Genomic DNA, 112,284 nt, shown 5'->3' with positions numbered 1-112,284 from the left:
CATGCCTATGAACCTGTCCGGGCGGCCCGTGACGGCGGCCAGCTGCGTAATCGAAATCGAAGACGTGTTCGACGCCAGGATGACCTCGGGGCCGACGAGCTTGTCCACCTGCTGCAGGATTTTGACCTTGATGTCGTAGTTTTCGGTCGCTGCCTCGACCACGAGCTGCGCCTGCTGCAGCGCCTCATACTGCGTCGAAGTCTGGATGCGAGAAAGCGCCGCGTCCTTGTCGGCGGCGCTGATCTTTTCTTTCTTGACCAGGCGCTCCAGGCTGCCCGCGATGGTCGCCAGGCCCTTTTGCACGGCTGCCTCGGAAATATCGACCATGACGGCGCGCAGCCCCGCCACGGCGCAGACCTGCGCAATGCCGTTGCCCATGGTGCCGGCACCAATGATGCCTATGGTTTGGATGCTCATGAAAAATCCTTTCGTCAACAAAAATCGCGGCGCCCGTCGGATTCAGGGTGCCGCAGGCATGGTGCAGGATAAATAGCGCCCCTTAAGAGGGGCGTTGGCGCCATGGCCGCAGCGATGATAGAGCGGTGGCGCGAAAAGTCGGTGAAAAAAGATGAAAGTCGACAAGGGTCGGGCGAAAAAACAGCTCTGCGGGAGGGCAGGCCACCGGGGCGAAAAGTACCGTGCACACGAAAAATTCCGAACTTCAATGGCTGCGGCTCGGGTATGAGTCGGGGATGGCTGCGGGGACTACTTGGCCGTTTGTGCGGCGCCAAGAGGTGTCGGCACTGCATGAGCGGGCTTGGGAGGCGCATGTGCGGAAACACAAGATCAGCCAGCCATAGAGCTGATGCAGGCGAGTCTGTAGCGGGCGCGTTTGCTGCGCTCAAAGTTCGTCGATCATTTCGCCCGCGTGGTGGCGAAGCAGGCGTGTACCGATCCAGCATAAAAAAATTGCAGCGACAATCGGATACGTTAGCCTGGTCCATTGTGGCCATTGCATGTGCACCAAAATGCGCTGATATTCCTCGACAATAATTGCTACCGGATTCATTTCAATGATCCATCTGGCTCTTGCGGGGATTGCTGACGATGGATAGACGACAGGGGTGAGCCAAAACCAAAATTGCAACACAATTCCAAAAAAATGTCCAATATCTCGAAAGAAGACATTTAATACCCCCAGAGATAGACTCAAGCCGGTGGCGAAAAATAAAAGCAAAATCGTAAGCGGAATGGTTGCCATGTAAGCGGGGTGCGATAGGCCGCCGGTGGTTGCCAAGAAGATCGTGAATATGCCGAAAATTATGGAAAAATTTAACGTGGAGCTTGCTATAATTATGGCGGGGAGGCACAGGTGCGGGAAGGTTATTTTTTTTAAGGTGTTGGCATTTTCTGTAAAAACATTAATCCCGCGAAGCATGATTTCGGAAAAAAGTCCCCAGGGTATTATTCCTGCGCAAAGGTAGATGCTGTAGCCAAGGCTGTTGTTTACTCCTGGCAATTTCGCCTTCATTATCTGTGAAAATATCAAGGTGTAGACGATAATCATTGATAGGGGTTGCAATATTGCCCAGGCTGTTCCAAGCAATGAATTGCGATAGCGGGCCTCAAATTCGCGTCGAACGCTCCCGAGAATAAAATCTCGGTATGGCCACATGATCCTGATGATGTTCATTTTAAAATGTTGATGACAAGATGGGCGGTTGATTATGTGTTCGGGTAAGTTTTGATTACCTCAAGGGAATATTTTCGGAAATGCAGTTGGTCATCAATGGTTCAAAGGTAAACGCCTCGATTATTGTGTCTGTGTTGCGCAGATGGATTTGCCCTAATAAAATTATTCCACCTCTAAATAATTTTTTTGCTGCCTTAGGGCCAATCAGCAAAGGGGTTCCGAGACTTAGTGCCGCCGCTTCAAGACGCGAGGCAAAATTGATGCAGTCACCTACCGCAGTATAGGTGCTACGAAAATTTGTGCCTAAATCTCCCACCAATGCCAAACCATTTTCTATGCCAATACGTACGCGAGCGGGGGGCTTCCCTGAAGTAATGCGTCTTTCATTAAGACTCTGCACTTCCTGCAAAATTTGCAGCGCTGCATCAACCGCCGCATCTGCTTGTCTTTCACAAGGAAGTGGCGCGCCCCAGAACGCCACCAAACCATCTCCTGAATATTTGTCCAAAGTACCTCCATGCTCGAGCACCGGGCGGGTGAGGCAGTCCAGGAAATCTTTGGTTAACTGAGCCGAATCTTGCAAAGACATGGTTGAAGTCAATTTGGTATACCCCTCCATGTCTGCTACCAGAACGGTGACCTCTTTCAGGCTTGGCTCCAGACTGTATCGAAAGTCCTGACGTACAATTTCGTTCAGAACAGGTTGTGCCACATAATGCGAAAGCATTGCCAGCAATTGGCGGCCATGCCGCTGCGATTGCCGCCATTCGAAGGGCACGGCTATTAACAGGAATATGCCGTAGCCCCACAAGGGAGCAGTGACTGAAAATTCAATCTGCTGGCGCACGCCAATGAAGGCGAGCGTCAACCAAATCAGCGATTGGCCGAATAAAAGCGCTATGCCTGCCAGCGCAGACATACGCGAAAGAGCCCAGGGTAGCAGTCCGAAAGTGATTGCGCACCAGAGCAGCAGCCAGGTGTTGCCATTGCTTGGCCATGAGATATTTGCCTGCTGCAGGTCCAGTAGGCCCGATAAAACGGCAGCGTGCACCATCACACCTGCAGTCATTGGAGCCAAAGGTGTGCTCACGTGATCCCCGAGCCCTAGCGCGGAAGATCCAATCAATACATAGCGCCCATTCAAGATTTCCACCGGGATACGTTGATGCAGCAAATCTGATGCCGATATCACCGTGTAGGATTCCTGTGCATAGCTGTAAGGAATTCGCCAAAGCCCCTCTTTGTTCGCAAGAATGTTTCGAAAGGGATTGTCACTGATATTTGCGCATGCCAGCAGCATGTGTGACAAACTTAAATATTCGACGCCCGCATAGAAAGTGAGCATGGGAATATGTCTTAAGCTGCCGTCACGGTCTGGAATGTAGCCAATGTTGCCAACACACTTTGCCATCGAGAGGCCCTCGTGGTTGCCGATATATCCTTGGGCATGCGCCGCTCCAACAATGCTGCCTGCCGGACGTCCACCTATCAGCACCCCTTGATTCAGCGAAGGGAAACGGGGTGTGTAATCCAGAATCTGGGCCAGAGTCACGGGAGCATGGGTTGCCAGTGTGGCTAATCTAGTGTCGCCATCGTCGTCGGCGCGTTGCGCGAAAACGATGTCCAAACCGATCGCCCGAACATGAGCGTCGAGTAGCAGGGACTCCAACATATCCGCTATCCGAGCTCGTGGCCAAGGCCAAGGACCCACCTCGGCGAGCGATTTCTCGTCAATGTCGATTACTGCGAGCCGGGTTTCTGGAGTTTTCTGGGCAGAAATCCGGATCATCGCATCACGCACGCCCTCGTCCAGTCGATATGGCATATCGGCATAATTTAATGCCACCATCAAAGTCAAGCAGCAAGCTAAAATGGCAATGCCTGCGCGCATACGCCAGGATTTTTGTTGCAAACTTAACATCAAGTCCTGTCTTCGAGCAGTTTATCGTACAGTGCGCGATAAGCGCGTCCCACCACTGCAGGGGAAAATAAACGCTCCCATCGCAGGTGGGCACCCTCACCCAAGCGCTTGCACAAGACATCGTCGGTGGCCAGAGTGTTCATGGCTCTGGCCAATTCGGAAGGGTTTTCCGGTGCTACCACCAGGCCAGTTTCGCCGTCCACATTAATCCAGGAGGTTCCTGTTCCAATTTCGCAACTCACCAGTGGCTTGGCTGCTTGTGCACCCTCGAGCAAAGTCATGCCAAAGGCTTCCGAGCGCAAATGTGACGGGAAAATAACAGCCCGACATAGGCTGAGAATGGCCAGCTTGTCTGCATTGGGCAAAGCGCCAAGAAATCGGACTTGATCATCAAGGTTCAAATTTCGCGCTTTGGCTCGCAAGGCCTCGCCTTCTGGTCCATCCCCAATCAATACCACGGGCGTGCGCACACTCCGCGCCGCCTCCAGCAAAAAATGCAGGCCCTTGTAATATCGAAGCACCCCTATGAATAAAAAAAACCCCTTTCCCAGCTTGGCTTGCCAACGTTCCACTAAGACAGGGTCAGGATGCGGAAGCGGCTCCATGCAATGAGGAATTTCTACAACTTTATCACGATGATTGGCCAGTATTTCACTGGTGCGGACGTAATTGGGTGACGAGGCCACAATACAGTCTGCGGAGCCTAATAAATGCTTACGCAATGGCGCGTAAAGCAATCCAAGCCCCCGCTGCCGCACAATATCTGAGACATAAGTCACCAGCAGCGGCTGGTGATGGCTGCGCACAAAGGGAATGAGCATGTCTGCGAATGGCCAAGGGTAATGGACTTGCAAGACATCTGCCTTGTCTGCTGCAGCGCGACATTGCTTTACCGCATCCCAGCCCCCAAAATTGCAAGAGGCAATTTCTGCCCACGACCGGGCACGCACCAACTGTCCTTCGGGACGCTGCATGCGTTCCGGGTGCGGATTGCGTGCCAGGCAAAAAACGGTATTGCTCACGCCCAGGGGCTGCGTGGCCAAACATAGTTGCCGAATGGATTCCTCTAAACCGCCTCGTGACTCAGGGAAATAAGTCCGGTAAATGTGCAATACCCGCAGGGGTTTCATGTGAGCAGTCCTCTGGCTTGTGCCACATGTGCATACACCGCGATCGTTTCCCGAGCGCAGCGCTCCCAGTTGAAGGTGCTGGCGCGCTCGAGCCCTGCGGCTGCCAAACGGCGGGCCAGTCCATGATCCTCCAGTAGGGCTTGCAGGCTGTCGCGCATGGCCCCGACATCGTCCGGGTCTACCATCAGTCCCGCAGGGCCTACCACTTCAGGTAAGGACGTGCGGTTTGTCGTCAGAACGGGAACGCCCGAGGCCATGGCTTCCAATGCGGGCAGGCCAAAACCCTCGTAGCGCGAGGGGTAGCAAAATGCTGCGGCACCCGCATACAGTGCCGGAATCAACGAATCCTCTACATATCCGAGCAGACGCAAATCGCCTTGCCGGATCAGAGCTTGAGCATCTTTCATCAGGCGATCCATGTTCCAGCCATGCATCCCGGCCACCACCAAGGGGTAGCGTTTGCGTAGCGGTGCCGGGAGACTGGCGAACGCACTAAAAAGTATCTCCAGATTCTTGCGCGGCTCCAGCGTACCCACGCACAAAACATACCCTTGAGGTTCCAGATGGAGTTGCTCTAGCAAAGGGCGCAGCTGGTCTGCTGGCTGTGGATGAAAGCGTGCATCTGCGGCAAGATAGGTTGTAGTGATCCGTTCATCTTCGACGCTAAACCAGCGCTGCAGAGCGCGTTTCGAATCATGCGAGATGACAATAATATGATCCGCCCGCTCGATCGCCCCAGGCAAATGACGCTCCATTAGCTTCACCCGTTCTACGGGATGAGTTTCGGGATGATCAAAACATGACATGTCACACAGCGTCAGCACCAGAGGTCCAGAAAATTCCATCGGCAAATAGTTGGGCTCGTGGTAAATCGCGTTTTTCAACCCAACTCTCGTTCGATAGTTGAACAAGGTGCGTTCTATAATTCTACGGGTTGTGCGGGGAAAAGGCAGTAACCGGTGCAGCATACGATTCGCCGTTTGCGCCGTTAAGGCAGCCGCTGGCGTAGGCAGGCGAAAATGTCTTTCAATCCGCATGCCGTACGCCATGTGTAGGTCCACCAATGCCAAATCTTGCATTGCCATGAATAAATGGCGGATATATTGCCCGATGCCTGTCATTGGTGCCAGTAATGGCGTTGCGTTGACCAGAATTTTCATATGGATGGTATTAATAAATGCCCAATAATAGCGCCAGCAACATCCCGATGCAGTTGCCCGTCAAATCATAAAAGCAGAAGCCGCTACCATAATATTTGTCCCAAATTTCCTTGCATATCCCTGTGAAGAAAACGGTCAACACCGCCACCGGCAGAGGCCAAAGCATCGCGGCCAACAAAAGAAGCCAGAAGCTCCAGGCTACGTGCAGAATTCTGTCTTCCTTGCCCAGTTCTTTGGGTATAGCGAGTAAAAATCTAGTTGCGAACATTTCAAAAATCTAAATGCGATATGGCACGTTGCAAAACATCTGGCTTGCGGATGAGAAGGCGTTTAAGGTCTTTTTCCACAACTCCTTTTTTTTGCAATGTGTGCATGGCTCTGGACACAGTCTCTCTGCTCGTATTGATCATGATGGCCATCGCCTGCTGGGTTGGTAGCGGCTCAATTACGATCAGTCCACCGGGGGCGAGGGTCTTCATCTTGTGCAAAAGTGCATATACACGCTGGAACGCATTTGGAATTGCGAGGATTGATCGATAATCCGAGGCGACGCGTATGGCATGCGCCATCCGGTTCATTACATGCTCCGCAACTTTGGGTTGGTGATAAAAAAGCTCTAGGGCCTGCGCACGGGGTAGCGCTGCGATCTGGGAGCTCTCCGTCGCTACCACTGAAGCAGTTCTGGGTAAACCATCGATGACCGAAAGTTCGCCGAAATAATCTCCAGGCTTGAGGAAATTAAAACCCACCTCTCTCCCGTCCTCCGTCACGTCGACTACTTGGAGTTGGCCGGTCAGCAAAAACAGCAACTGATCCCCGGCCTTGCCCTTGTGCAGCACCCATTGTCCCCGCCCCACAGAGCGCAGGTGCATGAAAGCAGCAATGCGCTCTAAAACAGGAGACTCCAGTCCGCTTAATAAGGGGATACGTTGCAGCAGCGCCAGCGTATCTTCCGTGAACCCGTTGTGTGCCATGGCCTATCTACCACGTCATAGCAGCTCATTCTCTGCGCACACGTGCCATGTCGGCATCGACCATCATCGTTATCAAAGTCTGCAAGGGCGTCTTCGCCGACCAGCCCAGTTGTCGCTGCGCTTTGGCGGGATTCCCAAGCAACACGTCAACTTCGGCAGGGCGATAGAACTGTGGGTCAATCACTACATGCTCCTCATAATTGAGCCCCACATGCTCAAAAGCGATGCGGCACATATCGCGCACTGTCGTAGTTACGCCTGTGGCCACCACATAATCATCCGGACGTTCTTGCTGCAACATCAGCCACATGGCTTCTACGTAATCTCCCGCGAATCCCCAATCCCGTTTGGCATCAATATTGCCGAGGCGCAATTCTTTTTGCTTTCCCTGTTTGATTCGTGCTGCTGCGTCGGTAACTTTGCGTGTCACGAATTCGATGCCGCGCAAAGGCGATTCATGGTTAAACAAGATGCCGCTGGAAGTGTGCATGCCGAAGCTCTCGCGGTAATTCACGGCGATCCAGTGACCGTACAACTTTGCCACGCCATAAGGGCTGCGCGGATAAAATGGCGTTGACTCGCTTTGCATGGACTCCTGAATCAAGCCAAACATTTCGCTCGTTGATGCCTGATAAAATCGTGCAGTCGGATTCACGATGCGCACGGCTTCCAGTAAATTCACCACGCCAACCCCTGTAACCTGGGCTGTCAATATTGCCTGATTCCAGGATGAGCCTACAAAACTCTGGGCCGCCAAGTTATATACCTCCTGCGCACGCGATTGCTCCATGCTGCGTACCAGGCTGGACAGGTCGGTGATGTCTGCTGGAATCAGCCTTATTTCATTGTCTATGCCAAGATAACGCAGGCGCCAAAGCGTATCCGTCGAGCGGCGTGCATGCACGCCATAAACGGTGTAACCTTTTTCCAGCAGCAGACGCGCTAGATAAGCACCATCCTGACCAGTAATTCCCGTAATGAGCGCATTCTTACTTCCCAATTTCCATCTCCCAGTATTCAAAAAGTCGCAAAAGCGTATCATCGATTTGATGTGCAGGCTGCCAGCCGGTACGCGCACTCAGTTTCTCATGGCTGGCACAAACGCGGGGTTGTTCAGCCGGCCGCCAACGTGACGGCTCGTGTCGCACGTCGGCCTGTACCTGGGCCAGCTGCAGCAAGCGCTCCAACAGCGAGCGCACACTGCGCTCCACACCCGAGCACACGTTGTAAATGGCGCCATTGTCACCACTGGCAAATAGGGCGTCATAGGCGGCCAGTACGTCGCGCACATCGCTGAAATCGCGAGTAACGTCGATATTACCCACGCGCAGGACAGGCTCCCTTCTGCCTGCTGCAATCTCCGCGATCTGGCGTGCGAAATCTGAGATTGCAAACTGCGCCGACTGTCCAGGCCCGATGTGATTGAAAGGGCGCGCCACGATCACCTCGAAGGGCCCCATCTGGCTCCATTGATAGCAAAGCGCTTCCGTCGCCGCCTTACTCACCGCATACGGGTTGCGAGGACGCAGGGGGTGCGTTTCGCACAATGGCAGTTCATTTTCCGACGCCAATCCGTAGGCATCGCCGGAACTCACAAACAAAAAACGCCCTGTGAAGCCTGTTTCTGCCAAAGCCTCCAATAAATTGAGCGTCCCCAGAAAATTCACTTCATACGTCAGGCGGGGATTTTTCAGCGCATCTGGCACGAAACTGATGCCGGCCAAGTGCAGCACTTCTTTGGGAGCAATTTTGGCCAGCACACGGAGAAGTGCAGCCTTGTCGCGTATGTCCACAGCTTGCCCTGCACATTGCGCGAGCCCTACGGCTTGAGGCCAGTTTTGCAAGGCGTGGCAACCCACAAAGCCGGCATCACCCGTCACCAAACGCATTCCCAATGCGGTGCTTTCGGTTGGCATCACAACACAGCCTCCAATAATTGCGCGGCGCTGGCCCGCCAGCTTTGCCATCGCATGCCACGGCTATCGGGGGCGCGTTTGCTCGCATGCAGCTCCAGCCATTGCCGTAGTGCGTCTGCAAGTGCTTGCGGCTCTTTTCCGACGAAGTAGAACGCATGCGCCCCCGCCACTTCCTTGAACACGGGCAAGGCGCGGGCCACGATAGGCAGGCCACGCTGCGCGGCTTCAACCAGGGGCAGGCCAAATCCTTCTGCCTCGGAAGCCGCCAGCAAGCCACTGCAGTGCCGGTAAAGCTGCTCCAGAACGACGTCATCTGCTCGCTCCAGCCAAAACAGGCGTCGCCCCTGCTCGGGGTGTGCGCGTAAACGTTCGCACAGTGCCTCCACCATCCAGCCTTGTCGCCCCACGATCACCAGCGCCACATCCGTCCCCTGCGCCCACAGCAATTCGAAGGCATCGAGTGCCTGGCGATGACCCTTGCGTGGCTCCACCGTGCCCACCATCAGCAACGTGGGGCGCGCCTGCGGGTTGTGCAGCGCAGGCGGGAGCGCTTTCGCGTCTTTTCCTTCATCATTCGGGGCGGGCCAATCGGCACCTAAATGAAAGCTGGATAGCTCTGGCAAGGCCCCTTCGGCGGTGTGTCCACACAGCCACAACCGCACCTCGTCTGCCACGGCGGCCGAAATGCAGACAAGCCGGTCCGCCTCGCGGCGCAAACCCTGCATCCAGGCCGCAAACGCGGCGTGCATTTCTGGGGTCGTCACCTCCGGCATCAGCAGGGGAATAATGTCATACACCACATAGCACACCCGCACCCCTGCCAGACGCCAGGCTCGCAGTTCCTTTTCCACCTCCGGGAAGAGATGTGCACTCAAGTCCAGTCCCACGAAGATGTCTCCAAGTCCAACGCGCACTGGCGTGCCGGACAAATTGGCCTCCGCCGTGGCGGCGGGCGCCATGAAAGTGGTTGCATAGCGATATGCGCCGCCCTTTTCGGCACGCACGGGGCGCACGGCGTAACCCGCCGGGGGATTTTGCAGCCATTGTTGGAGCACATTGCGCACAACCCGTTGAATGCCCGTGCCACCATCGCGCAGCACAATCTCCGACACATCCACCAGCAATTGCCTTTGGCGCGTTGCATCAGGCAAAACCTCGCCCTGCATGCTCAGACGGTCACCGCGCAACCCCGACACCGCCGCCCGCAGCCTGCTCGACAAGTGGCTCCATGCACGCTCTTGCAGCCAGCGCTCCTGGGCAGTGAGCAATCCCTGAACCGAGTGTGGCTCGCTTAGCAAACGCATCACTCCAGTCACCACATCATCCGCAGAGTTGCCATCCAGACGCCAAGTGCAGTCGGCCAGATCGGAAAAAATCGGTTGCGGACTCACCAGTACCGGCTTGTGTGTGGCTAGACCGACAGTCACCGCACCACTTGCACTTTCACGCGTCGGGCCGTACACAAAAAGCAGGAAGTCCGCCAGCGACAAAAGCCGCAGACACTCCTGGATGGGTAAAAAATCGGTGACCCACACCACATCCTGCGCCACCCCAAGCTGTTCGGCCAGGGCCTTGCAATCTGCCAACGTCTGTTGGCTGCGCTCATCCAGCGCTGCGGTAACGGCCAGCAGCTTCACCCTTCGCCCACTCGAGCGCGCCAGTTTCGGCAAACTGGCAATGGCCGCATCCAGCCCCTTGTGGGGCAGCAGAAAACCAAAACAGCCCAACACCAAGTCATCCGCAGCCAGCCCCCATTCGGCGCGTTGGGGTAGGGGCGCATCTGGCGGCAGGGTACTCACGCCAAGTGGCAGGCACATGACCCGCTCCACCAAACCCAGCCCCATCAGGTGGTTCACATCATCGAGCTTGTGCACCACCAGCAGGTCCAGCCCGCGCAGCGCCGCGGCTGCTTTGTCGCTCAAGCGGTGCTCGCGCACCAGGGGCAGCGTTGAATGCAATTCCAGCACCACCACGACCCCGGCCGCACACAACTGCTGCAGCGCCAGGCAAATGGGCTGCGTCAACGTAAACAGGCTCTGTTGGTGTTGCACCAGCAAGACATCGGGCCGTGCCTGGGCTGGGCGCTGCAGCAACTCCTCCAGCAGAGCCAGCACCTGGGCATCGTCGCCCAGCGTCCAGCGCGGCGCGTAAACCCCCTGGAACGGATCGGGCTCCGTGCGCTCATCGCACCATACCTGCAAGGCAAAAAAATCCTCCCAGCCCGCCAGCAGCGCCTGCGCGTATTCCGCTATTCCACAGGCAGCCTGCCACGGGCTCAGCACCAACAAGCGCTGGCGCTGCGCTGCCGCCTGCTGCCGGGTTGCCCAAAGCAGCCCTGCCGCAGCTTGCACCGCTTGCGCACAACGCTCCCACCGGTAGTGCGCACGCAGCCATTGCGCCGCCAATTGCTGACGTGCGTGCAAGTCGGCATCCCCTGCCAGCAGGCGTGCGCGTACACATGCCATCTGCTCGCCCAGTGCCGCCACGTCAGGCTCCAGCCAGTATGAGCCTGGCGTTTGCACGTGGCTGCGAGACGAGGCCGCCCGGCAAGGAATCAAAGCTGCCGACTGCCGGCTGGCGAAGTCGGCTTGCCCACTGCCTCCCGTCACCACCAGGGGCACTCCCATCGCCAGTGCTTCTGCTGCAGGCAGATTGAAGCCCTCTCCGCGAGTGGGCAGCACCACCATATGCGCACTCTCATACAGTGCGCGCATCGCGTCATCGTCAAGCGGCTCCAGGTTCACCTGCACCCTTGGCCCGTGTGGGTGGCGCTCCTGCCAGGCGTGAACCAGCGCAGCCACGTCATGGTGTGGATTCGCGAAACTCTTGATCAGCAGCTCCACCTCATCGTCCGCCGTGAAACGCTCAAAAAACGCTTGCAGCAGGACATCCACGCCCTTGCGCTCAAATGCCGATGAAACATGCAGGATTCGCAGCGGCTGACCAGGCGCAGGCACCCGCAGCGCCGCAGCTTGCGGCGTCTGCAGCACCGCCGCCCCCAGCCCCAGCGGCACCACGAAGATAGGCCGCGCACAGCCACTGTGACGCAACACCCGTTGCACAAAACGGCTTGCCACCAGCACCCCATCCGCATGGGCATTCAGGTGCTCCACCATCTCGGGCGGCACGCGTGACTCCTCCCAGAAAAACACCACCAGACGCAAGTCACACGGGACTTCGTCGGCCAGCAGCGGGTAATGGTGCACCAGCGACACCACCGGCACGCCCGCGGGCACCGACTGTGCGACAAGCGCCTGCACCTGCGGCAACTGCGCGGCCGGCATATCCGCGCCCGGTTGATAGTGCCTGCCATGCCAGGGCACCCATTGCACTCTCCCGCCGCTGCTCCCATGCAATGCCAGCGCCAGCCCCCGGTTCACCACTGCCAGGCTGTAATGGCCTTCCACATGGCCCACCATGCGCCACCATGTCCCCTCCGGCAAGGCAGGGCCATCGACCAACGGTGGAGCCACGGCCAGGCGGGGCAGGGCATGCTCATGCCAGCGCAGCGCAGGCAGCGCAGGCAGCGCAGCGGCTTGCGCCGTGCTTTCCGCCGACAGGGGGGCAGCAGCGCGCGTGAGTGCCGCACGGCGCAGCAGCGCCTTGGCGCGGCGCGCCAGATCCGTCGTCCGGCGCAGCAGTGCCGTCACACGCCAGGAATGGCTGCGATACACGGCGTCCAGCGCATGCCGCAAAGCATGCAACTCCCTTTGCGACGCATCCTGCAGCACCCGCAGATCCTTCAACTCAGTCTGCAGCTGCTCTGCGCGCTGCCGCAGCTTCTGGGCTTCCTGTCGCAGCCGCCCATATTCAGCCGGCTCGAAGTCGTCCAGCACATTGGGTGCAGCGGCAAATGCCGGCGCCAGCTCGGCGTGCTCATCGGCCAGGTAATAGCGGTTCAGTCCGTCAAAAAACACCGCGCGATAGCCATGGCAAGTCACCAGCCCCTCCCAGGGCATTTCCGGCTTGCCTGAATGGGGGTGCGCTGCCTCGACCACCACCACCCAGGGGCGCCAGCGCGTGAAGTCCATGCCCCGCAGCACCTCCTCCTCGAACCCCTCCACGTCGATCTTCAAGAAATGCACCTCTGCGGGAGCATGTTCCGCCAGGATCGCATCCAGCCTTCGCAGCGGCACGCGCACCGAGCGCACCGCCACACCATGCGCCCTATGCGCCTGCGCCACCTCGGCCGACGCCGTGGCCCAACCCCGCACTGGCGTATCGAACAGCTCGACTTCACCCTCGCAGGCGCCAGCAGCCACGCACAGGTTCACATCGCGCGGACGCTGGGCCATCAACTCTTGCACATGGCCCGCCAGCGGTTCAATGTTGATCCCGCACCATCCCCGGTCGTAAAACGCCTTCGTCACGGAATCCGCACTCGGGTGGTTGGCGCCCACATCCACATAAAAGCCACAGTGCACATGGCCCAATGCGCGCCAAAGCAGCACATCTTCGCGGTTCTGCGCGTACGAGATGAAAGTCATAGCGCCTGCACCACGATCACCGGCTCAGCCCAGGCCGAGCCATCGAACACATACTTGTCCACATTCACCACCTTGAACACCAGCGCCAGATCGCGCCACTCGTAATTGGCACCCAGGTGCGAATCGCGGTCCACCAGCGCCGTCTGCACAGAATAGGTTCCCACCCCCAGGTGCACAGGAAAACGGATGCAAAACTCGTAACGCTGCCCGGCACACGCGGCCTCGATCATCTGTCCGGTATGCCAGGTATTGGTGCCATACATCACCTGCCCGAGCCGGTCCTTGATGCCATACCCCAGCACCAGATTCGGCACATCCTTGCGCACCGCCACCACCACACGCAAAACCACCTGAGCGCCCACGCGTGCCTCGTCGATCGGGCGCCCCGCTTCATCCTGCAGCGCGATCGACTCCACCACCGCCTCCTGCGTGCCCGATCGCGTCTGCGTGCGGCCGTCCGCGCGCAACACCTGCTCGAGCACCCCCTCCCCCTTGTAGGCCAGCAGGGCGTTGTAGTAATCCATCACCGCCTCGGGCTCACCATCACGCACCACCTGGCCCTGGGCCAGCAACAGCGCGCGACTGCAGATCGCCTGGATTGCGCTGCGGTCATGGCTCACGATCAGCAGCGTCGTGCCCTGGCGGCCATACTCGCGTATGCGCTCAAAACTCTTGTGCTGAAAATACGCATCCCCCACCGACAACGCCTCGTCCACGATCAGAATGTCGGGCCGCATGCAGGTCGCCACCGAAAACGCCAGCCGCATCTGCATGCCGCTCGAATACACCCGTACCGGCAAGTCCATGTATTCGCCAATCTCGGCGAAAGCCTCGATGTCCGGCATCAGGGCCAGCAGCTCCTCCGTGGCCATGCCAAGCAGTTGCCCCGCCATCAGGGCATTTTGCCGGCCTGTGAAATCCGGGTGAAACCCCATACCCAGCTCCAGCAACGCCGCCACCTTGCCCTGCACTTGTATCTGCCCCGTCGTGGGCTGCGAGGTGCCGGTGATCAACTTCAGCAGCGTGCTCTTACCGGCACCATTCATGCCCACAATCGCCACCGCCTCACCGGCATGCACCGAAAAGGAAACATCACGCAACACCCAGTGCAGGCTATGGCGGGCACCGCCCCCAGGCCACACCCACTCGGCCAGCCGGGCCCACTTGCTTGCATACTGCCTGTAAGCCTTGCCCAGGCCTTGAACGACGATACTGCCCATGAGAGCCCAACCACGAATGCCAAACCCGGCATTATCAAGGACGCTTCCCCCAGCGTTTTTGATAACTGATCTGCAGGGTGCGCACATCGTAGGCAAACAAACCGATGTTCTCGTCGTTGCGCACCTGGCGCAACTCCAGCACCCAGGCCGCATCGTCTTGCACCGGCAACACCAATGCCGCCGTCCCCGTCCACGTGCGCTGCACCCGGCGCACGTCGATGAACCCCGGCGCATAAGGTGCGCGGCTGCGCCACTGCATCCAGTCCAGCCCGGCACGCGCCACCACCAGTTGCCCCCAGGCCGTGCCCAGCTGGCGTTGCCAGTCCAGCCCCAGCCCCCAGCCATCACGGTCGCCCCCCGGGCGCTGCGCGCGGCCCAGGTCCTGCGCCGCACTTGCATAAGCCTCCAGCCGCTGCAGGGCACTGGCATGCTCCAGATGCAGGCGCGCATCCCATTGCCGGGCATCGAAACCGGGCAGGGCAGGGTAGTTCAAGCGGGTCAGGCCCCCAGACAGATTCCAGCGCCAGGGTGCCGGCGGCTGCCAGGGCGGCGTGGCCCAGGCCTGCCCCTGCCAGTAGCGCTGGTACACCGCGCCGCCCAGCGTCGTCGTGCCCCAGCCCAGTTGCCAGCGCCCCTGCCACCCTGCCAGGCTCCAGTGCCGGGTCAGGCCCAGCGCCACGTCCTGCACATCAAAAGAGTGCTGCGCATCGTGCCAGCGCCCCTGCCACTGGGCAAAATACTCCAGCTTCGTGTCCGCCACAGGCGCACGCACACTTGCGCTCAGTTGCGTAAACCCATCGCCCCGCGGCGCATACTGCGGCAGTAGCTGCAGCAGCACCGGTCCTGCCGGGCCGTTCAGGCCCACATGCAAGTCGCGCACCCCCTGGTTCACGTTTGACGAGTGCCCTCGTGCCCCCTGCAGCTGCGCCAGCCAGCCCGGCTGCGCCACCGGGGGCGCACAACCTTGCGCACGCTGCAGGCTGATCAACTCGCGGATCGGGCGCGGCGGCGCAAAGCGCGCCTCCACCTCATCCCACAAGGCATTGGCACGGCGGCCGTCGCCCAAGTGGCAATACAGCACCGCCAGATCCAGCCAGGCCCCGGCGTGGTCCGGCCGGCCCGCCATCAACCGCTGCAGCAAGTCCTGCGCGGTGGGCAAGTCATTTTCTGCCATCGCCTGCAGTGCGCGCAGGTACAACTGCTCCGCCTCTTCGGCGGAAAGCACCCATGCCTGCGCCTGCGCCTGCGCCATCGCCGGTGCAGCCGGCGTCGCTAGGCCCCAGCCCAGCAACAGCGCAGCAGCCCATCGAGTCCATCGATTGCCGCCGCCCCCCCACTTGCATAAAATGGCTCGCATGGACATCCAAGCAATTATCGCTGCCCCTACCGCTCACCCGCTGCGCTGGCCGCGTCCGCTGGCCGTGTTGGGCTTGGCGGCGCTGTGCGCGCAGTCGGTGCTCGCTCAGCCCGCCAGCCAGGCGCCCGCTGAAATCGGCAAAATCGTGCAGGTCGTAGGCGAAGCCAGCCTCGAAGGCCAGCCCGTGCAGGCCGGCACCCCCGTGCTCGAAGGGCAGCGCCTGCGCACCGGCGCCAACGGCTACCTGTATATCCAGACGGCAGACCAAGGCTTTTTCATCCTGCGCCCCAACAGTGCAGCGCGCGTGCCCGCTTATCGCATCGATGCCGCCCACCCCGCGCAAAGCCAGTTCAAATTCGAGCTTGAGCAGGGCGTGGCGCGCAGCATCTCCGGCCGGGCCGTGCCTGCGGCGCGGCAAAACTACCGCTTCAACACCCCCGTCGCCGCCATCGGCGTGCTCGGCACCGACTTCACCGTCTTCACCACCCCCAGCCTTACGCGCGTCGCCGTCAGCAGCGGCGGGGTCATCGTCAGCGGCTTTGGCGAAGGCTGCCAGGCCGAAGGCTTGGGCCCCTGCCAAAACCCGTCGCGCCAGCAGTTGCTCGCGCAACAGGCGGGCTACATGCTGCAAGTCTCGCGCGACAGCGTGGCGCCCCAACTGCTGCGCGGCGCCCCCCTGGCGCCAGACACGCTCAACCCGCCGCGGCCCGACGAGCCCAGCAAAACGCTTGCCCCCACCACTGGCGCAGCGCCCGACACCAGCCTGGCGCCGCTCAAAATGTCCAACCTCGACGACGTGCAGCGCAGCGGCCTTGCCCCGGCCCCGGCCGTGCCGCCCGCCATTCTGTGGGGGCGCTGGCAGCCCATTGCCGACCAGCCCGTCAACATGGACCTTGCCACCGCCATGCAGCAGGGCAAACTCGGCGCTTTGAGCAGCCACTTCGCCGTGCTGCGCAGCCACGACGCGCCCTGGGTCATGCCCCAGCAGGCCGCCGCCAGCTTCCAACTCAAAGGCTACCAGGCACAGGTCCAAGCCGGCGGGCGCGCCACCCCCGCGGCACTCGAAAACGGGCAGCTCACCATCCAGTTTGCACAGCGCAGCTTCACCACCAGCTTCGACCTTGTCCAGGGGGGCGAACGCCAGGTGCTGCACGCGCAGGGCGCGCTCGATGCCCAGGGCAGCTTCAGCAACCCCAGCCAGTTCATGGGCAACAGCATGGTGGTGCAGGGCCTGGTGGGCCAGCCCGCCGGCGCAGCCTCTGCGCTACAGGCCGGCTATGTCTTCCAAAGTCGGCTGGACGCACTGCGCAACGCCAGCGGTGTCACCTTCTGGAGCACGCGGTGAGCCGCTCCCGGCCCGCTGCCTGCCGCGGCGCGCGGCAAAAAAGCCACAGCTGCCCGGCTTGCGTGCGGCACAGTGTGGGCTTGGCTGCTCGCGGCAGCCTATATGCAATAATGTGATTCGTGTCACACTGACACGCATTGCTGCCGATAAAAATCGTCGCCAGCATACGTGCTAAGGCGGTTGTTTTTGGGTCTTCGTATCCACGGACAGCCAAACCAACCTTCTCTGGAGTATTTACAATGGCTCTTACCACTGCGCAAATTCAACAAGCGTACGTCACCTTCTTCAGCCGCCCGGCAGATGTTGCCGGGCTGAATTACTGGTCCCAGTACCCGGGTTCGATCGACAACCTGTATGCCACTTTTGCCCAGTCGGCCGAGTACGCCGCGGCATTCAATGGCCTGACCAACAGCCAAAAGGTTTCGATGGTCTATCAGAACCTGTTCAGCCGTGCTGCCGACGCTCCGGGCCTGAGCTACTGGACGCTGGAGCTGGACAGGGGCGCCGTCACCGTGGCCAATCTGGCGCTGGCTCTGGCCAACGGCGCGCAGGGCTCTGACATCGAGGTGATCGCCAACCGCGTCACGGCAGCAACGTCTTTCACCAGCCAGCTCGACACCACGCCTGAAATCCTGGCCTACAGCGGTGACAATGCAAATGCCATCGCCAAGGCTTGGCTCGCAAACGTGACGGATGCGGCTTCTCTGGCAACTGCCACGACCACGGGTGCGCTCGATGCGGTGGTGCAGTCGGTGGTGTCGGGGGGGGGGCTGCCGGGGCAGACGTTCACGCTCACTGCAAATCAGGACATCCTGACCGGTACGACCGGCAACGACACCTTCGACGCTCCGCTGCTGGGCGCTGCGGGTGCAACTGGCACCTCGTACTCCCTCACTTTGGGTGACAATTTGAACGGTGGCGGGGGTACGGATACGCTGAACGCGAGTGTTGGCGGCACCGTTGCTAACTTCGCGATGACCAGCATCGAGAATGTCTATCTCACCCCCGTTGCGGCTGCTACGGTTGCAAACACCATGACGGGTGTTCAGCAGCTGTGGATGAAAGATGCGCTGGGCGACCTGGATGTGACCGGTATCTCCCGTGCGCTGACTATCGGCGTGGAAAACGCTGCAAATGTCACCTTCACCGCCAATTACGCCGATGTGGCGGCCAACTCGGCTATCGATCAGGTTGTTGTGCTGAATGGCGCAGCGGGCGACACTGGTGTTTCCATCGATCTGGGTACTTACACTACCGCTGCATTCAAGAGCCTGACCGTGAATGCCCAGGGCGTCGCCTCTGAAAACATCACCTTGGTTGGTGATGTGCTGACTGATGCCACCGCGCTGACGATCAATGCGACGGCCGATCTGGCCTTCGCAACGGGCGCCATGACCATGGCAGCTGTCACGACGGCAACCTTCACGGGCGATGGCGCGATCGACTTGGGTGGCATTGCGCTGGGTTCGACGGGCGGAACCGCTGCTCTGACGATCAACGCAACCGCTGCTTCGGCCGGTCTGACTGTTCAGCTGGGCAACACCGGTACGGCGCAACTGACCGCCAACTTCGGTGCCGGTGACGATAGTCTCGACATTGATGCCCGTACCAGCGTCACGGGTACCGTCGCAGTCAACATGGGTGCCGGCGACGACACCGTTTCCATCGGCCAAGCGCTGCTGCCGACCTCTGTCACCAATGTCAGCATCGTGGGCGGTGATGGCGTGGACACCCTGTCTGTTGCTGATGTGAACAATGCCGCTAACGTGACCGCCATGAAGTTCGGCAACGTGTCCGGCTTCGAAGAGCTGAGTTTTGGTACGACAGTTGCTCTGGCAGGTACTGCTGCAACCCTGGACCTGACCGGCGAAGGCATGAACACTGTGGTGTTCGAGAAGGGCTTCACCGCGTCTGCAACGGGTGCTCTGACCATCAAGGGCCTGGCCAGCAATGCCACCATTGAAGTTGTTGGTACCGATGCAGACGTGCTGGGTGGCCTGTCGCTCGACAACGCTGGTTCTGCAACTTTGAAGTTCACTGACGCAGACGCTACTGGCGCTAGTGTTCAAGGTGCTCTGACTCTGTCCAACGCGACCAGCCTGGTGTTCGATATCAACGACACCTCGACCGATGGCACGGGTGCTGTCAATGCGACCGTTTCCCTGGCTGACATCATCGCTTCCAAGGTTGTCACGCTGTCCTTCACCGGCGGTGAGTACGATGCGACGGTCTCCACCAGCATCGACACGCTGATTCTGAATCTGTCTGGCGCCACCTTTGGTACCGCCACGACGGACTCCAACCTGGATGCGCTGACCACGATCGACCTGAGTGGCTTCAACGGCTCTGCTGTGCTCGATCTGGATGCTGCCACCGGTGTTCAGAAGAACAAGCTGACCATCAAGCTGGGCGATGGTTCTGCCGTTGCTGATACCTATGGTACGGCAGCTCCCACGACGGACTTCGTCACTCTGACGCTGACCGACAAGTCTGACACTATCGTGTTCGCTAGCGATCTGAAGGCTTCTGTCGATATCACTGACTTCACCGCTGGCCTGGGTGGTGATCTGCTCAATGTGGCAGCGCTGGGTATCACCAGCATCAGTCAGCTTGATATCGCCTATTCGTCCGGTAGCGCGCTTATTACCAGCGACGAGTTCGATGGTCAGATTGAAGTTGCCTTCATTGGCTCTGCAACCACCTTCACAGTTGACAACTTCATCTTCGCCTAAGCCCTCCGGGTTCTAGGCCAGATGTCAAAAAGGCCCCGCAAGGGGCCTTTTTTTTTAAGAAATCCAGATGACCCATGAATGACAACGATTTGCAGAAACTGGCCGCGCTGATTGGTGCGGGCAAGCCGGAGCTGGCGGTGAAGGGGGTGGACAAGCTGCTGCCCAAGCATCCTCAGGATGCCCGCCTGCACATCCTCAAGGCCGATGCGCTCAAACGGGTGGGGAACCGCGAAGGCGCGGCCCGCGCCTACAAACGCGCGGGCGAACTGGGTGGGGCCTATGGCGCCGTGGGCTGGGCCCATGCCGGCATGCAATACCAGATGCTCAAGCAGCAGGGCGCGGCGGTGGATGCCTATCGGCGCTCGCTCGCACTCAACGAGAACCAGCTCGATACGCAGAACAACCTGTGCGTGCTGCTCTACGAGATGAACCAGGTGACCGCAGCGATGCCCCATGCGCGCTGGCTGGTCAAGAACTCCACCCAGGCCAGCCACTTCATCAACGCCGGTTACGTCTTCCGCAAGTCAGGCTTGCAGGACGAGGCGCTGGCGGCTTTCATGAAGGCGCTGGAACTGGCACCGGATGACTGGCGCACCCTTTCGGTGGTGCTGCAGGCGGCGCAGCACGGCTGCGAGTGGGCGCTGGTCGATGATTTGATCGAACGACTGCAGCGGGAAATCTACGCCACCGGTCGGGGTGAAGAAACCTTTGAAATGCATCTGGTGCATGTTTCCTGGTGCATGAACGAGGCCTGGAACCTGCAGATGTGCAAGGGCGGCGCCCGCCGCTCGCTCGAAGGCGTCAAGCTGCGCGACAAGCCCTTTGACCATAGCAAGCACCGCTGGGGCGAGCGGCTGCGCATCGGTTATGTGTCGGCCGACTTCCACAACCACGCCATCCTGCACCTGATGGGTGGCGTGTTTGCCCACCATGACCGCAGCAAGGTCGAGGTGTTCGCCTACGACCATGCCCAGCACGACACCAGCTATTTCCGCAAGCGCTTCGAAACCTCGGTCGAGCATCTGGTCGACATCCGCAAGATGACCGATATTGAGGCAGCTGAGCGTATCTACGCCGACCAGATCGACATCCTGATCGACCTGCAGGGCTTTACCGAAAAGAACCGGCTCCCCATCTTCGCCATGCGGCCGGCGCCGATTCAGGTCACCTATCTGGGCTTCCCGGGCCAAAGCGGGATGGATTGCCTTGATTATGTGATTGCCGATCCGGTGGTTACCCCCGACAGCAGCAAACCCCACTACACCGAAAAGCTGTGTCGTCTGCCCGAAAGCTATCAGTGCAACGACAACGAACGCATCATTGCCAACAACCCGATGACCCGCAGCGAGTTCGGGTTGCCGGAAAACGGTATTGTGTTCTGCACCTTCAACCAGCCCTACAAGATTGACCGCATCACGTTTGAGACCTGGATGAGCGTGCTGCGCGAGGTGCCGGGCAGCGTCATGTGGATTCTCGATCCGGGTGAAGTGGCCGGGCGCAACCTGCGCAAGGCGGCTGAAGCCCAGGGCGTGGCGGCCGAGCGCATCGTGTTCGCCGACAAGATGGTGCCACCGCTGCATCTGGCCCGTCTGCAACTGGCCGACATGTGCCTGGACACTCGGGTGTATAACGGCCACACCATCACGTCGGATTGCCTGTGGGCGGGCATCCCGGTGGTGACCGCACCGGGGACGCACTTTGCTTCACGGGTGGCCGCCAGTCTGCTGCGCGCCTGCGACATGCCCGAGCTGATCGCCGATGATCTGCCCGGCATGGCCCGCCTGGCCATCGAGATCGCCCAAGACCCCGAGCGTCTGGCAGCCCTGAAAGCAAAGATCCGGCACAACCGTTTCATTGCGCCCTTGTTCGACACCGAGCGCATCACCCGCCACCTGGAAGCGGCCTATGCCTTGATGGCCGAGCGCGGGCGGGAGGGGCTGGCACCCGATCACATCGACGTGCCGCCGCTGCCACGGCGCACCGAACCGTTCATGACGGCCCTGCCTACCAAGCATACTGCGGTCAATAACAACCGTTCGGACCTCGAAGCCCTGCGCAAGGGTGAGAATGTCCTGCAGTTGCCACAAAACCAGTGCCCCCTTTGCCAGCACGACAAGGCCGACGTGGTCCGCGAAGTGCAATGGGCCGAGGCGGTCGGTGGGCTGGACAAGGCCTACTGGGTGCAGTGCAAGGCCTGCCAGCATGTGTTCTCCCGCTACTACTGGAACCAGGAGGGGCGCGCTGCCTTGCCTGCGCGCACGCTGGACTTTTCTAGCGAACGGGCGCTGGCACGAGGGCGCGCGGCCGAAACCGTCCGTGCGGTGGTGGCCGAGCTGGGCGGCATGCAGGGGCTGCTGGAGCGCAAGGAGCCGGCCAAGTGGGTGGATGTGTATGCGGACACCCCATGGACTTATGCCGTGGCGCTGGAATATGGGTTTGCGATGACGGGCATCGTGCGCCAAGAGGCGGATGAGGCGCTGCTGAAGACCGTGGGCGGGGTGGTGGCCCGGGTGGATTTTCTCGGGCTGAACATCAACGGCACGGCCGACGTGATTTCCCTGCTGGGCTGCCTGGAAAAGGAGCCGTATCCCGAGATGTACATCGACCGCGCCATCAGTCTGCTGGCGCCCGGTGGTGCGCTGGTGCTGCGCTTTGCCAATGTCGCCAGCGCACTGTGGCGCATCAATGAAAAGGATCAGCCAAGCACCTTGTGGCAAGAGGTCGAGCGGCAGCATCTCTTCAGCATGATCAGGCTCGCCAAGCTGCTGCAGGCCAAGCAGTTCCGGATTGCCCAGGCACTGCCTGATCCGGATGTCGAATGCGGCATGGTGTTGATTGCCACCAAGGAGAAACGTAAATGAGCGGATTGCCGATCAAACCCGGTGAATACAAGGTGCTGGTGACCGGCGGCGCAGGTTTTTTGGGCAGCCACCTGTGTGACCGCCTGATCGAGCGCGGCGAAGATGTGCTGTGTGTGGACAACTTCTTCACCGGCAGCAAGCGCAACGTGGCGCATCTGATGGATCACAAGCGGTTCGAGCTGATGCGCCACGACGTGACCTTTCCGCTCTATGTGGAGGTAGACCGCATCTTCAACCTGGCCTGTCCGGCCAGCCCGATCCACTATCAGCGCGACCCGGTGCAGACCACCAAAACCAGCGTGCATGGCGCCATCAACATGCTGGGGCTGGCCAAGCGCCTGAAGGCTCGTATTCTGCAGGCCTCTACCAGCGAGGTGTATGGCGACCCGGAAGTGCATCCGCAGCCGGAGGGGTACTGGGGACGAGTGAATACCGTAGGCCCGCGCGCTTGCTACGACGAAGGCAAGCGCTGTGCCGAAACCTTGTTCTTCGACTACTGGCGCCAGCACCAGCTTGAAATCAAGGTGATGCGGATCTTCAACACCTATGGGCCGCGCATGCACCCCAACGATGGCCGGGTGGTGAGCAATTTCATCGTGCAAGCCATCAAGGGAGAGCCGATCACCATTTATGGCGACGGCAGCCAGACCCGTTCTTTCTGCTACGTGGATGACCTGATCGATGGCATGTTGCGCCTGATGGATTCGCCCGCCGATTTCACCGGGCCGGTCAATATCGGCAACCCTGGCGAGTTCACGATGCTGGAACTGGCTGAGCAGGTGTTGCGCCTGACTGGCTCGACATCGAAGCTGGAATTCATGCCCTTGCCCCAGGATGACCCGAAACAGCGTCAGCCGGATATCACCCTGGCGAAATCGGCCCTGGATTGGCAACCCAAGGTGCGTCTGGAAGATGGCCTGAAGGAAACCATCGCCTACTTCCAAACCTTGCTGCGGGAGGCATGATGAAGATCGCTATTGCAGGGACAGGCTACGTCGGCCTGTCCAACGGCGTCTTGCTTGCCCAGCACAATGAAGTCGTGGCACTTGATTTGCTTGCCACCAAGGTAGAGATGCTGAATCGAGGCGAGTCGCCCATTGAGGATGAAGACATCCGCCACTTTTTGCAGAGTGGGCGGCTCAACTTCCGGGCGACGCTGGATGTGGAGGATGCCTATGCGGGGGCGGATTTCGTCATCATCGCCACGCCGACGGACTACGACCCGGAGACCAATTATTTCAACACCCGATCCATCGAAGCGGTGATCCGGGACGTGATGGCCATCAACCCGCAGGCGGTGATGGTGATCAAATCAACCATCCCGGTAGGCTACACCGAACGCACCCGCCAGGCCCTGGGCACACAGAATCTGATCTTCTCGCCGGAATTCTTGCGTGAGGGGCGGGCGCTGTATGACAACCTGCACCCTTCACGCATCATCGTGGGTGAGCAATCAGCCCGGGCCGAAACTTTTGCCAATCTTCTGAAGCAGGGCGCTGTTAAGCAGGATATCCCAACTCTGTTTACCGGTAGCACGGAGGCCGAGGCGATCAAACTGTTCGCCAACACCTACCTGGCCATGCGGGTGGCCTACTTCAACGAACTCGACACCTACGCCGCCAGCCATGGGCTGGATACGCGCCAGATCATCGATGGCGTCTGCCTCGACCCGCGCATCGGCAACCATTACAACAATCCTTCCTTTGGTTACGGTGGCTATTGCCTGCCCAAGGACACCAAACAGCTTCGTGCCAATTACAGCGACATCCCCCAAAACCTGATCCATGCCATCGTCGAGTCCAACACTACGCGCAAGGATTTCATCGCGGAGGAAATCATCCGCCGCAGTCCGAAGGTGGTCGGCGTGTATCGGCTGATCATGAAGGCGGGTTCGGACAACTTCAGGGCGTCGAGCATCCAGGGCATCATGAAGCGCATCAAGGCCAAAGGCATTGAAGTCATCGTGTACGAGCCGGTGCTGACCGAGGCGGAGTTTTATCGCTCGCGGGTGGTGAATGACCTGGAAGCGTTCAAGCGCGAAGCGGATGTGATCATTGCCAACCGCCGCACGCCGGCGCTGGAGGATGTGGCGGGGAAGGTTTATACGCGGGATTTGTTCGGGGGCGATGCATGACTTTGCTGGAAATACTCAAGCCGGAGAGACTAACGGCTGTGGTGGATATTGGAGCAAATCCGATTGATGGTGACCCACCGTATAAGTCGATGCTACAAGCTGGCCTGTGCAATGTGACAGGCTTTGAACCGCAAGAGGCAGCGCTCGCTGAACTCCTGCGTAGGAAAGGGCCAAATGAGTGCTATCTTCCTTATGCGGTGGGTGATGGCGGCGTTCATACCTTGAACATCTGCCATGCTTCAGGGATGACTAGTTTTTTTGAGCCGGAGCCGGCTACAGCTGATGTTTTTCCACTCTTCAAGAAGGCTGGAGAGGTCATTCGCCAAGTTGAACTGGAAACACGTTGTTTGAATGAGATTGATGAAATCGAACACCTCGATTTCCTGAAAATCGACATTCAAGGTGGCGAGCTCGCCGTCTTCAAATCCGGGGGGGGGGGGGGAAGCTTGCCCAGACCGTGGTGATCCAGACCGAGGTGTCGTTCATGCCCTTGTACAAAGGGCAACCCACCTTGGGCGACATCGATGTCGAGCTGCGCAGTCAGGGCTTCGTGCCGCACTGCTTCGCGGCCATCAAAAAGTGGCCGATTGCTCCCTGCGTGATCAACAACAATCCGCGCCAGGCGCTGAATCAGCTGCTGGAAGCCGACCTCGTGTACGTGCGGGATTTCTCGCGACCCGACGCCATGAGCGACGAACAGTTGAAGCATCTCGCGCTGATTGCCCACCACTGCTACCGGTCCATCGACCTCACCTTGCGATGCGTGATGTTGCTGGAGCAGCGCGGGGCGTTGGCGCTGGGTTCGCAGCAAGCGTATTTGACGAGCTTGGCGCAGAAGTAACGAACCCTGGAGGGCAGGCATGAACGCCCTCCAGATTGCCTACGAAGGCTGCCCGCTCTGTGGTTCCGAATCGACTTTGCTGGGTGCGGCCAATTGCACCAAGCACGGACTCTGGCATTCAGCACTGCCGGATACGCTCGAATGGATGCGCTGCAGCGCCTGCAACCATGTGCATACCCGGCACTACTGGAGCGAAGCAGGCTTAGCAGAAGTGTTTCGCAACGCGCACGCCAACCAGCTTGCGGGTGGCACAGCCAGCCCCGATGCGAAACGAGCCACCTGGGTTCCGGTGGTCGAAAAGGTGATACGCGCGTTGGGCGGCTACCAAGTGTGCTTTGCGGGATCGTCGCCCGTGTGGGTGGATGTCGGCTGTGGCGATGGGACGCTGACCATGACCGCGGCAGACTATGGTTTTGCAGCGGTTGGGCTGGATGCAAGACAGGAGACCGTCAGCCGGATACGGCAGCTGGGTTTCCGTGCTGAACAGGGTGACTTCATGAAGATGAAGTTCGAAGGCCAGCTGGATGTGCTGTCGATGATGGATGTGCTCGAACACATTCCCTATCCGCGCGATGCCCTGCGCAAGGCGGCACAGTTGCTGCGCCCGGGTGGCGTTATCGTGATCAGCTTGCCGGACCTGACTTGTTCAAGCTGGAAAGTCATGGACGCGGCCAAGGCCAATCCTTACTGGATAGAAATCGAGCACCACCACAACTTCAGCAGACAGCGTCTCGTAGCTTTGCTCAAGGAATGTGGGTTCGACATTGCGGACTTCTCGGTCCCTCATCGCTACAAGGCGCAGATGGAGATTTATGCGGTACGAGTTTGATGGGCCGGGTGCATTGAGCAACTTCGCTGAGAGGATGTTGCCTGTATGAGCGAGGCGCTGTTGCTTGACCTGCAGATCGAACTGACCGAACTCGCCGCCATCGAAGCCGAGTCCATCGGCTGGTTGCCGCTGGGCGACGACGCCTACCTGCATGTGGGCAAGCCGGACGAAGAAGAGATCGTGATCACCGTGGTGGGCGTGCCGGATGCCGGCATGGCGGGGGTGAATGTGCTGTTGGTGGGGTGAGGCGAAAGGAAACAGGAATGATCGATTTGGTGATTGGCCCGGTTACAGAATGGCTGGTTAAGAAGGGCGCGGAAAAAATCCAGAGTTCGGCAGAGTTTCAGCATTCGCGCCAAGCTATACGGGAAGCCGTTTTTCGCGAGATCCGTTTCAACCAAGCGTTGATTGCAGAAGTGCTGGACGGCAAGGCGGAAGATTCGGCAGCTTTGGCCAAGTGCATCGCTGAAGAAATGGATTTTTCCGCCTTTTCAAAGCTTGAGGACTCCTTCGTACCGATCAGGCTCTTTTTTGATGGCACCTGTCCTGATGTGAGAGATAAAGCTGACGGCTCCTACCGCGAGTGGTCGTCGCAGTTGAAGTCGGAGGCTGAATGGGTTGAGCGTATCTACTTGCGTAGCCGAATTCTTCGGGCACGTTGGCGTAGCGGCCAGCCCCAAGGCGAGAAAAGTGTTCGCTATGTGAAGTGGCTGATGGCGCAATGGCTCAAGAACCTACAACCGGCCGCTACCTCCTAATTCAATAAGGCTTCTGCCCCCGCGAGATAAACCGGTCGTAGCTATCCTCCACCGGCTCCTCGTCCTCATCCCGCCGCCGCCAGCGCTTCTCCGCCTCCGGCATCACCAGCAAGGTCAGCGTGTAGCCGTAGTTGCCGGCCACCTTGGTCATCTCGGTGATCGGCATCTCGGCCGGCTCTCGCGGAAACCAGACCTTTGCCCGGGTATTGTGCGACTGCGGTCTGCCAGTGCAATTTCGGCTGTGCGCCAGCGCTGACCGGGGCAGTTCGATGGTGTTCTTGCGCGTCGCAAAGAAGGCACCGGACTTGAATGCCGCCTCGTTCGATGACGCCCACAGCATATGGTCATCGCGGCTGGCCACCAGCACGGCACGCTTGGGCGCAATCTCCAGCCAGCGGATCGCGGCAGCCGTGAGCGACACCCCATACCGGTCGGCACAATGCCCCAGCAGGTCAAAGCTCACGGTCTCGCCATCCACCTGTCGCCGGAAATCATCCAGCGGCATCAGCAAGGTGGTGGCGAAGTCGTCAGCTTCCTTCTCGATGTCCCGGCTGCCTTTGCCCTCGCCACTGGTCTCGATGTCACCAGCGCCGCAGGCGAACTCCTCCTGCTGGTGCCGATGCAGCAGGTAGTGACCGAACTCGTGGGCGACCGTGAAGCGCTTGCGGCCCTCGGAGCTCACGGCGCTGTTGTAGAGGATCATCCACTTGTCGCGCTTTTTGTTGGCGGCCAGCATCCCGTCGAAACTGTCCAGATCTTCGCCTTGGACCTTGGCAATCGGCGCATCGCGGAATCGCTGCTGGCTGTACTCCAGCGCAACGTCCTCGACCGGCACTGGGAAGCGATCCGTGCCGAAGACCTGGTTGAGCAGCTTCGAGATGTCGTTGGCCTCGGCCTTGGGGCGCTTCTGGTCGGTCATTCGTCGTCGTCCCAGGCGTCCAGTATCTTGCGGATCTGCTTTTTGGTGCTCTCGGGCATCGCCTTGTACTTGCGGAAGAACGCCTCATCGACGACCTCGGCATCCGGGGAGGCGGTGGTGTGGCTGAGCAGGAACTCGGTGGTCACATCCAGCGCCGCTGCGAGCTTGCTGATCTTGTCGGCCGACGGGTTGGGATCGTCGCGGTTCTCCAGTTCCCAGATATAGCTCTTGCTGGAATCGGTGAGCTCGGCCAGTTGCTCAAGGCTCAGTTTCTTTTGCTGGCGCAATGCGCGCAGCTTGTCACCCAGGGGGGAAGGCACCGCAGTCTCCTGTTGTCGGTTTGCACAAAGCCTAAGAATATACCACTGCACCGAACGAATACGCACCTGCTTGACAAACCCATCAGGCATCAGAAACAATCCTGATCAAGTTCGGTGTATCGAACGAATATATCGAACGAAGTGGGTCGGCAGAGTGTGGTGACTCTACCGGCCACGGGATTCGGCCAGGGTGCGCCAGGGAACAATCGGACACACGAGGCCATGTTTTTTGAGGAGACAGCACACACCATGGCCGCATTCAATTACCGAGACCTCATCCGCCAGGTGCCGCCGCGCAGCTGGCAGTTCTACTTCCAGGCCCGGGGCATGGCACTGCCCGAGGGGGCTGACTGGGCGCAAGAGGCCGAGTCCCTGCACAAGCCGATTCTGCAAGCGCTGGAGGCGCTCCCAGAATCCCAGCAGAGCCCCCTCTATGCCGAGCTGCGCCGGGTCAAGGCGCTGGCGAATCAGCGTGGCATCCAGGCACTGAGCAACGCCGTGCCGTTGGGCGATGCGATGCTCGAGGACTTCGAGCACCACGCCAGTGACGCCGAGCGTGCCTTGTGGGCACTGGCCAACTGGCCCCAGCGCTTCGATATCGCCGAGGCCTTCCTGCGTGCTAATGCACAAGTGGGTGGCCGAAGCTGGCGCCGGCTCTACCTGCCACCGGCGCAGGTGCTGCATTGTCAGCCCGAGGACATCGATGGCCTGCGCAAAACGCTCGCCCTGGCCTTCACGCCGAAGAAGGGCCGTCCGCGTGCCTGCGAGATCGATGTGCTGACGCGCCACCTCGATGGCGGTGTGCAGCTGGACATCCGCATCGAGGACAACCTGCAGCGCAGCCTGGAGTTCGGCCCGGATGATTGCACCATCTGGCGCGATGTGCGCCCACCCCTGTCGATGACGGCGATCCTGTATCCGGCCAACGGTGTCATCGACCTATTGGTGCCTGGCGGTAACTCGGCGCGCAAGAAACTGCTGGCGCCACTGGGTCAGTACGTATTCCGCAAGCCCATTGTGCCCATCGCCGTGCCACAGCCGATGTTCCTGCTCAACCGCCTGCGCCAGGGCGTGTGGCCCGATGAGCACAGCGGTCTGGACCTGCGCGACTATGGGGTGGTCATGGCGCGGCTGTCTGAATGCCGGGTAAGTGCAATCCAGCCGCCAGCCTGCGACTTCATCATCAAACCGCCCGGCGACAAGGACAGCCCCGACGCACTGGCGTGCGTGCGCGCCAAAAAGACCGATGTGCTCATGAGCCAGGGCTTCGACATCCTCGATGCGGTGGTCAGCCTCTACTTCGAGCCTGCCGACGGCGCCAAGCAGCACCGGGTGCTGCACATCCGCGTCAAGCCGACTGGCATGGCCAATTTGCGCGAGATGGAAGAGGCCGACGTCCACCTGGCAGAAGCCCTGCTGCGTGCCCTGGGCGTGATGCAAGACCCACCCACGCCGGTGGCAGCCGATGAGGCCGTGACCGACAGCGAGATGCTGTGAGCGAAGGCCCGATCAACGCACCCGCACTGGCTGAACTCTGCGCCTTGCTGGAGACGCCCGGCCAGCAGCTGTTGCCGGATGGGGTGGGGCTGGGCGGACGCGCTGTGCTGTACCAGCGTCTGCGCGACTGCGAGGCGTTGAGCCTGGCTGTAGAGGTGGTGCCCGAGGTGCTGTGCCCGGATTGCCGCGAGCACCGGGTGCAACCGCAACCGCTGGCCGGTGCCTCTGGACGCTACCGGGCGCTGTGCTTTGAGTGCGGGGAGGTGGAACTGCCCAAGGCGCAGGTACGGCTGTGGCAGGCCCATCCGGGCAAGGTGGCGGATTGGTTGCACCAGGCCTTGGGATTGCGAGGTCGTCACCCCCTTGCCGAACTCATCCCGGGCGTGCTCTGGCACCTGGGGGAGCTGGAGATTCGCCGCCACCGGCGCAGTTTCTTCTTCGGCTGCCGGCTGGACAGCGCCCCTGTGCAGGCACGCGCCAAACTGGCCGAGTTGGCTGCACCTGGCGCCGAGGCGGTGATCACCACCACCGAGGCGGCGCTGCTCAGGGCCTCGCCCCTGGCCGACTGCCGCGTGATTCCCCTGCGCGCGGTGGCCCAGCTGCGCAAGGGGCATCTCACGCTGGAGCCGCTTGACGGGTATTTCGATGGCCTGGCGCCGCCCGTGACCAACGATGAAACCTCACTGCGACTGCTGCACACCCGGCGCGTCGTGCTGATCGGCGGCGCAGAGCACAAGCTCTCGCCGCAGGTGTATGGCTTCCTCAAGGTCCTCGAAGACGCCGATGGCGACGAGGTGCACAAGCGGGGGATCGCGCAGGCCCTGGGCATCTCGGAAACCTTCCGCTATGCCGACATCAAGAAACGCCACAAGGCGGTGTTCGACACCTTCGTGCAATCCGACGACAAGGGCCACTTCTGGCTGCGCCCGGAGTTTCTGATTCTGGAAAGGGGGTGAGCCAACGCCAAGAGAGCCGATTGAATCTGTTGTTTTTAACCCCGAACTTTGAAAAGGACCATGCCATGGCCGGAAAGAACCAACACGTTGTACCCCGAGATGATGCCTGGGCTGTGCGCGGCGCAGGCAACAGCCGAGACACCTCACATCACCGCACGCAAGCCGAGGCCGAGCGCGCCGCACGCGAGATCGCCATCAATCAGAAAAGCGAAGTCCTGATCCATGGCGAGGATGGGCGTATCCGTGAGCGCAACAGCTACGGCAACGACCCCCACCCACCCAAAGGCTGATCGCTAACAGCACCACCCCACGAGCCCGGACTGACCCTCCGGGCTTTTTTACGTCTGTGGGCAACTTGCCCACCCCTTTGCCCACCCCCTCGTGGCATCCCTGAGGCGCCGCTTGTCACCCTTACTCCCGGCTCAACCGCTACCAATCCCCTGAATCCATCGGCTTCTCATTGACCCGCCCGTCCGGCATCGGCCTGACGGGCTTTTTTGCGTCTGGGCGGTGGCGAACCCCCTATTTACCAAATCTGCCCACCCTTTCCGTCCACTTTGCCCACCGGTTTGCCCACCCCCTGGTTGGGACCATGGCCCTGCAATTTTGCACATGACAACAGGAGCCAAAACGTGAGCATCAAGCACCTGAATCAACGCCAGCTGGCCGAGCGCTGGGGCGTGAGCGAAGCCAGCCTGGAGCGCTGGCGCACCGAGGGCATTGGCCCGATCTTCCTGAAACTGCAAGGCCGCATCGCCTACCGCCTGGAGGACGTCGAGGCCTTCGAAGCGCAGAACCTGCACAAGAGCACGACCGAGCGCGTCAGCGCAGGAGGTGTGGCATGAGCGCACGCCTGAATGCCGGGGTAGGCACGAATCTGCCCACCGGTTTGCCTACCCCTTTGCCCACCCCCCTGGCAGCCGCGCTGGAGACCTCCGGCGTCCATCTGCCGATCCCTTACCTCGACCTCTCCGCCCAGGTCATCCGCGACCTGCCGCTGGAGAACGTCGCTGCCCTGCAGCGCTTCATCAGCGAGGCCAAGTCCGAACTGGCCACCCTGTCCAACCTGGTGCAGGCCGGCCTGGAGCTGCGCTACGCCGATGCAGCCAAAGCCCAACTGCTGGCCAAAGACCAGGACACCGGCACCACCCACATCTTCGACGGCGACTTCGACATCACCGTCGAGATCGGCAAGGACGTGAAGTGGGAGCCCAAGGGCCTGACCGAACTGGTCGCCAAGATCGAAGCCACCGGCGGCGATCCGCGCGAATACGTCGAGATCAAGTACAGCGTCAGCGAGGCCAAGTTCAAGGCCTGGCCGCAGACCTTGCGGGCACCGTTCGAGGCCCTGCGCACAGTCACGCCGAAGGCACCGAAGTTCGTGCTGCGCCGCCTGGACACGACTGGGGAGGGTAAGTGATGACCACTGCCTTTCCCCTGCATCCAGCCGCCGAGCTCTTCCCGGTCATGGATGAGGCGGCCTTCGCAGCCCTGGTGGCGGACATCGCCGCACACGGCCAGCGCGAACCGATCCTCGTTCTGGATGGCCAGGTCATCGACGGTCGCCACCGCCTGCGCGCTTGCGAGCAACTGGGACTGGACCCCCTGGTGCGTCAGGTCAGCGCCGACGACGGCGACCCCTTCGGTCTGGTCGTTTCGCTCAATCTGCATCGTCGGCATCTGAGTGAAGGGCAGCGCGCCATCATTGCAGCGCGTTTGGCCACACTGCCTCATGGCAGGCCTGATGCAAATGCGCAAATTTGCGCATTTACCCAGGACGAGGCGGCTCAGCACCTCAAGGTCTCTCGACGTACTGTGCAGCACGCACGGGCAGTGCTCGATCATGGCATTGACGAGCTACAGGCCGCAGTCAAGGGTGGCGAAATTTCAGTCTCAGCAGCGGCCGAGCTCTCTCGTTTGCCCGCCGACACCCAGCGCGCAGCCCTCACCAAAACGCCCGAGGAGATCCGCGCCATCGCCCGCGAGGTGAAAGCGCGCATCAAGGAGGCTGGCGTTTGCGGTCCCTCGGCCGTGAAGATCTTCGATCAGGTCGCCGCCGACCAGCACCTCTCCGGCATCGAGCAGTGCGCCGTGGTCGAGGTCATCAAGGCCGAAGAACCGCCGCTGCCCACCCCGTCTGAAGCCAAACGCATCGCCCAGCAAAACCGCACGCTGGTGCTCGGCTCCGATGGTCGCTACCACGGCCCGGAAGTCTCCCCCGAGTCCGCCCTTGCCACCGAACGGTGGCTGGCGCTGCGCGAAGGGCTGGAGTCGCTGTGCCGTATCGACACCGACCCGGAGTCGCTCATCGACTGCGTGCCGCATTACCAGCACCAGAACCTCTCGGCCTGGCTCGCGCAGGCCGTCCCCCTCATCACCCGTTTCGACCAAGCCTGGAAAGGAGCTCGCCATGCGTGATCCCGTCATGAGCCTGCTGCGCGAAGCCGTGCGCGCAGAAATCAGCAACGCCTTCGAAGTCATCGGCCATGCCCGCCCGCGTGAGGTTGCCCGTGTCGTCTGCGCCCTGCACCCGAGCGATGTGCAGAGCATTGGCGCCCGTCTGGCCGAGGACGCCCTGACCGACATCGCCCGACGTGAATTGAAGCGCCGCCCCAGCAAAAACGAGCGCACCCAGATCACGCTACCGGGCATACCCGATGCCCTGCAGGCGCATCTGCCGCCAGCCATCAGCGTGCCGCCACCGGGTGTGGAACTGGAGTCGGTGGATGACGAGGGCGTCATCTACAAGCCGCTCGCCCAAGCCACCTTGGCCGACGTCGATGCGCATCTGGCACTTCTGGGTGCCCAGATCAGTGCGGACACTCGTCGCCACCGGGCGCTCAAGGAGCTGCGTGACCTGGCGCTTGCTGCCGGTGCCACGGATGACAGCCCGCTCTTGGCCACGCTCTCGTCGGCCGATCTGTTGATGACGGAGGTGGCGTGATGGCATTCCCGATCATCTCCGCCGATCAGCGCCTGGCCGAACGCCACGGCGTCAAGCTCGTCCTGCTGGGCAAGAGTGGTCTGGGCAAGACCACCCAGCTCAAGACGCTGCCCGAAGCGAGCACCCTGTTCGTCGATCTGGAAGCCGGCGATCTGTCGGTCAAGGATTGGCGCGGCGACTGTGTGCGCCCCAAGACCTGGCCCGAGTTCCGGGATCTGGCGGTGTTCCTCGCCGGCCCCAACCCGGCACTGCCGGCCGAGGCGCCGTTCTCGCAGGCGCACTTCGACCATGTCTGCCAGCAGTACGGCAGCCCGGAGCAACTGGGCAAGTACGACACCTACTTTGTCGACTCGATCACGGTGCTTTCACGCCTGTGCCTGACCTGGGCCAAGAGCCAGCCGGCGGCCTTCTCGGATCGCACCGGCAAGGCGGACCTGCGTGGTGCCTACGGCTTGCTTGGTAGCGAAATGATCGGAGCCTTGACCCATCTGCAGCACGCCCGGGGCAAGCACGTCGTCTTCGTGGCGATCCTCGACGAGGTCACCGACGACTTCAACCGCAAGGTGTTCGCGCCGCAGATCGACGGCGCCAAGACCAGTCTGCAGCTGCCCGGCATCGTCGATGAGGTCATCACCTTGGCTGAGCTCAAGACCGACGAGGGCGAGGCTTACCGGGCCTTTGTCTGCCACACGGTCAATCCCTGGGGCCTGCCCGCCAAGGACCGCTCCGGCCGCCTCGATCTCGTCGAGCCCCCGCATCTCGGTCAGCTGATTGCCAAGTGCGCCCAGGCGCAGAGCGCGGCGCGAACGGCGTCTGCGCCCCTGACCACCGCATTGCCTTCTCTCAACGAATCCCACGCATCCCAGGAGTAATCCGCCATGAGTTTCTTTGACTTCAACACCGCCGACCAACAGCAATCGTTCGATCTGATCCCCAAGGGCACGCTGGCCCGGGTACGCATGAGCATCAAGCCGGGCGGCTTCGACGACCCGAGTCAGGGCTGGACCGGTGGCTGGGCGACCCAGTCCCATGACACGGGGGCCGTCTATCTCGCCTGCGAGGGCGTGGTGATGGAAGGCCCGTTCGCCCGCCGCAAGGTGTGGTGGAACATTGGCCTGTATTCGGCCAAGGGCCCGACCTGGGGAAACATGGGCCGCACCTTCGTGCGCGCGGCCTTGAATAGCGCCCGCAACATCCACCCCGGCGACAACAGTCCGCAGGCCCAGGCCGCGCGTCGCATCAGCGGCTTCGGTGACCTCGAAGGCCTGGAGTTCGTCGCCCGCTTCGACATCGAGAAAGACGGCCGGGGCGAGGATAAGAACACCATCAAGTCGGTGATCGAGCCCGATCACAAGGACTACGCCGCGATCATGGGCGTGGCACCCAGGGGCAATCCGGGCGGTGGCCAGTCCGGTGCACCGGCGGCCGTTGCTGCACCGGGCTACACCCCGCCTGCGCCTGCAGCGCGTCCGGCATCCTCCAGCGTCCCTGGCGGCAAACCCGCCTGGGCACAGTAAGGGGAGGCCATCACCATGATGCTGCGTCCCCGACAAACCCAACTGGTCGAGCGCACGCTGGCGGCGCTCGGTCAGCACGGCAACACGCTGGCTGTCGCCCCGACCGGGTCGGGCAAGACCATCATGCTCTCGGCCGTCACCGGCCGGGTGCTGACCGAGCCCGATGCCAAGGCCTGCATTCTTGCGCACCGTACCGAGCTCACCGGGCAAAACCGCGCCAAGTTCTCGCGGGTGAACCCGACGCTCACCACCTCGGTGGTCGATGCCAATGAGAAATCGTGGCAGGGCCACGCCACCTTCGCCATGGTGCAGACCCTGTCGCGCAAGGCCAATCTCGAGCAGATCCCGACCCTGGATCTCTTGGTGATCGATGAGGCGCACCACGCGACCTCCCCGAGCTACCGGGCCGTGATCGAGCGTGCCCAGCAGAAGAACCCGAAACTGCTGCTCGCGGGCCTGACCGCCACCCCCAACCGGGGCGATGGCACGGGCCTGCGCGAAGTCTTCAGCAACGTCGCCGACCAGATCACCCTGGGGGAGATGATCGCCGCCGGGCACCTGGTGCCACCGCGCACCTTCGTTCTGGACGTCGGTGCCCAGGAAGCCCTGGGCAAGGTGCGCCGCACCGCCGACGACTTCGACATGAACGAGGTCGCGAGCATCCTCAACAAGGCGGTGATCAACGAGGCCGTGGTTGCGCAGTGGAAGGAGAAAGCCGCCGGTCGCAAGACCATTGTGTTCTGCTCGACGGTGGCCCACGCCCTGGATGTCTGCGTGGCCTTCAATGCCGCCGGTGTGCCAGCCGGGTTGATCCATGGCGAGCTGCCCGATGCCGAGCGCAAAGCCTGCCTGGCGGCCTATGAAACTGGCGATGTGCAGGTATTGGTCAACGTCGCGGTGCTCACTGAGGGCTACGACTACACCCCCACCAGCTGCGTGGTGCTGCTGCGCCCCAGTTCCTACAAGTCCACGCTGATCCAGATGGTGGGCCGGGGGCTGCGCACGGTCGATCCGGAGGAATTCCCCGGCGTGGTCAAGACCGACTGCGTGGTGCTGGATTTCGGCACCGCCACCTTGATGCACGGCAGCCTGGAGCAGACCGCCAAGCTCGAAGGTAAGCCAGTACTAGAACCCCGCTTCAAGGATTGCCCTGACTGCGGTGCCGAGGTGCCGGCCTCGGCCGATACCTGTGCGCTGTGCGGCTACGAGTGGCCCGAGGATGTTCCCCGCACGCCGCTGGCGAAGACGCGCACGCCGCTGGAAGACTTCGTGATGAGCGAGATCGATCTGCTCAGTCGCTCGAACTTCCTGTGGTGCGATCTCTTCGGCATGGACGACACCCTGATGGCCACGGGCTTCAACGCCTGGGGTGGCGTCTTCTACCTGGAGGGGCAGTGGTACGCCGTGGGCGGGGCCAAGGGCTATCGGCCCCACCTGCTGGCCGTAGGTGACCGCACGGTATGTCTGGCCAAGGCTGATGACTGGCTCAACGAACATGAGTCTGAGGATTCCGCGCACAAGAGCCGGCACTGGCTCAAGCAGCCGGCCACCGACAAGCAGCTGCAGTACCTGCCGCCTGAGATGCGCACGGACTTTGGTCTGTCGCGCTACCAGGCCTCGGTGCTGATGTCCTTCCAGTTCAACAAACGCGCCATCCAGCGTCTGGTGATGGGGGCCGGTGCTGCCCGTGCCCAGCACGAGATGTTTGCCGAGGAGGTGGCGTGAAATGCCTCATCTGCACACGACACGCGCGTGGCCTGGGCCACAGCGACAACCGCTTCAAGCTGGGCGAACCACGTCGGTACCCGATGGACTGGACGTTCTGCAGCCGGCGGTGCCAGGACGCATTCCATGCGCGCTACACCGCCTGGCTCAAGACCGATCCGAAGCTGGAGGACGTGCTCATGGTTGATCCGACTGAATTCGAGCAAGCGGCGATGCGCCAGTGCCTGCGCTTCTTCGGCGAGGCGGCTGGTGAGATCGGCTTCGACAAGCCCTTGGGTCACTACAGCGAGACGGAAGCCTTGGCGGTGATCGAGGCCATCGTGACGGCCTGGACCGAAACGATGGTCGCGCACCACGAGGCGAGCAAATACCCAGCCGTGCGGGGCCTTGAGCCTTACGAAACGACGGCGGCACTGCCAGCCGCAGGGAGGGTGTGATGCTGGACTTCAATTCCACCACCACCTTCTCCGAGCGCTTCGAGGCCTTGATCGATGCCGGGCTGCAGGCGCGCGAGCAACAGCAGGCACGCCGGCAGTACCTCGGGGCCTCGCGCCTCGGGGTCGCTTGCGAGCGCCAGCTGCAGTACGAGTACGCCCAGGCGCCGGTCGATCCGGATAAGGGCTTCTCGGGTCGCATCCTGCGCATCTTCGAGCGGGGCCATCGCTTGGAAGACGCCATGGTCGGCTGGCTGCGTGCAGCGGGCTTCATCCTGAAGACCGAAGGCAAGGACGGGCAGCAGTTCGGCTTCTCGGTGGCCGACGGCAAGTTGCAAGGTCACTGCGACGGCGTGTTCGTCGGTGGCCCCGAGGGCTTTGCTTACCCGGCGCTGTGGGAGTGCAAAGCGCTGGGCAGCAAGTCCTGGAACGACCTCGCCAAGAAGGGTCTGGCTGCCTCGAAACCGGTCTATGCCGCGCAGGTTGCCATCTACCAGACCTATCTGGGTCTGCATGACAACCCGGCGATCTTCACGGCGGTGAATGCCGACTCGATGGAGATCTACACCGAGCTGGTGCCGTTCGACGCCGCCTTGGCGCAAAAGATGTCCGACCGGGCGGTACGGGTCATCCAGGCGACCGAGGCCGGGGAGTTGCTGCCACGCAGCTTTGCCCAAGCGGATCACTTCGAGTGCCGGTTCTGTGCCTACGCGCAGCGCTGCTGGGGAGGTGTGGCATGAGCACCGCTTTCCAGCACCGCAAACCGGCCCGGGCCACCCAGACGGTGTGGGTTGAGCGCTGGTCGCCACCCAAACCGCTGGTCGGTGTGCATCCCATCGAGAAGATGCTCAACCGCCACACCTTCCTGGTGACACCCGAGTCACGCCTGGTGGTTGCTGTCATTGCGCGGGCCATCGGTGACTGTCTGTCCTTGGGCAGAAGCGTGCGCCGCGAAGCCCGGCGCTTTGTGCTCGGCGATGACCTTGGCCTGTGGTGCGACCTCGTCGGCTTGCATCCGGACTTCGTGCGCTTCGTGGCACGCAAGGCCGGCTACCTCGCCGACGAGAAGGCGCATTGGCAAAAAGTACCCATGAGGGTGCCGATCAAGGCTCACGTCCTGGCCCCAGACCCTGATCCCGGCATTGCCGCCAGCCACGAGACCGTGCGCAGCAGCGCCATTGGTCCTTGCGCGGCGATCCCCTGCGCGGCCACCCCTTTGAACACTTCTGGAGAAACTTCCCATGCTTGATTTCAACGACATTCCACCCGCCGCAGGCGGTCCTGTGGACCTCAACGCTCAGCGCGATGAGCTCAAACGTGAACTGCTGGCGCGGCTTCCAGCGGTGCTGATGGCACTGTTTCCGGCCGGCAAGATCCGTGGCAACAAGTTCCTGATCGGCAACATCCAGGGCGAGGCGGGCGATAGCCTGGAGATTGCGCTCGATGGCGACAAGGCCGGTCTGTGGCACGACCACGCCACCGGTGAGGGCGGTGACGTCTTCGACGCGATTGCCATCCACCACGGACTCGACACCAAGCGCGACTTCGCTGCCGTGATGGAAACCGCCGCCCGGCTGGTGGGCCGCTCGCTGGCCACGCCGATGCCCACTCGCTCGGAGGTGCCAATTGATGCACTCGGGCCGCACACCGCCAAGTGGGACTACCTCAGCGCATCGGGCGAGCTGATCGCCTGCGTCTATCGCTACGACCCGGAGCCCGGCAAGAAGGAGTTCCGCCCCTGGGATGTACGCGCCCGCATGTGCCGCGCCCCTGATCCCCGGCCGCTCTACAACCTGCCCGATGTCTCGCGCGCCGACAGCGTGATCCTGGTCGAAGGCGAGAAGTGCGCCGACGCCCTGATCCGCATGGGCATCACCGCCACCACGGCGATGAACGGCGCCAAGGCGCCCATCGACAAAACCGACTGGCGTCCGCTGGCGGGCAAGGCCGTGCTGATCTGGCCAGATCGCGATGCGCCCGGCTGGGACTATGCCGAGGCCGCCGCGCGGGCCTGCGTCAGTGCCGGTGCGGTGTCAGTCGCTATCCTGGTGCCGCCCACGGATCGGCCGACTGGCTGGGATGTGGCCGATGCCGTGGAGGAAGGGTTCGACGTGCAGGCCTTCCTCGACACCGGCGAGCGGCGCATCGTCAAGGCGGCGCCGAGCCTCTTGCCGACTTACAGCCTGGGCCATCTGCTTGATGACGATTCGCCCCTGCCGCCGGATCTGATCGAGCCGCGCGTGCTTACCCCGGGCGGGATGCTGGTCTTTGGCGGTGCGCCCAAGGTGGGCAAGAGCGATTTCCTCTTGTCTTGGCTCACCCACATGGCCGGTGGTGCGGCGTTCCTGGGCATGCGCCCGAGCCGTCCGCTGCGCGTCTTTTACCTGCAGGCCGAGGTGCAGTACCACTACCTGCGCGAACGGGTGAAGGGCATTGCGCTGCCGCCCAGCCGCGTCCTGGATGCGCGCACGCACTTCGTGGCCACACCGCAGCTGCGCCTGATCCTCAACGACGAGGGGTTGGCGCAGGTGATTCCGGCAATGGAGCGCGCCTTCAACGGATCACCGCCGGATGTGATCGCCATCGATCCGATCCGCAACGTCTTCGACGGCGGCGAGGGTCAGGCCAGCGAGAACGACAACGCGGCGATGCTCTACTTCCTGTCGCAGCGGGTCGAGCGTCTGCGCGATGCGGTCAATCCCAGTGCCGGCATCATCCTGGTGCACCACACCCGCAAACTCGGCAAGAAGCAGTTCGAGGAAGACCCCTTCCAGGCCTTGGCCGGGGCCGGCAGTCTGCGCGGCTACTACTCGACCGGGATGCTGCTGTTCCGTCCCGACGAGACCCGCACGCCGCGCGACCTGATCTTCGAGCTTCGCAACGGCGCGGCCATCCCGCAAAAGCACATCGACAAGATCGAGGGCGAGTGGCGCGAGATCAACCCCAGCGTGCGCCTGGCGATGCAGGACTACGGCGCCAAGCTCGATGCGGAGCGCCGGCGCAAGCGCGATGTGATCCTGCAGATGATCTTCGATGAGGCAGCCGCCGGGCGTTGCTACCTCTCCAGCCTCTTTGCCAAGACCTTCGAGAACAAGGGCGGGCTCGGTGGCATGCGCAGCATTAGTGAGCGCATCGCGGTGCTCGCCGCCCAGGGCTACATCAAGTTCTTCCGCAACGCCCAGGACTATGGTCTGCCGTCCTGCAAAGGCAGCAAACACGGCTACCTGTGCGTCGAGGACATGCGCATCAAGCGGCCCCTGGGCGAGCCCGATCCGGTCAGCGGTGAGGTCACCGAGACGAATCTTCTGGTGCTGCCGACCCACTACGTCTGCCCGCAGACCGGGGTGCATCTGCCGGTCGAGAACCCGAACGTGTGGGTCTATCAGGAGGACGTCCAGCCATGAAAAACCTCGTCCATCCGCCTCTGAAAAACGGCCCCGAACGCTGCAAAAGCTCGGAGGTTTTTTGCAAGCCTTCAAACCTCCAAAACGCAACTATCAAGGAAATCAACAGCTTGCAGAGGATGTGCAGTAACCGTCCTCATGACCTGCAGAGGATGTGCAAGACCATGAAAACCCAACAACGACAAGGACTTACGGCATTTGAGGACCACCACTGCAAACACCCCCCTGGTTTACACCAGGGGGGGAGTAAATCCCCCCTGGTGTTAAACCGTGGTCCTGCAAAGCTCCAGGCTGTGCATCGGATTGCCTTTGCCCGCTGCCCTGAAATTGGCACTGTCTTGATGCTTGAAGGCCAGCGCTATGTGTTGGTCGACTGCACACCCCATACCAAGGCCAACGGGCAGCCGACGATCTTGTTGCATTGGGAAAGCCACTGCCCAGACTGCGGTGCCACCTTCCTCGTCAAGACCGGCCTGAAAGCCAGTGCGATCAATCGCCGCTGCGAACAGCATCACCGGATGGGTGTGCCGGTGGCCAAAGGCAGTAAAGCGTGGCGAGGAGGTCGGAAATGAACACGAGCATTCTGGCCCTGGACCTGGGCACGACCACCGGCTGGGCCTTGGTCAGCCGCGACGGACTCATCAGCGGCGGCAGCGAATCCTTCAAGCCGCAGCGCTTCGAAGGTGGCGGAATGAGATACCTGCGCTTCAAGCGCTGGCTCACCGACATCAAGCAGTGTGCCGATGGGCTCAACTGGGTGGTGTTTGAGGAAGTCAGGAAACACGCGGGTGTCGATGCGGCCCATGCCTACGGCGGCTTCATGGCGCACCTGACGGCCTGGTGCGAACACCACCAGATCCCGTATCAAGGTGTGCCGGTGGGCACGATCAAGAAGCACGCCACCGGCAAGGGCAACGCCGGCAAGGCGGAGATGATCGCGGCGTCCAAGGCGCGCGGCTTTGATCCGGTCGACGACAACCACGCTGATGCGCTGGCGCTGCTGGACTGGGCGATGGCCCAAGGGGGTGTGGCATGAGAACCAGCACCGCTTCCATCCCCTGCGCCCTCGGGCGCCTGGCGCCAGCGTCACCCGCCAGCAGCGACGAACTGCGCGCGATGCGTGCGGCGGCCTGGCACAAACAAGGCATCGTCGTTGTGCCGCTGGACGAGATCTTTGATGAGTGGGATCGGGCGTTTCTGTCCGGTATCGCCACCAAGCTCTACGGTGCGCGTACTGCGGCTTCCCGCAAGAGCACACCTTGGGCCGAAGGCGAGGTGATCGACCGAGGCGATGGTGAGACCTGGACGGTGATCGCCACGACACCGAGGTGTGTCACCGTGCAACGCAGCCGCGACGGCGCGCTGGCGACCCTCGGGCAACTCGGGGAGGCACGGCCATGACCAAGAAGACGCAACGCGCCAAGGCACGTGCCGAGAAGAAGCCACGCATCGGCGAGGAGCACATCCGCCCGGACGGCAGTGTGATCCGCTACGTGCGCGAGGAGGACGATGACCAGAAGCCGGTTGACCACTACCGCACCGTGGACACGCTGGCGCTGATGCTCAGGAACGGCAGCATCACCGGCGCGATGCACGATGCCGGGCAGCAGTTCTCGCAGGACTTCGCGCGGGCGTTTGGCAGCGGTGTCGCCAGTCCCAAGCTCGATGGTCTGCCGGGTGGTACAGCGCCTGGGCAGATGATGGTCGAGAAGAACGCCGGCGCTGCCCGCTCGGTGCGGGAGGCACTGGATGCCGTGGGCGGCAGTGGCAGCCCGGCGGGATCGGCGCTCTGGTATGTGGCCGGGCTGCAGATGTCGATCCGCGATTGGGCATTGCGCGATGGCTGGAACGGCAAGCGAGTCGAGAAAAACGAGGCCAAAGGCATCCTGGTCGCGGCACTCGGCGTGCTGGCTCGGTACTACGGGTATGAGCATTCAGGATCACGTCCGCACGGACGTGGCGCTCTGACCACCAGACTATCGCCTTGAGTGCAAAGACCCTGGCCAAAGACGGTCAGGGTCTTTCGTTTATTGCGTTTGTCGTTTATTTCGTTTATCATCGCAGACCGGCGCACGAAACAGCCACCAAGGAGAGCACGATGACCACGACCCAACTACCGCAGACGATGCCTACGGCCGAAGAGGTGGCGCTGGCTCGCGAGAGCGGGCGGGCGCTGTCGGCCTACCTGCAGATGCGCTCTGAAACCCAGCAGATCGAGATATTCGATGACAAAGGGACGGCGCATCCCGTGCGCGTTCCGATGTCGGCACTGCGTCTGCTGGTGGATGTGCTGACCGAAATTGGTGAGGGCAACGCGGTCAGCATCATCCCGGTGCATGCCGAACTGACCACCCAGGAGGCGGCTGATGTTCTCAACGTATCGCGCCCGCACCTGGTGAAGCTGCTGGAAAGCAAGGAGATCCCGTTCCACAAGACGGGCACTCACCGCCGTGTGCGCTACCAGGATGTGATCGCCTACAAGGAGCGCATCGATGCCGAGCGCCGTAAAGCCCTGGATGCACTGGCCGAGCAGGCGCAAGAATTGGGACTGGGGTACGAATGAGTTCGCACTTCACGGTCGTCTACGACGCCTGCGTGCTTTACCCCGCGCCGCTGCGGGATCTGCTGATGCGGCTGGCGCTTACGGACCGGTTCCGTGCGCGCTGGTCGGATGCCATCCACGACGAGTGGATTCGCAATCTCCGCAAGCAGCGCCCCGAGCTCGATCCTGCCGCTCTGGAAAAAACGCGCACTCTGATGAATTCGAGTGTGCGCGACAGCCTGGTCGAAGGCTTCGAGCACCTGATTGCGGCCATCGAGTTGCCCGACCTTGATGATCGGCACGTGGTGGCGGCGGCCATTCACAGCGGCGCTGAAACCATCGTCACGTTCAACCTGAAGGATTTCCCGTCTGGTGCGCTGGACCGCTACAACCTGGACGCCCAGCACCCGGACGACTTCATCGTTGATCTGTTCGACTTGCACCCCGCATCGGTTCTACAGGCATTGGCTGAGCAGCGGGCCTCCCTGAAAAGACCACCCAAGACCGCTGACGAGTTTCTCGACATCTTGCTCAAGCAGGGGCTGACGCAAACCGTGTCCATCCTCAAAGACTGGAAGACAGCCTTCTGAAAATTTTCTGCACGGATTCCAAAACCCCATTGAATCCCGTCCGGACACAAGGTACATTAATCCCGTACTGCTAATAACTGCGCCCACCCGATTCGTTCCGGTGGGCGTTGTGCTTTCTGGGCCTGGCTAACGCCATGCAGCCCATCTTCTCCTACCCTGGAGACTCCCCCATGAAAATCCTCATCACTCGCCCGGTGGTTATCACCGGCGACGGCGGCACGCGTTCGTTCGTCCCTGGTCTGACGGTCGAGGTCGATGCAGCCACCGCCGAACAGATCCTGGCGCAGCAGGCAGGCATCGTTGCCGAGCCTGTTTCAAACACCGAAGCGCCAGCCACTCCTCGCCGCCGGAAGTCCGCCGATGCTGAAACTTGACCTCACCGCTGATGTGGCCAAGGCGACCGAGTACCTCTCGGATCTCGCCCAGCAGCACGTGCCCAACGCTGCCGCCAAGGCCCTGACTCGCACGGCGTTCGACGCCCGTGATGCGGTGCGTGACGGTCTGCCCGAGCGCTTCAACCTGCGCCGTCCGTGGATCAGCCGGGGCATTGGCGTCACACCTGCCAAGCCCCGCACGCTGATGGCCGAGGTGTGGTCGCGGGATCGATTCATGGCGGCGCAGGAGACCGGCGGCTCTCACCCCGATGCGCGACCCATCCCGGCCGGGCGGTTGCGTGAGATGGCGCAGACCCGTGTGATCCCCAAGAGCCAGTGGCTCGACCAGGTGAAGAACAAGCCCACCGTGTTTTACCGGGCGGGCATGGTGTTCGAGCGCCGGGACGAGCGACGCATCCTGGCGCTGTACCTGCTGCGGCCCAAGGCCCAGATCAAGGTGCAGCCGCGCTTTGGCATGGCCGAGACGGTCAGGAGCGTAGCACTGCGTGAGTACCAGCGGCAGATGGAGCGGGCGCTGCGGGAAGAACTGGCGAAGGCCCAGTGATCGTGGCTGACACATCTGACGGGTCCTCCCGGGCCATCTAAAAAGCGGGGGACGCGCCAACCACCCGGCTTGCCTAGCGCCAGCGACAAAAAGAGGTTGCCAGTTGCCACCCAGGTTTCCACCCGTTTCCACGCCGAGGTGATCCACCCCTGACGATTGATTGACCCGCCCGGCCCGGAGGAATGCGATGGGACTGTCCATCCGGGCCTATGCCCAACACCGTGGCGTGAGCCACACCGCTGTGGCCAAGGCCATCAAGGCCGGGCGCATCAGCAAAGAACCCGATGGCACCATTGACCCTGCCAAGGCCGACGCCCAGTGGGCGCGCAACACGCTGCCGTCGCAGAACCTGAACACCGGCGCCGAGAAGCCTGCGCCTAAGGTGGCAACCCCACCTGTTTCCACCCCGGTTTCCACGGCACCGGTTGCCAACCGCGAGTTGCAGCCGCCTCTGGAAACCAACCGGATTTCCGCCCCCGATTACCAGACCAGCCGCGCCATCCGCGAGGCCTATGCCGCGCGCCTGGCCAAACTCGAATTCGAAGAACGCACGGGCAAGCTGCTCAACGCCGACGAGGTGAAGGTCAAGCACTTCAACCTCGCGCGGTTGCTGCGTGACCGCATCCAGCAAATCCCTCGCAAGCTCGCCCCGCAGATCGTGGCGGCCGTGGTCGCGCAGCCCGACCAACGCGTGGTGGAAGACCTGCTGATGGAGGCGATCCGCGAAGCCCTGGAGGAACTCTCCCGATGACTGTCACACCCGCCATGGCCAGCCGTATCGAGATGTGGCCACTGGATCGGCTCAAGCCCTACCAGAGAAATGCCCGCACCCACTCCGATGCCCAGGTGGCGCAGATCGCCGCCAGCATCGTCGAGTTTGGTTTTACCGCACCACTCTTGGTGTCGGAAGACGGCGGAATTCTTGCCGGACACGGTCGATTAGCCGCCGCCAGAAAGCTCCATCTGGACGCCGTGCCCGTGGTGGTGCTCGACCACCTGACGCCCACCCAGCGCCGCGCCTACATCCTGGCCGACAACCAACTGGCGCTGCAGGCCGGGTGGGATCAGGAACTGCTCGCCGTCGAGTTGGCTGACCTGTCAGCAGCGGGCTTCGATCTGGCATTGACCGGATTCAGCGATGAGGAACTGGCCGACCTGCTCGGCGATATCGAAGATGCCGAACGTGCCGATGAGGCTGCGCCCATTGCCGAACCCGAAGATGAGGATATCCCGGATGCGCCGGCCACCCCGGTCAGCCAGCCGGGTGACATCTGGCAACTGGGCGCCCACCGCCTGATCTGCGGCGACTCGACCGATCCGTCCGTGGTCGCTGCCCTGATGGCCGGCGACCGGGCGGGCCTGTGCTTCACCAGCCCACCCTACGGTCAGCAGCGCAACTACACCCAGGGCATCGCCGACTGGGATGCGCTGATGCGCGGCGTCTTCGCCAACCTGCCGATGGCGGACGACGGCCAGGTGCTGGTGAACCTGGGCCTGATCCACCGCGACAACGAAGTGATCCCGTATTGGGACGGCTGGCTCGCCTGGATGCGAACCCAAGGCTGGCGACGCTTTGGCTGGTACGTCTGGGATCAGGGGCCAGGGATGCCCGGTGACTGGGCCGGGCGCCTCGCACCCAGCTTCGAGTTCGTCTTCCACTTCAACCGGCAGAGCCGCAAACCCAACAAGATCGTGCCGTGCAAGCACGCCGGCCAGGACTCGCACCTGCGCGCCGACGGCAGTTCCACGGCGATGCGCGGCAAGGATGGTGAAGTCGGTGGCTGGACCCATGCCGGGCAGCCCACTCAGGACTACCGCATCCCGGACAGCGTGATCCGTCTCATGCGCCACAAGGGCAAGATCGGTCGGGACATCGACCATCCGGCGGTGTTTCCGGTGGCCCTGCCCGAGCACATCTTGCTGGCGTACTCGGACCCGGGTGACATCGTCTTCGAGCCCTTCGGCGGCTCCGGTACCACGATCTTGGCCGCCCAGAAGACGAATCGCGTGGCCCGCGCCATCGAACTGGCCCCGTCCTACACCGACGTGGCGGTCAAGCGCTTCCAACAAAACCACCCCGACATCCCGGTGACCTTGCTGGCCACCGGACAGACCTTTGCCGAGGTCGAATCAGAACGACTGGAGAACACCGATGCAAGCCTGGCTCGCTGACAAACTGGAGCACTGGCCTATCGAGCGCCTGTTGCCCTATATCCGAAATGCCCGCACCCACTCCGAGGCCCAGATCGCCCAGATCGCGGCGAGCATCGCCGAGTTCGGCTTCACTGCGCCAATACTGGCCGGGTCGGACGGCGTGATCGTGGCCGGTCACGGGCGTTTGGCGGCGGCGCGCAAGCTGGGGTTGGCGAGCGTGCCGGTGGTGGTGCTGGAGCATCTCACCCCGACCCAGCGTCGGGCTCTGGTGATCGCCGACAACAAGATCGCCGAGAACGCCGGGTGGGACGAGGAACTGTTGCGTCTGGAGCTGGCTGAGCTGCAGGAGGCCGACTTCGACCTGGCGCTCACTGGCTTCGATGCCGCCGAGTTGCTGGAGATCATGGCGGGCGAGGAAACCACTGCCGAGGGCCACACCGACGAGGATGCTGCTCCCGAGGTCCCGGTCACCCCAGTGTCCAAGCCGGGTGATGTCTGGATCATGGGCAAGCACCGGCTGCTCTGTGGCGACAGCACTGATGACGCGAGCTACGACACGCTGCTCGGCAGCGAGAGGGTGGCGATGATCTTCCAAGATCCACCCTATAACGTGGACTATGCCAATACGGCCAAGGACAAGCTGCGCGGCACCAACCGTCCGATCCTGAACGACAACCTTGGGGACGGATTCCAGGACTTCCTGCTGGCGGCGTTTAAGCCCGCGCTGGCCCGATGCAATGGCGCGGTCTATGTGGCGATGTCCTCCAGTGAGCTCGATACGCTGCAAGCAGCCTTCCGCGCCGCCGGCGGCAAATGGTCGACCTTCATCATCTGGGCCAAGAACACCTTCACGCTGGGCCGCTCGGACTACCAGCGCCAGTACGAGCCGATCCTCTACGGCTGGCCCGAGGGGACTACCCGCCACTGGTGTGGCGACCGCGACCAGGGGGACGTCTGGCACTTCAACAAGCCGCGCGTGAACGACCTGCATCCGACGATGAAACCGGTGGAACTGGTCGAGCGCGCCATCCGCAACTCCAGCCGGCCCGGTGATGTGGTACTCGATCCCTTCGGCGGCTCTGGCACCACGCTGATCGCCGCTGAGAAGTCTGGTCGTCAGGCGAGGTTGATTGAGCTCGATCCCAAGTACGTGGACACCATTGTTCGCAGGTGGCAGGACTACGCTGGAGCGCAGGCAGTGCGTGAGGCCGATGGCGTTCGATTCGATGACCTCGTTGGCGCTGACCCCGGAGAATCGTCACGCCTCAGTGACGGCAGCGGTGTGGCGGCACTTGGGGAAGTTGGCGCAACCGAGGAAGGGGCGTCCTGCATTGGAGCCTGATTTGGCTGTGCGCTGAATCAGTGACCCACCGCATTTCGGGCAGGTTGTCGTGCTGCTATGGCGCTGCTGCAATGACGCGATGTGCGCGTTCCGGGTGGCCCAGGTCTTGGGCAACATCCCGGTGCGCAGCGCCTCGATCAGCTGGGCGACTTCCTCATCCGAGAACAGCACGGTCTGCTTGCTCTTGATGTAGGTCGCGTAGCCCTTGGTCATCACGTTTGGCGGCATCGGGGTTTTCAGTTCAGCCTCACCCCAGAACATCACCACCGAATGCAGTTTGTCGTGATCGATCCCCAGGAAGTCAGCCAGCGCCTTGGTGTGCCGGTAATTCTGGTGCAGCGGATTTTGGAAGCGATGCTTTTTGCCGAAGAGGCTCTGGGTCCACTGCTTGCTGTGCTCGTCGCCGAAGATCCAGCCCTTCATGTTCTTGGTCTCGACGACAAAAAGCCCGAAGCGCGAGACGATGACGTGATCGATTTGCGTGGTGCCGTTGGCCGTCGGAATCGTCACGTTGTTGATCGAGTGATAGATCTTGTCGTCCAGGAACAGGGTGTGCGCCACCGCTCCCTGCGCTTCCCCCAGCCAGCCTTTGAATACCGACAGCAATGACATCTTCTCTCCCGTTTGCTTCTTATGACGGGTCGATGATGCCACCGATAGGGACTGAATGAACAACCAGGATGCAGGGATGAAGCAGTCTCGCTGGATGTCGCTGGTGGAGGCCGTGACCAATGTGCTCGTCGGCTACGGGGTGGCGGTGGCCACCCAATGGCTGGTGTTTCCGATCTTCGGTCTGTACGCCACGCTGCAGGAGAATTTGCTGATTGGGCTGATTTTCACAGCCGTGTCGCTGGTCAGGAGCTATGTGCTGCGCCGGGTCTTTGAGGCGCTGCGCGTGCAACAGTTGTCCGCAAACTCGGGGTAAAGGTCGCCGCTGCTGATGTCAGCGCGGTACGTGACGTCGCGAAAATCTCCGGGCGCGTCGGCCAAGATCACGCCACCGACCGACTGGATAGCAACGCCGTACTTGCGGGTGAGTGCCGTCAGTTCGGCGATGAACTGGTCGTAGTGGGCTTCGAGTTGTGGGGTGGTGGAGATGGCGGCCACGTTGTGCTCCTCACGCCGCCAGGGACTCTTCGACGATCTCGCAGTGGATCACGAAGCCCGTCAGGTAGGGAAGGCCCTTGGGGATGCCGTACTGTTTGCTGGTGCTGCGGCCAATCGTCCAGCTCATCCAACGCCGCGTGGCGGCGTTGATCGCGTCGGCCAAGGTGGCGCCGGAGTAGAGACCGTTTTGCACATCGTCGGCAAAGTGGCGACCGTGGCGGCTGTCGAGGAAGGTGCGGACCGACTCGAGAGGCTGGCAGGTGGCATCCGAGATCGCAGCCATGGCCAGTGGCCAGGCGGCTTTGGCCTGTTCATTCATCGTGCCGTAAAAGCCCCACGACTCGTTCTGGGTGGCGGGAATCTGGGTGGTGGTGTTCATCTCTGGCTCCTGGTGGTTGATCGTTGCGACACCCGTAGTAACGCGCTGTTCGAGATGGAAGCCAAGCGCCTGTTCGATCTTTTTGCGCTTGGCTCCGAAGCCCCTTATTCGGCCATCGTGTCGGCGCGCACCAGTTCCGCCTGGGCGCTGGCGATCAGGTCCAGGCGCAGGTTCGGGGTGATGTTGCAGGCCAGTTCGTTCAGGGTCCAGTTCATCACATCGGCCTTGTCGCGCAGCGACTCGGCTTCCTCGAAGCGGCTGGTGTAGCGATCCAGTTCGCGCAGGGCGCGCTCCAGGGTGGACCGGGCTTGAGCCAGGGCCTCGCGGGCGCGGTGTTCGGCGTGCTGGGTCTGAAATTCGCGGGGGGTGTTCATGGCGTGCTCTCCTTTCGGTAGATCGTTGCGACACCTGTATGAACGCGCTGGTCGCCACAGAAGCCAAGCGATTCATCGATCATTTTTCGATCACTGCTCGTCCAGTCTGTCGAGGATGCGCGAGGCGGCGGGATCACCCGCCAGCGCTCGGCGCAGGGTGCGGATGGCCTGCTCCCGCGATATCTCCGGACGCCGGTTGTCGATCAGCCAGCCAATCGCGCCAGCCTGGTCGTCATCAGTGGCAGGTGCAGGCGTGGATGTTGTTTCGGCAATGCCAACGTAGCGCCCATAGCTGCTGCCCGAGGGATCGACAAGCACGGTTGTGCGCCCTGGCGCGCTGACGGCCACCACGCGCCGACGCCCATCCGCGTGACCGCCGAGTCCAGCCAGCCAGTCCCGATCCTCCAGCAGCGTGCTGGCGAAGGCGTCGTACTCAGCCTCGGTCAGTTCCTTGCGCCACGCGATCTCGATGGGCTCGAAGGGGGCGCTGGGGTCGGTGTTGTGCAGCACTTCCTCCAAGCTGTAGGGCTTGCGGGCAAAGCGGGCACGGATCGGTGTGTGGTTGGTGGTGGTCATGGTGGGGTCCTTTCGTTGGCGGTGGGTGACAGCAGCATTCATGCGCTTGTCTCCACTGAAGCCAAGCTCAATCTGCATCGTGCTCGGCATCGATGGCCTCAATCGCCAGCACCAGATCGGCGAGGCGGTCGGCCTCAAAACCAAACCCCCGGTGGCGCAGGAGGTGCTCGATGCTCGGATGCTTCATCCGGGCGATCTCCCGGCAGGCCTCAAGCAACGCTGGCAACAGGTCTGCCGGGATCGGGGCGTTGGGCTGCGTGCTCACGCGGTGGCTTCCTCAGCGATGCGGTAGAGGCGCTGTCCTGCGCCCGGCGTGCCGGCGGGGCCTTCGATCTTCTCGGAGACGATATTCAGGCCCAATTTCTTCTTGAGTGCGCCGGCAAAGGTGCCTCGCACCGTATGCGGTTGCCACGATGTGGCCTCGCAGATCTGCGCGATGGTGGCGCCCTCGGGGCGTTGCAACATCTCGATCACCAGGGCCTGCTTGCTGTGCTCGCGGCCGCGCTTTGGGGTGGCATCGGGCTGATCCTGTTGCCAGCTGGCCTCGGCGGCGGCGACTGCTGCTTCCAGTTCCGGGTCGTCGGCCGGGAGCGGTGTGGGTGACGTGGCGGCGCCCTTTACCGCAGGCAGCACATCCTCCGGTTGGGCTTCGCCCTTGATGATGGCGATGGCGGCGCCCGTGATGCGCCACTGGCCATCCATCTGCTCGATCAGCCCGCGCTGCGCGAGGCTGGCGATCATCTTGAGTTTGGCGCCGCCCTTGAGGGTCAGCAGCGGCTCGATCAAGCCACCGGCATCGCAATGGGCGCGGGTGATGAGGTCCAGTTGGCGTTCGGTGATCGGTGTGGTTTGTGCGGACATGGTCGTGCTCCTTGTGAGTGATGTGGGGGTCAGGCGGCTTGCTGCTGGTTCACTTGATCAGCGGTTTTTGCAGAGGTGCTTTGGCCTGCGGCCAGGCCTGCTTGGTAGGCCGCCATCAGGGCGCTTTGGACGGCCCAGACGCTGACGTCGTGGAAGTCCAGGCGGTCGCTGTTGCGGGTTTCCAGGGTCTCGATGAAGAGATGGTCCAGGGCGATCCGGGCGAGCAGCTGGTCCAGTTGCTGGGCGGTCTTGTTGGCAGTTTTTCGCATTGTGGTTCTCCTTGGCGTGTGTTGCTGCTGTGTCTGTATGAACGCGCTGTTCAAGCAGAAAGCCAAGCGTTCGGCCTATCTATTTCGCATCGGAGTGGCTTGTGTTCGACACTGCTGAATCGGCGGTCGAATCCGCCTGGAAACGGGGCCTGGCCCCCGACCCTGTCCTCACCGTCGATGACTGGGCCAACCGCCACCGGATGCTCTCGTCGGTGGCCTCTGCCGAGCCGGGGCGCTGGTCGACCAGCCGCACGCCGTACCTGGCCGAGGTCATGGCGAGCTTGTCGGCCACCTCACGATTCGAACGGGTCGTATTCATGGCCGGCGGACAGGTGGGCAAGACCGAGTGCGGCCTCAACTGGGTCGGCTACGTCATCCACCACGCGCCCGGGCCGATGCTGCTGGTGCAGCCCACGGTGGAAGGCGCCAAGCGCGTCTCCAAGCAACGCGTGGATGCCCTGATCGAGGCCAGCCCCGAACTGGCCAGTCGGGTCAAAGACCCAAGAAGCCGGGATTCCGGCAATACCCAGCTGATGAAGGAGTTTCCCGGTGGCGTACTGATCATGACCGGCGCCAACTCGGCCGTGGGCCTGCGCTCGATGCCGGTGCGCTACCTGTTTCTCGATGAGGTGGATGGTTACCCAGGCGATGCCGATGGCGAGGGCGATCCGGTGGCGCTCGCCGTGCAGCGCGCCGCCACCTTCGTCAATCGCAAGGTCTATCTCTGCTCGACCCCGACGCTCAAAGGCTTCTCGCGCATCGAGGCGGCCTATCTGGAGTCAGATCAGCGGGTGTTCGAAGTGCCTTGCGATCACTGCGGGGCGCACAGCCAGATCCAATGGCGTGACATCCGTTGGCCCAAGGACAAGATGGCCGAAGCTGCCTGGCACTGCCCGCAGTGCGAAGGGATTCACCCCGAGTACCGCAAACCGGCACTGCTGGCCAATGGCCGCTGGACGGCAAAAGCAGAAGGCGATGGCAAGACGGTGGGGTTTCATCTGTCGAGCCTCTACAGCCCGTGGCTGACGTGGGGTGAGATCGCCCAGGAGCACCACGCTGCCAAGGACGATCCGGTGCGGCTCAAGGTCTGGGTGAACACCAAACTGGCTGAGACCTGGGAAGACCGGGAGGGGGAGACCTTGGATGCCGAAGGCCTGATGGAACGTCGAGAAGCCTACGGGCCAGCCATCCCTGCGGAGGTGGCACTGCTGACCTGCGGCATCGACGTCCAGGACGACCGGCTGGAACTGGAAGTGGTCGGTTGGGGCCGGGACGAGGAGTCCTGGTCCATCGACTACAAGGTGCTGTGGGGTGATCCGTCCGCGCCGGACACCTGGGCGCAGCTCGATGCCTACCTCGGTAACCGCTTCGAGCACGAGACCCTGGCCAACGGCCTGACCATCGAAGCCGCGTGTCTCGACACCGGTGGCCACCACACGCTCGCCGCCTATGCCTTCTGCAAGGGCCGGGAGAGGAAACGCATCTGGGCGATCAAGGGAGGCTCCGGCAAACGCCCCATCTGGCCCAAGCGCCCTAGCAAGGCCAACAAGGGCAAGGTCAATCTGTTCACCGTCGGTGTGGATGCGGCCAAGGAGGCGATCTATGCCCGGCTGAAGAAGTCAGATGCCGGGGCCGGGACGATGCATTTCCCGCTGGATCGGGATGCGCAGTATTTCGAGCAGCTGACTGCCGAGCGGATTCGCACCCGCTATGTGAAGGGCTTCCCGCAACGCTTCTGGTGGAAACCGGATGGCCGACGCAATGAAGCGCTGGACTGTCGTGTGTACGCCTACGCCGCGCTGCATGGCCTGCTGTCGATGGGGCTGAACCTGAACAAGCGGGTCGAGGCGTTACCGCCGGTGCCCGTCAATCGCAAACCTGCCAGCAACGCCACACCCGTGACTGCGCCGATGACCGCCAGTCCGCGTCGTCGGCGCATGGCCATTTCCTCCAACTACCTCTGATACCGCCAGCCTCCCGCTGGCCGGGAGTGCTGTCCATGACCCTCGACCAACTCAAGGCCCAGCGCGAAGCCCTGCAGGCCGCCCGCTTCAATGGTGTGCTCACCGTGAAGGCTGGCGACAAGTGGGTGACCTACAAGTCCGATGCCGAACTGCAGTCGGCCTTGCATGACCTTGACCGTGAGATTGCCCAGCAGGAAGGCCGCCCGCGCGCCCGGCGCATCCGCACTTACGCAGGGAAGGGATTGTGATGAAGGCACTCCAGAACCTGCGCCGCAAGGTCGGCGCGATGATCGGCGGCTTCGAGGGCGGACTGTCTGCGCGACGCCTCAAGACCTTTGCCGCCAGCCGTGCCCACGTCAACACCCTGATCCAGGCCGCCGGCGCCGACATGACCGCGCGTGCCCGGTATCTGATCCGCAACAACGGCTACGCCGCCAATGCGGTTGAGTCCTGGGCCGGCAATGCGGTAGGCACTGGCATCAAACCGTCCTCGGGCATTGCCGATGCGGTGCTCAAGGATCGGGTGCAGCGCCTGTGGCTGCGCTGGACCGACGAGTCGGATGCCGAAGGGCTGACCGACTTTTATGGTCAGCAGCGCCGCGCCGCGCGTGAACTCTTCATCGCCGGCGAAGTGTTCTTCCGCATCCGACCACGCAGGCCCGAGGATGGTTTGTCCGTACCGCTTCAGTTGCAGATGCTGCCGGCCGAGATGCTGCCCTTGAATCACAACCAGGCACTCGACAACGGCCACCGCATCCGGCAGGGCATCGAGTTCGACCGCATCGGTCGGCGTGTCGCTTACCACTTTCTGCGCCGCCATCCGGGCGATATCACCGATCCGGGGCTGGCCGGGGAAACCGTGCGCGTGCCTGCCGAGTCGGTGCTGCACATCGTTGATCCGGTCGACGCCGGGCAGTTGCGCGGCGTCTCGCGCTTCTCGCCAGCATTGGTGAAGCTGTTTCTGCTCGACCAGTACGACGACGCCGAGCTCGACCGCAAGAAGGTCGCGGCGATGTTCGTCGGCTTCGTGCGCCGGCCCGAGCGCGACTTCGACAACGGTGGCGAAACCGATGACCGGGGCGAGCCGCTGCTGCCACTCGAGCCCGGCCAACTCCAGATCCTGGACGACGGCGAGGACATCACCTTCTCGACGCCAGCCGATGTCGGTGGCAACTACGAGAGCTTCCAGTACCGCACGCTCTTGCAGGTCGCCGCTGCCTTGGGCTTGCCCTACGCGAATCTGTCGGCTGATATGTTGAAGGCCAACTACTCCAACACCCGGGCAGCGCTGCTGGAGTTCCGCCGACGCATCGAAGCCTTCCAGCATTCGGTGCTGGTGTTTCAGCTGTGCCGGGCTGTGTGGGGGTGCTGGATAGACACAGCGGTGCTCTCGGGTGCCCTGGATCTCCCGGACTACGAACAACGCCGAGCTGACTACCTGGACTGCAGCTGGCTGCCGCCCCGCTGGGACTGGGTCGATCCCCTGAAGGACATCCGCGCCGAGATCAACGCCATCGAGGCTGGGCTCAAGTCACGCACCCAGGCGATTGCCGAACGCGGGTTTGACGCGGCGATGGTTGACGCCGAGATCGCCGGGGACCACCGACGGGAGGACAGCCTGGGGCTCTCTTTTGGGCGTGAGCCTGCAGCGACTCCTTTGCAGACGCCACCGCCAGCCCCCTCGAACTGAGGACTTTCCATGACCGATTTGCCTTACCTGGCGTCCCGCCTGTACGGGACGCCACTGCTCATTGCGCGCCCCAAGCTCGAAGTGATCCTCGGGGTGGTGGCCAGAAAGCTCGCGGGCGACACCTTTGACACGCCACCGCCAGCCACGGCCGATGCGGGCATAAACGGTGGCCTCCAGATTGTGGAAGGCATCGCCATACTCCCGGTCCTGGGCACCCTGGTGCGTCGCTCTTCCTATATTGGTGCCGCCAGTGGCCTCACCAGCTACCACGACATCGAGGCCATGGCCGAAGCGGCTTTTGCCGACCCGACGGTGAAGGCTGTGCTGCTGGAGGTCGACTCCAGCGGTGGCGAGGCGGGTGGCGTGTTCGATCTGGCGCAGCGATTGCGGCAACTGGCACAGGCCTCCGCCAAACCCCTCTGGGCCATGGCCGATGAAGCGGCGTTGTCGGCAGCCTATGCCATTGCCTGTGCCGCTGACCGCCTCTGGCTCACCCGCACCGCCGAGGTGGGTTCCATCGGGGTGGTGGCGGTGCACGTCGATGAGTCAGTGGCCGATGCCAAAGCCGGGATGACCTACACCTTCCTGCATGCTGGTGCCCACAAGGTCGATGGCCATCCGCACGCGCCGCTGCCAGCACCGGTCGCTGCCGACATCCAGGCCGACATCGAGCAGCTGCACACGCAGTTCATCAGCTTGGTTGCCGGATTCCGCCGCCTGCCACCCGAGGCCATCCGTGACACCGAGGCCCGCGTCTATCGCGGTGAGGCTGCCATCCAGAAGGGCCTGGCCGATCAGATCGGCACCCGCGCCGAAGCAATCACGGCTCTGCAACGCCAGCTGGCCATGAGTGCCAGCCGCAGCCTGCGCAACAAAGCCGCCGTTCTTTCAGCGGCGCGCACACCCCCTCGATCCCAACCATCCCCGAAGGAGATCTCCATGAATGATCACAACCCCGTCACGCCGATGGACGACGCCCAAGAGAACACCGCCCCGACCCCGGCGCAGTCACCGCAAACCCCGCCGCCGCTCGACGAAGCGGCCATCACCGCCCAAGTTGAGCAGCGTCTACGCCGCCAGCTCGCAGAGCTCACTGAGATCGCCGCCCAGGCCAAACGCCTCGGCGTGACGGTCGATCCGGCCCAGGCCCTGGCCCGTGGCGTCACCCCGGATGCGCTGCGCCAGTCGGTGCTGAAGCAGGCGGCCGAGCGCGATGTCGCGCAAGACATCGTCGCTGAGGCCCCGCAGCCACCCCACACCAAACCCCAATCCGTCGCAGACAGCCCCTTGGTCAAAGCGGCTCAAGCCTATGGAGGTCAGAAATGAGCCAACCCGTGAGCACACCTTTGATTGCCCCGTCGACGCTGGGTGACCTGATCAAGCGCGAGTCCGACCCGGACTACACCCGCGAGACCGTTACTCTGAAAGCCGGAACCGCCTATCCCCTGGGCGCCGTACTCGGCCGCATTACCGCCACGGGCGTGTATGCGTTTTCACCAGCGGCATCGACCACGGGCATCGAGGGTGCCGAGATTGCCTGCGCCGTGCTGCTGCACGCTGTGCCTGCTTCTGACACCGACATCCAAGCCGTCGTACTCGCACGCGGCCAAGTCATCGTTGCCGACCGTGCGCTGGCCTTCGATGCCTCGGTCACCGACGCCGCTGCCCAATCCCTCAAACACCAGCAACTGGCTGCCCACGGCATCGTCGTGCGTCCGGTCGCTTGATCTCACTTCCCAGGAGTCTTGATATGACCGTGATCGTCAATCCGTTCGACGCCGGCGGCTTCACGCTGGCCGAGATGTCGGCCGCCATCCAGATGCTGCCCAACCCCTATGGCCGGGTCGGCCAGCTGGGGCTGTTCGCTCCTGAGCCCATCTCGCAGCGCAACGTCACCATCGAGTCCATCGAGGGTGAGCTGCGTCTGTTGCCGGCTGTTGCGCCCGGGGCGCCTGCGACGGTGGGCACCACCGACAAGCGCTCGGTACGCTCCTTTGCCGTGCCGCACATCCCGCACAACGACGTGGTGCTGCCCGAGGAAATCCAGGGCATCCGTGGCCTGGGTCTGGCGGCCGGTGAAGACCCGCTGGTGACCGTAATGACCCGCAAGCTCGCCCGGATGCGTGCGAAACACGCGCAGACGCTCGAGTACATGCGCGTCAATGCGCTGCTGGGCATTACCAAGGACGGGGGCGGCAACACCCTCTACGACTGGCACGACGAGTTCGACATCCAGAAACCCGAGGTGGATTTTGTGTTCGGTGGCACCGAAGACATGGTCATCCACTGCACCCAGGTCGCCCGCCACATCGAGGAGAACTTGAAGGGCGAGATGATGACCACCATTCACGCCCTGGTCAGCCCCGAGTTCTTCGATGCCCTGGTCAAGCACAAGACCGTCAAGGAGGCCTACACCTTCTACCAGGGCACGGCCGGTACCAATCCGTTGCGCGACGATGTGCGCCGGGGCTTTCGTTTCGGCTCCATCCTGTTCGAGGAGTATTTCGGTACGGTGACGCTGGCCAACGGTACATCCGTGCGCCTGATTCCGCCGCGCGAAGGTGTGGCGTTCCCGCTGGGCACGCTGGATACCTTCCGCACCTACTTCGCCCCGGCGAACCTGATGGAAGCCGTCGGCACCTATGGCCAGGAGCTCTACGCCCATCAGTTGGCTCGTCCGAATGGCACGGGCGTCGACATCTACACCCAGTCCAACCCGCTGCCGATTGTGAAGCGACCGGCCCTGACGGTGCGGCTGCATTCGAGCAATGGCTGGTAAGCGGGAGGGGGAGGCGATGACCGTATTCGGTGACTTGACCCAAGCTATGTCCGCCATCGTGCTCACCACCTTTGGTGAGCCGGTGGTGTTTCACATCGAAGGACAACCCCAGGCCTTGGCGGGCCGGGGCGTGTTTACCGCGATGCACCAGGAGGTGGATGCCAGCACGGGCGTGTCGGTGTCCAGCGTGCAGCCCGTGCTGGAGGTGCGGCAGTCAGATCTGCCCGCCACGCCCACTGAGGGCGATGCGGTGACGGTCCAAGGTGCGCTCTACCTGATCGTCGAGGTGCGACCCGATGGGCACGGCTTCCTCAAATTGATGCTGCACAAAGGGGGCGGCCATGAAGCATCCACGCACCCTGATTCGTGAGGTGGTCAAGGAACGGCTCGTCGCGCAGTTGCCGGCCATTGACCCGCGCATCACCGCCGCGCGCATCAGCATCCATCGCAGCACCCCGCTGTTTGCCGGCAAGTTGCCGGCCGTCCTGATCTACACGCGGGACGAACGCATTGAGGATCAGCCCAATGCCGATCCGGGCCTGCGTTATCGCAAGCTGGAGCTGTCGGTCGAGATCATCGCCAGTGGCGACGCCGCCGCCGAAGAGGCCGATGTCCTGGCGCAAGCGGTGGAAGCCATCCTCGATGTCGACGAGACCCTGGGCCTGCTGGTGGAAGGTACGCGCCTCACCCGCACCGAGGTGGACCAGGGTGGAGAAGGCGATACGCCGGTGCTGGCCGTTCGCCTGTCGTTCGAGGTCAGCTACTGGACCAAGCCCGTGATCGATGACGGGGTGCTGCCCCTGCAAGTGCTGGTGAGTTGGGTGCCGGAGATTGGCGTGAGCCATGAGCACAGCTATCAGCCGGTCGGCACCCACTACCGGGAGCCGAGTTCATGAGCGAGCGCAACCTGCACCAGGACATGACCGAGGCCGAGCGGCGCATCAGCAATGTGGCCCTGATGGGCCAGGTGGTGGCGCTCGACACCGCCCGTGCCCGCGTGCGGGTGCAGGCCGGTCCCATCACCACGGGTTGGATGCCCTTTGCGACGGTGCGTGCTGGTCAGGATCGGACCTGGCATCCGCCGGAGCCAGGGGAGCAGGTGCTGCTCGTTGCCCCTGGTGGCGATCTCAACCAGGCGGTGGTGGTCGGCTCGATCTACCGGGCTGACCATCCTGCTCCGGCCGATTCAGCAGATATCTCGCGCACGCGGTTCTTGGACGGAGCGCTGATGGAGTACGACCGGGCACTGCACCACTGGCGCTTGGCCGTGCCAGCGGGCGGCAAGATCGTCATGGAGATCGGTTCCACTATCTTGGAACTGCGCGATGACGGCACGACGCTCGCCACGCCCAAGTTTCTGGTCGATGCCCCTGAGAGCACCTTCACCGGCACCGTGCTGGTTAAAAAGCTATTCACCTATCTCAAGGGATTGGTCGGCAAAGGTGGAGGCGGTGCGGGCGCGAGTATCGAAGGGGATATTCAGGTCAACGGCAACGTCTCGGCCTCTGGCTCCATCCTGGATGCAGGCGGCAATTCGAATCACCACTCGCATTGAGAGTGACGCAATTGCGCAAATTTGCGCATTTATCTGGATGAGATGGGGCTTTGCGATGAATGGAATCAACGCCCACACCGGCCAAGCCCTCTCGGGCATCGACCATCTGCGTCAAAGCATCCGCGACATCCTGACCACCCGCATCGGCACCCGTGTGATGCGCCGTGACTATGGCTCTCGCCTGCCCGCCTTGGTCGACAACCCCATGACCTCGAGGCTCGCCATGGATCTGTATTCAGCAACTGCCGAGGCGCTGGCGCGCTGGGAACCGAGATTCAAGCTCACCCGCGTTCGCATCGCCAGGGCAGAAGTCGGGCAAGTCGTGCTCGATCTGGAAGGCATCTATCTGCCCGATGGCAAGGCCACCGTGCTCACCGCAGTGGAGGTGTGAATGACCACGCTCAGCGATCTGGAGAGTTTGCCAACCCCGGCAGTGATCGAGCCTCTGTCCTTCGAGACGATCTTCACGGAACTGCAGACCGAGTTTCAATCCCGCTACCCGGACTACTCGGCCCTCTTGGCCTCGGACCCGGCCGTCAAGCTCATGGAGGTCGCAGCTTACCGGGAAGTGCTCCTCAGAAACCGTATCAACGCCGCTGCCAAAGCCTCCCTCTTGGCCTTCGCCACCAGCAGCGACCTCGACCACCTGGCGGCTTTCTACGGTGTGACGCGCTTGATGGATGAGTCCGACGAGGGTCTACGCGTGCGCACCCGTCAACGGATCATCGGCTTTGCCAACGCCGGCGGGGCCGCGCACTACCGCTACTGGGCGCTCTCGGCATCCCCCGAGGTGGCCGATGTCGAGGTCGATAGCCCGGAACCCGGGCGTGTGCGCATCAGCGTGCTCGCCAAGGGTGAAGCAGACACCGTTCCGGATGCGGTGCTCGATGCCGTGCGCGCCGTGGTGCTGCGCGACGACATCCGGGTGCTCACCGACACCGTCGAGGTGGTGCCTGCCGAACTCATTCCCGTCACGGTGGTCGCCCGGATCTGGCTCTATCCCGACACACCGATGGCCGCCTTCGACGCCATCGAGGCACGATTCAAGGAAGCGTTGGCTGCGCAGTCGGGTCTGGGCTGGGATCTAACGCCCTCCTGGGTGATCGGCGAGCTGCAGCGTCCCGGCGTGCACAAGGTCGAATTGCTCGCGCCGAGCACCGACATTCGCGCCAACGCCAACCAGGCGGTGCGGCTGATCCATCTGAATCTGGAATTTGCGGGGCGGGATCGATAGCGCTTCGCGCCTTCCCATTTCTCCCCCTGCGTTGGAGGGCACATGACTGCTGACCATCTGCTGCCCGCCAATGCCACGCCGCTGGAGCAGGCACTATCCCTGGCGACCGATCCGCTGTCCAGGCTGGCACTGTCGGCAGATGCCATCCGCCAGTTCAAGACCGATCCGTCGGACCCGCTGCTGCCCTGGCTGATCTGGGAGTATGGCCTCGGCGAGTTGCTCCCTTACCTGCCCGAGCCGAGGCAGGCGATTGCCGAGGGCATCCTCTGGCAGCGACTGCGTGGCACACCGGCCGCACTGGCGACCGCCTTGTCCTGGATCGGGATGCGTGCCACGGTCGAGCAGGAACCGCCCGGTGTTCACTTCGCCGAGTTTCAACTCGATCCGGGACAAGTGCTCGACAGCGACAGGGCGATTTCCAACCTGATCGCCATTGCTCGCCTGTCGGCACCGGTCCGGTCTCGCCTGTCACGCCTCTATCACGGCCATGACCTGCGTCGCGTCGTGTTGGATGAGAGTCGGCTGGGCGAGGTGCTTCTGTCGGATCACAGTGGCGTGTTTTGGAAGGATGGGCAGACCAAGCTGTCGTTTGGGCGAGGTTTCGCACAGCACGCGCTGGCATCCGGACAACAGATCGCGCCGAACCGTGAGGCCGTGCGCTTTGCCGTGGCGAGGTTGATCGACCGGTATTTGCTCGACTTCTCGGCCCTGGGCGATGCTGGGCACACGCCCAATGAGGAGATCCTACACTCGCATCTGTTCACGCTGGCCAATGCGCTGGGCGTGCCTGATCCGGTTGGGGTGGTGCCTGAGCGCAGGTTTTGCCGAGCGATGGTGGTGCTGTCCGACAGCACGCCCCTGGGCGACATCAACGCCAACCTGCCGAGGTTTGTCTGGCAGGAGACGGGCGCACCGATAGCACTGGGCAGCGGTGACCGCTTGTCTGCCACGCCACATCGGCTGACACCCGTCGAGCTGTTGGAGCGCTTTTATGCCCAGCATCCGACGGCGCTGGCGGTCCCGGTTGCCACCGTCATCCCTGGGCGTATCCCGACCACCGCCGCGCGGGTGAGCGCGCGCGCCGATGCCTTGCTGGGTGTGCTGCATCTGGGTGATCCACGCGGTGCTTGGGATGTGCTGGCCCTCACGCGCACCTATGGCCTGATCCACGATCCGCTTCCCGACCCTGCGAGTTTGCATCCACGTCTGTACCAACGGGCGCAAGTGGTGCTCTGCGAGGTGACGCTGGGCGATGTGAACAGCCGTACCCCACGTCGGGCCCTCTATCGCATCCGGCCTGTTGCCCGACTGGGTGACCTCATCTTGGGCGAGGCCGCTGAGATCGAATGGCGCGCGCTCACAGAGATGCAAATTTGCATCTCTGGCTTCACGCAAGCTACGCCTTATGTCTTTGACGATGCCCGCCCGAGCCTGTTGCGCCTGCTGACCCGCAGCGCAGATGGCAGCACCGCTTCACAAGTTTCTCCCGCACGCGTGCCCGTACTCAGTACACGCGCCGCCTGGCAAGGCCAGACCTGGACTGGCGTGCGCTGGCCGATTTCAACCTGGATCGACACCCGCGAGCTGATCGGAAGCCGCCACAGCACGCAGTCCTGATTCTTCTGAACCCATTCATTTCTGGAGCACCCGATGGCCATCCTGACTGCCAGCGGTCGCGCGGCCCTTGCCGCCGCGATCAAACAACAAACCCTGCACCTCGCCTTGGGCGAAGGCGACCCGCTGTGGGACACCACTAAGGCGATCAGCACACCTTTTGACGAGGCGGGTGTGATCGAGCTGGGCTTTACACACCTGGCCGATATCCGCGTCACCTCGCTCGATGACCAGACTGAGTACCTGCTGGATGTGGACTACAGCGCCCATGCCCGCGATGGTGTGATCCGGCGCCTGCCCGGCAGCGCGATTGCCGAGGGCGGCGACGTCACCGTCCACTTCAAGATCGAGCACCCGCCCGAGCCGATTGGCCAGAAGGCGCTGTTGCGCGAGGTCGGCCGCCGGGTGGTCGATGAGGTGCATTTCGTCGCCGCTGACCCAGAGGGCGAGATCGTGGTGCCGACCGGTCGCTACCGGCTGGTGACCGAGCCCACCAATCACTTGTTCATCCGGGTGCGCTTTGACTTCGAGGACGCCGCCACCAGCGTGGTGCGCGAGCAGGGTCTCTTCGTCGGCACCCAGACCGATCCCGAATTGCCCATCGGACAGAAGTTCTTCATTCCGGCCCAGATCACGGACCCCGGAATCCTCCTCGTGCTGCAGAACTCGGTGCCCATCGTGCGCCAGCCCTCGACGCGCGAGACCTTCGAGTTCGTCGTCACTTTCTAATCCGCGAGGCCTTCCATGATCGAGCGTTACTACAACCTTTTTGACCCGGCCAAGCACTACACCCAGCTGCTGTTTCGTGCCGGCGATGGCCTGCAGTCCCGAGAACTCAACGAGATCCAGACCACCCTGATCCAGCGCCTGCAGGGCGTGGCCGATGCCTTATTGAAGGACGGCGACATCGTCAGCGGCGCCAATCTGCAGATCGATGCGGAAACGGGCCTGGTGACCCTGGAAGCTGGTCGCGTCTATTTGCGTGGCGCCGTGCGCGAAGTGCCTGCCGCCACATTCACCATTCCCACGGATGGGCGTGTGGCCGTCGGCGTGCGCTTCACCACCCGCACCGTCACCGAACTCGAAGACCCCAACCTGCGCGAGCCGGCCGTCGGCGTGCGCAACTACCAGGAGCCCGGAGCCGGGCGATTGCAGGAGACCCTCGCCTGGGGCTGGGAAGGTGCAGGCACCAGTGACGGTCAGCCCGGTGACTTCCACGCTGTCTACGCCCTGGACAACGGCATCCTGGAGAACCGCCGCCAGCCGCCCGTGCTCGATGGCGTGATTGCGAGTCTGGCGCGCTACGACTATGACGCCAACGGCCACTACGTGACCGAAGGGCTGGGCGTCCGATTCCTCAGTATCGATACCGATGCCCAAGAGCACATCTTCTCGGTCGCCGAGGGCCGCGCCAACATCGACGGTTTCAAAGTCGAGCGCAGCCAATCGCAACGCCTGCGGTTACCCATCGATCCGGATCTGCAGCGCGTGTCCTCCGAGCCACAGGTCTTCAATGACTCGGGCGATGGTTCGATGATCGTCACGATCAACCGTCCGCCGCTCGCCCAGGTGATTGACATCAAGGTCACCCAGCAGAAGACCGAGACGGTGGTCCATGGCGCCTTCACTGGCAGCCGAGATGTGCTGACCGAGCCCACGGTGGTGGCCGTGCTCACCATCAAACAAGGCACGACCACCTATGCGCAAGGCACCGACTACAAGGTGGTGGGCGATGAGATCGACTGGAGCCCGGGGGGTGCCGAGCCGGCACCCGGATCGAGCTACCAGGTCACCTACCAGTACATCGCCAGCATCACCCCAACCCACCTGACCGACACCGGCTTCAAGGTCACGGGCGTGGTGCAGGGTTCCACGATGTACACCGACTACCAGTGGAAGCTGCCACGCGTCGATGTCCTGGCCTTGACTGCCGATGGTCAGGTCGAACGCATCAAGGGCATCAGCCAGGTGAGGAACCCCGTCGCGCCCACGGTGCCCGCCTCGCGCCTGGCCCTGGCCGAGATCGCCTACGACTGGCGCAGTGGTTCGGAGCCGGTTGTGCGTAACGTGGCGATTCGCACCATCAAGGTCTCGGAACTGACCGCGATGCAGCGCCAGATTGCCGATCTCTACGATCTGATGGCCCTCGAACGACTGCGCATGGATGCCAATATCCGTGAGCCAGCCGCCAAAAAAGGACTGTTCGTCGACAATTTTCTGGATGACGATCTGCGCGATCAGGGTGTTGCGCAGACCGGCGCGGTGGTGGCGGGTGTCCTGACGCTGCCGATCACGGCTTCGGCGCAGCACGCCAAGGACAACGGCAACGCCCTCATCACGCTCGACTACACCCTGACCCCGGTGATCGAGCAGTTGGCTCGCACGGGTGCGATGAAGATCAACCCCTACCAGGCCTTTGAACCGGTGCCGGCCCGGGTCACCTTGAACCCGGGCGTCGACCAGTTCACGGTGACCAACACCACCTGGGCCTCGGACGTGACGGAGCGTCTGATCACCGGCAGCGGTGTGCTTGAACAGGTGGTGGAGACGCGTCGTTCGGAGCAGGTGCTGGCCTCCTCGAGTGAGGAAGCGCAATTCCTGCGCAGCCTCAACGTCGCCTATCGGGTGGAAGGGTTCGGTCCCAGCGAAGCGTTGGCACAACTGCGTTTCGATGGCATCGGGATCAGCCAGCCAGCCGGTACGGCAGCCAATGCCGCCGGTCTGCTCACGGGCAGCTTCCAGATCCCGCAGGCCATCCCGGCTGGCGCCAAGCTGGTGGAGTTCCTCGGGGCGGGTGGCAGTTATGGCTCCGCCACCTACGTCGGGCGAGGTCAGATCGTGACGGAGACCCGTCGCCGAATCCTGACCACCGTGGTACGCCGCTGGGACCCGCTGGCGCAGACCTTCACGCTGCCCGAGCGCCGCGTCATCGGTGGCTTGGAGCTGTGGTTCACCACCAAGGGGGGATCGGCACCCGTCATCGTGCAGATCCGTGAAACCCAAGTTGGCCTCCCGACCACCACGGTGCTGACCGAAGGCCGGCTCAATGCCTCGGACATCAAGACCGATGGCAACCCGACCCGGATAACCCTAGATCCGGTGGCACTCGACGCCAACCGCGAGTACGCCATCGTGGTGCTCACCGACGATGCCAACCACGCTGTGTCGGTGGCTGAGCTCGGCAAGTACGACCCGCGCACCGGCTGGGTCACGGCGCAGCCCTACCAGATCGGGGTGCTGCTCTCGTCCTCCAACGGTATCACCTGGACGCCGCACCAGACGCAGGACCTGACGTTTCGGCTGCTGGGCTGCCGGTTTTCGCAAACGAGCAAGACGGTCTCGCTGGGTCAGTACACGGTGACCAATCTGTCGGACGTGATGGCACTTGCCGGCGTTGAACGCCCTGCGGCAGGTACCGACGTGCAGTTCCTGGCGACCGATGCGCAAGGGCGCACTTACACCTTGTCGGAAGACCAGGGGCTGGCCTTGAGCGAGAAGCTCTCCGGCAACCTGGCGGTGTCGGTCAAGCTCACGGGTTCGGAGACGGCCAGTCCGATCCTCTACCCGGGCACCCAGCTGGTGTTCGGCACGCTCGAAGCCGCAGGGGACTACCTGTCACGCGCCGTTCCCGCTGCCGCCACCTTCAACGTGGCGGTCACCTTCGATGCGCTCACCCCCGGCACGTCCAGCGTTACGGTCCAGGCTGAATCGGGCACGCCAGGCAGTTTTACGGATCTGGCGCTGGACAAGGGCGTGGAAGTGGGCAACGGCTGGGTCGAGCGCACCTACAAGGCCACCAGTCTTGTCGGCGTGGGTGCAGATCGGACCACCCGCGTGAAGCTGGCGCTGGCAGGAACTGCGCAGCACCGGCCCTTTGTGCGCCGCCTGCGTGTGATCGTGACCTGATGGAGGTGAGCGATGGATCTTGAGCGTACTCCGGTACTGAATCTGCCGCTGCCACACCCCGATCACTTGCTCTCGGACGATGTGCTGCGCTTGCGCGAGGCCTTGGTGACGGTTGATGCCGGCTTCGGTGAGCAACGCAGCGAGGTGCAGACGGCTATGGCGCAGACGCGAAGCGAGGTCAATGCGGCACTGACGGCCACCACCACGGCCGTGGCCGATGCGCTCGATGAAGTCAGCACCGACGTGCTGCGCCGAATCCGGCGCCTGCAGTTGAACCAACTCCTCAATCTCGATCTTTGAGAGGACTCTCCATGCCCATTTCAACGCAACTTCAGGCCCAGATCGATGCAATTCAGACCCGCATCGACACCCTGGCGCCCACTGCCACGCCCGAGGACATCGTGATGCTGGCCAAGGCCGTCGAGGCGGTCGGCGGCCAAGCTACGGTGTTCGATGTGATCGACACCGGCCAGCTGCAAAAGGCTGAGCTCGTCGCCACCGCCAATCTCAAATCCGCCGAGGTCATCGCCACCGGTGATGCCCAAGTGGATCGGGTCAGCCAGCAAGGCGATCTCAAGTTCAGCGAGCTCAGTCAGGAGGTGCAGCGCTACGCGGCTTTCGGTGGCGCAACACCGTCTGCGATGGGCTCGCTCGGGATGGTGCCGGCCCCGCAGGCGGGCGAAGACCGGCGCTTCCTGCGCGGGGATGGCGCCTGGCGCTTTCCCGGCGAGATCCCCATTGGCAGCATCGCGCTGATCCATCCCAATATGGACACCAGCCGCTACCTGCCCGCCGAGGGCGGCACGGTCCTGATCGCGGACTACCCGGAACTTGCCGAGGTGCTGGGGCAGGCGCCCAACAATCTGCCAACGCCGTCGATTGGCAATACGGTGCTCTCCGGCGAATCGCCCGGCTATGGCAGCAACCGTGCAACGGCCGTCAACGGCGAACGGGCGGTGATCGTGCGTTCCGGCTCGAACGGTATTCAGTATTCCAACAACGGGGGCCAGAACTGGGCCAATGCCCAGATCGGCGCGCTGGGCTACGGCGGTCCCTACTGGCCGGCGATCTCGGATTCAGGCCGTACTGTGGGCTGGGTCAATTACGACTCTACTCCCAGCCCGGCCGTGGTGCGCTGCCAGTTCACCACGGCCGCGACCTTTGGGGCCTGGACAGGTTTCGTCAACGGTGGCGGTGATCAGTTCGAGGTGACCTGGGCCAGCATCGTGGTGGGCCTGCCCCAAGGGGTGGGCTTCATCGACAAGAAGTCTGCGGCGGCCCAGATCCTGTTCAAGTATGTGCAAGACGGCGCGACGGCGATCACCCGTGAGGTCAATCTCACCGTCACCCTCGATACGCGCATCACCCAAGCTCGAGGCGCCCTGCGGGTCGGCAGCAGCCTCTATCTGCTGGTGGACAACGGCAGCAGTTGGAATGCGCTCTATCGCACCACGGATGCCGGCGCGACCTGGAGCAAGGCGTGGGAGGGCACCAGCAACTGGGGCGATCACGCGCTGCTGCTGCGCTCGAACGGCAGCTTCAATCGCCAGGACACCGGCCAGCCCTCCTATGTGGAGAACGGCATCGGCATCCTCCACTACGGCAATCAGCTGCTGCTGATCGCTGAGGACGGCACCCTGAGCTGGGTCAATCAGCCCAGCGGTCACACCCTGATCGCCGGCAGCATTCACTTCGTGGCGGGCTTTTACTACGCCGCCAGTGCCAATGCCGTGTTCCGCACGGTGGACTTCAACAGTTGGGAACAGGTGGCCACCGCCAGCCAGATCCTCGGGGCCACGGGCACGCTCGCCCGGATGTGGGTGCATCCGAGTACGGGCTGCTTCGGCTTCTATTCCGGGCTCAACACCCTGACCTTGGTGCAGACCCGGGACTTCGTGAGCTTCAAGCGCAACAGCCGACCGTCGCGCTGGAGCGCCAGCATCGTGCTGCGGCGCTTCAATTACACCGGAGACCGCTTCGTCTGGCTGATCGCTGAGTCGAGCAACAACAGCTACTACTTCGACTTTGCGCTGTTCGATCTGGTAAGTGGGCGCCTTTACGCCAACAACTACTTCTCGAACTATGGTGCTTCGATCTACGGCTACTGGCTGCTGCCGCTCTCGGGCGGCCGCTGGCTGCACTTCACCCAGCAGTCGAGCAGTTACTACGTCAATGTGGCCAGTGGCGCGAGTCTCTACAGCTACAACCTCGCCACCGAGTTTCGGCTGCCGACCAGTACCGGCGAGTTCGGTGCGGTCGGCGCCTACGGCAACCAGACCGGCTGGCTCTTCAGCACCGACGGCAGCAGCCGGGGCGGCTACCGCTACTACGTGCGCGCCCAGTAAGGAGACAAACGATGCGAACGATTTACCAGATCGACCAGGGTTTTTTGGGCGAGACCGCCGAGATCGCGCCGGGTCAGCCGGCACCGGCGGGTTGGACCTTTACCGCACCGCCCAAGATTCCACGCGGCAAGGCCGCCAAGTGGGATGGAGAGCATGGCAGCGGCTGGACGCTGGTGCCAAGTAGCGAGGAGAAGGCCGCGCAGTCTGCCCGCGAAACGCTCCAGCAGGCCGACCAGCTGCGCGAGCGGCTCGCTGCCATCGATGCCGAGCGCGATGCCCGGATCGCTCGAGGCAAGCCGCACACCTTTGCCGATGGCACGACCGGTACCGTGCAACTGCGCCACGAGCGCGACAGAGTGAACATCAATGCTGTGGCCACGGCGGGCACGGCATTGGTGGCGGCGGGCAGCACCGACACTGTGTCATTTCGGGATGCCGAGGATGTGACCCACACGCTCACCGGCGTCGAGGCCGTGCAGTTTGGTCTCGCGGTGATGCAGTGGGTGTCGGCGCATTACGCCGCTGCCTGGGCGCACAAGGACGCGATCAAGGCGATGCAAACGGCGGGCGAGGATATCGCCGACTACGACCTCAGCCAAGGCTGGCCGGAGGGGGCGCCGTGACCACTTCAATCCGACAACGCCTCGCGCTGCTGACCATCTGGCTGTTGTGCCAGATCGCCGCTGTGATCGCTTCCCTGTGGATGCTGATTGCCGCCCTGGCTGGGAGCCGACGAGCCTGGACCCTGGCGGTCGCCCACGATCAGCTGGCCAACGCGGCCTTCGGCGGACACGAGGATGAGACGCTCAGTAGCCGTGCTGGCAAGGCCGCGCGCGAAGGCAAGCGCTGGGCCTGTGTGCTGTGTCGGTTGCTCGACCGACTCGATCCGAACCACTGCGAAAAGGCCATTGAGCCGGACGAGGGCAAACCCATCGCTTGAGCCTGTCGCACTGCAATCCCCCATTCACCCGATCCGCCGCTGGCGGATTTTTTGTTTCTGGAGCCCACCCATGGCAGATCACTTTCTTCACGGGGTCGAGGTCGTTGAAATCGACAACGGCCCGCGTCCCATTCGCACCGTCCGATCCTCCGTGATCGGGCTTGTCGGCACCGCACCGGATGCGGATGAACAGCGATTTCCCTTGAACACGCCAGTGCTCATTGCCGGCTCTCGCCTGGAGGCAGCCAAGCTGGGTGCCACCGGCACCTTGCCCATGGCCATCGACGGCATCTTCGATCAGGCCGGTGCCCTGGTGGTCGTGATCCGGGTAGCAGAAGGGGCGACCGAAGCCGAGACACAGACCCACGTGCTCGGTGGCGTTGATGAGACCGGTCAGTACCTCGGCCTGCAGGCGCTGCTGGCGGCACAGTCGGTCGCCAAGGTCACGCCGCGCATTTTGATCGCCCCGGGTTTCACGCATCAGCGCCCCATAGACCCTGATGATGACACCCGTCAGTTGGCAAACCCCGTTGTGGCCGAACTGCTCGGCATTGCCGAGCGCCTGCGCGCGGTGATCATCGCCGACGGCCCCAACACCACGGACGCCGCCGCCATCGACTACCGCGAGGACTGGGGTTCGCCGCGCATCTACGTGGTCGATCCGCACGTCAAGGTGATGAAGAACGGGACGGTGGTGACCGAGCCCGTTTCAGCACGCGTCGCAGGCCTGATTGCCAAGATCGACAACGACCGGGGGTTCTGGTGGTCGCCCTCGAACAATGTCATCAACGGCATCCTTGGCAGCCACCGCCCGGTGGATTTTGCGCTGGGCGATCCGAATGCTCGGGCCAACCTGCTCAACGAGAACGAGGTGGCCACCATCATTCAGGAGGATGGCTACCGCCTGTGGGGCAACCGCACCTGTTCTTCAGACCCGAAGTGGGCCTTCCTCAGTGTGCGGCGCACCGCCGACATGATCAACGAGTCGCTGCTCCGAGCCCACCTCTGGGCGGTGGATCGCAACATCACCAAGACCTACGTGGGAGAAGTCACGGAGGGGGTGAACGCCTATCTGCGGCAGTTGAAGGCGCAGGGCGCGATCCTCGGCGGCAAGTGCTGGGCCGATCCGGATCTGAACTCACCGCAGTCCATTGCCGACGGCAAGATTTATTTCAACTTCGACTTCACCCCGCCGTACCCGGCCGAGCACATCATCTTCCGCTCGCACCTGGTCGATGACTATCTCGAGGAGATTCTGTAATGGCCATCGAACTGCCGCGTGTTCTGAAGAACATGAACCTCTTCGTCGACGGCCGGGGTTACGCCGGGCGCATCGACGAGATTCAACTGCCCAAGCTCACCTTGAAGACCGAGGAGCACCGTGCGGGGGGGATGGATCTGCCAGTCGAGATCGATCTCGGTATGGAAAAGCTCGAAGCCGAGCTGACCATCGCCGACCACGATCCGGAAGTCTTCAAGCTCTTCGGCCTGCTGGACAACGCCGCCACCCAGATCACCATCCGGGGCGCCATTCAGGCACAGGGGTCGGAAGCCAAACCCGTCATCGTCAATCTGCGCGGTGGCTGGAAGGAGCTCGATGCCGGCACCTGGAAGCCCGGCGACAAAAGCACCCTCAAGGTCTCGGTGGCCGCCAGCTACTACAAGCTCACCATCGATGACGAGGAGCTGATCGAGATCGACGCCATCAACCTGGTCAGAAAGGTGGGCGGTACCGATCAGATGGAAGCCATTCGTGCGGCGATTGGTTTGTGATGAATGAAGGATAAGGAGCCCCCCATGAGCATGGCTGAACGCATCAAACTGAATTTTCCCATCGAGCACGACGGCGTGCCGATTGCCGACATCGCGCTGCGCCGTCCCACGGTGGGCGACCACCTGGCGGCGCAGAAGTCGGCCGGGACGGACGCCGAGCGCGAGATCCGGCTGATCGCCAACCTGGCTGAGTTGCCGCCGGCGGCGATTCACCAGCTGGATATGAAGGACTACGCCCAACTGCAGAAGGTGCTGGGCGGTTTTTTGCAGTGAATCCGGGTGAGCTGTCCGCCCTCGTGGTGGAGCTCGCCCTCTACACCCACTGGCCTCGATCCGAGTTGCTCGCCCTGGAGGTGAGTGAGTTGGTCGAGGCCTTGTCATTGGCGCGGCGCTTGTCTGCCACGCCGTCTTCCTGAGGTTTGCCCATGGCCACAGCGCATCCTGTTCAGATCAGCATCGGTGCCACGCTGGCGGCCTCGCTCGGCTCGGCGGTTCGCGGTGCCCAGGCGCAGTTGAACCAGCTGGGCTCCACGATGGCCGAGCTGGGCAACAAACAGTCCGGTATCCGTCAGCTGGAAACCCTGCGCACCCAAGCTCGGGATGCAGCGCTCGCCATGCGCGCGGCGCAGCAGAAGGTTTCCGGGCTGGAAGCGAACATTGCCGGCCAGGATGGCGGCGCCACGGCCAAGCAGACCCGTGAACTGGAACGTGCTCGTGCCGCTGCCACCCGTGCTGAAGAGGCCTACCGTCGCCAGCGCTCGGCCGTCGATGAACTGAGCACCTCTTTGACCCGGGCTGGGGTGAACACCCGCGCCATGGGCAGTGAGTCTGCGCGCCTCGGCAGTCAGCTCGAAACCCTGCGTACCCGCACCGAAGCCCTGACCCGCGCCCAACAGGCACAGGCCCGTAATCTCGAGAACCGCAGCGCCTACCGTGCCCAGATGATGGATGCGGTGGCCCTGGGCGGTGCGCTCTACGGTTTGGTGCAACCGGCTGTCCAGTTTGAGTCGGTGATGGCCGACGTCAAGAAGGTGGTCAATTTCGACACGCCGGATCAATTCGGGCAGATGTCCAAAGATGTGCTCTTGATGTCGACCCGCATTCCGATGGCTGCTGACGGCATCGGCGCCATCGTCGCGGCGGCCGGCCAGGCCGGCATCGCCCGCGAGGAGTTGCTGCGCTTTGCCGAGGACGCCGCCAAAATGGGCGTGGCCTTTGACCTGTCGGGCCAGCAGGCCGGCGCGGCCATGACGGGCCTGCGCTCGATCTTCGGATTGACCCAGGACGAGGTGGTCAAACTCGGCGACGCGATCAACCACCTGTCCAACAATATGGACGCCAAGGCATCCGATCTCCTGAACATCGCCAACCGGGCGGGCTCGACGGCGAAGCTCTTCGGCCTGTCCGGCGCGCAGTTGAACGCCCTGGGGGCGACCTTCCTGGCGCTTAAGACACCACCCGAAGTCGCCGCGACCGGCATCAATGCGCTCTTGATGAAGTTGGCGACCGCCGACAAGCAGAACGAGAAGTTCCAGCAAGGCTTGCAGGACATCGGGCTGTCTGCTGAGGTCATGAAGAAGATGATCCAGCGCGATGCCCAAGGGGCGCTGACGACCTTCCTGCGGCAGGTGAAGAACGCCCCCGATCTGATGGGCACCCTGTCTGATCTGTTCGGCATGGAGTACGCCGACGACATCGCCAAGCTGGTGGGGTCGATGGAGACCTACGAGAAGGCGGTGGGCCTGGTGGCCGATCAGACCGCCTATGCGGGCTCGATGCAGAAGGAGTACGAAGCACGCTCGGCCACCACCGCGAACAACCTGCAGCTCCTGAAGAACCAGATGAGCCGGCTGGGCATCACGGTAGGCAATGCACTGCTGCCGACCTTGAACAGCCTGGTGGGCGCGCTGATGGGGCCCATCGACAGTCTGGCCAACCTGGCCGAACGCTTTCCTATCGTCACGCAAGTGGTGGTGGGCACCGTCGGTGCCGTGCTGGGCTTGAAGGTGGCCACCATCGCACTGGGTTACGCCTGGACTTTCGTGAAGGGGCCGATCCTGGCCGCCAACACCGCATTCCAATCAGCCCGTGCGGGATTGGCGCTGTTGCAAGTGCAGGCGGCGGCCACTGGAACCAGTGCCAGCATTTTGTCGCTGGCCTGGGGTCGGATTCAGACCGGAGCCCTCGGGCTGATCGCGCCCATCAAGTCGGCGGCGCTGGCCTTCTGGGCAATGCTACCTGCGATTGGTGCGACCACAGTAGCGCTCTTGGCCAACCCGATCACCTGGATCGTGGCCGGGATTGGTGCTGCGGTTGCAGGCCTGGCGCTGGTGATCCGCAAATACTGGGACCCCATTGCTGCGTATGTCGGCGGCGTGTTCGAAGGCATCCAATCGGCCTTGCAGCCAGCGATCAGTAATCTTTCCACGGCACTGGCACCGCTCGCGCCGATTGGCCAGGCGGTCGCCTTCGTGTTTGGCTTCTTGGCTGACGGCGTGAGCCAGGTTGTAGGTTGGATTGGGAAGCTGCTCGCGCCGGTGACGCTCACCCAGGACGAGTTCGCTGCGCTCTCAGCCTCGGGCCAATCGCTCGGGACGGTGATCGGCAGCGGGTTGAGCACAGCATTTACGGTGCTGACCTCACCGATTCAAGCCGTGGGAGCCCTTGCTGGCTGGGTGATCGACACCTTCAACGCCTTATTGTCGTTCTCACCCATGGCATCGTTCAGCGCCGCCTGGCAACCCGTGGCGGGTTATTTCACGCAGCTATGGTCCGACATCATGGGCACGGTCGCGACCGCCATCGACTGGATCGCCGGCAAGATCGGCTGGGTGATGAATGCCGGCAAGCAGGTCGGCGACTGGTTCGGTTCGCTCTTCGGTAGCGATAAGCCGGCGTCGCCCACTGCCACGGCTCCGGCTACTGCGCGTCCGGCAGCGGTCGGTGGCACTGCTGCGCTGGTCGCGCCACGCCCCTCCGTCGGCACCGCACCCGTCGGCATCGCGCCGATGTCAGCGGGCAGTCCGTCAGTGGCGGGTGCCAGACCGGTGACGATGCCGGCTCAACCACTGGCTGTGCGTGGCAACACCAGTGTCTCGCTGTCCGCTCCGATCACGGTCAATGCTCCGCCCGGGATGGATGCGCGCGAGATCGCCGCACTCATCGAGTCGCGCCTGCGTGCGCTGGTGCGCGAGACCACCCGCAGTCCGGCTGCGGCGATGTACGACTGATTTTTCTGTTGGGAGGTGTGCCATGGCCGAACGAGTGATGTTGGGCCTGGGCGAGTTTCGTTTTGAGGTCAGTACGCTCGCCTACCAGAAGTTCTCGCTGAACCAGTCCTGGCGCTGGCTGGAGCAGGCGCGTATCCACCGCGATCCGGCTCTGCAGTTTGTCGGCCGGAACGTCGGCGAGATCGAACTCGACGGCGTGATCTACCCGAGCTTCAAGGGTGGCCTCGGCCAAGTCGATGCGATGCGTGCGCTGGCGGACGCCGGCAAGCCGCTGCAACTGGTCGATGGCCTGGGCCGCATCTGGGGTGCCTGGGTGATCACTGAGATTGGCGATACCCGCACGGTGTTTGCCGATGACGGTCAAGCGCGCCGGATCGAGTTCCGCATCAAGCTCAAGGCCTATGGGGAGGATCAGCCATGACCCGGCCGATCTTCAAACGGGTGATCACCCGTGATGGCGATGTGCTCGACGATCTGGTCTGGCGGCATTACGGGCGCAGCGATGTATTGACCGCCGTGCTCGAAGCCAATCCGCAGTTGGCCCAGTTGTCCCCGGTCCTTGTGGCTGGCCTGGTGGTCGAGTTGCCCGATCTGCCGCTGCCGACTGAAGCGCCGGTGATCCGGCTGTGGTCGTGAGGAGGGGAAGATGCAACCGATCTTCCGCATCTACGCTGACCTTGTAGAGATTACCGGCGCGATCCGCGACCGGCTGCTCGAACTGGTCGTGACCGACGAAGCCGGCATCCAGTCCGATGAGCTGAAGCTGACCCTCGATGATCGTCGCCGTGAGGACGGCGCGATTGCTGAGCTGCCGCGCATCGGTACGGTGCTCACCGTGTCGCTGGGCTATGCCGAAACCCGGCTGGTGTCCTTGGGGCGCTTCATCGTCGATGAGGTCGAGATCCGCTCGCCACCGGCTACGCTGACGGTCTCGGCCAAGGCGGCCGATATGGTGGGGCCGTTTCGCAGTCCCAAGACCCGCTCCTGGGATGCGACGACGCTTGGCCAACTGGCCGAGACCATCGCTGCCGAGCACCGCTATCAGGCCAAGATCGATCCGGAGCTGGGCGCCATTGCGATCCCGCATCTGGATCAGACCGCCGAATCGGACATGGCGCTGCTGACGCGTCTCGCGGCCAAGCACGATGCTGTGGCCAAGCCCGTCGCTGGCTTCCTGGTACTGGCTAAGCAGGGGTCGATCAAGACCATTACCGGACAGGTGATGCCGACGATCACCCTCAGATCCAGTGATCTCGCCGAATGGCGCTACCGACACTCGGCCCGCAAACCCGGGGGCAGCGGCACCACCAGCAACCACGATACGCAAAAGCCACCGACGACAGCAACCGGTGGCACCAAAGCCTACTGGTGGGATTTCGAGAAAGGCGAGCGCCGGGAAGTGACCACCGGCTCACCACCGTTTGAGGAAATCCGCTATGTCCACGCCACTGAGGCGGAAGCCAAGGCGGCGGCTGCCACCCGCAAGAACACCGGTGAACGGAGGCAAGGTGAGTTGAGTTTCAGCCTGCCGGGTGATCCACGACTCGCTGCCGAGGGACGGCTGTCGCTTTCTCTGCGCCCCGGCATCCCGACCGACTGGCGCATCAAGCGCGTCGAGCACCGCCTGGGCAGCCAGGGCTACACGGCGCAGGTCGAGTGCGAGCGCTTCACCGCTTCGGCCGTGCCAGTGACCGATAACCCCGCTGAACACAACGCATAAGGAGGACACCGTGCCCGAAAAAGATCCTTCGACCTACGGCCTGATCACCTACCTGTGGGTGACGGGCCTGGCCGCCTGGGGTGGCCTGGTCAATTTCTACCGCAAGGTCAAATCCGGTGAGACCCGTGCCTTCAACGTGGTCGAGCTCATCGGTGAGATCGCCACCTCGGCGTTTGCCGGTCTCATCACCTTCTGGCTGTGCGAGGCCGCGCAGTTCAATCCCCTGGTGACCGCAGCCTTGGTCGGTATTTCCGGCCACATGGGCAGCCAGGCTATCTACCAACTGGAGCGCTGGGCGCAGACGCGTCTGGGCAATTCCGCCAACAAGGAGCGGCCATGAACGCCATCGACACCATCCTCGACGAGATCATCCGCCGTGAGGGCGGCTACGTGAATCATCCGGCTGACCGGGGCGGGCCAACGAACTTCGGCATCACTGCGCAGACGCTTGGGGCATGGCGCAAGCTCGGTCGACCGGCCACGGCTGCTGAAGTCCAGGCGCTGACGGAAACTCAAGCCCGTGCCATCTACCGCCAGCAGTACATCACCGGCCCCAGATTCGAGACCATCAATCATCCGGCGCTGCTGCATCTGCTGGTCGATGCCGGTGTGCATTCCGGACCCAAGCGAGCCGTGCAATGGCTGCAGGCAGCGCTGGGCGTTACCGCAGATGGTGTGATCGGTCCCAAGACCCAGGCAGCCATCGCAAAAGCCGACCAAGGTGCGCTCTACGGCAAGGTGCTGGGTCAGCGCCTGCGTCATCTTGGACGGCTGATTACCAACGATCCCAGGCAGTCGGCCTTCGCCGCTGGCTGGATGAACCGGATGGCTGAATTTGTGGAGGGCCTCGTATGATTCCGATACTGCCCACCTTGGCGCCGGGACTGCTCGAAGCCGGCAGTCGGCTGATCGACCGCTTGGTGCCCGATCCTGCCGAGCGCGAAAAGGCCAAGCTCGCACTGCTGCAGGCGGAAGGGCAACTGGCGCTGCAGGAGATGCAGACCAGCCTGTCGGCGATCCTGGCCGAAGCCAACTCGGCCGATCCCTGGACCAGCCGGGCACGTCCGACCTTCCTGTACGTGATCTACGGGGTGATCCTGCTGTGCGTGATGGGCGCCATCATCGGCATCTGGTGGCCGATGCACGTATTCCAGGCAGCGGAGAACCTGAACAAGCTGCTGGGCGCGGTACCCGAGAGTCTGTGGTGGCTCTTCGGTGCCGGCTACCTGGGCTACACCGGGGCGCGCAGCTTCGACAAGTGGCGTGGGCCGGCACGCTGACCGGTGTTGCCGAGCACGACAATCTGAAACGACGATCCCCCGATCTCACTGCCTTCACAGGTGGTGGGGTCGGGGGATTTTTCGTTTTTACAATGAGCAATCATTGCATCAAAAAACACAGGGATTGACTAGAAATAAAAGTCAAGATCGAGTACAGTGTATGAGCAATGTTTGCATCACATCGGAGGTCGCCATGAGCCGACTCAGCGTCAAAGACAGGATGGTTCGTTCCATCGCCCTGCGCAAGGGCGAGGTTGTCCTACGCGCGGATTTCGAGACCATGGGTAGCCCCAGCCAGATCAGCCGGGCGATCAAGGAGCTGATCGAGGCGGGCAAGATCGTTCGCCTCGGTTATGGCGTCTACGCCAAAGCACGTCCGAGCACCTTGTCCGGCAAACCGGTGCCGCGTGTGTCCCTGGAAGAGCTGGCGCAAGAAGCGCTAGAGAAGCTGGGAGTGCCTGTGCAACTGGGCCGCGCCCAAGCCGACTACGTCGAGGGCAAGACCACACAGATTCCGGTGCGCACGACGTTCAACACCGGCCAGCGTCGTATTTCCCGCAAGATCACCGTCGGCATCAGCACCGTGCGCTATGAAAACCATTACAGCGCGCGAGCATGACCTGATCCTGGATGTGCGCAACGAAGGGCTCACTTCGTTGCCCCCCGGTATCTTCGAGAAAGACCTTCTGATCACCGAAGTGCTGCGCACCGTCGTGGCGGTGGACAGCGATGGCATCCAGTTGGTGTTTTGCGGCGGAACCTGCCTCTCCAAAGCGCACGGACTGATCGAGCGGATGTCCGAAGACATCGATTTCAAGCTGGTGCTGCCGCAGGGTTTGTCGCGCAGTGCGCGCAGTCGCTTGCTCAGCCATTTCAAGAAACGCTTGGCCGCCGTGCTGGTGGACGCTGGCTTTGCGGTGCCGGCCAACGAGATCATCGCCCGCGACGAGAACAGCTACGTCTCACTGAATCTGCATTACGAGAGCCGCTTTGCGCCGGTGGCCAGCCTGCGGCCAGAGATCAAAGTGGAGCTCAATGCCCGCCCGCCTGTGCTGCCCACGGCACCGCTGCCCATCGCGTCCATGCTGGATGCCCTGATCCAGGCGCCCAGGACGGATTTGCATGTGGAGTGCATTGGCGTCGAGGAAACCCTCGCTGAAAAGGTGCTGTCTTTCCTGCGCCGAACGGCAGAAGCCCGCGCCGGTCGCAATCGTGCCGACTACGACGACCGCTTGGTTCGTCACCTCTACGATGTGAGAGCCATCGCCCGAGGGCGTGAAAGGCTGGCGCTGCCGCACGAACACTTTGCAGCACTGGTGGCTGGCGATGCGACCCAGTTCCGCAACCAGTACCCAGAATTTGAAGAAGACCCCGTAGGGCAGATGCGCGTGGTCCTGGATGCCTTGCACCACGAGGCGGACGCCTTCGAGCGCGACTACCTTCGCTTCGTTGATGAGCTGGTGTTCGGAGAGCCGGTAACATTTGCCGAGGCCCGGGCAGTGTTCATCGAGTTGGCTGAGTCCCTGATCGGGCAGCTGAAGGCATAAAGCAAAAGCGCGACAGCAATGTGTCGCGCTCCATTCCTCTCCAGCGTTGTCCGAAAAGTGATGACATTCTTCGGACAAAAAATCAGGCGGTGGCCACCGCCGCCGATTGATTCACCACCGGCCGCCGTCCCACGACATTCCCCACCACATTGACCGCCTCCAGCATCGCCTGCGGCGACAGGTGCGCGTAGCGCATCGTTACCTTCGGATCGTGGTGGCCGAGGAGCTTTTGCACCTCGTAGAGCGACCGCCCGGCATTGACCAGGAAACTCGCGTAGCTGTGGCGCAGGTCGTGCAGCCGCACTTCCTCCAGCCCGACCTTTTTGCGGATCGAGTCCCAGGCGTAGAAGATCGACACCGGTGGCTTCTTCGTCTTCGGGTTGAAGAACACCCAGGGGATGTCGTCCTGCCGGGGCAGCGACTGCAGCAATTCCACCGCCGCATCGGAGAGCGGAATGTGGCGTGGCTTCTTCGACTTCGACCGCGCCGCCGGCACCGTCAGCATCCGGCGGTTGAAATCGATCTCGTCCCACCGGGCGTCCAGGATCTCGCGCTTGCGAGCACCTGTGTAGAGCAGCAACCGGATCACCTGGCCGACCTGCACATTGCGGTTGGTGTCCAGCTCATCAAACAGCCGCTGCACCTCCTCGGTCGTCAGGTAACGCTCCCGCGCACCGTGATCCTCAAAGGGCTCCACGCCATCACAGGGATTGCCCTTGGGCGGCAGGATGTCCCAGCGGATCGCGCAGTTGTAGATGAACTTCATCAGCACGATCATCCGGTTGCAGGTGCCGGCTGCGTAGCCCTTCTCGAACACCGCGTGGTGGAAGGCCACCACATCCGAGCGGGTGATCCGGTTCATCCGGAAATCGGCAAACACCGGCAGCAGGTGATTGCGCAGCATCGTCTCGTCCGTCTCCCAGCTGCGCTTCCTCGTCTTGGCGTAGGGCAGGTAGCGCTCGGCCACGAAATCCCCGAAGGTCGGTACATCTTTGAAACGATGGCTCTCCACCTTGGGGTCGCCACCCTCGGTGACCATCTGCTTCATCTTGTGCGCCTTGGCCCGGGCGTCCGACACCGAAATCTCATCGGCCCGGCCAATCCGGTTCAGTCGCACCTTGCCGGCGGCATCGCGGTAGCGGAAGTAGAAGGTCGCTCCGCCACTGGCGCGATGCTCCAGCAAGAAGCCCTTGATCTCCGTATCGAAGTAACTCACGGCCCCGGAGGCAGGCTCGCGACCTGGCAGGGTCGCCAGGAATTCGGTCGTCAACGCTTGTGCTGGCATCGTCGTGCTCCTCTATCAATTGAGGGTCATATTACGATACAATGCGCCGGAAAGGGCACAAAAAGCGTCCGATAGACCAGAATATTTACCTACCAAGACCGGGCAAGAAAGAAGAGGAGTCGACCATGATCGACGGAAGACAGATCCGTGCCGCACGCGCGATGCTGGGCTGGAGCCGGGAGGACCTGCTCAAGGCCTCGGGCATCTCGATGTCGGCACTGCTGCGCATGGAAGGAGCGCTGGCCGACAGCCGAAGCTCCACGCTGAACAAGGTGGTCAAGGCCCTGAGCCTGGCCGGCATCGAATTCATCACTCGCGATGACGGGGCTATCGGGGTAATCCTGAAGGCCGAACAGGCGAAAGCGTCGCAAGGAAACTGAGCGTTTGAGACAATGTGCAGTTTTCCGCAGCTGACTTATCTCCGATGGTAACCACGACCACCTACTACACCGATTCCCGCTACCGTACCTATCCGGGTGACGGTTACGATGGTGTAGTTCGTGTGAGCTTTGGTGGCTACTACGGCACGGGGACTTTGCTTTTTGACGGCCGAGCCATTCTGACGGCTGCTCACCTGTTCGAAGGACGGACGGGATCTGCCACCGTCACCTTCGAAACGGGGAGAGGGACGCAAACGCTGACCGCGACCGAAATCCTCCAGCACCCGGGGTACGACGTAGACAGCAATAACGATCTGGCGATTGTCTGGCTGTCCGGCACTGCGCCTGTGTTGGCCGATCGCTACGACATCTACCGTGACAGCGACGAGATCGGCCAAGCCTTCAACTTCTCAGGCTATGGCCGAACCGGCACGGGAAGCACTGGCGCGACCAGCAGCGACACCGCCACTCCCATCCGGCTCAAGGCGTCGAATCAGTTCGATGCTGATGCAGCGACACTTAAAAGCTATCTCGGCTCAGGAATGGCTTGGACACCGCTCTCCGGCACACAACTGATAGCCGACTTCGACAACGGCACCTCCACCAACGATGCACTGGGCCAATTAATCTATCGCTATGACACCGGCCGAGGACTTGATGAAGGCCTGATTGCATCAGGTGACAGCGGCGGTCCAGCCTTCCTCCAGAACAAGCTTGCCGGCGTCGCAAGCTACACCGCCAGCCTGACTCGGGGCAGCATCAACCCTGATATCGATAGCAGCACAAACAGCAGTTTCGGCGAAATCGCCGCCTGGCAGCGGGTCAGTGCCTATCAACAGTGGATCGACCAGAGTCTGCGAGCCCACTATCCGAACGCACCGACTAAGCCGGAGGAGGTCAAGAAGGAAGTAGCCGAGGGCAACAGCGGTACCAGCTACGCCTACTTCCTGCTGCAGTTCACCGGCGTGCGCAGTAACCCCAATGAGATTCTGAGCGTGGACTACGCCACGCGAGATGGCTCGGCCTTGGGTGGAACCGACTACCTTGCCGTCAGTGGCACACTGAACCTGTATCCCGATGAGAACCAGGCGGTCATCCCGGTGGAGATCATCGGCGACAGCACGCCCGAGCCCAGCGAATACTTCTATCTCGACGTTTTCAACCCCGTGGGTGGCAGCTTTGGTGAGGGAGTGATCAAGCTCACGGCGGTGCGTACCATCCTCGATGATGACGGTTGGTTCGCATAAAGCAGAGGCACAAAAACCGCCTCAGCCGCCACAATGAGCACAGCATCCTGTGCCACCCCAAAAGGCACAAAGGCCACCTGATGAGACACATTGGGTGGCCTTTGCATTAGATGGCTTCGGTTGGTAGGTAGTTGGTACGTCGGATTGGCTGCAAATTGCGTCTATATAGATAGGTGATGCGGCTAAGTCTTTGAAAAGACAAAGGAAATATCCGATCAGACTGAAAATATGCCTTTTGCGGTAGGAAAGTGGTCGGAAGTGGGTGCTTAGGAGGCTTCAAAACGCGCGTAAGTCTTTGACTTACAAAGAGATTGCAGAGTAGCTGGCTATTACGCTCACTGTTAATCAGGACAGCGGCTCTGCCTTCACCGGCACCTCGGGCAACGACACCTTCACCGCAGCTGCTGCTCAAGATGGCGCTGGCAACCTGATCAACACCCTGCAAAGCGTCGATGCGATCGACGGCGGCGCTGGCACCGACACGCTTACGGCTACCCTGGCTCAGGCTAACGAGGTCGCTGCAACCATCAAGAACATCGAAAACGTCAACGTGCGCTTTGCTGATGCAAAGGCTATCCTGAATCTGTCAAATGCCACGGGCCTGTCCGCCGTGACCGTAGCTGACAGCACGACCGCTGGTAGCTTGAAGGCAATCGGCGCACTGGCTGACCTGACCATCAAGAATCAAAACCAGAACGTCAATGTCGCTGGCACCGCCGGCACTGCGACCACGCTGGCCCTGAAGCTGGATACGGTCGGTACCAACGTCGCAGGCACGATTACCCCGATCACTCTGGATCTGGGCGTTGATAACGCCAGCGCAGCCACCACTGCCAACATCACCACGAACAACGCCTACGTCAAAGTTGATTCGACCAAGGCAGATGTGATCACCACCGCGACCATCGCGGCGACGGGCACCAACGCGCTGACCTTCACCGACAGCGGTGCAACCCTGACCAAGGTGACCATCACTGGCGCTGGTTCGGTCGATCTGAGCGGCGCTGCGCTGGCCAAGGTCACCACGTTCGACGCTTCTGCTTCGACCGGCGCTATCAAGGCTGAACTGACCGAGTCTGCTAAGGCTGTGACCATCACGACCGGTACTGGCAACGACGTGATCGACGCTGATGCGGTTGCTAAGGCTGGCTCTTCCGCCAACCTGGGCGCTGGCAACGACACTCTGTACGTCGGTGCTAACCTGGCTGCCTTCGACAAGGGCGTGAATGGCGGTGATGGTACCGACATCATCAACATCACCGATGGCTCCAAGCTGGACGCTACCACCTCGAAGTACATCACTAACTTCGAAACCCTGGATGTTTCGGGCGGCAAGGGCGACTACGATGTTTCCCTGAACAGCTTCGCTACCGTTCAGATCGATGAAGCCATCGCCGGTGCTCTGGCTGATGTAGTTAAGTTCGCGAATGCAGCTGATACTTTCACGCTGAACATCGCTAGCAAGGCTAAGACCAACGGTGACTTCGATGTAGCCAAAGCTATTACCGTTGTTGGCAAGGATTACGCAGGTACGACCGCTAAGGGCGATGCTGAAACCTTTACCTTGGTCGCCACGCTGAATGACGGCAACAAGGACAATGGTGCTGATGGCAACATCAAGGGCGTTGATGTCACCGTCGCCAACGTCGAGAACCTGGTGGTGCAGGCCAATGCTGCTACGCTGGACGGCGGCACTGACGCATTGAAGGCTTCCAAACTCTCCCTGACCGCCAAACTGACAGCTGACAAGGCTGAAGTCCTGACCATCAAGGGCGACGCCTCTGTTGATCTGTCCAGCGCTACCACCATCGGTGTTGTGACCAAGGTTGACGCGACTGGCTCCACCGGCAACGTGACGATCGACTTCACTGGCCATGCTAAGGGCGTTGCTTACACTGGTTCGGAAGGTGTTGACACCTACAAGGCTGGTAAGGCTGGCGACGTCATCTACACCGGTAAGGGTGCTGACGTCGTGACCTTGGATGCTAAGGCTGGTGCTGTTGGTGCAGTCCGTGACACCTTCGTGCTGAAGGCCGCTACCGACTCGCAGATCACCGACACCTCCAAGGATGGCAAGATCACCCTGGGTGGCGACACCGGCTTCGATGAAGTGATCAAGTTCGATTCGATCGGTGACACGACTCCGGTGGCTAACACCTCCGACCGTCTGGACCTGACCAACTTTGGTTTCACCGGTTCCCAGCGTGGCGTTGCAGATGTATCCGCTTCTGTTACGGCTGACACCAACCTGACCAGCATTGTTGATCTGTTCAACACGCCGGCGGGTGATCGTGGCGTCGCCTACACGAAGATCGGTCTCGACAGCTTCGTGTTCGTCGATGCCAACAAGGACGGTAACTTCACGGCGGCTGATGACTTGGTCATCAAGCTGACGGGCGTGGGTGCTGTGTCCGAGACCTTCATCAACTTCTAATCTCTCCATGAGATGTCTGGCAAACTTAGGTTTGCCGGACAAGAAGTTCTAAACCCCGTCTCCTGTTCAAGGGGCGGGGTTTTTTCTTGTTGATTGACCTGCGAGCAACAAGAAAAAACTCCGCATACATCCAAAGGAATCACGATGACAGACTGGACTGCCGGCTACGTGGCCGACATTGGCTACACCTACGGCTACTACACCGAACTGAACCCGCAACGCATCAAGCTGCCCTTTCTGGCCTCTGGCCTAGTCTTCCCTGAGGTCGGCACTGCCTGTGAACTGGGCTTTGGTCAGGGCTTGAGTGTCGGCATCCACGCTGCAGCATCCGTCACCGCGTGGTCGGGCACGGACTTCAATCCGTCCCAGGCCGGCTTTGCCCAGGAAATCGCCAACGTCTCAGGCGCCAATGCCCGATTGTTCGATGAAGCCTTTGCCGAGTTCTGTGCCCGACCAGACCTGCCCGACTTCGACTACATCGGTTTGCACGGCATCTGGAGCTGGATCAGCGACGAGAACCGCCACATCATCGTCGACTTCCTACGCCGCAAACTCAAGGTGGGTGGCGTGCTCTACATCAGCTACAACACGCAGCCCGGCTGGGCGGCGATGGTACCGATGCGCGAACTGCTCAACCAGCACGCCGATGTGATGGGCGCCAGTGGCCAGGGAATTGTCGGTCGCATCGATTCGGCCCTCGACTTCGCTGAGCGTATGCTGGCCACCAACCCGGTATATGGGCAGACGTATCCTCTAGTGGCTGAGCGCATCAAGAAAATGAAGGGCCAGAACCGCAACTATCTGGCCCATGAATACTTCAACCGCGACTGGCACCCGATGTCCTTCGCCCGTATGGCGGAATGGTTGTCGCCGGCCAAACTGAACTTCGCCTGCTCGGCCCACTACACCGATCACGTCGATGCGGTGAACCTGAGCGAGGAGCAGCAGGCTTTCCTCAAGGACATTCCGGACGCAACGTTCCGTGAGACGGTGCGTGACTTCATGTGCAATACCCAATTCCGCCGCGACTACTGGGTCAAGGGCTCACGGCAACTGGGTGCGTTTGAGCGCGGAGAGCTGCTGCGCGCCCAACGGGTCATTCTGGTCAACACGCGCGACGCGGTTGAGCTGAAGGTCAGCGGTGCACGAGGCGACAGGCGAAATAAAGGACACCCACTTATTTCTTGCACCCCCACCATGCTTCCGTTATCCTTCCCGAAATAAAGGACACCCACTTATTTCTTGCACCCCCACCATGCTTCCGTTATCCTTTGCCCCATGACCCGCCCGCGCTGCGCCCTCGTCTCGCTCATCGACACACCCTGGTACCACGTCGTGAGCCGCTGCGTGCGCCGCGCCTTTTTGTGCGGCGCTGACCGGCACAGCGGCCAGAACTTCGACCACCGCCGCGGCTGGATAGAGGCGCGCATCGCCCAGCTCGCCTCGGTATTCGCCATCGACGTCGCCGCCTACGCGGTGATGAGCAACCACTACCACATCGTGCCGAAATAAAGGACACCCACTTATTTCTTGCACCCCCACCATGCTTCCGTTATCCTTTGCCCCATGACCCGCCCGCGCTGCGCCCTCGTCTCGCTCATCGACACACCCTGGTACCACGTCGTGAGCCGCTGCGTGCGCCGCGCCTTTTTGTGCGGCGCTGACCGGCACAGCGGCCAGAACTTCGACCACCGCCGCGGCTGGATAGAGGCGCGCATCGCCCAGCTCGCCTCGGTATTCGCCATCGACGTCGCCGCCTACGCGGTGATGAGCAACCACTACCACATCGTGCTGCGCATCGACGCGGCGCGCGCCACTGTTTGGAGCCTCGAAGACGTGCTCACGCGCTGGACGCAGCTCTTTACCGGGCCACTTCTGGTGCAGCGCTACCTGTCAGACGCCCGCGCCGGCATGGGTGAGGCCGAAATCGCCAAGGTCGAGGAATTCGCCGCTCTGTACCGCGCACGCCTCGCCGATCTTTCGTGGTTCATGCGCATCCTGAACGAAACCATCGCCCGCCAGGCCAACCAGGAAGACGGCGCCAAGGGGCGCTTCTGGGAAGGGCGCTTCAAGAGCCAGGCGCTGCTGGACGAACAAGCCCTGCTCGCCGCGATGAGCTACGTGGACCTGAACCCCGTGCGCGCCGCCATGGCCGAGACCGTGCAGGACAGCGCCCACACCTCCATCCGCCGCCGCTTGGATGCACTCGACGCGCCCATTCCGCTGCCCGCAAAGCCAGAGGAGGGCGCCGACCGCATCGCCGCTGACTTCACCGAGCTTTCCGCCGAAGCCGCCGTCGCTGAAGTCCCGCCCGAAGTTTCATCCGAAGTACCCGCTGAAACGGCCGCCGCAAGCCCGCAACCCCGCCTGCGCGGCGAATGGGACTTGCGACACCTGCAAACTGCGCCACTGATGCCCTTCGACGCCACCGGCCGCTTCGAACTCGCCATTCCCTACGCTTTCGAGGACTACCTCGAACTCGTGGACACCGTCGGCCGTGCCATCCATCCCCAAAAGCGCGGCGCCATTCCTGCCAAGGCGCCACGGCTTCTCGCCCAGCTCGGCATCGACACCGAAACCTTCATCGCCCACGCCAGCCGCTTGTTGCAGGAATTCGGCCACGCCGTCGGCACCCCAGCCAGGCTCACCGAACTCGCCACCGCCCGCCAGACCAAGTTCCTGCGCGGCATGCGCGCGGCCCGGGCGGTGTTCGAGCGCGCAGCGGAGCAAGACAGGCGGGCGGCGTGATGGGCGGTTAGCCGCCAGCGAAGCGTAGCGGCGTCCATATCCAGACTTCCAAGATCTCCTTCCTGTGCAAAAAGGCGCGGGAGGATACGTGAAGAGGCTTGCGTTGTTGAAGCAGAATTGGCAGAATGTGCCATATGCTTGCCCATGGAGATTGTTATGCCCACACGAAATGTTGTACTGACAGATAGCCAAGCGAAGTTCGTTGAACAGATGGTGGCAAGCGGCCACTATCAGAACGCCAGCGAGGTGTTACGCGAGGGCTTGCGTCTGGTCCAGGCGCGTGAAGCCGAGCAAGCCGCCAAACTCGCCGCTCTGCGCGAGGCTGTGGCCGTGGGCATTGCAGACATCGATGCCGGGCGATACACCGAATTCAAGGACGCTGCTTCTCTGGATGCCTATTTGGCAGAAATCGCTGACAGAGCGATCAATGCCGCATGACAAAAACTTGGCATGTTTGGCTTGCTGAAGGAGCAGAACGAGATTTCTTTAGCGTATTGCGCTGGACGACCGAGCAGTTTGGCAAGCGCCAGGCGCGTGTTTATGAAACGACACTGCGCCGCGCACTGAAAACGCTTGCGTCTGGCCCGAGTGTCTTGGGTTGTCGGACACGACCTGATTTAGGGGCTGATATTGCCAGCCTCCATGTGGCTCGCCAGGGCCGCAAGGGCCGGCATCTGTTGGTCTTTCGCGCCCATGAGCAAGACGGCGTGATCGAGGTGTTGCGCATCCTGCACGACAGCATGTATCCGGCGCGGCATCTGGGTGCGTGAGGTTATATTACTTTCCGATGCAAAACCGCGAAAAAATCACCCCCAGCAGGTCGTCGGACGAAAACTCGCCCGTGATGGTGTTCAGCGCGTTTTGCGCCAGGCGCAGCTCTTCGGCCAGCAGATCCAGCGGCAGGTCGGGCGCCTCAAGCAGCGCGCTGGCCTGCTGCAAGTGGCTTTGCACCGCTTGCAGAGCCTGCACGTGGCGGGCGCGGGCGATGTAGACGCCCTCGGGCGCGGCCTGCCAGCCTGCGACCTGCAGCAGCATGCGGCGCAGGGCATCCAGCCCCTGCCCGGTGCGCGCAGAAAGCGCGATGGCGGGGCGGTCAGGGCCAGCTTGTGCGGGCTGCGCTGCTGGCGTGCAGTCACTTTTGTTCCAGACGTCGATGATGGGCACGCGCGCCGGCAGGCGTTGCGCCAGGGCGTTTTCTATGGCGGCGTCAGCGGCGCGGTAGCTGGATTCGTCGGCGCGTGTCAGGTCATGCAGAAAGAGCACGGCGTCTGCGGCGGCGATGGCCTCCCAGGCGCGCGCGATGCCCATGCGCTCGACCTCATCACTGCTTTCGCGCAGGCCCGCGGTGTCGATCACGTGCAGCGGCACGCCTTCGATCTGTATGGTTTGCTGCACGCGGTCGCGCGTGGTGCCGGCGATGGGCGTGACGATGGCGAGCTCGGCGCCCGCGAGCGCATTGAGCAGCGAGCTCTTGCCGGCATTCGGCTGGCCCGCGATCACGACTTTGATGCCCTCGCGCAGCAGCGCGCCCTGCTGCGTGCGTTGCCTCACCTGCGCCAATTGTTGCTGCAATCGTTGTAGCTGCCCATGCGCATCGGAGCTGCGCAAGAAGTCGATTTCTTCGTCAGGAAAATCGAGCGTGGCCTCGATCAGCATGCGCAACTGGATCAGCGCGTCGCGCAGCAACTGCACTTCGTGCGAAAACGCCCCGCTCAACGAGCGGCTCGCGCCGCGCGCCGCCGCTTCGGTGCTTGCGTCTATCAGGTCGGCCACGGCCTCGGCCTGCGCCAAGTCGATCTTGCCGTTCAAAAACGCGCGCTCGGTGAATTCGCCGGGTTGCGCCAGACGCAGGCCTGGCAGGCGCGGCGCGCCGGTCGTCGGATCGGGCTCGGCGGCCGCTTCCAGGCAGCGCGCGAGCAGCAGCTGCAGGATGACGGGGCCGCCGTGCGCCTGCAACTCCAGCACGTCTTCGCCGGTGTAGCTGTGCGGCGCAGGAAAGAAAAGTGCCAGGCCCTGGTCTATGGCTTCGCCGCGTGCGTCCAGAAACGGCAGGTAGGTCGCCTCTCGTGGGCGCAGGCTGCGGCCGCACAGCGCCGGCACCAAGCCCGCGAGCTGCTTGCCAGAGACACGCACGATGCCCACGGCGCCCCGGCCGGGCGCCGTGGCGATGGCGACGATGGGGTCGGCGTGGCGTGCAAGCATGGGGCGCAGTGTAGCGACGGGGCGGGTAGGAACCCGCGCGCAGTGCCAAGGCCGCGCGAGGCGGCACGAGGCCTCTTAGCTCAGCCCTTGAACTTGGGCAGGTTCAGGCGCAAGGGCACACCCATGCGGTGGTTGATGAGCCACTGCTGCGCGATCGACAGGATGTTGTTCGTGAGCCAGTAAAGCACCAGGCCCGAGGGAAAGAAGAAGAACATCACGCTGAAGATCAGCGGCATGAACCACATCATCTTGGCCTGCATGGGATCGGGCGGCGCGGGGTTCAACGCGGTTTGCAGCAGCGAGCTCACGGTCATAAGCAGCGGCAGGATGAAGTACGGGTCGGGCGAGGAAAGGTCCTGGATCCAGCCGATCCAGGGCGCGTTGCGCATCTCCACGCTCGACAGCAACACCCAATACAGCGCGATGAACACCGGGATCTGGATCACGATGGGCAGGCAGCCGCCCAGCGGGTTGACCTTTTCCTCGCGGTAGATGCGCATCATCTCCATCTGCATCTGCTGCGGGTTGTCCTTGAGGCGCTCGCGCATCTCCATGATCTTGGGGTTGATGGCCTTCATCTTGGCCATGCTGGCGTAGGCCTTGGCGTTGAGCCAGTAAAAGGCGAGCTTGAGCAGCACCACCAGCGCCACGATGGCCCAGCCCCAGTTGCCCAGCAGCTTGTGCAGGTGGTCGAGCAGCCAGTACAGCGGCTTGGCAAGAATGGTGAGCCAGCCATAGTCCTTGACCAGCTCCAGCCCGGGCGCGAGTGCCTCTAGCGTTTTTTCGATCTCCGGGCCGGCAAAAAGGCGCGCCTCGACCGCTTGACTTGCTCCTGGTGCGATCGTGCCCAGCGGCGCGAGCATGCCCACGGCATAGAGGTTGTTGTCCACCTTGCGCACGAAAAATTCACGCTGTGCACCTTGGGGCAGCAGCCAGGCCGAGGCAAAGTAATGCTGCACCATCGCCACATAGCCATTGGAGGCGGATTGGTCGACGTCGACCTTGCCGGCCTCGATGTCCTTGAACTCGATTTTTTGGTACTTCTTGGCCTCGGTGTAGATCGCCGGCCCCGTAAAGGTGGAGTAGAAGGACGACTCTCCCGGCGGCTTGTTGCCGTCGCGCACGAGTTGCAGGTACAGCTGCGGCGCGACCGGGGTGCTGCCGGTGTTGAGCACCTCGTGCCGCACCACCATGTCGTAGGCACCGCGCTTGAGCGTCCAGGTTTTGACCAGCTTGACGCCGCCGAGGTCGGGCGACTCGAAACGGATGCTCAGCGTGTTTTGGCCGTCCTGTAGCGTGCGCGGCCCAGGCATCAGATTCATGGGCGTCTTGTGTGTGGGCAAGCCGCTTGTTGCACCCGCGCCACCTATCAACCCGCTTTGCGGCAGATAGACGCGCGTAGGGCTCTGGTCGAACAGCACGAAGCCCTTGGCTTTGTCTGCCATGTCGGCATATTTGCGCAATTCGGCGAATACCAGCGTGCCACCTTCGCTATCGAACTGCAAGCGATAAACGTCGGTCTCCACGGTGACGCGCTCGTGCACCTGCGGCCCAGTGCCCTGCGCTGGCACTGCCGCGGCTCCCGGCACAGCCCCTGGCGCTGCAGCTTGGGAGGACGCGGGCGGCACGCTGCCCGGACTTGCGGACGGCCCAGCACTCGCGCCGCGCTGGGGCTCTGGTGCGGCGGCTGGCGTGGCCGAGGGAAAGAAGGTGGGGGGCTTGCCGTTGTGTATTTGCCACTTATCCCACAGCAAAACCACGGAAAAGCCAAAAATCACCCAAAGGATGGTGCGGCGGATGTCACTCATGAGGATTTTGTTGGTGAGGATGGTTGGGGCCGGGCGCATGCAGGCGCGAAAAAAGCCGCATGGTACGCGGCAATTCTTGCGGCACCGGGTCATGGCCGCCGGCGCACCAGGGTTGGCAGCGTGCCAGCCTGCGCAGTGTGAGGTAGCTGCCCGCCGCGGCGCCGTGCTGTTCGAGGGCCTGCAGCGCGTAGGCCGAGCAGCTGGGCTCGAAGCGGCAGGCCGAGCCCAGCCAGGGGCTCAGCAGCAGCCGATAGCCTTTGACCAGGCCCATGAGCAGTGCACGCATCATGGCGTCACCTGCGGCTTTTGCTGCCCGCACGCCGTGGGCGCAGCCGTAGCGGCTCGGCGCGCCGCCTGGCGCAGCAGCAACTCCAATTCGGCGCGCACGGCCCGGCGCAGCGGCTCGGAAGTGGCGCTGGCGAATTGCTTGCGGTCGAACGCAGAGCGCAGGCGCACCACATACGCCGCGCACGGCAGGCGGGCTTCGTACTGCTGAGCCAGGGCATAGATCTGGCGCTTGATGGTGTTGCGCGTGACGGCCCTGCGGGCCCAGCGCTTGGGCACCATGGCGCCAAGCCAGATGCCGGTGGTGGGGAACAGGGGGCGTGCGCGGGGCTCACCGGGCTGGGGGGCAGGGGCCGTGGTGTCTGGTGCGTCAGCTGTGGCGGGCGCGGGCCAGTTCAATGCGTGCAGCGCAAAATGCGCCGTGCGCGCCACAGTACCTGCCGCCAGGACGGCCTGAAACTGTGCGCGGTTCCGAAGCCGCTGCATGCAGGCGCACCGAGGTGCGGTTTCAGTCAAAAGGTGTCAGCCGCCACAGCCCGGTCAATCCAGCCGCATGCGTGCTTCAGACGGCCAGGCGTTTGCGGCCCTTGGCACGGCGCGCGTTGATGATGGCGCGGCCGCTGCGTGTCTTCATGCGCACGAGGAAACCGTGGGTGCGGGCGCGGCGGGTTTTGGAGGGTTGGTAGGTACGTTTCATGGCTCGGGTCCCTTCATTCTCAGGAAAACCTGTGATTATCGCAGGCTGCTCAGTTCCTGGCAATTTTTCCCTCGGAGCCCCTGTTGGACTTTGGGCGTCGATAGCGAGAATGCGCCCCGGCGAGACCATTTTTTGCCGGATTCGCCGCCCCATAGTGGTGCTATGGGGCAAGAAGACGGTGTTCTCGAAGAGCGGCGAAGCCAAAAATGGACCACTGCGGCGCATTCGCAGCCGACGATTCCAAAGTCCGACAGGCTCCTCGGCTCGAAGGATATGCCGCTGAGTTTGGCGCCCGCCGGGCCGGCAAAGGTGCCGAAAAGAGGGTCGAAAGCCTACCAAAACTTCGTCGCCGAGGGACTTGCTAGAATCAAGCCAGTTTTCAGCATTTTTGGGAGCCTTGCGATGTCCAGCCATTCCAGCACCGTCCAGCATTCCGGCAATGAAGCCGCAGACCCTGTCGAGCAAGTGACTTCGGTGGTGCCTGTCGTCCTGCCCATCGTGGGGGCGCTCCTGATGTTTCTGCTGGCCTTCATCGCGGTCAGCATGGCTTGATCGGATTGGGTCGAATCCCCCTGCTGGCCCCGCTCTGCGGGGCTTTTTTTCGTCTGCGTGCCAAGGAGATTCCCATGCGAGCAGGACATGCGCTGGTGCTATTTTCGGGCGGGCAGGACTCCACGACCTGTCTGGTCTGGGCGCTCGAGCACTTTGCGCTGGTGGAAACCGTGGGCTTCGACTACGGCCAGCGGCACCATGTGGAGATGCAGGCGCGTGTGCAAGTGCTGGACGCATTGCGCGCGCAATTTCCCGTGTGGGGCGGGCGCCTGGGGCAGGACCACGTCATCGACCTGTCGGTGCTGGGGCGCATCAGCGACACGGCGCTCACGCGCGACGTGGCGATCCAGATGGACGCTGCGGGCCTGCCCAACACCTTCGTGCCGGGCCGCAATCTGCTGTTTTTTCAGCTCGCCGCGGCCTTGGGTTATCGACGCGGGTTGCACACGCTCGTGGGCGGGATGTGTGAGACGGATTATTCGGGCTACCCTGATTGTCGCGACGACACCATCAAGGCGCTGCAGGTGGCCGTGTCGCTGGGCATGGGGCAGCACTTCACTTTCGAGACACCGCTGATGTGGTGCGACAAGGCGCAGACCTGGGAGCTGGCGCACGCCCTGGGCGGGCAGCCGTTGGTGGACCTCGTGATCGAGCGCACGCACACCTGCTACCTGGGTGAGCGGGGGGTGCGGCATGCCTGGGGCTACGGTTGCGGCAACTGTCCGGCCTGTGCGCTGCGGCAGGCCGGGTACGAGCGCTGGCGCGAACAGCTTGCATGAATTCATGCAAATTTTGCATGTAAATCGCAGCAGGCCGCTGAAAAACCGCGCGCGTGCTTCATAAAATCGTCACCCCCAGCCGACCCGTGGAAAGCTCCGTCTCCTCGTGGCATCGCTTTGACGCCACAAGACCCAAGCCCTTCTCCGCCCGCCGACTGCCCGCAACGGATTCGAGCCGTTTTTCAAAGGCAGCGCCCCGCTTTCGTCGTCGCGCCCCTGCGCAAGATGCCCTGATGGGGCGCTTTCTTTGAAAACCGTTTCGAAGGAAGGAAGCTCCCCATGAATGCACCCGCTCTGCAGGGCCTCGAGATCAACGCCCCTGATTACGTCAAGCACCCGCGCCTGCTCGCCTGGGTGGCCGATATGGTCGCCTTGTGCAAGCCCGAGCGCGTCTATTGGTGCGATGGCTCGCAGGATGAATACGACCGTCTGTGCCAGCAACTCGTCGATGCCGGCACCTTCAAGAAACTCAACCCTGCCAAGCGCCCGCGCAGCTACCTCGCCTGGTCGGATCCGTCGGACGTGGCGCGCGTCGAAGACCGCACCTTCATCTGCTCCGAAAAGAAGGAAGACGCCGGCCCGACCAACAACTGGATGGCCCCGGCCGAAATGCGCGCCACCTTGCAGCCGCTGTTCGACGGCTGCATGCGCGGACGCACCATGTATGTGGTGCCGTTCAGCATGGGGCCGCTGGGATCGCACATCGCGCACATCGGCGTCGAGCTGACCGACAGCGCCTACGTGGCCGTGAACCAGCGCCTCATGACGCGCATGGGCCGTGCCGTGTACGACGTGCTCGGCGTGGATGGCGATTTCGTGCCCTGCATGCACACGGTGGGTGCGCCGCTGCAGCCCGGCGAGCAAGACAAGCCCTGGCCCTGCAACCCCACGACCAAATACATCGTGCACTACCCCGAGACGCGCGAAATCTGGTCGTATGGCTCGGGCTACGGTGGCAACGCGCTGCTGGGCAAGAAATGCCTGGCGCTGCGCATCGCCTCGGTCATGGGGCGTGACCAGGGCTGGCTCGCCGAGCACATGCTGATCCTGGGTGTGACCAGCCCCGAGGGCAAGAAGTACCACGTCGCCGCGGCCTTCCCGAGCGCCTGCGGCAAGACCAACTTTTCCATGCTCGTGCCGCCGCCGGCCTTCCAAGGCTGGAAGGTCACCACCATTGGCGACGACATCGCCTGGATCAAGCCGCACGCCGACGGCAAGATGTACGCGATCAACCCCGAAGCCGGCTACTTCGGCGTCGCGCCGGGCACCAACCACCTCACCAACCCGAACTGTCTGGCCAGCCTGCACCAGGACGTGATCTTCACCAACGTAGCCCTGACCGACGACGGCGACGTGTGGTGGGAAGGGCTCGAAAAAGACGGCGGCGGCGCATTGCCCGCGCACCTGCTCGACTGGCAGGGCAAGGACTGGACGCCCGAGGACGGCAAGGCCGGGCGCAAGGCTGCGCACCCGAATTCGCGCTTCACCGTCGCCGCGACCAACAACCCCGCGCTCGACCCGCAGTGGGACGACCCGAACGGCGTGCCAATCGACGCCTTCATCTTCGGCGGGCGTCGCTCGACTACCGTGCCGCTCGTAACCGAGGCGCGCAACTGGATGGAAGGCGTCTATATGGCCGCGACCATGGGCTCCGAGACCACGGCCGCCGCCTTTGGCGCGCAGGGCGTGGTGCGCCGCGACCCGTTCGCGATGCTGCCGTTTTGCGGCTACAACATGAGCGATTACTTCCAGCACTGGCTGGATATGGAACACAAGCTCGAACGCCTGGGGCACACGCTACCCAACATCTTCTGTGTCAACTGGTTCCGCAAAAATGCCGAAGGCCAGTTCGTCTGGCCCGGCTACGGCGAGAACATGCGCGTGCTCAAGTGGATGATAGACCGCATCGAAGGCCGCGCGCAGGGGCGCGAGACCATGTTCGGCATCGCGCCGCAGTACGCCGAGATCAACTGGCAGGGCCTGGACTTCACGCCCGCGCAGTTCGAGGCCGTGACGCACATCGACAAGGCCGCATGGACGGAGGAGTTCAAACTCCACGCCGAGCTGTTCGACATGCTCGCCTACCACCTGCCCAAAGAGCTGCTCGCGACCAAAGCGGCGATGGAGCAGCGCCTGGCGGCGGCTTGAGGCGCGCGCTGCCAGTGTCGCGTTGCCAGCCACGCGCTGCTACTATGAAAATAGCTGCTAGCGCGCGCTGGCATTGCCTTGAGAGGCGTTTTGATTCATAAAAGAGGCGCGCGCCGATGCGGATTCAGTTGCTCTCGGACCTGCACTTCGAGGTCAACCCGCAGTTCGTGCCAGAGCCCGCGCCGCACGCCGATGTGCTCGTACTCGCGGGCGACATCGGCGCGTACCAGAGCGGCTCGGCATTGCAAGGCGAACACTTCGGGCTCGAGCGCTTTGCCCACTGGCCCGTGCCCGTGCTGTATGTGTCGGGCAACCACGAATACGACGCGCAGGACTTCGACGCCGCGCACGAGCGCCTGCGCCGCAGCTGCGCACAGCTGGGCATCTTCTGGCTCGAACGCGAAGCCGTGGTGCTAGGCGACGTGCGCTTCGTAGGCACCACGCTGTGGAGCGACTTCGACGCGCTGGCCACGCCGCCCGCGGGCAAAGCCGCGCGCCATGCGCTCGCGCACTTGCTCAAACAGCGCGAAAAAGCCTTCCGCGCGGCCGACTTTTACCTGCGCAAGACGGGCGCGACGCGCGCGGGCCGCCCTTTTCTCGCCGAAGCCGTGCGCGCGCAGGCGCTCGAGTGCCAGGCTTGGCTGCGCAACGCGCTCGCGCAGCCTTTTGACGGGCCTACGGTCGTGGTCACGCATTTCGCGCCTAGCCTGCGCAGCGCCGATCCACGCTACGGTCTCACGCCGGGCACGGCGGGTTTTTGCAATGCGCTCGACGCCTTGCTGCCGCAGGCGCAGCTGTGGTTGCACGGCCACCTGCACGCGTCCAGCGACTACGTTGCGAGCGGCCACACCGAGGCAGGCGCGCCCTGGCGTTGCCGCGTCGTCGCCAATCCGCTCGGTTACGCGCAAAAAGGCGAGCAGGCGCAATTCCAGCCGCAGTGCGTGCTCACTTTATGATAGGCGGGCGCGTAGAGAAAAACGACCAACATGCTGGCGCGCTTCTTTTCTATTCCCCCACGGAGAACGCCCCATGAAAATCCTGCTTGCCGTCGATGGCAGTGCCTACACCAAAAAAATGCTTGCCTACCTGGTCACGCACGAGCATTGGCTGTCCAGCGCAAACGAATACACCGTGCTCACGGTGCAGCCGCCGCTGCCGCCGCGTGCGCGTGCCGCGCTGGGCAAGGCGGTGGTCGATCAATACTACGCCGAAGAGGCCGAGAAAATCCTTGCGCCCGTGTGCACCTTCCTCGAACGCCACGGCGTGCAGGCCGAGCGTCGCGTCAAGGTCGGCCCGATTGGTGAAACCATCGCCCAAGAGGCCGAGGAAGGTAAATACGACCTGATCGTGATGGGCTCGCATGGCCACGGTGCATTGGCCACCTTGGTCATGGGTTCGGTCGCGACCTCGGTGCTCGCGCATTGCAAAGTGCCGGTGCTGCTGGTGCGCTGAGCGGCATTGCACGCTGTCGCGCGCTCACAGGCCGCGCTCACAGGCCGAACGGATAGGTTTCGGGCATACCTTCGAGCTCCTCGGTGGCCAGCGGCGTGATCGCCCGGGTTTGCTCGAACCAGATGTAATCGTCGAATTGCTCGGGCAGGATGGCGTGAAAGTAGTGCGAGGCGAGTTCGGTCTGCGGCCGGTAGAGCACGCCGATCGCGCGCTCCAGGCGCGGCGCGGTCAGCGCTTCGCGCAGCGCATCGCCGAGCGGACGGCGCAGCGGCAAGATGAACGCAGGCACGCCGCTGGCGCGGCACAGCGCTTCGTAGCTGTCGGCATGCGCGGGGCGCACACGCATGACCTCCATGGGGCCGTCCCACTCGGAGGCGGCGGCGACCGTGCCGCGGTCCGTGCCGAAGCCGATCAGGTAGGCACCATGGCCATAGTGTTCGCGGCACAGCTGGCCGATGTTGTGCTCGCCGCGCGCCGTCATTTCGGTGGCGGCGGCGTTGCCGACATGCGAGTTGTGCGCCCAGACCACGGCCTTGGACGCGGGCCCGCGGAAGGCGAGGATGGCCTGCAGCGTCTCGAACATGTGGCTGTCGCGCAGATTCCACGATTCGTGCGCGCCGTAATACATGACGCGGTAGTAGCGCTCGGCGTCGGCGACGAGCCGGGCGTTTTGCAGCGCGTCGAAAAAGCGCTCGGGGTCGCGCGCGAGGTAGCGCAGGCGCCGGTCGAGCAGCTCGGTCAGCATGGCCACGGCCTGGTCGGCGCAATAGTGGTAGCGCCCGGTCAGCACCGCGCGGCCATATACGGCAGGGTCGGACTGCCAGGGCGTCAGGCAGCCGTAGCGCAGGCGCGCGATCTGCGCCGTTTCGGGGTCTTCGGCGTCGAGGAAGGCGAGCACCGCCTCGATCGAGGTGAACATGCTGTAGAGGTCCAACCCATAGACTGCAGTCTTTGCCGCGGTCTTGGCCCCGGCGGTTTCCAGGCTGGCGTTGCGCGCATGCAGCCAATCGATGAAGTCGGCGGTTTCGCGGTTGCGCCACATCCAGGTCGGAAAACGCGCAAAAGCCGTCCACTCGGCGGGCGGCAAGTCGCGCTGGCGCACGTAATGGTCTATGCGTGCGGCATCGGGCCAGTCCGCCTCGAGCGCGACGGCGTCGAAACCTTTGTGCTCGATCAGCGCCTGCGTGATGCGCGCGCGCAGGCGATAAAACTCCGAGCTGCCGTGCGTGGCCTCGCCGATCAGCACCACGCGTGCGTCGCCTATGCGCTCGAGCAGCGCGCCGAGGTCGGCGTTTTCGGGCCGGTCTATGGGCGAGGCCGCCCTGCGGATATGTTCGGCGGCAGTCGTTTGCGCTGCCGCAGCAGGCGCATTGGCCGCATCGCTGCGTTGCTCTGACATACATGACCTCCTCGAGTGGCTGCACCAAAATCCGTGCGGAAACGCGACATTACACTTTATGCTAGGAGCTTGTCGGACTTTGGGCGTCGAAAGCGAGAATGCGCCCCAGCCGACGATTCCAAAGTCCGACAGGCTCCTAGTGCAAAGTGGGGCCCGCCGAAACCACGACCGGCCCGCCCAGCACGCACCGCGGCACCGCCGCAAGGAGAGCACCCGTGATGATTTTCAAAGACCGCCTCGACGCTGCGCGCCAACTCGCCGACCGCCTCGGCTCTTACCACGGCAAAAATCCTCTGATTCTCGCGATCCCGCGCGGTGCCGTGCCCATGGGCAAGGCGCTGGCGCAGGCGCTCGGGGGCGAGCTCGACGTGGTGTTGGTGCGCAAACTGCGCGCACCCCACCAGCCGGAACTCGCGATCGGCTCCATCGATGAAAGCGGCTGGACCTATCTCGCCCCGTTCGCCGCAGAAGTGGGCGCCGACAAGGATTACATCGCCGCGGAAAAACAGCGCCAGCTCGAAACGATCGCGGCACGCCGTGCGCAGTACACGCCGATCCACCCGCCCATAGACCCGGCAGGGCGCATCGTCATCGTGGTCGATGACGGACTGGCCACGGGAGCAACCATGGTGTCCGCACTGCATGGCTTGCGCGCGCGCAAACCGCAGCGCCTGGTTTGCGCCGTCCCGGTGGCGTCGCCCGAGGCGCTCGAAAAGGTGCGATCGCTCGCCGATGAGGTGGTGTGCCTGCAGGCGCCGCCGTACTTTCAGGCCGTGGGGCAGTTTTACGGGCAGTTCCCGCAGGTCGAGGACGACGAAGTAGTCGCGCTGCTGCGCGAGCGGCGCGCACGCTGAGCCAGCCGCCGGAAGCATTCAGGTCGCAGGGCCCGCGAGGTATTGCACGAACCAATCGGCCGCGCACTGCGCCACGGCCTCTAGCGTGCCCGCTTCCTCGAACAAATGGGTGGCCCCGGGGATGACGACGATCTCGTGCGGACAACGCATCTGCGCTGCGGCCAGGCGGTTCAGCGCGAGCACCTCTTCGTCGCGCCCGCCCACCAGGAGCAGCACGGGGCATTGCAGCTGTGCGAGTTGCGCGCGCCCTGCGAGGTCGGGGCGGCCGCCGCGCGAGACCACGGCCTGCACCTGCGGGCCCAGCGTGGCCGCCGCCATCAAGGCCGCCGCCGCGCCCGTGCTCGCGCCAAAATAGCCCAAGGGCGAGGCTTGCATAGCCGGCTGCGCGCGCACCCAGCGCGTGGCCGCGAGCAGGCGCTCGGTGAGCAGCGGGATGTCGAAGCGGGTGCGCATGTCCTGGTCTTCCTCGGGCGTGAGCAGGTCGAGCAGCAAGGTGCCAAGGCCCCGCTGCTGTAGCACGCGGGCCACGTAGTTGTTGCGCGGGCTGTGCCGGCTGCTGCCGCTGCCGTGCGCAAACAGCACGAGGCCGGCCGGCGCTGGCGGCAGCGCCAGCGCGCCTTCGATGACAGCGGTGCCCGCCGGAATATGCACCACTTGCTCCAGCGTGGCGCGGCTGCCGCTGGGTGTGTTTGGCGATGGTTTCATCATGGAAAAACCTCCTTCTTCGGGCCCTTGGGCCACGGTCACATGCACAACACCGCCGCACCCTGAAAGGCGCCGCGGCGCAATTGCTCGAGCGCCTCGTTGGCCTGTTCCAGAGCGAAGCAGTGCACCTCGGTGCGCAGTGGCGTGCGTGCGGCGAGCTCGAAAAACTCCGCCCCGTCGCGGCGCGTGAGGTTGGCCACCGAGCGCAGCTGGCGCTCGCCCCACAGCCAGGCATAGGGAAAGCTCGGGATGTCGCTCATGTGAATGCCCGCGCAGACCACGCAGCAGCCCTTGTCCACATGCCGCAGCGCCGTGGGCACGAGCGGCCCCGCGGGGGCGAAGATCAGCGCCGCGTCGAGCAGCTCGGGCGGCGTTTCGTCCGAGCCGCCGGCCCACACCGCGCCCAGGCTGCGCGCGAAGTCCTGGCTCGCGGTGTCGCCCGGGCGCGTGAGGGCGAACACCTCGCGTCCTTGCGCGCGGGCCACCTGCGCGATGATGTGCGCCGCCGCGCCAAAGCCGTACAGCCCCACGCGCTGGGCCTCGCCCGCCAGGCGCAGCGCGCGATAGCCGATCAGGCCCGCGCACAGCAGCGGCGCGAGGTGCTCGGGCGCGGGTTCCTCGGGCAGGGCAAAGCAGTAGCGCGCGTCGGCCAGCGTGTATTCGGCGTAGCCGCCGGGCAACTGGTAGCCGGTGAAGCAAGCCCGTTCGCACAGGTTCTCCTGCCCGCGCCGGCAATAGCGGCAGTTGCCGCAGGTCCAGCCGAGCCAGGGCACGCCCACGCGCTGGCCTATATGCAAACCTTGCAAGGCTTGCACGCCGTGCCCGAGCGCCGCCACCGTGCCGACGATCTCGTGGCCGGGCACCATGGGCAGCACGGGGTCGGGCAGCTCGCCATCGACCAGATGCAAGTCGGTGCGGCACACGCCGCAGGCCTGCACGGCGAGCAGGATCTGGCCCTCGGCAGGCTCGGGTACGGGCAACTGCGCGAGCCGCAGCGGCGTGCCCGGGCGCTCGAGCAGCATGGCGCGCATGGATGTCGGTAGCGTCATCTGGCGATCCTCCAGAAAAAGCGAACGAACGGAAAAGCCTCGTTCATTCTGGCATGTCGCGCTGTGGGCATGTGCGGGCCCCCGGTGTCATATTTGCGTCAAAATGGCCATTGACGCATATGCATCAAGCACTATAAGCTACCTTAAAAGTAGTAAAACTTCACGAAAGCACCGCATGGCCCAGCCTTTCGACAGCAACAACAAAGAGCTTTCCCGTCTCTGGGCGCAATGGCAGCCGTCGCAGTGGTCGCCCTTGCTCAGTGGCAAGAACGGCAAAGCCGGCAAGGCCTTGCCGCAGGTCGACCTGGCCGCGTTCGACCCCGCGGCCGAGCCGTTTTCGCTGGGCGAAAAAGCCCAGGACAAGGCCGTGGTCGATTCCTTGGCCGTGGAACTCGACACGCTGCAAGACCTTTTCTATGCCGACCGGCGCTTCAAGCTGCTGGTGGTGCTGCAAGGCACCGACGCGGCGGGCAAGGACGGCACCATACGCACGGTGTTCGGCCGCATGAGCGCGCTGGGCGTGCACGCCGTCGGCTGGCAGGCGCCCACGGGCGCCGAGTGCCAGCACGATTACCTCTGGCGCATCCACCAGCGCGTGCCGGGGGCGGGCGAATTCACGGTGTTCAACCGCAGCCACTATGAAGACGTGCTGGTGCCCGTGGTCAGCGGCGCCATCGACGCCGAGCAGCATCGCCAGCGGCTCCTGCACATCAACGACTTCGAGCGCATGCTGAGCGAAACCGGCACCGTGGTGCTCAAATTCATGCTGCACATCAGCGCCGAGGAGCAGCGCCGCCGCCTGCAGGAGCGCATAGACGACCCGACCAAGCGCTGGAAGTTCAAGATGGACGACGTGGACGCGCGCAAGCACTGGGCCGAGTACCAGCAGGCCTACGCCCAATTGCTCGCCGCTACGCACACGCCCTGGGCGCCCTGGACCATCGTGCCGGCCGACTCCAAGACGCACCGCAACCTCATGGTCGCTACCTTGCTGCGCGAGGTGCTGCGCAACCTCGACCTGCACTACCCGCCCGACGACCCTGCGCTCGCGCATTTCAAGGTCAAATGAGCTGATCCGCGCTCTTCACGCCGGCCCGAATGCCCCCAAATACATCGACCGGCAAGCAACTTGCGCTAAGCTTTTGCAAGCGCAAAATCCAGCGTCCCCATTGGACAGTTTCAACCGCAAGGAGAAAACCATGGCCAAAGCCACCAGCAAAACCGAGGCACCCTCCATCCAGATCGGCATCAGCGACAAAGACCGCGCCGCCATCGCCCAAGGGCTGTCGCGCCTGCTCGCCGACACCTACACCTTGTACCTGACCACGCACAACTTCCACTGGAACGTCACGGGCCCCATGTTCAACACGCTGCACACCATGTTCATGCAGCAATACACCGAGCTGTGGAACGCCGTCGATCCGATCGCCGAGCGCATCCGCTCGCTGGGTCATGTGGCGCCCGGCTCCTACGCCGATTTTGGCCGCCTCGCGAGCGTGCCTGACGCGCCGGCCAAGCCGCCCAAGGCGCTCGAGATGGTGCGCATCCTCGTCGAGGGCCATGAGGCCGTGGCGCGCACCGCGCGCAGCCTGTTCCCGACGGCCGACAAAGCCGGCGACGAACCCACGGCCGACCTGCTCACGCAGCGCCTCACGGTGCACGAACAGACCGCTTGGATGCTGCGCTCGCTGCTCGAAGAATAAGAGCGCTTCGGCGCAAGCCCGGCAGCCCTCGCATGGTCTCTGAACCACACCTGGCGACGGGGCAGGAAGTCGAGCTCAAGCTCGCCCTGCCCGGCGGCGACGTGGCGCAGTGGGCCCGCGCGCTCGCGCGTGTGCCCGCGTTGGCGCGGCACAAAGCGCAGCAGCGCCAGCTGCACAGCGTCTATTACGACACGCCCGACCTGCGTTTGTGCGCCCAACGTGCGGCCCTGCGCCTGCGCCGCGTGACCGACGTGGAGGCCGACGTGGAGGCCGCCGCTGCTGCCAACCGCGCTGCCACCCATGCCGCCCCCGCCCCCGAGCGCGGGCAATGGCTGCAGGCGCTCAAGACCGACGGCGGCGATTCGGCGCTGAGCCAGCGCGGCGAGTGGGAAAGCCCCGTACCCGGTCCGGCGCTAGACATCGCGGCCTTACGCGCTTTGCCCGCCTGGCTGCAGCTGGATCCGGACGGCAGCATTGCCACAGCGCTGCAACCGTGCTTTCGCACCATCTGCGAGCGCACTACCTGGACGCTGCGCCGGCGCGGCGGCGCCACCATCGAAGTGGCGCTGGACATAGGGCAGATCGAGGCCGGCGAGCGCACAGAGCCGATTGCCGAAATCGAGCTCGAACTGCTGGCCGGTGCGCCTGCCGACCTGTTCGATCTGGCGCGGCAGATCGCGGCGCATGTGGCGGTGCTGCCGCTCGCTGCGAGCAAGGCCGAGCGCGGGTTTGCGCTGGCGCAGGGCAAGCTCCACGCGCCGCGGCGCGCGCGTGCGCCCGCGTTGACGCCGGGACAGCCACTGCCCGCGCTCGCATTCGCCATGCTGTCAGAGATGTGGGGCCAGTTCAGCGCCAATCTGTACGCGCTGAGCCAGGCCGACGACCCCGAGCTGGTGCATCAGGCGCGCGTGGGCTGGCGGCGCCTGCGCAGCGCCCAGCGTTTGTTGCGCCCGGCGCTCGCGCAGCCCGATGCGCCCGGGCGCGCGCAACTCGCTCCCATGCTCGAGCGCCTCGGCGCGCTGCGTGACCTGGACGTGGCCAGCACGCAGGTGCTGCCGGCCTTGCGCGCAGCCTATCTGGCCGCCGATGCGGCGCGCGTGCCAGTGGGGGCGGCGGGTGGGGTTGTGGTCGGGGAGGTGGCCAAGGAGGCGCCGAATGGCGACTTGCCGGCGGAGTCCGGCGCAGCTTCGCCGCCCGATCTGCAGCGTGCCCAGGATTGGCTGGTGGCCGAGCAAGCCTTCGCGCAGGCTGCGGCGCGGGAGCGTGCCGCTTTGCGTGCGGCCTTGCAGCAGCCGCAGACGGGTTTGGCCTTGCTTGACTTGCTGCATTGGCTGCATCTGCTGACCGAGCCCTCGGCCTGGGCAGTGGCGAGCGCCGCCGCGCCCCAAGAGAGCCACGCTTCGCGCCGCTGGCTGCGCCGCCGCATGGAGCGGCTCCATGCCAATTGGCAGCGCGCGTGCGCCCAGGCCGAGCAAAGTGGCCAGGTCGCCGACCTGCACCGTGCGCGCATCCTCGCCAAGCGCCTGCGCTACAACCTCGAGGTGCTGCGCCCTTTGCTGCCGCCGCGCATGCAGCGCTGGCTGCAAGAGGCCACGCGCCTGCAGCAGGGCGTCGGCGTGCAACGCGACTTCGTGCAGGCCGCCGTGCTCGCGCAAAGGCTGGCGCAGCAGGGTGCGCTCGAACGCGGCATTGCCGAATTCCTGCGCGGCGTGGCCGTGGGGCGCGCCATGGCGGCGCAGGAAGGACCGCAGCCATCGAAGCAGGCCGCGCAGCAGCGGTAACATCGCCCCCAGTCCAGCTTCTGCCCACCCGGTGCCTGCGCCTATGCGGCGCATCTTGAGTGGGTTTTGCGGATTTTGGCAACGGCGCGCCGATGCGCCTCCAAGCCGCCTTCACGTCATCCCCAGGCCGCAACGAACCCCTCCAGAATCGATGCCCATGCCGACGATACCCCCGCAAGCCTCTTCCCCTGAGCCCCCGACGCCGCGCAGCCGCTTTGCGCTGTACCTCGATCTGATCCGCTGGGACCGGCCTGCGGGCTGGCTCGTGCTGCTGTGGCCCACGCTCAGTGGCTTGTGGGTCGCGGCGGGGGGCTTTCCGGGCTGGCACCTGCTCGCGGTGTTCGTGCTGGGCACGGTGCTCATGCGCAGCGCCGGCTGCTGCGTCAACGACGTGGCCGACCGCGCGTTCGACCGCCACGTCAAGCGCACGGCGCAGCGGCCCGTCACCACCGGCGCGGTCTCGGTACGCGAGGCGCTGCTCGTCGCCGCCGTGCTGGCGCTGCTGGCCTTTGCGCTCGTGCTCACGACCAGCACCGCCGCCGTGCTGTGCTCGGTGCCGGCGCTGCTCGTGACGGTTTTCTACCCCTACACCAAGCGCTTTTTCGCGATGCCGCAGGCCGTGCTGGGCGTGGCCTTCAGCTTCGGCATCGTGATGGCCTTCGCTGCCGCGCAAGGGCAGGTGCCGGCCACGGCCTGGCTGCTGTGGTTGGGCAACCTGTTTTGGGTCTTGGCTTACGACACCGAGTACGCCATGGTCGATCGCGACGACGACCTGCGCATAGGCATCCAAACCTCGGCCATCACGCTCGGGCGCTTCGACGTGGCGGCGATTACGGCGTTTTATTTGATTTTTCTGGCGATTTGGGCCTGGGCGCTTGCACCGTATGCGCTAGGGGCTCCGTTTTATGGAGCGCTTGGGCTTGCGCTCGCGCAGGTCGTGTGGCATTGGCGCCTGATCCGCACGCGCAGCCGCGCAGGCTGCTTCAAGGCCTTCCGCGAAAACCACTGGCTAGGCTGCACGCTGTTCGCGGGTATCGTGCTCTCTTACGCCCTCAAAAGCTAATGTTTTGATAGCTGTAAGCGATTGATACGACTGCATAAAGCGGCGATTTCGCTTGGGAATTTGCGGGGCATGTGCTCAGGCTCCGAATTCGTCCCCGAGCTCGCGCGCGCGCTCGCGTGCGGCCTCCATCGCACGCATGAAGTGCTCGGCCACGTGGTTTTGTTCCAGGCACTGCAGCGCCGCGTAGGTCGTGCCGCCCTTGGAAGTGACGCGCTCGCGCAGTACCGCGGGTGGCTCGTCCGAGCGCTGCGCGAGCTGCGCAGCGCCAGCGAAGGTGCCCACGGCGAGCTGGTGTGCCTGCGCGGCGGAGAGGCCCATCGCCGTGCCCGCGCGTACCATGGCTTCGAGGAAATAAAACACATACGCCGGCCCCGAGCCCGAGAGCGCAGTCACGGCGTCGAGCTGCGCTTCATCCTCTACCCACAAGAATTCGCCCGTAGGCGCCATGATGGCCTGCACGCGCGTGCGTTCGGCGGCACTCACGGCGGGGCGCGCGTAGAGCGCGCTCATGCCCAGGCCGATCAGCGCCGGCGTGTTGGGCATGCAGCGCACGATGCGCTCGTTGCCCAGCCAGCGCGCGATGCTGTCCGAGCGTATGCCCGCGGCCACGCTCAGGTGCAGCGCCTGGGCGGTATGCGGGCCGGCCTGCGCGGCGGCGTCGCGGAAGGTCTGCGGCTTCACGGCCCACACCACGGTGTCGGCCTGCGCCAGCGCCGGGCCGGCTTCGGCCATTGCCGCAATGCCGTGCACGCGCAGCAAGGCGGCGCGCGCCTCGGCCCAGGGCTCGACGACCAGGATGCGCTCGCGCGCATGCCCCTGGCGCAGCAAGCCGCCGATCAGGGCGCTGGCCATGTTGCCACCGCCGATGAAGGCGATCAGCGCAGCGTCGTGAGGGGTGTCGTGGGTGTCGGGATGCATAGTGTTCACTTGAGGAAGAAAGTCGTGGGGCAGGGACCTTGGCTGAACCCGGCTTGCGTCAGCCGTGATTCAGAACAATTGCGCCGACGCCTGCATGGTGAGCCAGCCCTCATGGTCGCTGCCCCACAGGCGCGCGCTGCGCCCGCCGTCGGCCGGGGCGCCGTGCACGCGAAACGGGTGCAGGTCGAAGGTGGGGCGCAGCGCCTTGAACTCGAAGCGCTGCACGCGCGCGGCCGGCAGGTGGCGGCGCAGCAAGTCGAGCAGCAGCGTCGCGAGCAGCGGCCCGTGCACGACCAGGCCGGGGTAGCACTCGACTTCCGTCGCGTACTGGCGGTCGTAGTGGATGCGGTGGCCGTTGAAGGTCAATGCCGAGTAGCGAAACAGCAGCACCGGGTCGGGCACCAGCGCACGCTGCCAGGGCGCGTCCTGCGCCGCCTGCGTGGGCGCGGGCGCTGGGTCGCCGGGCTGCGCGGCGGGGCGATAGACGATGTCCTGCTCCTCGGTCAGCGCCAGGCCGCGCTCGTTGAAAATTTCATGCCGCACGAGCACGAAGACCAGGTCGCCGCTGCGGCCTGCCTTGTGCGTCACCGACTCGATGCGCGAGATGCGGTGCACCTTGTCACCGAGTGCCAGCGGGTTGTCGGCCTCCCATTGCAGGCGCCCCCCCGCCCACATGCGCCGCGGCAGCGGCACGGGCGGCAGAAAGCCGCCGCGGCGCGGATGCCCGTCGGGGCCGATGCCGCTTTGGCGCACCTGCGGCAAGAAGTAAAGCCAATGCCACAGCGGCGGCAGCGGTGTGCCCGGCAGCGGAGCTTGGTCGTCGCGGTCGAGCGTGGCCGAAAGCCCGCGCATGGGCGCGGCGGTGATGCTGTCGTGCAAGGTCTCGGTTCGGCCCTGCCAGGCTTGGAGCTGCGCCAGCAATTGCGCGTCGATGCTGCGCTCACTGTCAGACATGTGCGCCTCCCATTTTTTCAAAGTGCGCGCACCGAATGCCTAGGAGCCTGTCGGACTTTGGAATTGTCGGCTGCGAATGCGCTGCAGCGGCCCATTTTTTACCGTCTTCTTGCCCCATAGTCCCGCTATAGGGCTGCGAATCCGGCAAAAACTGGCCTCGCTGGGGCGCATCTTCGCTTTCGACGCCCAAAGTCCGACAGGCTGCTAGCAGCGCCGTTGCGGTTGCCGCAACAAAAGAGCATGAACCGCCCCAGGGGCGCGCGCGGGGACAAAGCATAAACATCATGAGGGCTCCAAGAGAAGAACTGCGGGCCCCCGTATGGTAGCCCGTAGCCCCGTAGCCCCGTAGCCCCGTAGCCCCGTAGCCCCGTAGCCCCGTAGCCCCGCGCGATGCTTGCAACCCCAGTGAGGGCGCGTCGGCAACCCACAGCCGGGCGATGTGCCTCGGCCACTTCGCTTGCCCAACTTGGCGCATCCTGTTATATTCGCGGGCTTTTCGGAATTTCCGAAGGGTTTCACGTTTTCGTTTTCACGTTCAGGGACGTATTACATGCCAACCATCAACCAACTCGTGCGTCACGGGCGCGAGGTCGAGCAGACCAAGTCCAAGAGCCCCGCGATGCAAAACTGCCCGCAGCGCCGCGGCGTCTGCACGCGCGTCTATACCACGACGCCCAAAAAGCCCAACTCCGCCTTGCGCAAGGTCGCCAAGGTGCGCCTGACGAACGGCTTCGAGGTCATTTCCTACATCGGCGGCGAAGGCCACAACCTGCAAGAGCACTCGGTGGTGCTGGTGCGCGGCGGTCGTGTCAAGGACTTGCCTGGTGTGCGCTACCACATCGTGCGCGGCTCGCTCGACCTGCAAGGCGTGAAAGACCGCAAGCAGTCGCGCTCCAAGTACGGTGCCAAGAAGCCCAAGGCCAAGTAATCTGGCTCAGGCTTTTCATTGTTCCATTCATCGGTGCTGTTTCCCGCGTGGCGCGGTGATGCAGCGTAGTGGCCCGAAGTGCAGAGTGCTTTTGCATGGGTCGAGTAAGTGAGAGTCCCAAAATGGCTCTCGCGGTACCTGAAAAGGTACCAACTGAAGCAAATCAAGAGGTAAAAAATGCCACGTCGTCGCGAAGTCCCCAAACGTGAAATCCTGCCGGATCCCAAATTCGGTAATGTCGAACTGTCCAAATTCATGAACGTGATCATGGAAGGTGGCAAAAAGGCGGTCGCCGAGCGCATCATTTATGGCGCCCTGGACCTGATCGAGAAGAAGACCCCGGGCAAAGACCCGCTGGAAATCTTCACGACCGCCATCAACAACGTGAAGCCCATGGTCGAGGTCAAGTCCCGCCGCGTGGGCGGTGCGAACTACCAGGTGCCCGTGGAAGTGCGTCCCGTGCGTCGCCTGGCCTTGTCCATGCGCTGGATCAAGGAGGCCGCCCGCAAGCGTGGCGAGAAGTCCATGGCCCAGCGCCTGGCCAACGAACTGCTCGAGGCGACCGAAGGTCGCGGCGGTGCCATGAAGAAGCGCGACGAAGTGCACCGCATGGCCGAGGCCAACAAGGCCTTCAGCCACTTCCGCTTCTGAGTCTGCACGTCGTTCGCTCGCCTGTCACGGGCCGCCGGCACTATTGCCTGCGGCCTTGTGTCGATTCAGGCGGCAAGAATTTTTGAACTGCCTGTGCTCGACGTCTGCTCCAGTTGGAGCATTTGACACGACACAGCTGTCACCATCCTCACTGCACTACGATCAACAAGGATCCCAACATGGCCCGCAAGACCCCCATCGAGCGCTACCGCAACATCGGTATTTCTGCGCACATCGACGCTGGCAAAACCACCACCACCGAACGTATCCTCTACTACACCGGCGTCAACCACAAGATCGGTGAGGTGCACGACGGCGCTGCCACCATGGACTGGATGGAGCAGGAGCAGGAGCGCGGCATCACCATCACGTCCGCTGCCACCACCTGTTTCTGGAAGGGTATGGATCTGTCCTACCCGGAGCACCGATTCAACATCATTGACACCCCCGGTCACGTGGACTTCACCATCGAGGTGGAGCGCTCCATGCGCGTGCTCGACGGTGCCTGCATGGTGTATTGCGCCGTGGGCGGTGTGCAGCCCCAGTCTGAAACCGTGTGGCGCCAGGCCAACAAGTACAAGGTGCCGCGCCTGGCCTTCGTCAACAAGATGGACCGCACGGGTGCCAATTTCTTCAAGGTCTATGACCAGATGAAAGTGCGCCTGAAGGCCAACCCTGTGCCCATCGTGATCCCGATCGGCGCCGAGGACAACTTCAAGGGCGTGGTCGATCTGCTCAAGATGAAGGCCATCATCTGGGACGAGGCTTCGCAGGGCATGAAGTTTGCCTACGAGGACATCCCGGCCGATCTCGCGGACAGTGCCCAGGAATGGCGCGAGAAGATGGTCGAGGCCGCCGCCGAGGCGAACGAAGAGCTGATGAACAAATACCTCGAGGAGGGCGACCTTTCCGAGGACGAAATCAAGCAGGGTCTGCGCCTGCGCACCATCGCCACGGAAATCCAGCCCATGCTGTGCGGCACGGCCTTCAAGAACAAGGGCGTGCAGCGCATGCTCGACGCCGTGATCGACTTCCTGCCCTCGCCGGTGGACATTCCTCCCGTGGCCGGTCTCGACGAGGATGAGCAGCCGGCTTCGCGCAAGGCCGACGACAACGAAAAGTTCTCCGCACTGGCGTTCAAGCTCATGACCGACCCCTTCGTGGGGCAGCTGACCTTCGTGCGCGTGTATTCGGGCGTGCTCAGCAAGGGCGACACCGTTTACAACCCCGTCAAGGGCAAGAAGGAGCGCATCGGCCGTATCGTGCAGATGCACGCGAACAACCGCCAGGAGATCGAGGAAATTCGCGCCGGCGACATCGCCGCCTGCGTGGGCCTGAAGGAAGTGACCACGGGTGAAACCCTGTGCGATCCCGATGCCATCATCACGCTCGAGCGCATGGTCTTCCCCGAGCCGGTGATCTCGCAGGCCGTCGAGCCCAAGACCAAGGCCGACCAGGAAAAAATGGGCATTGCCCTGCAGCGGCTGGCGGCGGAAGATCCGTCGTTTCGCGTGCGCACCGACGAAGAGTCGGGCCAGACCATCATTTCGGGCATGGGCGAGTTGCACCTTGAAATCCTCGTCGATCGCATGAAGCGCGAGTTCGGCGTCGAGGCAAACGTCGGCAAGCCCCAGGTGGCCTATCGCGAAACCATTCGCAAGACCGTCTCCGACGTGGAAGGCAAGTTCGTGCGCCAGTCGGGTGGCAAGGGCCAGTACGGCCACGTGGTGTTCCGTGTGGAGCCCAACGAGCCTGGCAAGGGTTTCGAGTTTCTCGACGAAATCAAGGGCGGTGTGGTGCCGCGCGAATACATTCCCGCGGTGCAAAAAGGCGTCGAAGAGGCGCTGCAGGCGGGCGTGCTTGCCGGCTACCCGGTCGTTGACACCAAGGTGGCGCTGACTTTCGGTTCGTACCACGACGTGGACTCGTCCGAGCAGGCGTTCAAGATGGCCGCCATCTTCGGCTTCAAGGAAGCCTGCCGGCGCGCCAACCCTGTCATCCTCGAGCCCATGATGGCCGTGGAAGTCGAGACGCCTGAAGACTATGCGGGCAACGTCATGGGCGACCTGTCTTCGCGGCGCGGCATGGTGCAGGGTATGGACGACATGCCCGGCGGCGGCAAAGTCATCAAGGCCGAAGTCCCGCTGTCGGAAATGTTCGGCTACTCCACCACGCTGCGCTCCATGTCGCAAGGCCGTGCCACCTACACGATGGAGTTCAAACACTACGCCGAAGCGCCGAAGAACGTCGCCGAAGCCATCATCGCGGCGAGGGCTAAATAATTCTTAGTGTGCCAGACCAAATTCGCGCAGCGAATTTGCTCTGGCACCTCTGATTAAGACAGCGTGCCGGGCCGAAATTTCGCGCAGCGATTTTGCTCGGGCACCTCTGCCTAGGGCGTGCCGGACAAAAAATTCGCGCAGCGAATTTGCTCTGGCACCTCTGATTAAGACAGCGTGCCGGGCCGAAATTTCGCGCAGCGATTTTGCTCTGGCACCTCCCTTGGCCGAATTCCCCGGTCTGCGATCCAGCGCCGCC

119 protein-coding genes and 3 pseudogenes (1 of these 122 only partly in view) are annotated in these 112,284 nt (G+C 63.0%); 87 read left to right on the top strand and 35 right to left on the bottom strand.

Translation table 11 applies throughout. From position 1 onward, the window contains the following. The 13 genes and pseudogenes from FK527_RS09185 to FK527_RS09130 all read right to left on the bottom strand — a co-directional run. Nucleotides 1–417, bottom strand: the start of a protein-coding gene (locus FK527_RS09185) for a 3-hydroxybutyryl-CoA dehydrogenase (protein WP_144732533.1). 432 nt of this gene lie to the left of the window's left edge; the window shows 417 of its 849 coding nt (coding positions 1–417); the start codon lies at nt 415–417; its stop codon lies beyond the left edge, outside the window. Between the two features lie 424 nt (nt 418–841). Then, nucleotides 842–1,633, bottom strand: coding sequence for an ABC transporter permease (locus FK527_RS09180; protein ID WP_144732530.1), 792 nt, complete (start codon nt 1,631–1,633; stop codon nt 842–844). A 55-nt stretch (nt 1,634–1,688) separates the two neighbouring features. After that, nucleotides 1,689–3,554 carry a CHASE2 domain-containing protein gene (locus FK527_RS09175; RefSeq protein ID WP_144732528.1) on the bottom strand — a complete coding sequence of 622 codons (1,866 nt, stop codon included), beginning with the start codon at nt 3,552–3,554 and terminating at the stop codon, nt 1,689–1,691. Continuing rightward, entirely contained in the window at nt 3,554–4,684 is a 1,131-nt protein-coding gene (locus FK527_RS09170) for a glycosyltransferase (protein ID WP_144732525.1), read from the bottom strand. Before FK527_RS09170 ends, FK527_RS09175 begins: the two co-directional genes overlap by 1 nt. Continuing rightward, nucleotides 4,681–5,844 carry a glycosyltransferase family 4 protein gene (locus FK527_RS09165; protein WP_144732522.1) on the bottom strand — a complete coding sequence of 388 codons (1,164 nt, stop codon included), beginning with the start codon at nt 5,842–5,844 and terminating at the stop codon, nt 4,681–4,683. Before FK527_RS09165 ends, FK527_RS09170 begins: the two co-directional genes overlap by 4 nt. A 10-nt stretch (nt 5,845–5,854) precedes the next feature. Continuing rightward, on the bottom strand, nt 5,855–6,112 hold the full coding sequence (locus tag FK527_RS09160) for a hypothetical protein (RefSeq protein ID WP_144732519.1): 258 nt from the start codon (nt 6,110–6,112) through the stop codon (nt 5,855–5,857). 1 nt (nt 6,113) lies between these two features. Next, on the bottom strand, nt 6,114–6,818 hold the full coding sequence (locus FK527_RS09155) for a Crp/Fnr family transcriptional regulator (RefSeq protein WP_144732515.1): 705 nt from the start codon (nt 6,816–6,818) through the stop codon (nt 6,114–6,116). Nucleotides 6,819–6,843: 25 nt separating this feature from the next. Then, the gene (locus tag FK527_RS09150; protein ID WP_425460429.1) at nt 6,844–7,818 is read right to left on the bottom strand and encodes a GDP-mannose 4,6-dehydratase; all 975 of its coding nucleotides are present in this window, start codon (nt 7,816–7,818) and stop codon (nt 6,844–6,846) included. Continuing rightward, complete coding sequence (locus tag FK527_RS09145) at nt 7,808–8,734, bottom strand: GDP-mannose 4,6-dehydratase (protein ID WP_222116145.1); 927 nt, start codon at nt 8,732–8,734, stop codon at nt 7,808–7,810. Before FK527_RS09145 ends, FK527_RS09150 begins: the two co-directional genes overlap by 11 nt. Next, the gene (locus FK527_RS09140) at nt 8,734–13,221 is read right to left on the bottom strand and encodes an FkbM family methyltransferase (RefSeq protein ID WP_144732512.1); all 4,488 of its coding nucleotides are present in this window, start codon (nt 13,219–13,221) and stop codon (nt 8,734–8,736) included. The genes FK527_RS09145 and FK527_RS09140 overlap by 1 nt, the downstream gene beginning before the upstream one ends. Then, a pseudogene (locus FK527_RS17790) lies at nt 13,218–13,655 on the bottom strand (Wzt carbohydrate-binding domain-containing protein); the annotation flags it as partial. The gene FK527_RS09140 and the pseudogene FK527_RS17790, both read right to left, overlap by 4 nt. A gap of 279 nt (nt 13,656–13,934) precedes the next feature. Beyond that, nucleotides 13,935–14,318 (bottom strand): annotated as a pseudogene (locus FK527_RS17785) (ABC transporter ATP-binding protein); the annotation flags it as partial. A 157-nt stretch (nt 14,319–14,475) separates the two neighbouring features. Then, complete coding sequence (locus tag FK527_RS09130) at nt 14,476–15,798, bottom strand: tetratricopeptide repeat protein (RefSeq protein WP_186298417.1); 1,323 nt, start codon at nt 15,796–15,798, stop codon at nt 14,476–14,478. Here FK527_RS09130 and FK527_RS09125 point away from each other — a divergent pair. The 10 genes from FK527_RS09125 to FK527_RS09085 all read left to right on the top strand — a co-directional run bounded on the left by FK527_RS09125 (nt 15,797) and on the right by FK527_RS09085 (nt 27,298). Next, nucleotides 15,797–17,143, top strand: coding sequence for a FecR family protein (locus FK527_RS09125; protein ID WP_186298416.1), 1,347 nt, complete (start codon nt 15,797–15,799; stop codon nt 17,141–17,143). The two genes, FK527_RS09130 and FK527_RS09125, sit on opposite strands and share 2 nt — an antisense overlap. A 239-nt stretch (nt 17,144–17,382) precedes the next feature. Continuing rightward, nucleotides 17,383–19,875, top strand: coding sequence for a DUF4214 domain-containing protein (locus tag FK527_RS09120; RefSeq protein WP_144732501.1), 2,493 nt, complete (start codon nt 17,383–17,385; stop codon nt 19,873–19,875). Nucleotides 19,876–19,949: 74 nt separating this feature from the next. Beyond that, nucleotides 19,950–22,736 carry an O-linked N-acetylglucosamine transferase family protein gene (locus FK527_RS09115; protein ID WP_144732499.1) on the top strand — a complete coding sequence of 929 codons (2,787 nt, stop codon included), beginning with the start codon at nt 19,950–19,952 and terminating at the stop codon, nt 22,734–22,736. Then, nucleotides 22,733–23,701, top strand: a complete 969-nt coding sequence (locus FK527_RS09110) for a UDP-glucuronic acid decarboxylase family protein (protein ID WP_144732496.1) — start codon at nt 22,733–22,735, stop codon at nt 23,699–23,701. The genes FK527_RS09115 and FK527_RS09110 overlap by 4 nt, the downstream gene beginning before the upstream one ends. Then, on the top strand, nt 23,701–24,870 hold the full coding sequence (locus FK527_RS09105; protein ID WP_144732632.1) for a nucleotide sugar dehydrogenase: 1,170 nt from the start codon (nt 23,701–23,703) through the stop codon (nt 24,868–24,870). The genes FK527_RS09110 and FK527_RS09105 overlap by 1 nt, the downstream gene beginning before the upstream one ends. Continuing rightward, nucleotides 24,867–25,334 carry an FkbM family methyltransferase gene (locus FK527_RS17550; RefSeq protein ID WP_246072736.1) on the top strand — a complete coding sequence of 156 codons (468 nt, stop codon included), beginning with the start codon at nt 24,867–24,869 and terminating at the stop codon, nt 25,332–25,334. The genes FK527_RS09105 and FK527_RS17550 overlap by 4 nt, the downstream gene beginning before the upstream one ends. After that, nucleotides 25,331–25,711, top strand: a complete 381-nt coding sequence (locus tag FK527_RS17545; protein ID WP_246072735.1) for a hypothetical protein — start codon at nt 25,331–25,333, stop codon at nt 25,709–25,711. The genes FK527_RS17550 and FK527_RS17545 overlap by 4 nt, the downstream gene beginning before the upstream one ends. 19 nt (nt 25,712–25,730) lie before the next feature. Then, nucleotides 25,731–26,540 (top strand): class I SAM-dependent methyltransferase, encoded by an 810-nt coding sequence (locus FK527_RS09095; protein WP_144728447.1) that lies wholly within the window; start codon nt 25,731–25,733, stop codon nt 26,538–26,540. A 45-nt stretch (nt 26,541–26,585) separates the two neighbouring features. Then, nucleotides 26,586–26,786, top strand: coding sequence for a hypothetical protein (locus FK527_RS09090; RefSeq protein ID WP_144728449.1), 201 nt, complete (start codon nt 26,586–26,588; stop codon nt 26,784–26,786). A gap of 17 nt (nt 26,787–26,803) precedes the next feature. Next, entirely contained in the window at nt 26,804–27,298 is a 495-nt protein-coding gene (locus tag FK527_RS09085; protein ID WP_144728451.1) for a hypothetical protein, read from the top strand. Between the two features lies 1 nt (nt 27,299). On the opposite strand, the gene FK527_RS09080 is transcribed toward FK527_RS09085, so the two are convergent. Together FK527_RS09080 and FK527_RS09075 are read right to left on the bottom strand one after the other, a co-directional pair. Then, nucleotides 27,300–28,217: an ImmA/IrrE family metallo-endopeptidase gene (locus tag FK527_RS09080; protein WP_144728453.1), complete on the bottom strand. Its 918-nt coding sequence runs from the start codon at nt 28,215–28,217 to the stop codon at nt 27,300–27,302. Beyond that, entirely contained in the window at nt 28,214–28,537 is a 324-nt protein-coding gene (locus tag FK527_RS09075; RefSeq protein WP_144728455.1) for a helix-turn-helix domain-containing protein, read from the bottom strand. Before FK527_RS09075 ends, FK527_RS09080 begins: the two co-directional genes overlap by 4 nt. 249 nt (nt 28,538–28,786) lie before the next feature. On the opposite strand from FK527_RS09075, the gene FK527_RS09070 reads away from it, so the two are divergent. The 25 genes from FK527_RS09070 to FK527_RS08950 all read left to right on the top strand — a co-directional run bounded on the left by FK527_RS09070 (nt 28,787) and on the right by FK527_RS08950 (nt 48,581). Continuing rightward, complete coding sequence (locus FK527_RS09070) at nt 28,787–30,034, top strand: hypothetical protein (RefSeq protein WP_144728457.1); 1,248 nt, start codon at nt 28,787–28,789, stop codon at nt 30,032–30,034. Then, nucleotides 30,031–30,990, top strand: coding sequence for a hypothetical protein (locus FK527_RS09065; RefSeq protein ID WP_144728459.1), 960 nt, complete (start codon nt 30,031–30,033; stop codon nt 30,988–30,990). The genes FK527_RS09070 and FK527_RS09065 overlap by 4 nt, the downstream gene beginning before the upstream one ends. After that, nucleotides 30,987–31,280, top strand: a complete 294-nt coding sequence (locus FK527_RS09060) for a DUF2188 domain-containing protein (protein ID WP_425460387.1) — start codon at nt 30,987–30,989, stop codon at nt 31,278–31,280. The genes FK527_RS09065 and FK527_RS09060 overlap by 4 nt, the downstream gene beginning before the upstream one ends. Before the next feature lie 342 nt (nt 31,281–31,622). After that, nucleotides 31,623–31,835, top strand: coding sequence for a helix-turn-helix transcriptional regulator (locus FK527_RS09055; protein ID WP_144728461.1), 213 nt, complete (start codon nt 31,623–31,625; stop codon nt 31,833–31,835). Then, nucleotides 31,832–32,410, top strand: coding sequence for a fumarate hydratase (locus FK527_RS09050; protein WP_144728463.1), 579 nt, complete (start codon nt 31,832–31,834; stop codon nt 32,408–32,410). The genes FK527_RS09055 and FK527_RS09050 overlap by 4 nt, the downstream gene beginning before the upstream one ends. Continuing rightward, entirely contained in the window at nt 32,410–33,408 is a 999-nt protein-coding gene (locus tag FK527_RS09045; protein ID WP_144728465.1) for a ParB/RepB/Spo0J family partition protein, read from the top strand. Before FK527_RS09050 ends, FK527_RS09045 begins: the two co-directional genes overlap by 1 nt. Continuing rightward, complete coding sequence (locus FK527_RS09040; RefSeq protein ID WP_144728467.1) at nt 33,401–33,934, top strand: hypothetical protein; 534 nt, start codon at nt 33,401–33,403, stop codon at nt 33,932–33,934. Before FK527_RS09045 ends, FK527_RS09040 begins: the two co-directional genes overlap by 8 nt. Next, on the top strand, nt 33,934–34,806 hold the full coding sequence (locus FK527_RS09035) for an ATP-binding protein (protein WP_144728469.1): 873 nt from the start codon (nt 33,934–33,936) through the stop codon (nt 34,804–34,806). The genes FK527_RS09040 and FK527_RS09035 overlap by 1 nt, the downstream gene beginning before the upstream one ends. Nucleotides 34,807–34,812: 6 nt before the next feature. Continuing rightward, nucleotides 34,813–35,451: a hypothetical protein gene (locus FK527_RS09030; RefSeq protein WP_144728471.1), complete on the top strand. Its 639-nt coding sequence runs from the start codon at nt 34,813–34,815 to the stop codon at nt 35,449–35,451. Between the two features lie 15 nt (nt 35,452–35,466). Beyond that, complete coding sequence (locus tag FK527_RS09025) at nt 35,467–37,176, top strand: DEAD/DEAH box helicase (RefSeq protein ID WP_144728473.1); 1,710 nt, start codon at nt 35,467–35,469, stop codon at nt 37,174–37,176. Further along, on the top strand, nt 37,173–37,613 hold the full coding sequence (locus tag FK527_RS09020) for a DUF6511 domain-containing protein (protein WP_144728475.1): 441 nt from the start codon (nt 37,173–37,175) through the stop codon (nt 37,611–37,613). The genes FK527_RS09025 and FK527_RS09020 overlap by 4 nt, the downstream gene beginning before the upstream one ends. After that, complete coding sequence (locus tag FK527_RS09015) at nt 37,613–38,350, top strand: hypothetical protein (protein WP_144728477.1); 738 nt, start codon at nt 37,613–37,615, stop codon at nt 38,348–38,350. Before FK527_RS09020 ends, FK527_RS09015 begins: the two co-directional genes overlap by 1 nt. Beyond that, the gene (locus FK527_RS09010) at nt 38,347–38,859 is read left to right on the top strand and encodes a hypothetical protein (RefSeq protein ID WP_144728479.1); all 513 of its coding nucleotides are present in this window, start codon (nt 38,347–38,349) and stop codon (nt 38,857–38,859) included. Before FK527_RS09015 ends, FK527_RS09010 begins: the two co-directional genes overlap by 4 nt. Beyond that, a complete protein-coding gene (locus FK527_RS09005) occupies nt 38,852–41,014 on the top strand; it encodes an AAA family ATPase (RefSeq protein ID WP_144728481.1) in 2,163 nt (720 codons plus the stop codon). Before FK527_RS09010 ends, FK527_RS09005 begins: the two co-directional genes overlap by 8 nt. Next, nucleotides 41,011–41,586, top strand: a complete 576-nt coding sequence (locus tag FK527_RS09000) for a hypothetical protein (RefSeq protein ID WP_144728483.1) — start codon at nt 41,011–41,013, stop codon at nt 41,584–41,586. The genes FK527_RS09005 and FK527_RS09000 overlap by 4 nt, the downstream gene beginning before the upstream one ends. Further along, a complete protein-coding gene (locus FK527_RS08995; protein WP_144728485.1) occupies nt 41,583–42,050 on the top strand; it encodes a crossover junction endodeoxyribonuclease RuvC in 468 nt (155 codons plus the stop codon). Before FK527_RS09000 ends, FK527_RS08995 begins: the two co-directional genes overlap by 4 nt. Then, nucleotides 42,047–42,415: a hypothetical protein gene (locus tag FK527_RS08990; RefSeq protein WP_144728487.1), complete on the top strand. Its 369-nt coding sequence runs from the start codon at nt 42,047–42,049 to the stop codon at nt 42,413–42,415. The genes FK527_RS08995 and FK527_RS08990 overlap by 4 nt, the downstream gene beginning before the upstream one ends. Next, nucleotides 42,412–43,002 (top strand): hypothetical protein, encoded by a 591-nt coding sequence (locus FK527_RS08985; protein ID WP_144728489.1) that lies wholly within the window; start codon nt 42,412–42,414, stop codon nt 43,000–43,002. The genes FK527_RS08990 and FK527_RS08985 overlap by 4 nt, the downstream gene beginning before the upstream one ends. A gap of 110 nt (nt 43,003–43,112) precedes the next feature. Further along, entirely contained in the window at nt 43,113–43,577 is a 465-nt protein-coding gene (locus FK527_RS08980) for a helix-turn-helix domain-containing protein (RefSeq protein ID WP_144729360.1), read from the top strand. Continuing rightward, nucleotides 43,574–44,146: a PIN domain-containing protein gene (locus FK527_RS08975; protein WP_144728491.1), complete on the top strand. Its 573-nt coding sequence runs from the start codon at nt 43,574–43,576 to the stop codon at nt 44,144–44,146. Before FK527_RS08980 ends, FK527_RS08975 begins: the two co-directional genes overlap by 4 nt. Nucleotides 44,147–44,316: 170 nt before the next feature. Further along, complete coding sequence (locus FK527_RS08970) at nt 44,317–44,520, top strand: hypothetical protein (RefSeq protein ID WP_144728493.1); 204 nt, start codon at nt 44,317–44,319, stop codon at nt 44,518–44,520. After that, nucleotides 44,507–45,085 (top strand): hypothetical protein, encoded by a 579-nt coding sequence (locus tag FK527_RS08965; RefSeq protein WP_144728495.1) that lies wholly within the window; start codon nt 44,507–44,509, stop codon nt 45,083–45,085. Before FK527_RS08970 ends, FK527_RS08965 begins: the two co-directional genes overlap by 14 nt. A 187-nt stretch (nt 45,086–45,272) precedes the next feature. Beyond that, nucleotides 45,273–45,836 carry a hypothetical protein gene (locus FK527_RS17540; protein ID WP_144728497.1) on the top strand — a complete coding sequence of 188 codons (564 nt, stop codon included), beginning with the start codon at nt 45,273–45,275 and terminating at the stop codon, nt 45,834–45,836. After that, on the top strand, nt 45,833–47,257 hold the full coding sequence (locus FK527_RS08955; protein WP_144728499.1) for a site-specific DNA-methyltransferase: 1,425 nt from the start codon (nt 45,833–45,835) through the stop codon (nt 47,255–47,257). The genes FK527_RS17540 and FK527_RS08955 overlap by 4 nt, the downstream gene beginning before the upstream one ends. Further along, entirely contained in the window at nt 47,238–48,581 is a 1,344-nt protein-coding gene (locus FK527_RS08950) for a site-specific DNA-methyltransferase (RefSeq protein WP_144728501.1), read from the top strand. Before FK527_RS08955 ends, FK527_RS08950 begins: the two co-directional genes overlap by 20 nt. Here the strand turns inward: FK527_RS08950 and FK527_RS08945 are convergent. Then, complete coding sequence (locus FK527_RS08945) at nt 48,498–49,193, bottom strand: nuclease-related domain-containing protein (protein ID WP_144728503.1); 696 nt, start codon at nt 49,191–49,193, stop codon at nt 48,498–48,500. The two genes, FK527_RS08950 and FK527_RS08945, sit on opposite strands and share 84 nt — an antisense overlap. 55 nt (nt 49,194–49,248) lie before the next feature. Here FK527_RS08945 and FK527_RS08940 point away from each other — a divergent pair, with 55 nt between their 5' ends. Next, nucleotides 49,249–49,506: a DUF7220 family protein gene (locus FK527_RS08940; RefSeq protein ID WP_222116109.1), complete on the top strand. Its 258-nt coding sequence runs from the start codon at nt 49,249–49,251 to the stop codon at nt 49,504–49,506. On the opposite strand, the gene FK527_RS08935 is transcribed toward FK527_RS08940, so the two are convergent. The 7 genes from FK527_RS08935 to FK527_RS08905 form a co-directional block, all read right to left on the bottom strand. Next, nucleotides 49,443–49,688 carry a hypothetical protein gene (locus tag FK527_RS08935; protein WP_144728505.1) on the bottom strand — a complete coding sequence of 82 codons (246 nt, stop codon included), beginning with the start codon at nt 49,686–49,688 and terminating at the stop codon, nt 49,443–49,445. The two genes, FK527_RS08940 and FK527_RS08935, sit on opposite strands and share 64 nt — an antisense overlap. Nucleotides 49,689–49,698: 10 nt before the next feature. After that, nucleotides 49,699–50,067: a hypothetical protein gene (locus FK527_RS08930; protein ID WP_144728507.1), complete on the bottom strand. Its 369-nt coding sequence runs from the start codon at nt 50,065–50,067 to the stop codon at nt 49,699–49,701. A 104-nt stretch (nt 50,068–50,171) separates the two neighbouring features. Then, nucleotides 50,172–50,441, bottom strand: coding sequence for a hypothetical protein (locus FK527_RS08925; protein WP_144728509.1), 270 nt, complete (start codon nt 50,439–50,441; stop codon nt 50,172–50,174). A 90-nt stretch (nt 50,442–50,531) separates the two neighbouring features. After that, the gene (locus FK527_RS08920; protein ID WP_144728511.1) at nt 50,532–51,017 is read right to left on the bottom strand and encodes a hypothetical protein; all 486 of its coding nucleotides are present in this window, start codon (nt 51,015–51,017) and stop codon (nt 50,532–50,534) included. A gap of 67 nt (nt 51,018–51,084) precedes the next feature. After that, the gene (locus FK527_RS08915) at nt 51,085–51,282 is read right to left on the bottom strand and encodes a hypothetical protein (protein ID WP_144728513.1); all 198 of its coding nucleotides are present in this window, start codon (nt 51,280–51,282) and stop codon (nt 51,085–51,087) included. After that, a complete protein-coding gene (locus FK527_RS08910; RefSeq protein ID WP_144728515.1) occupies nt 51,279–51,878 on the bottom strand; it encodes a DUF3489 domain-containing protein in 600 nt (199 codons plus the stop codon). Before FK527_RS08910 ends, FK527_RS08915 begins: the two co-directional genes overlap by 4 nt. 29 nt (nt 51,879–51,907) lie before the next feature. Then, the gene (locus tag FK527_RS08905) at nt 51,908–52,147 is read right to left on the bottom strand and encodes a DUF6900 domain-containing protein (protein ID WP_144728517.1); all 240 of its coding nucleotides are present in this window, start codon (nt 52,145–52,147) and stop codon (nt 51,908–51,910) included. 101 nt (nt 52,148–52,248) lie between these two features. On the opposite strand from FK527_RS08905, the gene FK527_RS08900 reads away from it, so the two are divergent. The 30 genes from FK527_RS08900 to FK527_RS08755 all read left to right on the top strand — a co-directional run bounded on the left by FK527_RS08900 (nt 52,249) and on the right by FK527_RS08755 (nt 79,724). Beyond that, nucleotides 52,249–54,111, top strand: coding sequence for a phage terminase large subunit family protein (locus FK527_RS08900; protein WP_222116110.1), 1,863 nt, complete (start codon nt 52,249–52,251; stop codon nt 54,109–54,111). Nucleotides 54,112–54,146: 35 nt separating this feature from the next. After that, nucleotides 54,147–54,359, top strand: coding sequence for a phage head-tail joining protein (locus FK527_RS08895; RefSeq protein WP_144728519.1), 213 nt, complete (start codon nt 54,147–54,149; stop codon nt 54,357–54,359). Next, nucleotides 54,359–55,801: a phage portal protein gene (locus tag FK527_RS08890; protein ID WP_222116111.1), complete on the top strand. Its 1,443-nt coding sequence runs from the start codon at nt 54,359–54,361 to the stop codon at nt 55,799–55,801. The genes FK527_RS08895 and FK527_RS08890 overlap by 1 nt, the downstream gene beginning before the upstream one ends. Before the next feature lie 9 nt (nt 55,802–55,810). Beyond that, a complete protein-coding gene (locus FK527_RS08885) occupies nt 55,811–57,127 on the top strand; it encodes a S49 family peptidase (protein WP_144728523.1) in 1,317 nt (438 codons plus the stop codon). Beyond that, nucleotides 57,124–57,528 (top strand): head decoration protein, encoded by a 405-nt coding sequence (locus tag FK527_RS08880; RefSeq protein WP_144728525.1) that lies wholly within the window; start codon nt 57,124–57,126, stop codon nt 57,526–57,528. Before FK527_RS08885 ends, FK527_RS08880 begins: the two co-directional genes overlap by 4 nt. A gap of 23 nt (nt 57,529–57,551) precedes the next feature. Next, on the top strand, nt 57,552–58,580 hold the full coding sequence (locus FK527_RS08875; RefSeq protein WP_144728527.1) for a major capsid protein: 1,029 nt from the start codon (nt 57,552–57,554) through the stop codon (nt 58,578–58,580). 16 nt (nt 58,581–58,596) lie between these two features. Beyond that, entirely contained in the window at nt 58,597–58,950 is a 354-nt protein-coding gene (locus FK527_RS08870; protein WP_144728529.1) for a head-tail joining protein, read from the top strand. Continuing rightward, nucleotides 58,922–59,476 carry a hypothetical protein gene (locus FK527_RS08865; RefSeq protein ID WP_144728531.1) on the top strand — a complete coding sequence of 185 codons (555 nt, stop codon included), beginning with the start codon at nt 58,922–58,924 and terminating at the stop codon, nt 59,474–59,476. The genes FK527_RS08870 and FK527_RS08865 overlap by 29 nt, the downstream gene beginning before the upstream one ends. Continuing rightward, nucleotides 59,473–60,135 carry a phage baseplate assembly protein V gene (locus FK527_RS08860; protein ID WP_144728533.1) on the top strand — a complete coding sequence of 221 codons (663 nt, stop codon included), beginning with the start codon at nt 59,473–59,475 and terminating at the stop codon, nt 60,133–60,135. Before FK527_RS08865 ends, FK527_RS08860 begins: the two co-directional genes overlap by 4 nt. A gap of 55 nt (nt 60,136–60,190) precedes the next feature. Continuing rightward, on the top strand, nt 60,191–60,526 hold the full coding sequence (locus tag FK527_RS08855; protein WP_144728535.1) for a GPW/gp25 family protein: 336 nt from the start codon (nt 60,191–60,193) through the stop codon (nt 60,524–60,526). Beyond that, the gene (locus FK527_RS08850) at nt 60,527–61,369 is read left to right on the top strand and encodes a baseplate assembly protein (protein WP_144728537.1); all 843 of its coding nucleotides are present in this window, start codon (nt 60,527–60,529) and stop codon (nt 61,367–61,369) included. A 42-nt stretch (nt 61,370–61,411) separates the two neighbouring features. Next, the gene (locus FK527_RS08845; RefSeq protein WP_144728539.1) at nt 61,412–62,986 is read left to right on the top strand and encodes a phage tail protein; all 1,575 of its coding nucleotides are present in this window, start codon (nt 61,412–61,414) and stop codon (nt 62,984–62,986) included. Nucleotides 62,987–63,019: 33 nt separating this feature from the next. Then, nucleotides 63,020–63,712, top strand: coding sequence for a hypothetical protein (locus tag FK527_RS08840; RefSeq protein ID WP_144728540.1), 693 nt, complete (start codon nt 63,020–63,022; stop codon nt 63,710–63,712). 15 nt (nt 63,713–63,727) lie between these two features. Further along, on the top strand, nt 63,728–66,889 hold the full coding sequence (locus FK527_RS08835; protein ID WP_144728542.1) for a DUF4815 domain-containing protein: 3,162 nt from the start codon (nt 63,728–63,730) through the stop codon (nt 66,887–66,889). A gap of 12 nt (nt 66,890–66,901) precedes the next feature. Next, complete coding sequence (locus FK527_RS08830; RefSeq protein ID WP_144728544.1) at nt 66,902–67,189, top strand: hypothetical protein; 288 nt, start codon at nt 66,902–66,904, stop codon at nt 67,187–67,189. Between the two features lie 11 nt (nt 67,190–67,200). After that, nucleotides 67,201–69,234 carry a beta propeller repeat protein gene (locus tag FK527_RS08825; RefSeq protein ID WP_144728546.1) on the top strand — a complete coding sequence of 678 codons (2,034 nt, stop codon included), beginning with the start codon at nt 67,201–67,203 and terminating at the stop codon, nt 69,232–69,234. An 11-nt stretch (nt 69,235–69,245) separates the two neighbouring features. Continuing rightward, nucleotides 69,246–69,857 (top strand): DUF4376 domain-containing protein, encoded by a 612-nt coding sequence (locus tag FK527_RS08820; RefSeq protein ID WP_144728548.1) that lies wholly within the window; start codon nt 69,246–69,248, stop codon nt 69,855–69,857. Beyond that, the gene (locus tag FK527_RS08815) at nt 69,854–70,174 is read left to right on the top strand and encodes a hypothetical protein (protein WP_246072608.1); all 321 of its coding nucleotides are present in this window, start codon (nt 69,854–69,856) and stop codon (nt 70,172–70,174) included. The genes FK527_RS08820 and FK527_RS08815 overlap by 4 nt, the downstream gene beginning before the upstream one ends. A 70-nt stretch (nt 70,175–70,244) precedes the next feature. Beyond that, the gene (locus FK527_RS08810; RefSeq protein ID WP_144728550.1) at nt 70,245–71,435 is read left to right on the top strand and encodes a phage tail sheath protein; all 1,191 of its coding nucleotides are present in this window, start codon (nt 70,245–70,247) and stop codon (nt 71,433–71,435) included. Continuing rightward, the gene (locus FK527_RS08805; RefSeq protein WP_144728552.1) at nt 71,435–71,947 is read left to right on the top strand and encodes a phage major tail tube protein; all 513 of its coding nucleotides are present in this window, start codon (nt 71,435–71,437) and stop codon (nt 71,945–71,947) included. The genes FK527_RS08810 and FK527_RS08805 overlap by 1 nt, the downstream gene beginning before the upstream one ends. Before the next feature lie 24 nt (nt 71,948–71,971). Continuing rightward, nucleotides 71,972–72,220 carry a phage tail assembly protein gene (locus FK527_RS08800; protein WP_144728554.1) on the top strand — a complete coding sequence of 83 codons (249 nt, stop codon included), beginning with the start codon at nt 71,972–71,974 and terminating at the stop codon, nt 72,218–72,220. A gap of 152 nt (nt 72,221–72,372) precedes the next feature. Next, the gene (locus FK527_RS08795) at nt 72,373–75,177 is read left to right on the top strand and encodes a phage tail tape measure protein (RefSeq protein ID WP_144728556.1); all 2,805 of its coding nucleotides are present in this window, start codon (nt 72,373–72,375) and stop codon (nt 75,175–75,177) included. Nucleotides 75,178–75,199: 22 nt separating this feature from the next. Next, the gene (locus tag FK527_RS08790; protein ID WP_144728558.1) at nt 75,200–75,598 is read left to right on the top strand and encodes a phage tail protein; all 399 of its coding nucleotides are present in this window, start codon (nt 75,200–75,202) and stop codon (nt 75,596–75,598) included. Then, a complete protein-coding gene (locus FK527_RS08785; protein ID WP_144728560.1) occupies nt 75,595–75,813 on the top strand; it encodes a tail protein X in 219 nt (72 codons plus the stop codon). The genes FK527_RS08790 and FK527_RS08785 overlap by 4 nt, the downstream gene beginning before the upstream one ends. 10 nt (nt 75,814–75,823) lie before the next feature. After that, on the top strand, nt 75,824–76,897 hold the full coding sequence (locus FK527_RS08780) for a phage late control D family protein (protein WP_144728562.1): 1,074 nt from the start codon (nt 75,824–75,826) through the stop codon (nt 76,895–76,897). Nucleotides 76,898–76,907: 10 nt separating this feature from the next. After that, entirely contained in the window at nt 76,908–77,237 is a 330-nt protein-coding gene (locus FK527_RS08775; RefSeq protein WP_020685874.1) for a phage holin family protein, read from the top strand. Next, the gene (locus FK527_RS08770; protein ID WP_144728564.1) at nt 77,234–77,752 is read left to right on the top strand and encodes a glycoside hydrolase family 108 protein; all 519 of its coding nucleotides are present in this window, start codon (nt 77,234–77,236) and stop codon (nt 77,750–77,752) included. The genes FK527_RS08775 and FK527_RS08770 overlap by 4 nt, the downstream gene beginning before the upstream one ends. Next, on the top strand, nt 77,749–78,177 hold the full coding sequence (locus FK527_RS08765) for a holin family protein (protein ID WP_144728566.1): 429 nt from the start codon (nt 77,749–77,751) through the stop codon (nt 78,175–78,177). Before FK527_RS08770 ends, FK527_RS08765 begins: the two co-directional genes overlap by 4 nt. 193 nt (nt 78,178–78,370) lie before the next feature. Beyond that, the gene (locus FK527_RS08760) at nt 78,371–78,796 is read left to right on the top strand and encodes a DUF6088 family protein (protein ID WP_144728568.1); all 426 of its coding nucleotides are present in this window, start codon (nt 78,371–78,373) and stop codon (nt 78,794–78,796) included. Next, the gene (locus FK527_RS08755) at nt 78,768–79,724 is read left to right on the top strand and encodes a nucleotidyl transferase AbiEii/AbiGii toxin family protein (protein ID WP_144728570.1); all 957 of its coding nucleotides are present in this window, start codon (nt 78,768–78,770) and stop codon (nt 79,722–79,724) included. The genes FK527_RS08760 and FK527_RS08755 overlap by 29 nt, the downstream gene beginning before the upstream one ends. Nucleotides 79,725–79,806: 82 nt before the next feature. On the opposite strand, the gene FK527_RS08750 is transcribed toward FK527_RS08755, so the two are convergent. Continuing rightward, complete coding sequence (locus tag FK527_RS08750) at nt 79,807–81,009, bottom strand: site-specific integrase (RefSeq protein ID WP_144728572.1); 1,203 nt, start codon at nt 81,007–81,009, stop codon at nt 79,807–79,809. A gap of 125 nt (nt 81,010–81,134) precedes the next feature. Here FK527_RS08750 and FK527_RS08745 point away from each other — a divergent pair, with 125 nt between their 5' ends. The 8 genes from FK527_RS08745 (at nt 81,135) to FK527_RS08710 (ending at nt 88,588) form a co-directional block, all read left to right on the top strand. Then, nucleotides 81,135–81,389 (top strand): helix-turn-helix domain-containing protein, encoded by a 255-nt coding sequence (locus FK527_RS08745; protein WP_144728574.1) that lies wholly within the window; start codon nt 81,135–81,137, stop codon nt 81,387–81,389. Nucleotides 81,390–81,433: 44 nt separating this feature from the next. Further along, entirely contained in the window at nt 81,434–82,636 is a 1,203-nt protein-coding gene (locus FK527_RS08740) for a trypsin-like serine protease (protein WP_144728576.1), read from the top strand. A gap of 550 nt (nt 82,637–83,186) precedes the next feature. Beyond that, complete coding sequence (locus tag FK527_RS08735) at nt 83,187–85,070, top strand: beta strand repeat-containing protein (RefSeq protein WP_144728578.1); 1,884 nt, start codon at nt 83,187–83,189, stop codon at nt 85,068–85,070. A 144-nt stretch (nt 85,071–85,214) separates the two neighbouring features. Further along, entirely contained in the window at nt 85,215–86,294 is a 1,080-nt protein-coding gene (locus FK527_RS08730; RefSeq protein ID WP_144732493.1) for a class I SAM-dependent methyltransferase, read from the top strand. Nucleotides 86,295–86,348: 54 nt separating this feature from the next. Beyond that, nucleotides 86,349–86,582 (top strand): Type I secretion system protein TolC, encoded by a 234-nt coding sequence (locus tag FK527_RS08725; RefSeq protein WP_144732490.1) that lies wholly within the window; start codon nt 86,349–86,351, stop codon nt 86,580–86,582. A 54-nt stretch (nt 86,583–86,636) separates the two neighbouring features. Continuing rightward, nucleotides 86,637–87,818, top strand: coding sequence for a transposase (locus tag FK527_RS08720; protein ID WP_144728582.1), 1,182 nt, complete (start codon nt 86,637–86,639; stop codon nt 87,816–87,818). A 156-nt stretch (nt 87,819–87,974) separates the two neighbouring features. Continuing rightward, nucleotides 87,975–88,256, top strand: coding sequence for a type II toxin-antitoxin system ParD family antitoxin (locus FK527_RS08715; protein WP_144728584.1), 282 nt, complete (start codon nt 87,975–87,977; stop codon nt 88,254–88,256). After that, nucleotides 88,253–88,588 (top strand): type II toxin-antitoxin system RelE/ParE family toxin, encoded by a 336-nt coding sequence (locus FK527_RS08710; protein ID WP_144728586.1) that lies wholly within the window; start codon nt 88,253–88,255, stop codon nt 88,586–88,588. The genes FK527_RS08715 and FK527_RS08710 overlap by 4 nt, the downstream gene beginning before the upstream one ends. A gap of 7 nt (nt 88,589–88,595) precedes the next feature. On the opposite strand, the gene mnmE is transcribed toward FK527_RS08710, so the two are convergent. The 5 genes and pseudogenes from mnmE to rpmH form a co-directional block, all read right to left on the bottom strand. Then, complete coding sequence (gene mnmE, locus FK527_RS08705; RefSeq protein WP_144728588.1) at nt 88,596–90,020, bottom strand: tRNA uridine-5-carboxymethylaminomethyl(34) synthesis GTPase MnmE; 1,425 nt, start codon at nt 90,018–90,020, stop codon at nt 88,596–88,598. Nucleotides 90,021–90,100: 80 nt separating this feature from the next. Continuing rightward, nucleotides 90,101–91,828 (bottom strand): membrane protein insertase YidC, encoded by a 1,728-nt coding sequence (gene yidC / locus FK527_RS08700; protein ID WP_144728590.1) that lies wholly within the window; start codon nt 91,826–91,828, stop codon nt 90,101–90,103. Then, nucleotides 91,825–92,117, bottom strand: a pseudogene (yidD, locus tag FK527_RS08695) (membrane protein insertion efficiency factor YidD). The gene yidC and the pseudogene yidD overlap by 4 nt, the downstream one beginning before the upstream one ends. Then, nucleotides 92,114–92,599, bottom strand: coding sequence for a ribonuclease P protein component (gene rnpA / locus FK527_RS08690; protein ID WP_144728594.1), 486 nt, complete (start codon nt 92,597–92,599; stop codon nt 92,114–92,116). The pseudogene yidD and the gene rnpA overlap by 4 nt, the downstream one beginning before the upstream one ends. A gap of 76 nt (nt 92,600–92,675) precedes the next feature. After that, nucleotides 92,676–92,810, bottom strand: a complete 135-nt coding sequence (gene rpmH, locus FK527_RS08685) for a 50S ribosomal protein L34 (RefSeq protein WP_114484042.1) — start codon at nt 92,808–92,810, stop codon at nt 92,676–92,678. A gap of 162 nt (nt 92,811–92,972) precedes the next feature. On the opposite strand from rpmH, the gene FK527_RS08680 reads away from it, so the two are divergent. From FK527_RS08680 to FK527_RS08660, 5 genes are all read left to right on the top strand, one after another. Further along, the gene (locus FK527_RS08680) at nt 92,973–93,362 is read left to right on the top strand and encodes a hypothetical protein (protein ID WP_144728596.1); all 390 of its coding nucleotides are present in this window, start codon (nt 92,973–92,975) and stop codon (nt 93,360–93,362) included. Nucleotides 93,363–93,436: 74 nt separating this feature from the next. Beyond that, a complete protein-coding gene (gene queC, locus FK527_RS08675; RefSeq protein ID WP_144728598.1) occupies nt 93,437–94,141 on the top strand; it encodes a 7-cyano-7-deazaguanine synthase QueC in 705 nt (234 codons plus the stop codon). A 279-nt stretch (nt 94,142–94,420) separates the two neighbouring features. Beyond that, entirely contained in the window at nt 94,421–96,289 is a 1,869-nt protein-coding gene (locus FK527_RS08670; protein ID WP_144728600.1) for a phosphoenolpyruvate carboxykinase (GTP), read from the top strand. 116 nt (nt 96,290–96,405) lie between these two features. Continuing rightward, entirely contained in the window at nt 96,406–97,245 is an 840-nt protein-coding gene (locus tag FK527_RS08665; RefSeq protein ID WP_144728602.1) for a metallophosphoesterase, read from the top strand. Between the two features lie 73 nt (nt 97,246–97,318). After that, entirely contained in the window at nt 97,319–97,741 is a 423-nt protein-coding gene (locus tag FK527_RS08660; RefSeq protein WP_144728604.1) for a universal stress protein, read from the top strand. 37 nt (nt 97,742–97,778) lie between these two features. Here FK527_RS08660 and FK527_RS08655 read toward each other — a convergent pair whose 3' ends face one another. Then, complete coding sequence (locus FK527_RS08655; RefSeq protein ID WP_144728606.1) at nt 97,779–99,140, bottom strand: erythromycin esterase family protein; 1,362 nt, start codon at nt 99,138–99,140, stop codon at nt 97,779–97,781. A 218-nt stretch (nt 99,141–99,358) separates the two neighbouring features. Here FK527_RS08655 and FK527_RS08650 point away from each other — a divergent pair, with 218 nt between their 5' ends. Then, on the top strand, nt 99,359–99,994 hold the full coding sequence (locus tag FK527_RS08650) for a phosphoribosyltransferase (protein WP_144729368.1): 636 nt from the start codon (nt 99,359–99,361) through the stop codon (nt 99,992–99,994). A gap of 18 nt (nt 99,995–100,012) precedes the next feature. Here FK527_RS08650 and FK527_RS08645 read toward each other — a convergent pair whose 3' ends face one another. Together FK527_RS08645 and FK527_RS08640 are read right to left on the bottom strand one after the other, a co-directional pair. Next, nucleotides 100,013–100,699 (bottom strand): dienelactone hydrolase family protein, encoded by a 687-nt coding sequence (locus FK527_RS08645; protein ID WP_144729370.1) that lies wholly within the window; start codon nt 100,697–100,699, stop codon nt 100,013–100,015. Between the two features lie 38 nt (nt 100,700–100,737). Then, nucleotides 100,738–101,730 (bottom strand): zinc-dependent alcohol dehydrogenase family protein, encoded by a 993-nt coding sequence (locus FK527_RS08640; RefSeq protein WP_144729372.1) that lies wholly within the window; start codon nt 101,728–101,730, stop codon nt 100,738–100,740. Between the two features lie 193 nt (nt 101,731–101,923). On the opposite strand from FK527_RS08640, the gene FK527_RS08635 reads away from it, so the two are divergent. The 4 genes from FK527_RS08635 to ubiA all read left to right on the top strand — a co-directional run bounded on the left by FK527_RS08635 (nt 101,924) and on the right by ubiA (nt 106,295). Continuing rightward, nucleotides 101,924–102,817 (top strand): PPK2 family polyphosphate kinase, encoded by an 894-nt coding sequence (locus FK527_RS08635; protein ID WP_144728608.1) that lies wholly within the window; start codon nt 101,924–101,926, stop codon nt 102,815–102,817. Between the two features lie 130 nt (nt 102,818–102,947). Continuing rightward, nucleotides 102,948–103,451: a Dps family protein gene (locus FK527_RS08630; RefSeq protein WP_144728610.1), complete on the top strand. Its 504-nt coding sequence runs from the start codon at nt 102,948–102,950 to the stop codon at nt 103,449–103,451. Between the two features lie 32 nt (nt 103,452–103,483). Then, nucleotides 103,484–105,232 carry a CYTH and CHAD domain-containing protein gene (locus tag FK527_RS08625; RefSeq protein WP_144728612.1) on the top strand — a complete coding sequence of 583 codons (1,749 nt, stop codon included), beginning with the start codon at nt 103,484–103,486 and terminating at the stop codon, nt 105,230–105,232. A gap of 157 nt (nt 105,233–105,389) precedes the next feature. Continuing rightward, nucleotides 105,390–106,295: a 4-hydroxybenzoate octaprenyltransferase gene (gene ubiA / locus FK527_RS08620; RefSeq protein WP_144728614.1), complete on the top strand. Its 906-nt coding sequence runs from the start codon at nt 105,390–105,392 to the stop codon at nt 106,293–106,295. A gap of 75 nt (nt 106,296–106,370) precedes the next feature. On the opposite strand, the gene proC is transcribed toward ubiA, so the two are convergent. Next, nucleotides 106,371–107,213: a pyrroline-5-carboxylate reductase gene (proC, locus tag FK527_RS08615; protein WP_144728616.1), complete on the bottom strand. Its 843-nt coding sequence runs from the start codon at nt 107,211–107,213 to the stop codon at nt 106,371–106,373. A 69-nt stretch (nt 107,214–107,282) separates the two neighbouring features. Further along, on the bottom strand, nt 107,283–108,167 hold the full coding sequence (locus FK527_RS08610) for an HTD2 family dehydratase (protein WP_144728618.1): 885 nt from the start codon (nt 108,165–108,167) through the stop codon (nt 107,283–107,285). A gap of 550 nt (nt 108,168–108,717) precedes the next feature. Here FK527_RS08610 and rpsL point away from each other — a divergent pair. From rpsL to fusA, 3 genes are all read left to right on the top strand, one after another. Further along, nucleotides 108,718–109,095, top strand: coding sequence for a 30S ribosomal protein S12 (gene rpsL / locus FK527_RS08605; RefSeq protein ID WP_144728620.1), 378 nt, complete (start codon nt 108,718–108,720; stop codon nt 109,093–109,095). Between the two features lie 177 nt (nt 109,096–109,272). After that, a complete protein-coding gene (gene rpsG / locus FK527_RS08600; protein ID WP_144728622.1) occupies nt 109,273–109,746 on the top strand; it encodes a 30S ribosomal protein S7 in 474 nt (157 codons plus the stop codon). A gap of 179 nt (nt 109,747–109,925) precedes the next feature. Continuing rightward, entirely contained in the window at nt 109,926–112,028 is a 2,103-nt protein-coding gene (gene fusA / locus FK527_RS08595; RefSeq protein ID WP_144728624.1) for an elongation factor G, read from the top strand. Between the two features lie 3 nt (nt 112,029–112,031). Here fusA and FK527_RS17350 read toward each other — a convergent pair. Next, on the bottom strand, nt 112,032–112,284 hold a 253-nt coding region (locus tag FK527_RS17350; protein WP_222116144.1), incomplete at its 5' end, for a hypothetical protein.

It is taken from the genome of Extensimonas perlucida (genome assembly GCF_007655255.1).
Classification (GTDB): domain Bacteria; phylum Pseudomonadota; class Gammaproteobacteria; order Burkholderiales; family Burkholderiaceae_C; genus Extensimonas; species Extensimonas perlucida.
This window is presented reverse-complemented; position numbering and strand designations above follow the sequence as displayed.

Bases quoted from the DNA above. Each gene is read 5' to 3' on its own strand.
- FK527_RS08865 (WP_144728531.1), top strand. From the start codon at position 58,922: ATGAAGCATCCACGCACCCTGATTCGTGAGGTGGTCAAGGAACGGCTC.
- rpsL (WP_144728620.1), top strand. From the start codon at position 108,718: ATGCCAACCATCAACCAACTCGTGCGTCACGGGCGCGAGGTCGAGCAG.
- FK527_RS08890 (WP_222116111.1), top strand. From the start codon at position 54,359: ATGAAGGCACTCCAGAACCTGCGCCGCAAGGTCGGCGCGATGATCGGC.
- FK527_RS08945 (WP_144728503.1), bottom strand. From the start codon at position 49,193: ATGTCATTGCTGTCGGTATTCAAAGGCTGGCTGGGGGAAGCGCAGGGA.
- FK527_RS08855 (WP_144728535.1), top strand. From the start codon at position 60,191: ATGAATGGAATCAACGCCCACACCGGCCAAGCCCTCTCGGGCATCGAC.
- FK527_RS09005 (WP_144728481.1), top strand. From the start codon at position 38,852: ATGCTTGATTTCAACGACATTCCACCCGCCGCAGGCGGTCCTGTGGAC.
- FK527_RS08750 (WP_144728572.1), bottom strand. From the start codon at position 81,009: ATGCCAGCACAAGCGTTGACGACCGAATTCCTGGCGACCCTGCCAGGT.
- FK527_RS08720 (WP_144728582.1), top strand. From the start codon at position 86,637: ATGACCCGCCCGCGCTGCGCCCTCGTCTCGCTCATCGACACACCCTGG.
- FK527_RS09030 (WP_144728471.1), top strand. From the start codon at position 34,813: ATGAGTTTCTTTGACTTCAACACCGCCGACCAACAGCAATCGTTCGAT.
- FK527_RS09140 (WP_144732512.1), bottom strand. From the start codon at position 13,221: ATGACTTTCATCTCGTACGCGCAGAACCGCGAAGATGTGCTGCTTTGG.
- FK527_RS08835 (WP_144728542.1), top strand. From the start codon at position 63,728: ATGATCGAGCGTTACTACAACCTTTTTGACCCGGCCAAGCACTACACC.
- FK527_RS08860 (WP_144728533.1), top strand. From the start codon at position 59,473: ATGAGCGAGCGCAACCTGCACCAGGACATGACCGAGGCCGAGCGGCGC.
- ubiA (WP_144728614.1), top strand. From the start codon at position 105,390: ATGCCGACGATACCCCCGCAAGCCTCTTCCCCTGAGCCCCCGACGCCG.
- FK527_RS09085 (WP_144728451.1), top strand. From the start codon at position 26,804: ATGATCGATTTGGTGATTGGCCCGGTTACAGAATGGCTGGTTAAGAAG.
- FK527_RS08970 (WP_144728493.1), top strand. From the start codon at position 44,317: ATGAAAATCCTCATCACTCGCCCGGTGGTTATCACCGGCGACGGCGGC.
- FK527_RS08785 (WP_144728560.1), top strand. From the start codon at position 75,595: ATGACCCGGCCGATCTTCAAACGGGTGATCACCCGTGATGGCGATGTG.
- FK527_RS08655 (WP_144728606.1), bottom strand. From the start codon at position 99,140: ATGTCAGAGCAACGCAGCGATGCGGCCAATGCGCCTGCTGCGGCAGCG.
- FK527_RS09120 (WP_144732501.1), top strand. From the start codon at position 17,383: ATGGCTCTTACCACTGCGCAAATTCAACAAGCGTACGTCACCTTCTTC.
- FK527_RS08715 (WP_144728584.1), top strand. From the start codon at position 87,975: ATGCCCACACGAAATGTTGTACTGACAGATAGCCAAGCGAAGTTCGTT.
- FK527_RS09070 (WP_144728457.1), top strand. From the start codon at position 28,787: ATGGCCGCATTCAATTACCGAGACCTCATCCGCCAGGTGCCGCCGCGC.
- FK527_RS08740 (WP_144728576.1), top strand. From the start codon at position 81,434: ATGGTAACCACGACCACCTACTACACCGATTCCCGCTACCGTACCTAT.
- FK527_RS08830 (WP_144728544.1), top strand. From the start codon at position 66,902: ATGGATCTTGAGCGTACTCCGGTACTGAATCTGCCGCTGCCACACCCC.
- queC (WP_144728598.1), top strand. From the start codon at position 93,437: ATGCGAGCAGGACATGCGCTGGTGCTATTTTCGGGCGGGCAGGACTCC.
- FK527_RS09045 (WP_144728465.1), top strand. From the start codon at position 32,410: ATGACCACTGCCTTTCCCCTGCATCCAGCCGCCGAGCTCTTCCCGGTC.
- FK527_RS09010 (WP_144728479.1), top strand. From the start codon at position 38,347: ATGAGCACCGCTTTCCAGCACCGCAAACCGGCCCGGGCCACCCAGACG.
- FK527_RS08635 (WP_144728608.1), top strand. From the start codon at position 101,924: ATGGCCCAGCCTTTCGACAGCAACAACAAAGAGCTTTCCCGTCTCTGG.
- FK527_RS08920 (WP_144728511.1), bottom strand. From the start codon at position 51,017: ATGACCACCACCAACCACACACCGATCCGTGCCCGCTTTGCCCGCAAG.
- FK527_RS09040 (WP_144728467.1), top strand. From the start codon at position 33,401: ATGCGTGATCCCGTCATGAGCCTGCTGCGCGAAGCCGTGCGCGCAGAA.
- FK527_RS08925 (WP_144728509.1), bottom strand. From the start codon at position 50,441: ATGAACACCCCCCGCGAATTTCAGACCCAGCACGCCGAACACCGCGCC.
- FK527_RS08755 (WP_144728570.1), top strand. From the start codon at position 78,768: ATGAAAACCATTACAGCGCGCGAGCATGACCTGATCCTGGATGTGCGC.
- FK527_RS08670 (WP_144728600.1), top strand. From the start codon at position 94,421: ATGAATGCACCCGCTCTGCAGGGCCTCGAGATCAACGCCCCTGATTAC.
- FK527_RS08910 (WP_144728515.1), bottom strand. From the start codon at position 51,878: ATGTCCGCACAAACCACACCGATCACCGAACGCCAACTGGACCTCATC.
- FK527_RS08730 (WP_144732493.1), top strand. From the start codon at position 85,215: ATGACAGACTGGACTGCCGGCTACGTGGCCGACATTGGCTACACCTAC.
- proC (WP_144728616.1), bottom strand. From the start codon at position 107,213: ATGCATCCCGACACCCACGACACCCCTCACGACGCTGCGCTGATCGCC.
- fusA (WP_144728624.1), top strand. From the start codon at position 109,926: ATGGCCCGCAAGACCCCCATCGAGCGCTACCGCAACATCGGTATTTCT.
- FK527_RS09170 (WP_144732525.1), bottom strand. From the start codon at position 4,684: ATGAAACCCCTGCGGGTATTGCACATTTACCGGACTTATTTCCCTGAG.
- FK527_RS08800 (WP_144728554.1), top strand. From the start codon at position 71,972: ATGAGCATGGCTGAACGCATCAAACTGAATTTTCCCATCGAGCACGAC.
- FK527_RS08645 (WP_144729370.1), bottom strand. From the start codon at position 100,699: ATGAAACCATCGCCAAACACACCCAGCGGCAGCCGCGCCACGCTGGAG.
- FK527_RS08975 (WP_144728491.1), top strand. From the start codon at position 43,574: ATGAGTTCGCACTTCACGGTCGTCTACGACGCCTGCGTGCTTTACCCC.
- FK527_RS09175 (WP_144732528.1), bottom strand. From the start codon at position 3,554: ATGTTAAGTTTGCAACAAAAATCCTGGCGTATGCGCGCAGGCATTGCC.
- FK527_RS09125 (WP_186298416.1), top strand. From the start codon at position 15,797: ATGGACATCCAAGCAATTATCGCTGCCCCTACCGCTCACCCGCTGCGC.
- FK527_RS17540 (WP_144728497.1), top strand. From the start codon at position 45,273: ATGGGACTGTCCATCCGGGCCTATGCCCAACACCGTGGCGTGAGCCAC.
- FK527_RS17550 (WP_246072736.1), top strand. From the start codon at position 24,867: ATGACTTTGCTGGAAATACTCAAGCCGGAGAGACTAACGGCTGTGGTG.
- FK527_RS09130 (WP_186298417.1), bottom strand. From the start codon at position 15,798: ATGCGAGCCATTTTATGCAAGTGGGGGGGCGGCGGCAATCGATGGACT.
- FK527_RS08840 (WP_144728540.1), top strand. From the start codon at position 63,020: ATGGCCATCCTGACTGCCAGCGGTCGCGCGGCCCTTGCCGCCGCGATC.
- FK527_RS08810 (WP_144728550.1), top strand. From the start codon at position 70,245: ATGGCAGATCACTTTCTTCACGGGGTCGAGGTCGTTGAAATCGACAAC.
- FK527_RS09110 (WP_144732496.1), top strand. From the start codon at position 22,733: ATGAGCGGATTGCCGATCAAACCCGGTGAATACAAGGTGCTGGTGACC.
- FK527_RS08825 (WP_144728546.1), top strand. From the start codon at position 67,201: ATGCCCATTTCAACGCAACTTCAGGCCCAGATCGATGCAATTCAGACC.
- FK527_RS08725 (WP_144732490.1), top strand. From the start codon at position 86,349: ATGACCCGCCCGCGCTGCGCCCTCGTCTCGCTCATCGACACACCCTGG.
- FK527_RS08640 (WP_144729372.1), bottom strand. From the start codon at position 101,730: ATGCGCGCCATGCTGCTCGAGCGCCCGGGCACGCCGCTGCGGCTCGCG.
- FK527_RS09180 (WP_144732530.1), bottom strand. From the start codon at position 1,633: ATGAACATCATCAGGATCATGTGGCCATACCGAGATTTTATTCTCGGG.
- FK527_RS08625 (WP_144728612.1), top strand. From the start codon at position 103,484: ATGGTCTCTGAACCACACCTGGCGACGGGGCAGGAAGTCGAGCTCAAG.
- FK527_RS08780 (WP_144728562.1), top strand. From the start codon at position 75,824: ATGCAACCGATCTTCCGCATCTACGCTGACCTTGTAGAGATTACCGGC.
- yidC (WP_144728590.1), bottom strand. From the start codon at position 91,828: ATGAGTGACATCCGCCGCACCATCCTTTGGGTGATTTTTGGCTTTTCC.
- rpmH (WP_114484042.1), bottom strand. From the start codon at position 92,810: ATGAAACGTACCTACCAACCCTCCAAAACCCGCCGCGCCCGCACCCAC.
- FK527_RS08710 (WP_144728586.1), top strand. From the start codon at position 88,253: ATGACAAAAACTTGGCATGTTTGGCTTGCTGAAGGAGCAGAACGAGAT.
- FK527_RS08660 (WP_144728604.1), top strand. From the start codon at position 97,319: ATGAAAATCCTGCTTGCCGTCGATGGCAGTGCCTACACCAAAAAAATG.
- FK527_RS08885 (WP_144728523.1), top strand. From the start codon at position 55,811: ATGACCGATTTGCCTTACCTGGCGTCCCGCCTGTACGGGACGCCACTG.
- FK527_RS08765 (WP_144728566.1), top strand. From the start codon at position 77,749: ATGATTCCGATACTGCCCACCTTGGCGCCGGGACTGCTCGAAGCCGGC.
- FK527_RS08770 (WP_144728564.1), top strand. From the start codon at position 77,234: ATGAACGCCATCGACACCATCCTCGACGAGATCATCCGCCGTGAGGGC.
- FK527_RS09035 (WP_144728469.1), top strand. From the start codon at position 33,934: ATGGCATTCCCGATCATCTCCGCCGATCAGCGCCTGGCCGAACGCCAC.
- FK527_RS09155 (WP_144732515.1), bottom strand. From the start codon at position 6,818: ATGGCACACAACGGGTTCACGGAAGATACGCTGGCGCTGCTGCAACGT.
- FK527_RS08880 (WP_144728525.1), top strand. From the start codon at position 57,124: ATGAGCCAACCCGTGAGCACACCTTTGATTGCCCCGTCGACGCTGGGT.
- mnmE (WP_144728588.1), bottom strand. From the start codon at position 90,020: ATGCTTGCACGCCACGCCGACCCCATCGTCGCCATCGCCACGGCGCCC.
- FK527_RS08895 (WP_144728519.1), top strand. From the start codon at position 54,147: ATGACCCTCGACCAACTCAAGGCCCAGCGCGAAGCCCTGCAGGCCGCC.
- FK527_RS09090 (WP_144728449.1), top strand. From the start codon at position 26,586: ATGAGCGAGGCGCTGTTGCTTGACCTGCAGATCGAACTGACCGAACTC.
- FK527_RS09145 (WP_222116145.1), bottom strand. From the start codon at position 8,734: ATGCCAACCGAAAGCACCGCATTGGGAATGCGTTTGGTGACGGGTGAT.
- FK527_RS08630 (WP_144728610.1), top strand. From the start codon at position 102,948: ATGGCCAAAGCCACCAGCAAAACCGAGGCACCCTCCATCCAGATCGGC.
- FK527_RS08680 (WP_144728596.1), top strand. From the start codon at position 92,973: ATGGGGCAAGAAGACGGTGTTCTCGAAGAGCGGCGAAGCCAAAAATGG.
- FK527_RS08745 (WP_144728574.1), top strand. From the start codon at position 81,135: ATGATCGACGGAAGACAGATCCGTGCCGCACGCGCGATGCTGGGCTGG.
- FK527_RS08870 (WP_144728529.1), top strand. From the start codon at position 58,597: ATGACCGTATTCGGTGACTTGACCCAAGCTATGTCCGCCATCGTGCTC.
- FK527_RS08955 (WP_144728499.1), top strand. From the start codon at position 45,833: ATGACTGTCACACCCGCCATGGCCAGCCGTATCGAGATGTGGCCACTG.
- FK527_RS09105 (WP_144732632.1), top strand. From the start codon at position 23,701: ATGAAGATCGCTATTGCAGGGACAGGCTACGTCGGCCTGTCCAACGGC.
- FK527_RS08965 (WP_144728495.1), top strand. From the start codon at position 44,507: ATGCTGAAACTTGACCTCACCGCTGATGTGGCCAAGGCGACCGAGTAC.
- FK527_RS08760 (WP_144728568.1), top strand. From the start codon at position 78,371: ATGAGCCGACTCAGCGTCAAAGACAGGATGGTTCGTTCCATCGCCCTG.
- FK527_RS08980 (WP_144729360.1), top strand. From the start codon at position 43,113: ATGACCACGACCCAACTACCGCAGACGATGCCTACGGCCGAAGAGGTG.
- FK527_RS08850 (WP_144728537.1), top strand. From the start codon at position 60,527: ATGACCACGCTCAGCGATCTGGAGAGTTTGCCAACCCCGGCAGTGATC.
- FK527_RS09050 (WP_144728463.1), top strand. From the start codon at position 31,832: ATGAGCGCACGCCTGAATGCCGGGGTAGGCACGAATCTGCCCACCGGT.
- FK527_RS09115 (WP_144732499.1), top strand. From the start codon at position 19,950: ATGAATGACAACGATTTGCAGAAACTGGCCGCGCTGATTGGTGCGGGC.
- FK527_RS08930 (WP_144728507.1), bottom strand. From the start codon at position 50,067: ATGAACACCACCACCCAGATTCCCGCCACCCAGAACGAGTCGTGGGGC.
- FK527_RS09025 (WP_144728473.1), top strand. From the start codon at position 35,467: ATGATGCTGCGTCCCCGACAAACCCAACTGGTCGAGCGCACGCTGGCG.
- FK527_RS08905 (WP_144728517.1), bottom strand. From the start codon at position 52,147: ATGCGAAAAACTGCCAACAAGACCGCCCAGCAACTGGACCAGCTGCTC.
- FK527_RS08845 (WP_144728539.1), top strand. From the start codon at position 61,412: ATGACTGCTGACCATCTGCTGCCCGCCAATGCCACGCCGCTGGAGCAG.
- FK527_RS08665 (WP_144728602.1), top strand. From the start codon at position 96,406: ATGCGGATTCAGTTGCTCTCGGACCTGCACTTCGAGGTCAACCCGCAG.
- FK527_RS08790 (WP_144728558.1), top strand. From the start codon at position 75,200: ATGGCCGAACGAGTGATGTTGGGCCTGGGCGAGTTTCGTTTTGAGGTC.
- FK527_RS08650 (WP_144729368.1), top strand. From the start codon at position 99,359: ATGATTTTCAAAGACCGCCTCGACGCTGCGCGCCAACTCGCCGACCGC.
- FK527_RS08950 (WP_144728501.1), top strand. From the start codon at position 47,238: ATGCAAGCCTGGCTCGCTGACAAACTGGAGCACTGGCCTATCGAGCGC.
- FK527_RS09015 (WP_144728477.1), top strand. From the start codon at position 37,613: ATGCTGGACTTCAATTCCACCACCACCTTCTCCGAGCGCTTCGAGGCC.
- rpsG (WP_144728622.1), top strand. From the start codon at position 109,273: ATGCCACGTCGTCGCGAAGTCCCCAAACGTGAAATCCTGCCGGATCCC.
- FK527_RS08990 (WP_144728487.1), top strand. From the start codon at position 42,047: ATGAGAACCAGCACCGCTTCCATCCCCTGCGCCCTCGGGCGCCTGGCG.
- FK527_RS08610 (WP_144728618.1), bottom strand. From the start codon at position 108,167: ATGTCTGACAGTGAGCGCAGCATCGACGCGCAATTGCTGGCGCAGCTC.
- FK527_RS09165 (WP_144732522.1), bottom strand. From the start codon at position 5,844: ATGAAAATTCTGGTCAACGCAACGCCATTACTGGCACCAATGACAGGC.
- FK527_RS08940 (WP_222116109.1), top strand. From the start codon at position 49,249: ATGAACAACCAGGATGCAGGGATGAAGCAGTCTCGCTGGATGTCGCTG.
- FK527_RS09000 (WP_144728483.1), top strand. From the start codon at position 41,011: ATGAAAAACCTCGTCCATCCGCCTCTGAAAAACGGCCCCGAACGCTGC.
- FK527_RS08995 (WP_144728485.1), top strand. From the start codon at position 41,583: ATGAACACGAGCATTCTGGCCCTGGACCTGGGCACGACCACCGGCTGG.
- rnpA (WP_144728594.1), bottom strand. From the start codon at position 92,599: ATGCAGCGGCTTCGGAACCGCGCACAGTTTCAGGCCGTCCTGGCGGCA.
- FK527_RS09080 (WP_144728453.1), bottom strand. From the start codon at position 28,217: ATGACCGACCAGAAGCGCCCCAAGGCCGAGGCCAACGACATCTCGAAG.
- FK527_RS08985 (WP_144728489.1), top strand. From the start codon at position 42,412: ATGACCAAGAAGACGCAACGCGCCAAGGCACGTGCCGAGAAGAAGCCA.
- FK527_RS08795 (WP_144728556.1), top strand. From the start codon at position 72,373: ATGGCCACAGCGCATCCTGTTCAGATCAGCATCGGTGCCACGCTGGCG.
- FK527_RS08875 (WP_144728527.1), top strand. From the start codon at position 57,552: ATGACCGTGATCGTCAATCCGTTCGACGCCGGCGGCTTCACGCTGGCC.
- FK527_RS08805 (WP_144728552.1), top strand. From the start codon at position 71,435: ATGGCCATCGAACTGCCGCGTGTTCTGAAGAACATGAACCTCTTCGTC.
- FK527_RS09160 (WP_144732519.1), bottom strand. From the start codon at position 6,112: ATGTTCGCAACTAGATTTTTACTCGCTATACCCAAAGAACTGGGCAAG.
- FK527_RS08820 (WP_144728548.1), top strand. From the start codon at position 69,246: ATGCGAACGATTTACCAGATCGACCAGGGTTTTTTGGGCGAGACCGCC.
- FK527_RS09095 (WP_144728447.1), top strand. From the start codon at position 25,731: ATGAACGCCCTCCAGATTGCCTACGAAGGCTGCCCGCTCTGTGGTTCC.